This is a genomic window from Micromonospora sp. NPDC049107, assembly GCF_040648595.1.
Taxonomy (GTDB): domain Bacteria; phylum Actinomycetota; class Actinomycetes; order Mycobacteriales; family Micromonosporaceae; genus Micromonospora.
In genome coordinates this window covers 571782-668398 of record NZ_JBEZEC010000001.1, presented here as the reverse complement: position 1 = coordinate 668398, position 96617 = coordinate 571782, and the positions used below count along the sequence as shown (strand labels likewise).

Sequence of the window (96617 nt, the reverse complement as noted above, 5' to 3'; positions counted from 1 at the left end):
CGCCCCGCGCGCGGGGGGGGGGGGGGGGGGCCCCCCCCCCCCCCCCGACCCCGCCTGCCCGCAGAGAGGATCGCCGTGGCTCAGGTGTATCGAGGAAGCCAACCCCTGCCGGCCGGCTACCCCGCCCGGCTGACGCCGTACGAGGTGCGGACCCGCGAGTTCGCCGCCCGCCGGCCCGGCGTCGACCCCGATGAGGTACGCGAGTTCCAGGCCCGCGTGGCCGACGAGCTGAGCACGCTGAACGAGACGGTACGGCTGCTCAGTCAGGAGAACACCCGGCTCGGACGGGCACTGCGCGACTGGCAGACCATGCATGCTCGGGAGTGCCGGCCGCCGCACGAGCAGCACCCCGACGTCCGCGACTGGTGACCTCGCGCCCCTCCCCCGGCGACCTGCTCGTCATCGACGGGCGAGCCTCGATGCAGTTCGCCGGGGAACGCGCCCTGACCTTCCGCGTCGTCTCAGTCTGCACCCGGCCGACCTACCAGGGCTGGGCCTGGTTGATCGGCTACGTCATCGACCGCCGAGGCGTCGCGACCGCCAAACGGGAGATCTTCGTTCAACTCATCGGCCTGACAGCGGCCGAGTCATCGCATGAGACCGGAGGGCGCTCAGCGCAGGCAAGACCGGATCAAGCCGCCCTGTAGACGGTGTCGAGATGCCATTCGAGGAAGTCAGCGCGTGGCCGATCGCTGCGTCGTTCCGGCAACGCGATCTGTTCACCAGCCTTCGCATAGAACTGGTCGCCGTTGCCGAACTCGCTGCGAAGCCGGGGACTGACCAGTAGGCGATGCTTCGGATCGACACCGAGGTAGCCACGGTCGAAGAGGATGTGCACGTCGGACTTGAGCAATAGGCCATTGTCCAGCCGATGCTCGCCGCCGAGCGGGAGCGGACGGATGTGCGCAGCCTGCAACACGGGCTGGACTCTGTTGCCGGTGATCGCACAACGCCGGCCGTAGGCCCCCAGGACCACCGCCTTGAACGACTGTTGCCCGAGCCGTTGGGGCACCAGCCGCGGATCGCCGTAGACGGGACCGGGGCGGTGCCACGGACCACTCAGGTCGACCGCCGCCGTCGTCCCGATCAGACGATGGATCAGCAGATCGAAGTACGCCGCAGCATCAGCGTCGGCCAGGTTGTAGGTCTTGCCCTGCACGACGTTCGGCGCGAATCGTGGCGGTGGATCAGCGGTCGACTCGTCGGGGAAGAAGGTCACGTCGCGGACGAAGATACAGCCGATGATCGGGTCCTCCCCGGCACCGATCGCCTGCTTGCGGTAACGCCCGACACTGCGGCGCATCTCGTCGATACTCGAGGCGCCGTTGGCTTCGCCGAAAAGGTCCCAGGCCTCGGAGATCCGCAGCTGGGTGAAGCCGCTGAAGAAGCCGCCGCCCACCACCCGGTTCAGCGGAGAGTGTGCCTTGAACAAGAAGGGCTCACCGGGCGTGAGAGCGCGGAAGGTGCCACCGGAGGGCCGCCAGAAGTTGACCTCGTTCAGCGCGGGCCGCTCGGCCAGATAGCGGTACCACCTCTCGTCGGTCACACCCACGAACGCCTTCACATCGAACAGCGTGCGTCAAAGTGGATCTAAAGACCACCATCTGAACGGTCACCAGCGGGCGCGTCGCGACGGCCACTGTCCTCAGGAACATCGTGCACGGGCACTGAGAGCGCGGCAGCCGTACCCGCTGGCCGGCTGAGCAGCGCCTGCCGCAGCGCCGCCGACTGCTCCACCGACCCACCGCGGACACCGAGGCTCCGTCGAGCCGCCCGGTAGTAGTCATCGCGGGCCTCGTTGACCCGGGCCAGCATCTCGGAGATGTCAGACGATGGATCGACGATGGATCGGGCGAGCCGTTCCACCTGCCAGACCGCATCGCGCCAGTTGGCGGCGGCGGCGACCGTCGGCTCGTCGCCGAGCAGCAACAGGTTCTCCCAGACGATGGTCCTTCGCGCGTCGGACTCGGCCAGCCGGGCCAGACCGCCCTCCCGGTCGATCGGGTGGCTATGCGACTCCGGCCGCAGGTCAGCCGTCATCCGCAGCGCCACCGCGTAACTCTCCTTGAGGGCGTGCGCGTAGTCGACGTACGCATCGAGCCGCCGCTCGTCCCAGCGGGTGCTTTGGCTGCGCCGCCACCGTGCGCGATCGGTCAGGGTAGTGGCGAGGATCGTGCCCAGGGTGCCGACCAGCACACCGAGAAGTGCCGGAAGCTGCGTCACGAATGTACCCACGACGCCGAGGTTGTCAGCACCGGGCAACCCGCGCCAGCCCCGACCCGATGGTCCAGATCAGGCACGGTCCGACTCCGAGCGCCGCCGACGCGTCCGGGACTGATGATCTAGGCTGACGCCCGTCGAGATGCGGGGCAGGAACTGAGTGGCAGGTGGGGAGCAGTGGGCGTCTCAGTAGCTCGCTTTCACGTGGATTCCGGCCCGAGTCCCCTGTTCGCCCGTGTCCATCAGGTGCTCACCGGAGTTCGACCGCTTCGGCTGCACGGGGCGCATCTGCGTCAGCGGGTCGATGGGCACGACGCTCCCCTAGCCGATCTGGAGAAGTTCGATCCGGAGGCATGGGAGCTCATTCTCGTGGAAGCACGGACAGACACCGGGAAGTTCGTGTCGACAACCTGGCGACGCCGCTATCCCGACGGGACCTGGTGGGTCGTGGTCGGATTTGGCGACACGGTCCGAACGCTCTACCGCGCCTCACCCACGAAGCAAGGACGAGGCGAGGGCATCGTGACGCATGGCCCTCTCTGGGAACTCGCCGATCGCGTGAACGCGCAGCTGATCCTCGACAGTTGATATTGGCCAGTCCTGCACCCCCGCGTCAGCTCCGGCGAGTCGCCAGGATGGTGAGGGTTTCCCGGCGTACGGCGACGGCCTCGCCCTCCCGGCGACGGTGGGCGAAGGACGGGCCGAGCGCGCGACGTTCAGGCCGCCAGCGCGGCGTAGCGGCCGTTGCGGTCCAACAGGCTGCCGTGGGTGCCGGCCTCGACGATGCGGCCGTGGTCGAGGACGGCGATCTGGTCGGCGTCGCGGACGGTGGAGAGGCGGTGGGCGATGGTGATGGTGGTACGACCCTGGGCGAGCACGTCGAACGCCCTCTGCACGGCGCGTTCGGTCTCGGTGTCCAGGGCGCTGGTGGCCTCGTCGAGGACCAGGATGCGCGGGTCGCGCAGCAGCGTACGGGCGATGGCGAGCCGTTGCTTCTCACCGCCGGAGAACCGGTGCCCACGGGAGCCGACCTCGGTGTCGTACCCGTCGGGGAGCGCGACGATGAGGTCGTGGATCTGGGCGGCGCGGGCGGCGGCCTCGATCTCGGCGTCGGTGGCGTCCGGCCGGGCGTAGCGCAGGTTCTCCCGGACGGTGGTGTGCAGCAGGTACGTCTCCTGGCTGACCACGCCGACGATCGCGGCCAGGTCGGCCAGGCGCAGGTCGCGCAGGTCGACGCCGTCGATGGTGACGCGGCCGGCGGTCGGGTCGTGCAGGCGGCTGACCAGGCCCGCGAGGGTGCTCTTGCCGGATCCGGTCTCGCCGACGAGGGCGAGGCTGGTGCCGGCGGGCACGTCGAGGGTGATGCCGGCGAGGGCGGCGGTGTCGCTGCCCGGGTAGCCGAAGGTGACGTCTTCCAGGCGCAGGTGACCCTGGACCCGGGCCGGGTCGAGGCGGACCGGTTCGGCGGGGTCGTCCACGTCGACCGGCAGGTCGAGGTATTCGAAGATGCGGGCGAACAGGGCCAGCGACGCGGTCAGCGACACGCCCACGTTGAGCAGGCCCATCAGCGGCCGGAACAGGCCGCCCTGCAGGGCGGTGAAGGCGACCAGGGTGCCGATGCTCAGTGTCCCGGCGGCGCCGGGCAGGCCAGCGGCGAGGTAGATGACGGCCGGTACGGCGGCGAAGATGATGCTCATCGAGGCCATCCGCCAGCGTCCGGCCAGCTCGCTGCGCAGCTCCAGGTCGACGAGCCGCTCCGAGGAGGCGGTGAACCGGTCGACCAGCGCGGGGCCGGTGCCGAGGGTCTTGGCGAGCTGCACCCCGCTGATGGACAGCCCCTCCTCCACCGTGACGTTGAGGTCGGCGAGTTCGCGTTGGCGCTGGGCGGTGATCTCGCGGCGCATCCGGGCGACCCGACGGGTCAGCCAGATGGCCGGTGGCAGCACCACGAGCGAGACCAGGGAGAGCTGCCAGGAGAGCGCGACCATCGCGACGGCGGTGGCGACCACGGTGGTGAGGTTGGCCGCGACGGCGGTGGCGGTGGACGTGACCACCGACTGCATGCCGCCGATGTCGTTGGTGATGCGCGACTGCACCTCGCCGGTGCGGGTGCGGGTGAAGAAGCCCAGCGACTGCCGCTGGAGGTGACGGAACACGTCGGTGCGCAGCCGGTGCATGACCCGCTGCCCGACCTGGGTGGAGATCCAGGTCTGGACGACGCCGAGCGCGGCGGTCACGGCGGCGACGGCGACCATGCCGAGGACCAGCCAGACCAGCAGGGTCACGTCACCCTGCGGGAGGGCCTGGTCGATCACGGTACGGAGCAGGAACGGGCTCGCCATCGCGACGATCGAGGAGAGCACGATGATCGCGGTGACGACGGCCAGCGCGGGTCGGTGGGGGGTGAAGAGGCGGCCGATGCGGCGCAGGGACACCTGGCGGGCCTGCTCCTTCTCCTCGGCGCTGACGGTGCGGTGGCCGCGGTCGCGGCCCATCGGGGTGGGTTCCAAGGGGAACTCCTTCCGGAAGGATATGCTGAGGTTACCTCAACATGAGGGAACAACAGCATCGGCTGCTACCGTATTCCGGTGACCGAGGACACCACCGACAGCGGCGACGAGAGCCTGGCCGAGACGTTCTGGGCGGTCGCGTCCCGCCTGCGCCGGCAGACCCGCGAGTCACTGGCCCCGTGGGACGTCACCCCCAGCCAGGCCCGGGCGCTGGGCGTGCTCGGCCGGCACGGCGAGGTACGCCCCGGCACCCTCGCCGAGCACCTGCGCATCGCGCCCCGCTCGGCCACCGAGGTCGTCGACGACCTCCAGGCCCGGGGGCTCGTCGAGCGGCGACCCGACCCGGCCGACCGGCGGGCCACCCTGGTCGCGCCGACCGCCGAGGGCACCCGGGTCAGCGCCGCCATCCGGGCCGCCCGCCGCGCCGAGGCGGACCGCTTCTTCGGCCACCTCCCCGACACCGACCGGGCCGAGCTGGCCCGCATCCTGCGCACCCTGCGCACCTGATGTAAGGAAGGGCACCTTATTAACGCCTGGTGTATAAGAAGGGGCCCTTCCTTACATCAGGGCTCTGGTTTACCTGGCTTGTGTGCGGGTAGCCAGCCGCCCCGTTCGTCGCTGCGGCGGGACCGGCCGCCACCGCGCCGGGAAGCGCGACAGGAGACGCCCGATGTGCGGGATCAGCGGAGAGGCACGCTTCGACGGCCGACCGCCCGACGCGGCGGCGGTCACCCGGATGACCGAGGCGATGCGCTCCCGCGGACCGGACGCCGAGGGCCTGCTGACCGACGACTGGGTGACCCTCGGGCACCGCCGGTTGACCATCATCGACCTGTCCGACGCCGGCGCCCAGCCGATGGCGCGCGACGATCTGGGCCTGGCGCTGGTCTTCAACGGCTGCGTCTACAACTACCCGGAGCTGCGCGAGGAGCTACAGAACGCCGGGTACGCCTTCAGATCCACCAGCGACACCGAGGTGATCCTGGTGGCGTACGCGCACTGGGGCGAACGTTTCGTCGACCACCTGGTCGGCATGTTCGCAATCGGCCTGGTCGACCGGGTCCGGCGACGCCTCGTGCTGGCCCGCGACCGGCTCGGCATCAAACCGCTCTACCTCGCCGAGAGTCCCGGACGGCTCCGGTTCGCCTCCACCCTGCCCGCGCTACTGCGCGCCGGGGACGTCGACACCGGCATCGATCCGGTGGCGCTGCACCACTACCTGTCCTGGCACTCCATCGTGCCCGCGCCGCGGACCGTGCTGCGCGGCGTCCGCAAGCTGCCACCGGCCACCCTGCGGATCGTCGAGGCCGACGGGCGCAGCCGGGAGCAGGTGTACTGGCAACCCGACTACGTGCGGGAACCCGCCGACGCGCGGATGGACGCCGCCGACTGGCGGGCCGCCGTCGGGGACGCGCTGCGCACGGCGGTACGCCGCCGGCTCGTGGCCGACGTCCCGGTCGGTGTGCTGCTCTCCGGCGGTCTGGACTCCAGCCTCATCGTGGCGCTGCTCGCCGAGGCCGGTCAGGCGCACCTGCGCACGTTCAGCATCGGCTTCGACAGTCGGGGCGACGAGTCCGGCGACGAGTTCCACTACTCCGACCTGGTGGCCCGCGCGTACGACACCGACCACCAGCGGATCCGGCTCGCCGACGACGACCTGGCGCCCGCCGTCCGCAACGCCGTGCGGGCCATGACCGAGCCGATGGGCAGCCACGACGTGGTCGCCTTCCACCTGCTGTCGGAACAGGTGGGGAAGCACGTGAAGGTGGCCCAGTCCGGGCAGGGCGCGGACGAGGTGTTCGCCGGCTACGGCTACCACCAGCCGCTGGTCGACGCACCTCGGCACGGTGCCGCCGAGACGTTCGCGGCGGCGTTCTTCGACCGGGACCACGATGGGCTGCGTGCCGTCGTCGGCCCGGCGTACGCGCTGGACCACGACGCCAGCCGGGACCTGCTCGCCGGGCATCTCGACGCGCCCGGGGCGCAGACCGCGCTGGACGCGGTGCTGCGCCTGGACACCCACCTGATGCTGCCCGACGACCCGGTCAAGCGGGTGGACAGCATGAGCATGGCGTGGGGGTTGGAGGTGCGCACGCCGTTCCTCGACCAGGACCTGGTGGCCCTCGCCGCGCACTGCCCGCCGGAGCACAAGGTGGCGCAGGGCGGCAAAGGCGTGCTCAAGGAGGTGGCCCGGGAGGTGCTGCCGGCCGAGGTGATCGACCGGCCGAAGGGTTACTTTCCGGTGCCGGCGCTGCGCAACGTGGACGGACCGGTGCGCGAACTGGTCGCGGAGGCGTTGCAGGCCCCGGCGGCCCGCGAGCGAGGCCTCTTCCGCCCCGAGTACGTCTCGCGTCTGCTCGCCGAGCCGGACCGGGCCGAGGCGGCCGCCGGCAGCAACAAGCTGTGGCAGCTCGGCCTGCTGGAGCTGTGGCTACAGACCCACGGCATCACCTGAGCCACCGCCGACTCCTGCGGCCGAAACGGGAGCGGCCCGGCCCGTCAGGCGGCGGCGGTCTGGGCGGCGAGGTCGTCGATGACGGCACGCAGGTCGCCGGTGTCGTCGAGCACCCGGCGCTGTCGGGTCGCGCCGGTGCCGTCGCGGCGCAGCCGGGCCAGTTGGGCCAGGACGTAGCCGAGGTCGCCGTGCCGCAGCAGCGCCGGGGCGATCGTCGCCATCAGGTCGTCGACCAGGTCCCAGGCCGGGCGGGCGCCGCCGGCCCGCAGGTCGATCAGCTCGCCGTCGAGGCCGTCGTGGGCGGCCCGCCAGTGCGCCGCGGCGACGAGGCAGTCGCGCACTCCCGGGGCGGGCACACCGGCGCGTACGTCGTCGGCGAGCGTCGCGACCAGGCTGCGGACCAGGGCGGCGACCAGCACCGCGTCGTCCACCGTCGGGCAGACGTCGCCGACGCGCACCTCGACGGTCGGGTACGCCGACGACGGCCGGGCGTACCAGTACACCATCGCGGCGTCCAGCATGACGCCGGCGGCGATCAGCTCGTCGACCGTGCGGTCGTAGTCGGTGACCGACTCGAAGTACGGGGTGGGGCCGATGCTGGGCCAGCGTTCCAACTGCATCGACCGCCAACTGGCGTGGCCGGTGTCGTACCCGTCGTGCAGCGGCGAGTTGGTGGTGAGGGCCTGCACCACCGGCAGCCACACCCGCAGGTGGTTGCAGACCTGCACGGCCAGTTCCCGGTCCGGCAGCCCGACGTGCACGTGACACCCGCAGACGGCCGGATCGTGTGCCACCGGCCCGTACCGGCGCGACATGGCGTGGTAGCGCGGCTCGTCGGGCACCGTCCGGTGCGGCTCGGCCACCGGTGTCGCGCCGACGGCGACGAGCCGGGCCCCGGCCCGGGCGGCGGCCTCGACGGCCGATCGCCGCAGCGCCACCAGGTGGGTACGGAGTTCGTCGAGGTCGGCGCAGACCGGGGTGACCATCTCGACCATGCTGTGCCGGAACTCCTGGCGGCTCTGGTCGCGGGCCGGGCCGCGCAGGGCGGCCCGCACCTCGTCGGCGACCGCCAGGTTGCCGCCGCTGGCCGGGTCGAGCAGCAGGAACTCCTCCTCGACGCCGAGGGTGAGGGTGCCGAGGTCGGCAACGGCGTCGACGGTCGCCGGTCGGTACGCCATCTCCGCCTCCATCCACTGCTGCGGCCACGGGCGGGCAGCCGGGCCGGCGGGCGGCTCGGTTTCCCGGCGCGGGCGGTCGGCAAACGCGCGGTCAGCCCGCAGCCAGCGCCGCCGCCCGCGCGGTGAGGAAGGCCCGTTCGGCCGCGTTGTCCGTCAACGCCACGGCCGTCCGGTACGCCTCGACAGCCTCGGCGTCGCGGCCGAGCCGGGCCAGCAGGTCGGCGCGGACCACGTGCCGCACGTGGTATCCGGGCAGGTCGAGCCGGTCCACCTCGTTCAGCGCCACGGCCGCGCCGGCAACCTCGGCGAGCGCGACGGCCCGGTTCAGCGCCACCACCGGGCCCGGGGCGACGACCGTGAGCTGGTCGTACAGCGTGAGGATCTGTCCCCAGTCGGTGTCGGCGGCGCGGGGCGCGACGCTGTGCACGGCGGCGATCGCGGCCTGGATCTGGTACGGCCCCGGCCGGCCGCGGCGCAGGCAGCGGCGCACCAGCGCCTGCCCCTCGGCGACGAACGCGGCTTCCCACCGGCTCCGGTCCTGCTCGGGCAGCGGCACGAGGTCACCGCCGGCGGTGGTGCGGGCGACTCGGCGGGATTCGGTGAGCAGCATCAGCGCGAGCAATCCCAGCGCCTCCGGCTCGTCCGGCATCAGCTCGACGAGCAGCCGGGCCAGCCGGATCGCCTCGGCGCACAGGTCGGCGCGGACCAGGTGCGGGCCGGTGCTGGCCGTGTAACCCTCGTTGAAGATCAGGTACAGCACCGCGAGGACGCCGTGCAGCCGGTCGGGCAGGTCGGCGTCGCTCGGCACCCGGTACGGGATGCGCGCGTGGCGGATCTTCGACTTGGCGCGGACCAACCGCTGCGCCATGGTCGCCTCCGGCACCAGGAACGCGCGGGCGATCTCGGCGGTCCGCAGGCCACCGAGCAGACGCAGGGTGAGCGCGACCCGGGTGGCCGGCGCGAGCGCCGGATGACAGCAGGTGAAGATCAGACGGAGCTGGTCGTCGCGCACGGGCCCCTCCTCGGCGGGTGGGTCGGGGGTGTACAGCAGGGCCGCCTGGGCATGCCGCTCGGCGCGGGTCGCCTCCCGACGCAACCGGTCGATGGCCTGGTTACGGGCGGTGGTGATGACCCAACCGGCCGGGCTGGCTGGTGGGCCGCTGGTCGGCCACCGCCGCAGCGCGATCGTGAAGGCGTCCTGCACGGCCTCCTCGGCGAGGTCGATGTCGCCGAGGAGGCGCACCAGGACGGCGACCGCGCGGCCGTACTCGGCGCGGAACACCGCCTCCACGTCGGGCACGGTCACCCTCCGGCGGCGGACCGGAAGGGGCGGACCTCGATCGGCAGGGTGGTGGCCAGCGCGTAACGGCGGCCCCAGCGCAGAGCCGCGTCCAGGTCCGGAACGTCGATGATGGTGACCCCGCCCAGGTGCTCCTTGCCCTCCACGAACGGTCCGTCGGTGACCAGAACGTCGCCGTCGCGGGGACGCAGCACGGTGGCGGTCTCCGGCCCGTGCAGGCCCTGACCGAACACCCACGACCCGTCCGCGACGAGCTCGTCCCGCAGCTCACCGACCTCGCGCATGACCTGGGCCAGGAACTCCGGCTCCGGTGTCCCGCCGTTGGGCTGGTGCATGCTGAGCAGATAGAGCGCCATCGTTCCTCCTCGCGAGCGGTGGGTCGACGTGACGTCGACCCCTCATCTTCCACACGAACGGCGACCGCCCACATCGACAGGCCGATCGGATCGGTATCGGCCCGCCGACGCCGACGGGCCGTGGCGGTACGCCAGGTAACGGCACGGTGGCCAGCGCGTACGGGGTACGGTGTCGCGCCCTCGCGGGTCGGCTGCGATGGTGTAGAAAGGCGGAGTGAGCGCAGCGGTGACTCAGGTGCCGGTCTTCGAGCGAAGGACGGTCCACCGTGGCTGACCACGACCAGCCGCCCATCCCGCACGCTGTCGGCACCGCGCTGGTGCAGCTCGGCGACGTACCCCTGGCGGACCTGTTGGCCGGTGCCGGTGACGGCGTCCTGGCGCACGTGCTGGGCGCGCTGGCCGCCGAGGGCGAGCCGGGTCGGCCCGGCGACGTGTCGGCCTTCGAGTCGAGCTTCTGACCGTGCCGGCCGACGCCCCGCCGTCGGCCACCCGAGACCGCCCTGCCGTGGCCACGCCGCACATCCGGCAGGTGGTGCTGAAGGTCCACTCGCGGTGCAACCTGGCCTGCGACTACTGCTACGTCTACCGCCACGCCGACCAGGACTGGCGGTCCCGGCCCCGGATCATGGCCCCCGGGACCGTGAGCCGGGTCGCCGACCGGCTCGCCGCCCATCTGGCCCGGCACGGCGCCGACCGCGTCCGGGTGGTGCTGCACGGCGGTGAGCCGCTGCTCGCCGGTCTCGCCGTGCTCGACCGGACGGTCCGCACGCTGCGGGCCGCGCTGCCCACCGGGGTCACGCTCGATGTCGCGATGCAGACCAACGGGCTGCTGCTCGACGAGGCGGCGCTCGACCTGTGTCACACGCACGGCATCGACGTCGGCGTGAGCGTGGACGGTGACCGTACGGCCAACGACCGTCACCGCCGTCACGCCGATGGGCGCGGCAGCTACGCCGAGGTGGCCAGGGCGCTGCGCCTGCTGGCCCGACCCGAACACCGCGCCCGCTACGCCGGTCTGCTGTGCACCGTGGACCTGGCCAACGATCCGGTCACCGTCTACGAGGGCCTGCGGGAGTTCGACCCGCCCCGGCTGGACCTGCTGCTCCCGCACGGCAACTGGAGCGCTCCCCCACCCGGGCGTCACCCCGACGACCCCGCCACCCCGTACGCGGACTGGCTGATCGCCGTCTTCGACCGCTGGTACACCGAGCGGCCCCGGCGGACCGGCATCCGACTCTTCGAGTCGCTGATCGCGCTGCTGCTGGGCGGTCGCAGCGGCACGCAGGCGCTGGGCGTCACCGATCCGGACGTCATGACGATCGAGACCGACGGCACCATCGAGGGCACCGACACGCTCAAGACCACCAGCGCCGCGGCGATGCGGACCGGCTTCGACGTCTTCCGGCACAGCTTCGACGACGCGCTGCGGCACCCGTCGCTGGCGGGGCGTCCCACCGGGATCGCGGCGCTCGCCCCGGCCTGCCGGGCCTGCCCGGTCGTCGGCGTCTGCGGCGGCGGCCTGTACGCGCACCGGTTCCGCGACGGCGACGGCTTCACCCACCCCTCGGTCTACTGTGCCGACCTGTTCCGGCTGATCCGGCACGTGCAGGAGAGGGTGACCGCCGACCTGGCGGCGCTGCGCGATCGGAGCGTGCCGGCGGTACGCCCGTGACGGGCCCGTTGACGGCGAGACAACTCGCCGGGCTGGCCGCCGGCCACGGTGACGCCGACACCATCGCCGTGTTGCGCGGCGGGCAGCTCGGTCGCCGCCGGCTGCTGACCGTGGCCGCGGCCCGCGCCTGCCGCGACCAGCCGCTGGTGCGGCAGAGTCTGGAGCTGCTCACCCGGGCCGAGCACGCCGAACCGGCGACGGTCGCCGCGGTGCTGGCCCATCCACCGGTGACCGGTTGGGCCCGCGCCGCGCTCGACGGCGCGGCGGGCCCCACCTATCTGGCGACGCTCGCCACGGCGGCGGCGGTCCGCGCCGGCCTGACGTTCACGCTGACGCTGCCCCGCCCGGCCGACGGTGTGCTGCCGCTGCCGACCGTCGGGGCGGCCACGGGCCTGCGCGCCGATGGCGCGATCCGACTGCGCGGCGCGACCGGCACGCTGCGGATCGACGGCGGCGCGGACGACGGCGGAGTGTGCGTCGACGCCCGCGCCGGTCGGCTGCTGGACGCGGGCGACGGCGGGATCGAGTGGCAGCCGGCACGCCGGACCGTGCCGTTCGACGCGGCCGGGGTGCTCGTCGACGACCAGGACCCGTGGCGCGACTGCTACCACCGGCCGTCCGCGCCACGGCTGGACGACGCGGGGGCGGCCCGGCTGGACCGTCTCGCCGCCGGGGCCGGGCAGTGGCTGCGCGAGCACCTTCCGGCGCACGTCGACGCGCTGGCCGGGCTGCTGCGCTCGCTCGTGCCGCTGCGTCCGCCGCCCTCGGGCAACCCGGTGAGCGCCACCAGCAGGGACGCGCTGGGAGCCATCGCGCTCTCCGTGCCGGCCGACGCGCAGACCCTCGCGTTGCTGCTCGTGCACGAGGCGCAGCACACGAAACTCGGCGCGCTCCTCGACCTCGTCCCGCTGCACAGCGAGGGTGGGCCGGCGCGCTACCGGGCGCCGTGGCGGCTGGACCCGCGCCCGGTCGGCGCGCTGCTCCAGGGCGCGTACGCCCACCTCGGGGTGGCCGAGGTGTGGCGGCAGCGCCGGCACGAGGGCAGCGCCGCCGCGTTCGAGTACGCGTACTGGCGGGAGCAGACCGTCCGCGCGGTCCGGCAGCTCGCCGGGGCGACCGAGCTGACCGCGGTCGGCCGGTCGTTCGTGACCGACATGGCCCGCACGTTGCACGGCTGGCGTGACCCGCTCGACGGCCCGGTCGAGGCCGCCGCGCGGGACGTCGCGGACGCCGGCGCGGTGCGCTGGGGCCTGGCCAACCTGCGGCCCGACCCGGACGGGGTGGCCCGCCTGGCGCGCGCGTGGCGACACGGCGTGCCACCGGCTCTCGACGGCTCACCGTCGACGGTCGTCCCGGCCCCGGCCCGGCCCGCTCTCACCGTGGCCAGTGGCCCCGAGGCCGCCGTCCGCCACCGGCTCCTGGGCGGCGGCGGGCCGCACCGGTCGAGCCCGAGCGACCAGGCGTACGCGGCGGGCAACTGCGAGGACGCGTTGGCCGGGTACCGGCGACGGCTCGCGGCCGACTCCGGCGATGTCGACGCCTGGGTGGGACTCGCCCTGGCCGCCCACCGCACCGGGCAACCGGCGGCGGCACGGATGCTGACCCGCCGGCCCGAGGTGGTGCGGGCGCTCAGCCAGAGCCTCGTGGACGCCGACCCGCTCGCCCTCGCCGCGTGGCTGGCGGCGGCCACCTGACCGACCGCGCCTTGAAACAGGACCTAGAGCAGCGCCGGTTCGATGTAGGCGTTGGAGCGTTCCCGCTGGCGGGCCTGCACCACCCGGGGATTGTCGCCGCCGAAGAGCTGCACGAGTTGCCCGAACGCCTCGTCGTAGAGCGCCCGGCCGGCGTCCGCCTCGCTCTCAGTGCCCTGGCGGCTCAACGCGAGGTTGACCGACGCCGAGAGGGTGTCCGGGTGCTCGGCGCCGAACGCCCGGGTCAGCTCCACGTACGCGGTGGTGTCCAGCAGCAACGCGCTCTCCCGGTCACCGAGGGCGAACAGGTCGTTGGCCAGGTTGAGGGTGGCCAGCAGGGTGTGCGGGTGCCGCTCGCCGAGGTTGGCCAGCAACTGGTCGCGGACCCGCTGGGACAGCTCCCGGGCCTGGGCGTGGTCGCCCTGCTTGCGCAGCAGCACGCCGAGGTTGTTGAGGCAGGCCAGGCTGATGGCGTGCGAGTCGCCGAGCACAGCGTTGTAGCTGATGCTCAGGCGGCGTGCCAACCGTAGGGCGGTCTGGTTGTCACCCACCGCCGACCAGGTCGTGGCGAGGGCCATCTCGGCCGAGAGGGTGTCGGCGTGCTCGGCGCCGAGGGTGCGCTGGTAGCGGACCACCGTCCGCTCGATCAGCCGGTGCGCGTCGGTGAAGCGGCCGAGCTGACGCAGCGTGAGCGCCAACTCCTTGGCAGTCCGCAGGGTCTCCGGATGGTCCGGTCCGTTCACCTTCTGCTGGCTGGTGTACGCGCGTTGCAGGACGCTGTGCGACCGCCACAGCTCGCCGGTGTCGCGCAGGCCGCGCCCGTAGTTGCTGGCCGAGGCCAGGGTGGACGGGTCCTCCTCGCCGAAACGGTCCCGCCGTCGCTCGTGGATGTGCTGGTCGAGCGCGGCCGCGTTACGGAAGTCACCGACCAGCCGCAGCGACACGGCGAGGTTGTTCTCGGCGATCAGCGTACGGCCGCTGTCGTCGCCGAAGCTGCGCACGCTCAACTCCAGCGTGCGCCGGTCCTGCGCCTCGGCCTCGTGGTAGAGCCCCTGGGCGCGCAGGTCCGCGCCGACGCTACGGGCCGTCATCAGGGTGTAGAGGTGATCCTCGCCGAAGATCCGCCGCTGCCGCTCGTAGACATCCCGGTCGATCTCGTACGCCCCGTCGAAGTTGCTCTGCGCGCGCAGCACGTTCGCCAGGTGAAAGCGCATGCGCAGCCGGGTGGGGTCGTCCTCGTCGGTGTCGCGCCACCCGGTCAGCGCATCCTCGGCGAGGGTGCGGCTGCTGTCGTAGTCGCCCCGCCGGTAGAGGTAGCGCACGATGTCCACGACGAGCTGACGCGCCTCGTCCAGGGTGGACAGGTGCAGGCCGCTGGGGCGTACGTGCGGCCACAGCTCGGCGTACTCGGGCCAGTTGACCGGCTTGTCGGGGTCGCGGGGGTTGGCGGCGGCGAGCAGCAGTTGGGCCTGCCGGCGGGCCTCGTCGGGATCGCTGAGCTGGTCCTGGATGACCAACTGGACCAGCCGGTGGATCCGTACCGTGTTGTTCTCGGCGTCGACCTGGGCCAGGCCGTAGCGACCCAGCTCGGCGGTGACCAGGCCCTGCAGGATCGGGTCGGTGAGCGTCGGATCGATCGGCGCCATGAAGCTGGCGAAGCGGTCACCGGTGAGCATGGCGACCGGGATCGGCTCCGGCGCGTAGAACGAGCACAGCTCCAGCAGCCGGGCGGCGGCCGGCTTCTCCTCGCGCAACTGACCGAGGGTGAACAGCCAGGTGGCGGCGAGCGCCTTGGAGTAGCCGGCGGACTGCCGGCCGTCGAGGATGCGCAGCAGGCCGGGCGTGTCCAGCGAGTTCAGGTACTTCTCGACCTGCATGGCGCTGGCCCGCAGGTACGCGGCGCCCTGCTCGACCGCGAGCGGCAGGTCGCCGAGCTTCTCGGCCACCTGGGTGGCCTCGGCCTCACTGAGTCCGCGAACCCGGTCCCGCAGCAGTTGGACGCTCTCGGCGCGGTCGAAGACGGTCAGCTCGGTCGCGGTGGCGTACTCGCTCCAGCTCTGGTCGCGGGTCGTGAGCAGGACGTGGCCGGGGCCCTGCGGCAGTAGCGCGCGGGTGGCGTGGGTGGGCTTGTCGACGTTGTCCAGGATGATCAGCCAGCGCTGGTCGGGCCCGGCGCGGCGCAGCGCGTCGAGCACCCGTCGGGCCGCCTCGGCGCCACCGCCGGTGCCCAGCCCCATCGCCTGCCCGAGGTCGCCGAGGCCGCCGCGGATGCGGTCCTCGCTGTCCGCCGGGATCCACCAGACCAGGTCGTACCCGCGGCCGAAGCGCAGCGCGTACTCGGCGGCGAGCTGGGTCTTGCCCACACCGCCGAGGCCGTGCACGACCTGGATGGCCGAGTCCGGCGAGGTGGTGAGCCGGTCGCGTAGCGCTTCGAGTTGGGCGGCGCGACCGACGAACGGGGTGCCGTGCTGGCGGACGTTGGAGATCGCCGGGAACGGGCCGGGGAAACGGCCGACCGCGCGACCGCCGGCCATGGCGGTCGTCCCGCCGGCGGCATCCAGTAGGCGGGTTCGCGCGGTGGACGGGTCGACGTCGGTGAGGTCCACCGGGCTGTGGTCGCTGTACGGCATCGTCAGCCGCGACTCGTCGACGCGCAGCGGCACCAGCACGCCCGCGCCGCCGAGCTGGTCCCGGCCGGTGGCGTTCTTCCACACCTCGCCGGCGAGGGGCGTGCTGGCGTAGTGCCGGGTGAGGACGGCCAGCACCCGGCTCGCGCCGCTGACGGCCCGGTCGAACTCGGCCCGCCCGCCGGAGAGCACCGGCACGTCCAGCGCGCGACGATCCACCCGCAGCCCGGCGTCCTCCAACTGGTCGGTGATCCACTCGGCCCAGAGCCGGTCTGCCGAGGCGTAGCTGAGCAGCACGGCCTGCTCGGCGGTGAGCCGGCTGCGCTCGAATTCGGTCAGCGAACGGCGTCGGTCCGCCTCGCCGATCGGGTGCAACTGGGTGACGCGCCCGTCGGTGATCACCGAGGCGAGTTGCTCGTACGCGGCCAGCAGGGTGCCGACCTGCTCGGGCCGGTCACCGAACGCGGCGAGGATCTCCTCGTAGGCGTAGAAGGTGCGGTAGGGCACCTCGATGGTGTTCCAGTAGCGGGCGGCCGCCGCCTCCGAGAGGTGGTCGAGGAACGGGGCGAACTCGGTCCGTACCAGGTCGCGCCCGGTCTCCAGCTTGCGCAGCTCGGCGTCCTCGACGCGCATCGGCACCGGCAGCAGCAGCGGCGGGTCGTCCGGGCGCTGGCTGCGGATCGAGCGGGCCACCGCCGCCGCTCCCCGGATGCTCTGGGTGGACATGGTGAAGCAGTTGACCACCAGGTCGGGCAGTTGCACGGTGCAGATGCCGGCCACGTCACTGAGGCCGGTGCGGCTGTCGATCAGCACCACGTCGTACTCGGCGCGCATCTGCGCCCGGACCGCGTCGATGAACGACGCGCCGCCCTGGCGCTCGTAGAAGTTGGCCCAGTCGAAGGTGCTCACCAACCGGGAGTACGCCGAGTCCTGCTGGCCGGCGGCCACGAAGTCGATCACGCCGCCGTGGCTGAAGTCCCAGTTCAGCGAGACCGCACGACGTTGGATCTTGGCGTGGCCGGTGAGGAGTTCCTGGGAGTCCTCGTCCCGGTTGCGCTGCATCGTGGCGATCGAGTAATCCCAGATCATCTCGATGACGCCCGGGGTGGCCCGCAGCTCCTTGTCCCGCAGGAACGGGTGGAAGTAGCGGTGCAGACCCGGAGACTCCAGGTCCCAGTCGACGACCAGCACCTGCAGGCCCTGACTCGCGAGGATCCAGGCCACGTTGGCCAGCGCCATCGTGCGACCGGTGCCACCCTTGTACGAGTAGAAGGTCACGATCTGGCCGCGTGCCGTCTCGTTCAGCGCCATGACGTGTCTCCCCTAGGGACCTTCGAGGATCGGGCGGGTACCGGGGCCGTCGGTGGGCGGCTCCTGGTAGACGGTGCCCGTACGGTAGATCCGGCCCTGTTCGACGACCAGCACGTCCTCCAACTCCTCCTGGAAGCGCGCGCAGGTCGCGATCTCGGTGCGCCACACGTCGCGGGTGCTGTGCAGCACGTGGTACGGGAGCACCCGGGCCAGGGTGTCCCACATCTTGCGGTTGCCACCGGCGGCGGCGTCGTCGGCCGCCGTCCACGGCACCAGCACCGGCGCACGCGGCCCGGTCACCTCGCGGTCGTGACGCATCAGGCTCTGCCGGTAGCGCGGCAGGTCGGCGGACCAGACGTCGACCACCAGCACGACGATCTGGTTGTGCGCCAGCGCCCACTCCCGCACCGCCGCCAACTCCTCGGCGTCCTCCACCGTCCAGCCGTAACTCTTGGTGGTGGCGATGGCCCCGGCCCAGCTGCCGATGGGCACCTCCAACTCGGGCTGGTACGGACGCCAGTCCCGGGAGATCGCGCCGTACCGGTCCTCGGCTCCGGGGCGACTGCCGGCGACCTCGGCGGAGCTGCCGGCGACCAGGACGATGTGCACGTGCCGTGCGCTGGTGGCCCGCTGCACCGCCGTCGTCACGGCGGCGCCGTGGTGCGCCTGCGGCCGTGGCGGCAGGTCGAAGGCGCTCGTCACCTTGGACAGCACCGGGCGCTGCGCGGGCCGCTGGAGCTGGTGGTCCCGGGCGGTCTGCACGATGTGCTTGGCGAGCGCGTCGACGAAGTCCTCGTAGTCGTCCTCGTGCCGTTTGCGCTGCTTGAGGGTGAGCAGGCCGTCCTGCGCGTACGCGGTGCCGGTCGGGAAGTTGCGGTACTGGTAGCCGGCGACCGCCGCGGGCAGCTTGTCGCACGGGATCCACTGGACCGGCACGATCGCGGGTGGACGGACCTTGAACAGCCGCTCGTGCTCGTCGATCCGGTCGGCGAAGACCCGGAACTCCCGACCGCAGTAGTCGCTGACGACGTACCGGGGCGAGGTGAGCGCGATCAGACAGGCGCTGGTGGACAACGCATCGGACAGCGTGTCCGTCCACGTGCTGCCGAGCAGGATCTGCCCGTCGATGAAGCCCGCCTCGTCCCAGCGGACGGCGGCCAGCCCGGCCACCGCGTCACTGAGATCGCCGAAGAACTTCTGGATCTGACCGTTGCGGTTGTCCTCTTGGGCGTAGCTCAGGAAGAAAAGTGGCACGCCCGCCTCCGCTTACGGGTTCCACGACCGGTAGGCACAGTATAAGACCGTCGATGCCAGCCCACCCGAGCCGCGATCATCAGCGCGGGCGCGCGGAGAGTCGTATGCCCGACGCTTTCGGGTGGCCGACGAAGTGGCGTACGCGGAGACGACCGTGGCCGGCCCGGTCTTCGGCGGGACCGGGCCGGCCTCGGCCCTGGGTACGACCCGCGCCGGCCCGGTCAGATGAGTCGACCGGATCGGCGCGGGCGTCCCGGTCAGGGGTAGTTCGTCAGGTACACCGTCTGGTTGGCGGCGTTCGCGGTGCCACCGGCGTTGTTGATCACCCGGTTGATGGTGCCGACGCCACCGAGCGAGACGGTGACCATGTTGGTGAAGCGCACGTTCGAGTTGACCGGCACCTCGAAGGAGTGCTCCTCGACCACGGCGGGGTTGACGTTGAAGTAGCTGTAGCTGCCCAGCCCGAACGCCTGGTGGCTGGTCACCGAGTCGGCCACCTTGTAGGCGGCGTAGCCCCGGGTGGACCCGTTCATCCAGGCCGCCTGGTTCGGCACGTCGTACGGCAGTTCGTTCTGGTAGAAGTACGTCCGCCCACCGTTGCCGTTCCAGATGGTCTGGTACTTCTGGTAGTGCTCGACGAAGAGGCCGTACATGGTGACGTCGTCGCCGTTGACGGTGAGCCCGGTGTCGGCGGTGTTCAGCGTCCACCCGGTGGGCACGCCCTGGGCGGCGTGGTCGGCCCGCCACAGCCACATGTGGTCACCGATCACGTTGTCGCTGTTGACGGTCAGCGTGTTGGTGGCCTTGCCGACGAGCGGACCGCCGATGCGGAAGAACACGTCGTGCAGCGAGGTCGGGTTGCCGGCGTGGCTCGCCGACGAGCCCGACGGGCCGACCTCCATCAGCACCGGCGAGTTGGTGGTGCCGGCCTCGAACATGATGCCGGCGACCTTCACGCCGTCCACGTCGGCGACGCGCATCCCGACGCTGCCGTTGTCGGCCTGGATGGTGGCCAGGCCGAGGCCGAGGATGACCGTGTCGGCCCGGTTGACCTGGATCGGCTCGGTGACGTGGTGCACGCCCGGGGTGAAGAGCAGGTGCTTGCCCTGGGCGAGGGCGGCGTTGATGGTGGCCGCGCTGGTGCCGGGCTGGACGACGAAGAACTGCGACAGCGAGATCGACGAGCCGGCCGGGGTCTTGTTGTACCAGCTCGTACCGGTGGAGTTGGTGCGCACCGCGGGCACGAAGACCCGGTACTCGCCGCTGCCCGTCACGTAGAGGAACGGCTTCTCGCGGACCTGCGGGGTCTGCGCGATGACGGTGTGCGACGGGTTGGGGAAGCTCGGCGGCGGAGCGCCATTGACGCCCTGGAAGACCATGTTCCACACCGAGCCGGTCCAGCCGTTGCCGAACTCGCTGTTACGCGAGTACCACTGCTGCTGCGATCCGGAGACGACCAGGCCGTCGATGCGGGTGTCGGCCAGCAGGCCGCCGCTGGACCAGCCGTCGCCGCCGTTCCAGAGCTGGATCTGGTTCTGCGCGCCGCGCAGGTGCATCCGCCGGTACGGCGCGGCCTGCGACACCGCCCACCGCTCCACGCTGACTCCGGACGGCAGGGTCACCGAGAGGTTCTCCGCGGACCGCCAGAAGTTCTGGGTGGCGTTGCCGCCGAACCAGGTCGCCTCGGCCCGGACGTGACCGTTGAGGTTGACGTCGTCGGGGCTCATGCCGAGGCCGGCGACCTGGGTGAAGAAGCCGAGGTTGACGTCGGCGGTGTAGGTGCCCGGCTTGAACAGCACGGCGTAGCGCTGCACGCCGAACTGGTTGGTCTCCTGCTGGGTGAAGATGGTGTTCAGTCGACTCTGGATCGTCGACGTCGGGGTGCTCGGGTCGAAGACGTACGTGTTCGCGCCGAGGTTGGGGTTGTACGGGTCGGTCGTGCCGACCGGGGGTTCGGTGGTGCCGCCGCCGGTCGTGTTGACCGCCACCTCCCACAGCGAGTAGCCGTAGGCGGTGCCCCGGGCGGTGCCGTACACGCGCAGGTAGCGTCCGGTGCCGGTGACGGTGAGGCTCTGCGTGCCACCGGTTGCCGTGGTGGTGGAGTAGATCGTGGTCCAGGTGGACCCGTCCGCCGAGGTCTGGAGCTGGAAGGCCCGGGCGTACGCGGCCTCCCAGGTCAACGTGACCCGGCAGATGGTGCGGGTGCTGCCCAGGTCGACGCGCAGCCACTGCGGGTCGCTGGCGGCGCTGGCCCAGCGGGTGCCGGTGTTGCCGTCGACGGCGGCCGAGGCGGGGGTGCCGGCGTTCTCGGTGGACGAGGCGGTCACCGGGCTGCCCTGCGCCACGTTGGCGCTGCCGCAGGTGGACGTGTCGCCGCCGGTCTCGCCGTAGACCTGGAACTCCCACAGCGAGTAGCCGTAGGCGGTGCCCCGGGCGGTGCCGTACATCCGCACGTACCGGCCGGCGCCGGTCACGGTGAGGTTCTGCGTGCCGCCCGCGCCGGTGGTGGTCGAGTAGATCGTCGTCCAGGTGGCGGCGTCGTCGGAGGTCTGGATCTGGAAGGCGCGGCCGTAGGCGCCCTCCCAGAGCAGGTTGACCTGGCTGATGGTGGCCCGCGCGCCGAGGTCGACCTGGAGCCACTGCGGGTCGCTGAAGGCGCTGGCCCAGCGGGTGCCGGTGTTGCCGTCGACCGCGGCCGAGGCGGGGGTGCCGGCGTTCTCGGTGGACGAGGCGGTCACCGGGCGGCCCTGCGAGAGCAGGGTGGGGGCGGCCTGCGCGGGCGCCGTGGCCACCGCCGGGGTCAGGGCTGCCACCAGGGCCACCGCGACTCCGGTGAGGAGGTGCCGAACGGTCCGCCGCCGGGGACGCGGGCGTACGGATGTAGCACGAGATGTCATGACATCGCCTGTCGATAGGGCGTTACGGACGCCGTGCGGGTGGGGTCGGTCTTCGCCCGTGGTGCCGTGGGTGGTGCCGCCGATGCGACGCCGCGGGGAGACGAGAGCGCTCTCGTAGGAGTGTTGCGGCGAGATTGCGGCGGCGTCAAGACATCGATCTATAACTTCGTTATTTATCCCGAGAATCAGATTTTGTGTAATTCCACCCCGCCCCCACCCGTCCACCCCCGTCCCCCGGCCCGAGCTGACTCCCGTTGATCAAGAGGTTGGCGTCAGAAACCGCGCCCGGGATGACGCGAACCTCTTGATCAACGGGCGAAGGGGGTCAGGTGGGAGGGACGCCGCCGGCGGTGAGGAAGCGGGCTATCGGGAGGGTGGCCGCGCCGAGGGCCACCGCGTCGACGCCGAGGCGGCACAGTTCGATGGACGCCTGCTCGTACGGCTGGCGCAGCGCCTGCCGGCCGGCGGCCTCGCGCACGGCCGGCAGCAGGTCGCCCAGCGCCATCGCCGCCCACCCGCCGAGGACCACCCGCTCCGGGTTGAACAGGTTGATCAGGTTGGCCACCCCCGCGCCCAGGTAGCCGGCGGTGTCGTCCAGCACCCGGCGGGCGGTGGCCGAGCTGTCGGCGGCGGCGACCAGCGCGGCGAGCTGGGACTCCTCGTCCTCGCCGGGAACGGCGCGTCCCCGACGGGCCTCCCGGTAACGGTCGATGATCGCCTCCGCGCCCACGTACGCCTCGAGGCAGCCGCGTGCGCCGCACCGGCAGGTCCGGCCGCCGTACACCAGGGTGGTGTGCCCCCACTCCCCCGCGCTGCTGGACGCGCCCCGATAGGTAGCGCCGTTGGTCACCACGGCGGCGCCCACGCCCGACCCGACCAGCGCGAAGACGGCGTGCCGGGCCCCACGCCCGGCGCCGAACCACATCTCGGCCTGCCCGAGGGTCTTCGCGCCGTTGTCGATGTGCAGCGGCAGGTCGGTGCCGGCGCCGATGAGGCGTTCCAGCGGCACCCGGTCCCAGCCGAGGGCCTGGGCGTGCACGACGGCCTCGTCGCCCTGCTCGACCACGCCGGAGACGCCGATGCCGACGCCGAGCACGTCGGCGGTGGCCACGCCGGCCCGGCCGGTCACCACCTCGATGCCGGCCAGCACGTGCCCGGCCACCAGGTCCGGCTCGGTACGCGCCGGGTCGAGCGGGTACTCGACGCTGGCGAGCAGCGTCATCGCGAAATCGAACAGCTCGACCCGGACCCGGGTCTCGCCGACGTCCACGCCGATCACGAAGGCGTACCGGGCGGCGACCCGCAGCAGCATGCTGGGTCGGCCGCCGTCGGACTCGGCGGCCCCGGCCTCGACGACGATGCCCTCGTCGATCAGGTCGGCCACCACGTTGCTCACCGCCGGCTGGCTCAGCCCGGTGCTGCGCACCAGGTCCTGCCGGGTGAGCGGGGCATCGAGGAAGAGCTTCGTCAGCAGGGCGGACCGGTTGCGCAGCCGGACGCTCCGGTTGGTGGCACGCGCCAGCTCCACTCGTCACCTCGTTCCCGTCGGCCGTAGGTGGCGACTGTAACCGCACCGTGCTTGACGACCCACCGGCCAACCACTTTAATGACGACATTCATTAAGCCGTGATGTAACTCCCGGGAAACGCCGAAGGACCTCCGACGGCGCGTCCGGAGAAACCCCGTCCGCAGCCGACCGCCGTCGCCTCACCCCTATCGACGACGACGGTCGGCGGACCCCCACCACGCACCGGAAGGGCTGACCGTGTCGAGACGACACCTCGGGATATTCGCTGCCGCCGTACTGGCCGCCGCATCGCTGACCGCCTGCGGCGGCTCCGGCGACGACTCCGCCTCCTCGCCCAAGACCCTCACCTACTGGGCCAGCAACCAGGGCGCCAGCCTGGAGGCCGACAAGACCACCCTCCAGCCCGAGCTGGACAAGTTCGAGAAGCAGACCGGCATCAAGGTCAACGTCGAGGTGGTCCCCTGGTCGGACCTGCTCAACCGGCTGCTCGCCGCCGCCACCTCGGGCAAGGGCCCGGACGTGGTGAACATCGGCAACACCTGGTCGGCGTCGCTGCAGGCCACCGGCGCGCTCGTCGAGTTCGACGACGCCGCGCTGCAGGCCGTCGGCGGCAAGGACCGGATCGTGCCCGCCGCGCTCGCCGCCGCCGGCGCGCCCGGCAAGCCGCCGGCCGCCGTCCCGCTCTACTCCATGGCGTACAGCCTGTACTACAACAAGAAGATGTTCGCCGACGCGGGCATCACCGCCCCGCCGACGACCTGGGAGCAGGTCGTCGAGTACGGCAAGAAGCTCAGCACCGGTGGCAAGTGGGGCCTCGCGATCGAGGGCGCCAACCCGTCGGAGAACGCCCACCACGCGTTCACCTTCAGCCAGCAGTACGGCGGCGAGTGGTTCGACTCGGCCGGCAAGCCGACCTTCGACACCCCGCAGAACGTCTCGGCCATCAAGCGCTACATCGACTTCATGGCCGCTGACAAGATCACCAACCCGAGCAACGCCGAGTACGCGCAGAACCAGTCGGTCTCGGACTTCGCCAACGGCAAGGCCGCCATGCTGCTGTGGCAGTCCGCCGGCTCGAACCTCAAGACGCAGAACATGGCCGCCGACGCGTACGGCGTGGCCCCGGTGCCGTTCCTGGCCAACCCGCCGGCCGGCGGCAAGAAGGTCAACAGCATGGTGGCCGGCATCAACATGGCCGTCTTCAAGCACACCAAGAACAAGGACGGCGCGCTGAGCTTCGTCAAGTTCATGACCAGCGACGAGGAGCAGACGATCCTCAACAAGACGTACGGCTCGCTGCCGGCCGTGAAGACCGCCGGCGCCGACCCGGCGTTCAGCGCTCCGGAGCAGAAGAGCATCCAGGAGACCCTGGTCACCACCGCGGCCCCGCTGCCGCAGGTGCCCGAGGAGAGCACCTTCGAGACCCTGGTCGGCACCGCGATGAAGGAGTTGTTCGCCGACGCGGCGAGCGGCAAGCCGGTCACCGAGGCATCGGTGAAGGCGAAGCTGACCGACGCGCAGCAGAAGATGCGCTGACCCACGCAGCGCCGGTGGCCGTGGTCGGGCTCGTCGCCTGACCACGGCCACCGCCTCCGAGAGGACCCCGATGGCAACCAGCACCACCGCGCCGGACGCCGACCGGCGCGCACCCCGGGCCGGGTCACCCGCCCGGGGGGCCGCCCGCCGGCCGCGCGGCCCCCGCCGTTCCCCCCTGCCGTACCTGCTGCTCGCGCCGGCCATCGTGCTGGAACTCGCCATCCACGTGATCCCCATGGTGGTCGGGGTCTGGATGAGCATGCTGGAGCTGACCCAGTTCCACATCCGCGACTGGTCCACCGCACCCTTCGTCGGCCTGGAGAACTACCGGGCCACCCTCGATTTCAACAGCGCCGCCGGCAAGGAACTGCTGCACTCGTTCTGGGTGACGCTGGCCTACAGCGTGCTCTCGGTCGGCTTCGCCTGGCTGCTCGGCATCGCGGCGGCCGTCGTGCTGCAGAAGCCGTTCCGTGGGCGGGCCATCCTGCGGGCGCTGTTCCTCACCCCGTACGCGCTGCCGGTCTACGCCGCCGTGATCACCTGGAGCTTCCTGCTGCAGCGCGACACCGGCCTGGTCAACCACGTGCTCGTCGACCAACTCGGGCTGCTGAACGAACGGCCGTTCTGGCTGATCGGCGACAACAGCTTCTGGTCGCTGCTGGTGGTGTCGGTCTGGCGCAACTGGCCGTTCGCCTTCCTCTGCCTGATGGCCGGTCTGCAGAACGTGCCTGGCGAGCTGTACGAGGCCGCCGCGATCGACGGCGCGGGGTTCTGGCGTCGGCTGCGCTCGGTCACCCTGCCCATGCTGCGGCCGGTGAACCTGGTGCTGCTGCTGGTGCTGTTCCTGTGGACGTTCAACGACTTCAACACGCCGTTCGTGCTCTTCGGCGGCTCCGCGCCCGCGCAGGCCGACCTGATCTCCATCCACATCTACCGCAGCTCCTTCAAGACCTGGGACTTCGGGTCGGGCTCGGCGATGTCGGTCGCGCTGCTGCTGTTCCTGCTGGTCGTCTCGGCCGCGTACCTGCTGATCACCAACCGCCGGAGGGACGATCATGCGTGAGACCGCCGGTGAGCGCTGGGGCCGGCGCATCGTGCTGACCCTGCTCACCCTCTTCGTCGTCATCCCGCTCTACGTGATGGTGACCTCCGCGGCGAAGCCGCTGCGGGACGTGCAGAACGGGTTCACCTGGTGGCCCAGCCGGCCCACCCTGCAACCGTTCGTCGACATGTGGAGCACCGTGCCGCTGGCGCGCTACCTGGTGAACAGCCTCGTGGTGTCGAGTCTCGCGGCGGTCTGCTCGGTCGCGATCGCCATCTTCGCCGCGTTCGCGGTCAGCCGGTACCGGTTCCGGGGCCGGGGCGTCTTCACCGTGACGGTGCTGTCCACGCAGATGTTCCCCGGCATCCTGTTCCTGCTGCCGCTGTTCCTCATCTACGTCAACCTGGGCAACGCCACCGGTATCGAGCTGTACGCCAGCCGGACCGGCCTGGTCATCACGTACCTGACCTTCTCGCTGCCGTTCTCGATCTGGATGCTGGTCGGCTACTTCGACTCGATCCCGCGCGGGCTGGACGAGGCGGCGCAGGTCGACGGGGCCGGGCCGTTGCGCACGCTGTTCCAGGTCATCCTGCCGGCCGCCGTGCCCGGCGTGGTCGCGGTGACCGTGTACGCGTTCATGACCGCCTGGGGTGAGGTGCTGTTCGCCTCGGTGATGACCGACGAGGGCAGCCGCACCCTGGCCGTCGGCCTGCAGGGCTACTCGACCCAGTTCAACGTCTACTGGAACCAGATCATGGCCGCGTCGCTGGTGGTCAGCATCCCGGTCGTCGCCGGGTTCCTGGCCCTGCAGCGGTACTTCGTCGCCGGCCTCACCGCCGGCGCCGTCAAGTGATCCACCCGAACCCAGAGGAGAGCCTTCCCGTGCCGGACCTGTCCAAGCTGCCACCCGACTTTCTCTGGGGCGTCGCCACGGCGGCGTACCAGATCGAGGGGGCCGTCGATGTCGACGGCCGGGAGCCGTCCATCTGGGACACCTTCTCGGCGACCCCGGGCAACGTCGACAACGGCGACACCGGGGCGGTGGCCTGCGACCACTACCACCGGTGGCCGGAGGACGTCGGGCTGCTGCGGCAGCTCGGCGTGGACGCGTACCGGTTCTCGGTGGCCTGGCCCCGGGTGATGCCCGCGGGTGTGGGCCGGGTCAACCCCGCCGGGCTGGACTTCTACGACCGGCTCGTCGACACGCTGCTCGCCGACGGGATCCGGCCGTTCGTCACGCTCTACCACTGGGATCTGCCGCAGGCCCTGCAGGACGCCGGCGGTTGGCCGGAGCGCGCCACGGCCGAGGCGTTCGCCGACTACGCGGCGGTTGTGGCCGGTCGCCTGGGCGACCGGGTGGCCGACTGGTGCACGGTCAACGAGCCGCTCTGCGTGTGCTGGATCGGGCATCTGGACGGGAACATGGCCCCCGGCGAGCGGGACCTGACCCGCGCGGTGCGCGCCTCGCACCACGTGCTGCTCGGGCACGGCCTCGCCACCCAGGCGATCCGGTCGAACGCCGCCCGGCCCGCCTCGGTGGGCCTGGTCGTCAACCTCAGCCCGATCGAGCCGGCGACCGACCGGCCCGAGGACGTCGCGGCGGCGCGGCGGGCGGACGGGCACGTCAACCGCTGGTGGCTGGACCCGATCCACGGGCGGGGCTACCCCGCCGACATGGTCGAGACGTACGGGGTCGAGCCGCCGGTACGCGGTGACGACCTCGCGGTGATCGCGACGCCCACCGACTTCCTCGGGGTGAACTACTACTTCCGGCAGTTGGTGGTCGACGACCCGACCGGCCCGGCGCCGTACGCGAAGCAGGTGCCCGTCCCCGGCTCGGTGGAGACCGCGATGGGCTGGGAGATGTACCCGGCAGGGCTGGAGCGGCTGCTCGTCGACGTGCACGAGCAGTACGGACCGGCCCGGATCATCGTCACCGAGAGCGGCTCGGCGTGGCACGACGAGATCACCCCCGACGGCACGGTCGAGGACAAGGAGCGCACCGACCACCTGGAGCAGCACCTGGCGGCGTGCGCGTCGGCGGTGGCCCGGGGCGTGCCGCTGGACGGCTACTTCGTGTGGTCGCTGCTGGACAACTTCGAGTGGGCGTACGGCTACGACAAGCGCTTCGGGCTGGTGCACGTCGACTACGCCACCCAGCGGCGGACGGTGAAGGCGAGCGGTCTGCGCTACGCGGAGTTGATCCGCGCGCATCGGAATCTTGCCCGGGCCACTCCGGTGGCCTGAGACGGGGGCGGGCGGACGGCCGCCCGGGTGGCGCTGCGGCGCGTACCCGGGCGGCCGTCGCCGTTCGCGGGGCGGACGCCCCACGGCGAAGCGCTCTTCGCGTTATTCGCCCGCATTTGTACCCGGGATGGCTAATCTGGGGCGGTGTCCGCAGCAGCAGAGAGACAGACGGTCGTCGACGCGCAGCACGCGTCCCGGGTGGGGTTCGACGTCAACGGCGCCCCACGCGAGGTGACGCTGGACAATCGCACCACCCTGCTCGACACGCTGCGCGAGCATCTCGGCCTCACCGGGGCCAAGAAGGGCTGCGACCACGGCCAGTGCGGCTCCTGCACGGTGCTGCTCGACGGTCGCCGGGTGAAGAGTTGCCTGCTGCTCGCGGTCACCCTGGACGGCCGCTCGGTGGTCACCGTGGAGGGGTTGGCCGACGGGGAGGAACTGTCGCCGTTGCAGGCGGCCTTCATCGCGCACGACGCCTTCCAGTGCGGCTACTGCACCCCCGGGCAGCTCTGCTCGGCGCGCGGGATGCTCGACGAGGTCGAACGGGGCTGGCCCAGCGCGGTCACCGAGGACCTCGCCGCCGCGCCCGACCTCACCGACGCCGAGATCCGCGAGCGGATGGCCGGCAACCTGTGCCGCTGCGCCGCGTACCCGCACATCGTGACGGCCGTCCGCGAGACGGCGGCGGCGCGATGAGGCCGTTCCGCTACCACCGGCCCACCGACGTGGCCGACGCCGTCGCCGTGCTGGCCGCCGAGCCGCAGGCGGCGTACCTCGCCGGCGGCACCAACCTGGTGGACCTCATGAAACTCGGGGTACAGCGCCCCGACGTGCTGGTGGACGTGAACCGGCTGCCCCTGGACACCGTCGAGGAACTGCCCGACGGCGGACTGCGGATCGGCGCGACGGTGCGCAACAGCGACCTGGCCGCGCACCCGGCGGTCCGCCGCGACTACCCGGTGCTGACCCGCGCCCTGCTCGCCGCCGCCTCCGGGCAACTGCGCAACATGGCCACCACGGGCGGCAACCTGTTGCAGCGCACCCGTTGCCCGTACTTCCAGGACACCGGCAAGGCGTGCAACAAGCGCGAGCCGGGCAGCGGATGCGCCGCCCTGCACGGCGAGAACCGCGACCTCGCGGTGCTGGACTGGTCCGAGCAGTGCGTGGCCACCCACCCGTCGGACCTGGCCGTCGCCCTCGCCGCGCTGGACGCCGTGGTGGAGGTGCACGACACCGACGGTGTCCGGGACGTCCCCATGGTCGACCTGCACCGCTCGCCCGGCGCCCATCCGGAACGGGAGACCACCCTGGCCCGGGGCGCGCTGATCACGGCCGTACGGCTGCCGGCGCTGCCGGCCGCGCGCCACTCGACGTACCTCAAGGCACGAGACCGGGCGTCGTTCGCCTTCGCGGCCGGCTCGGTGGCCGCGGTGCTGGACCTCGACGGCGGCGTCGTCCGCGACGTGCGGCTGGCCTACGGGGCGTTGGCCCACCGGCCGTGGCGCGCGTACCGGGCCGAGCAGGAGCTGCGCGGCCAGCCGTTCAGCCCGGAACTGGCGGCGCGGGCCGCCGACGCGGAGCTGGCCGAGGCCCGCCCGCTGAGCGACAACGGCTTCAAGCTGCCGCTGACCCGGTCCATCACCGTACGGGTGCTCAGCGAACTGGCGGCGTCGTGAGCACCGGGGCGATCGGTCAGGCGCACCCCCGGCTGGAGGGCCGGGAGAAGGTCACCGGCGCGGCGCGGTACGCGGTGGAGTACCCGGTCGACGGCGTCACCTACGGCTGGGTGGTGCCCGCGACGGTGGTGCGCGGTCGGATCACCCGGATCGACACCACCGAGGCGCTGGCCTCGCCCGGCGTGCTGGCCGTCGTGCACCACGGCAACGCGCCGCGGCTGGCGACCATGGTGGAGCCGGACCTGTGGCTGCTTCAGGACCCGGCCGTGCACTACCGGGGGCAGTACGTCGCGGTGGTGGTGGCCTTGAGCCTGGAGGCGGCCCGCGAGGGCGCCCGGCTGGTGCGCGTCGAGTACGACACGGGCCCGCACAGCACGGTGCTCACCGACGACCACCCCGGTCTGTACAAGCCGGACGAGGTCAATCCCCACTACCCGACCGACACGGCCGAGGGGGACTTCGACGCGGGGTACGCGGCCGCGCCGGTCCGGGTGGACGCTACCTACCGGACCCCGGCCTACCACAACAACCCGATGGAGCCGCACGCCACCACGGCGCAGTGGACCGGCGGGCGGCTGCTCGTGCACGACTCCAACCAGGGCGCGTCATCGGTGCGGGCCACCCTCAGCGAGCTGTTCGACCTGCCCCGCGAGTCGGTCCGGGTGATCGCCGAGCACGTCGGCGGAGGCTTCGGCAGCAAGGGGTACGCCAAGGCCGCCGTGGTGTTGACCGCCCTGGCCGCCCGCCACGTGGACCGGCCGGTGAAACTGGCGCTGACCCGCCAGCAGATCTTCGGGCCGATCGGCTACCGCACGCCCACCATCCAACGGGTCCGCCTCGCCGCCGACACGGATGGGCGACTGACCGCGATCAGCCACGACGCGATCAGCCAGACCTCGATGATCCGCGAGTTCGCCGAGCAGACCGCCGTCTACACGCGCAGCATGTACGCCGCGCCGCACCGCCGTACGACACATCGACTGACCCGCCTCGACGTGCCCACCCCGTTCTGGATGCGGGCGCCGGGCGAGTGCCCCGGCGCGTACGCCCTGGAGTCGGCGATGGACGAGCTGGCCGTGGCCGTCGGCATCGACCCGGTGGAGCTGCGCGTCCGCAACGACCCCGAGGTCGACCCCGACCAGGGGAAACCGTTCACCAGTCGGAATCTGGTGGCCTGCCTGCGCGAGGGCGCGCGGCGGTTCGGCTGGGCCGACCGGAATCCGACGCCCCGGTCCCGGCGCGAGGGACGCTTCCTGGTCGGCTCCGGCATGGCCGGCTCGGCCTACCCGACCCGGTCCCGCCCTTCCTCGGCGCGGGTCACCGCCCGTCCGGACGGCGGTTTCCTGGTCCAGATCAACGCCACCGACATCGGCACCGGGGCGCGTACGGCGCTCTGGCTGGTCGCCGCCGACGCCCTGGGGGTGCCACCCGAACGGATCGAGATCAGGATCGGTGACAGCGACCTGCCCACGGCCCCGCTGGCCGGTGGCTCGATGGGCACCTCCAGTTGGAGCTGGGCGGTGATCCGGGCCTGCGCGGCGCTGCGGGCCAAGCTGCCCGACGGCAGACCGCCGGACGCCGAGGTGAGCGCCGAGGCGGACACCACCGACGAGATCGGCGAACAGGCCGCACTCCCCCGGTACGCCTACGGGGCGCAGTTCGTCGAAGTCCGGGTGGACACCACCACCGGCGAGATCCGGCTCAACCGGATGCTCGGCGTGTTCGCGGCCGGCCGGATCGTCAACCCGACGACGGCCCGCAGCCAACTCATCGGGGGCATGACGATGGGCCTGTCGATGGCGCTGCACGAGGGGGGCCTGCTCGACGAGCGGTACGGCGACTGGGTCAACCACGACCTGGCCACCTACCACATCACGGCCTGCCCGGACGTGGAGTCCATCGAGGCGTACTGGGTGGACGAGCACGACGACGAGCTGAACCTCGCCGGGGTGAAGGGCATCGGGGAGATCGGCATCGTGGGCGCGGCGGCGGCGGTCGCCAACGCGGTGTACCACGCCACCGGGGTGCGCATTCGTGACCTGCCGATCCAACTCGACAAGCTCGTCGGAGTATCAGAGCTGGCTTAAATAAGTCAGGAGTGATACAACTGTCGCCGTGCACGCCTTCGACGTGCTGGGCGATCCGGTCCGGCGCCGCATCCTGGAACTGCTCGCCGACGGCGAGCAGAGCGCCGGCGCGGTGAGCGCGGTCATCCGCGACGAGTTCGGCATCTCCCAGCCCGCCGTGTCCCAGCACCTCAAGGTGTTGCGGGACAACGGCTTCGCCACCGTGCGTCCGGACGGCGCCCGGCGGCTCTACGCGGTCGACCCGCGCCCGTTGCGCGAGGTGGACGGCTGGCTGGAGCACTTCCGCCGCTTCTGGGCGCCACCCCTGGCGGCGCTCGCCACCGAGCTGGCCCGGGGCCGACGCGAGCGGCGCCTACGCGGGCCCGCCGACCCACCCGACGAGAGGAACACCTGATGTTCGACGCCACCGAGCAGATCAACGCCGTCCAGCGACAGGTCGGCAGCCGCACGCTGGCCGCCGGCGAGGCCCGGGTGACCACGATCAGCCAGACCTACCAGGCGACGGCCGAGGACCTGTGGGACGCCTGCACCAACGCCGAGCGCATCCCCCGCTGGTTCCTGCCGATCAGCGGCGACCTGCGGCTGCACGGCACGTACCAGCTCGAGGGCAACGCGCACGGCACCGTCGAGACCTGCGAGCCCCCGCACCGCTTCACCGCTACCTGGGAGATGGGCGGCGAGGTGAGCTGGATCGAGGTGCGGGTCACGCCGGTGGGCGACGATCAGGCCCGCCTGGACCTGGACCACATCGCGCACGTCGACCAGGACCGGTGGGCCCAGTTCGGACCGGGGGCCGTCGGCGTCGGCTGGGACCTGGGCCTGCTCGGCCTCGCCACGTACCTCTCCGGCGGCGTCGGCGTGCGACCGGAGGACAGCGCCGAGTGGGTCGCCTCCGCCCAGGGTCGACGGGCCATGGAGCTGAGCAGCCACCTGTGGGGCGAGGCAAGCATCGCCGCCGGCACCGACCCCGACGAGGCCAAGGCCGCCGCCGAACGCACCACCGCCTTCTACACCGGCACGCCAATCGAATGAGCGCGGCCGGCGGGTAACGTGCTGCGGCATGACCGGTACGCCGTACTCGCACTGCTCCTACTGCGGCGCCGCCTACCCCGCGGCGGCCGGCTGGCCGCGGGTCTGCGCGGCCTGCGGCGAGACCGTCTGGCGCAACCCGCTGCCCGTCGCGGTGGCGGTGCTCCCGGTCCGCACGGCCGAGGGCCTCGGCGTGGTGGTCGTCCGCCGGGCCATCGAGCCGGCCCGCGGGCTGCTCGCGCTGCCCGGCGGTTTCATCGAGTACGGCGAGGAGTGGTCCGACGCGCTGGTGCGTGAACTGTGGGAGGAGACCGGGCTGGTCGCGGACGCCGCCGACGCCCGGCTCCTCGCCGTACGGGGCGCACCACAGGGCGGCACCATGATGATCTTCGGGATGCTGCCGGAGCGGGACGCCGAGGATCTGCCGCCGTCGCGGCCCACCGAGGAGGCGACCGAGTGGTTGGTCCTCACCGACCCGGTCCAGTTGGCGTTCTCCACCCACACCCGCGTCCTGGCCGACGTCCTCACCAACCAGGCCTGACCACGACCCCCGGGCCCGGCCCCCGCCGCGATGATCCACTCGGGTTCGGTGATGTGGGGCCGTCCTCCGCGGCGAGACGCCCCGGGTTCCTTGAACCCGAGTGGATCAAGCCCGAGCCGAGGCTCACCCCGACCCCCGCCGCGCCGCGGCTCCCACAGAACCGCCAGCCCAGCCCACCCACCCACCCACCCACCCCGCCACCCCGCCGGCCGGCCGGCGATCTTGCACTTTATGCGGCGACACAGGGCGCATCCCCACCGAATTCAACAACCGAAAGTGCAAGATCGCGGGGGCGACGGGCGGGGCGGGGGCGGCGGGCGGGGATCAGGGGCGGTGGGCTTCGCTGGTGTGGGCGCGGTAGCCGCTGGCCTGTAGCTCGAACAGCTCGCGGTAGAGGCCCCCGGCCGCCATCAGCTCGTCGTGGTTGCCCTGCTGTACGAGACGGCCCTGATCCATGACGAAGATCCGGTCGGCGTGCCGGACGTTGGCCAGCCGGTGGGTGATCAGGACGACCGCCCGGTCGGGCCGGCGACGCAGGTGCTGGAACAGGGCGTGTTCGGCGCGGGCGTCCAGAGCCGCCGACGGCTCGTCGCAGATCAGCAGGGCGGCGTCCCGGTAGAGGCCACGCGCGGCGACCAGCCGCTGCCACTGTCCGCCGGACAGCTCGTGGCCGTTCTTGAACTCCCGGTCGAGCAGGGTGTCGTAGCCGTGCGGCAGGCCCTCGATCATGTCGTGGGCGGCGGCCGCGTCGGCCGCCTCCCGCACGGTGGGGCCGGGCCGGTCGGGCGTACGGTCGTGCCGGCCCACCCTGATGTTCTGACCGGCCGTGAACGGGAACTTCCAGTACTCCTGCGTCATCACCGCGACCTGTGCGCCGAGCGCGCGCGGATCCAGCTCGGCGGCGTCGACGCCGTCCCAGCGGATCGTCCCGCCGGTCGGCTGGTAGAGACCGGCGATCAGCTTGGCGAGGGTGGTCTTGCCGGAGCCGTTCTCACCGACCAGCGCGATCACCTCGCCGCGCCGGATCGTCAGACTGACCCGGTCGACCGCAGAGGCGTCGGTGTCGGGGTAGCGCAGGCTCACCTCGTGCAGGTCGATCGCCTCGATGCCGTCGGCCGTCCGGCTGCCGCCGACGGGCACCCGGCCCTGCGCCCGGGTGAGGAAGTCCCGGTAGTCCTGGTAGTAGAGGGCGTCCTCGTAGAGCGAGTTGGTGGCGACGACCGCGACGCCCAGGCTGGTCCGGGCGGACTGGAGGGCGAGCAGGGCGGTGGCCGCGGCGGCGAGGGCGACCATGCCGGCGAGCAGCAGGCCACCGAGCACCGCGTACACGCCGAAGGTGGCCAGGCCCGCCACGGTGGCGCCGGCGACCCGGGTGCCGGTCTGCGAGCGGACCAGCCGCAGTTGGGCGCGGGTCTCGACGGCCATCACACCCCGGTACTCGGCGAGCAGGAACTCGCGCATCTGATAGGCGCGCACCTCGGCGGCGGTGTGCCGGTTGGCCATCAGGTGGGCGAGCATCCACATCCGCCGCCGTCGGGTGATCCGGGCGAGCATCGCCAGGTACTCCCGGCGGGCCATCCGCACGGCCGTGATCGCCTGGGGCACCGCCGCGAGCAGCAGGCACGGCAGCAGCAGCGGCTGGATGACGGTCACCGCGACGGCGGTGGCGAGCATCCCGACGACGCCGGTGACCAGGTTGACGGTGTGGTCGACGATCCACGCCGCCTCGCCCATTCCCCGGTCGCGGACGCGGTCCATCTCCTCGGCGAACCCGGCGTCGTCGAACGCGGCCAGGTCCACCGCCGTGGTGGCCTCGAACAGCCGCAGCTCCACCTGGTAGTTGATCTGTGGGGTGAGCCGGGCCTGGGCCCAACCGGCGGCGATCGTCAGGCCGCCGCGCGCCGAGATCGCCGTCGCGGCCACGATCAGCGCCGGCAGGGCGGCGCGCACCCGGTCCGGGGTGGGCCCGGCGGCGAAGAGTTCCCGCAGTACGCCGGTCGTGGCGAGCAGGCCGAAGGTGGTCATCACCCCGGCGGCGACGTTCAGGCCGATGGAGGCGACCGTGTCCGTGCGGTTGGTGGCCCAGGCCAGGGCCACCGCCTCACGGACCAGCCTCGGCAGCCGGCGGGCCACCGCCCAGAAGCTGGTGTGCGCGAAGGTGTGCGCGTGGTGCATCCAGACGGCGTCCTCCAGCTCCGGCAGCACGGAGCTGTCGACGGGGGGATCGATCGGCTGGTCATCGTGGGTCGCGGTACGCGGGCGGGCCATCGAGTCCACGGAAGCTCCTCGGGGGGCGGGAAGCACGGACGCCGCCCGAGACTACTGCCCGCAACCGCTCGATGTCTCTAGGTAGTCGGCGTGTCAGGGCAACGCGGCCACGTCCTCGGTGATCGGCAGCAGGACCCGGAAGGTGGTGTGCCCCGGCTCGGTCTCCACCCGGATGTCGCCGTGGTGCTTGTTGACCACGATCCGGTACGAGATGTCCAGTCCCAGTCCGGTGCCCGCCCCGACCGGCTTCGTGGTGAAGAACGGCTCGAAGATGCGCGGGCGCACCTCCGGCGGGATACCGGGACCGGTGTCGGTGATCTCCACCGCCAACAGGTCGCCGACCCGTCCGGTGCGGACGGTCAGCACGCCCTTCTCCCCCATCGCGCCCAGCGCGTTGTCGACGAGGTTGGTCCACACCTGGTTCAGCTCCGCCGCGTACGCCGGGATCGGCGGCAGGCTCCGGTCGTACTCGCGGACGAGTTTGACCTCGGCCGGGATCTTGCCCTTGAACATGACGAGCGTCGCGTCCAGCAGGTCGTGCACGTCCACGACCCGGTGCGGCGCGCGATCGAGCTGGGAGTACTGCTTGGCCGCGCCCACCAGACCCGAGATCCGGGTCACCGCGTCGCCGATCTCGCGCATCAACAGTTCGGTGTCGACCGTGTACGACAGCCACCGCACCGCGGCCTCCAGGTCCGCCGGCCCGACGGCCGCCTTCACCTGGGCGAGCCACGCCGCGTCCAGGCCCCCGGCGACCAGGATCGGCGCCAGGTCCCACGCGCCACCCACACCGTGGTCCTCCAGCCAGTCGGTGAGGATGTCCTCGGCGTCGGCGGTGGCGACCGGGGTCAGCTTCGGCGCGGTCGCCACCCGGGCCACCGCCTCCTCCTGCAATGCGACCAGCCCGTGCAGCGCCCGCCCGTCGAGCCGCCCGTCGGCGATCATCGCGAGCTTGTGCCGCATCCCCGCGACCCGGTCCCGCAACACCGACGTGGCCCGCACCGCCGCGGCGGCCGGATTGTTCAGCTCGTGGGTCAGCCCCGCCGAGAGCGAGCCGAGCGCCAGCAGCCGCTCCCGCTCGCCCACGATGGTCTGGCTGTCCCGCATGCCGAAGAACAGCCCCTCCAACAGGTGCATCGGCATCGGGAACCAGGACCGCAGGGCGTGCGCGAAGTCCTCCGCCGGCAGCACGAAGAAGTCGGCGTCGACGAGCGCGCGCAGGCTGTTGCGGTACGTCTGCTCGACCTGGTCGCCCAGGTACGCCTGGGTGGCCCCGCCGTACACGCCGCGCTGGTCGGTGCGGCTGACCTCGACGTCGTCGCCACGGACCTGCCGGCTCAGCGCCACCGCACCGCGCAGCAGCACGAAGAAGCAGGTGGCGGCCTCGCCCTCGCCGTACACGAGGGTGCCGCCGGCGCGCTGCTCCACGCGGCCGTGCTCGCTCAGCCAGTCGAGCTGCGCGTCGTCGAGGGCCTCGAACAGGAACAGCTCACGTAGCTGTGCCGGGGTCAGCCGATCGGACTGGCTGGTCATTGGGCCTCCAGGTAGCGGTGCACGAGCGACACGGCCATCGCGCCCTCGCCGACTGCCGAGGCGACCCGCTTGACCGACTCGGCGCGGACGTCACCGGCGGCGAAGACCCCCGGCAGGCTGGTCTCCAGGTGGTACGGGTCGCGGGACAACGACCAGCCGGCCGGGCGTCGCCCACCGGCCAGCAGATCCGGGCCGGTGACGATGAAGCCCCGACCGTCCCGCACGAGCACGCCGTCCAGCCAGTCGGTGCGGGGTTCGGCGCCGATGAAGATGAACAACCAGGAGGTGTCGACCGTGCGACTCTCCCCGGTGCGGGTGTCGCAGAGGGTGAGCCCTTCCAGGTGATCGTCGCCGGTCGCGCCGACCACGGCGGTGTGCGGGTGCACGGTGATCCGGTCGATGCGCGCCAACTGGTCGATGAGGTAGCTCGACATCGACGCCGTCAGGTCCGCGCCGCGGATCAGCAGGTGGACGCGCGCGGCGTACCGGGAGAAATGCACCGCCGCCTGGCCGGCCGAGTTGGCCCCGCCCACGATGTAGACGTCCTGGTCGACGCAGCTCGGCGCCTCGGTGGCGGCCGCGCCGTAGAACACCCCCCGACCGGTGAAGTCGGCCAGCCCGGGAGCGTCGAGCACCCGGTACGACACGCCGGTCGCCAACACCACCGTGTGCGCGGCGATCTCGCTGCCGTCGCCGAAGCGCAGCAGCCGCGCGCCGCCGGCCTCGCTCAGGCCGACCACCTCGCGGGCGCTGAGCAGCTCCGCGCCGAACTTCACCGCCTGCCGGCGGGCCCGGTCGGTCAACTGCGCGCCGGAGACGCCGTCCGGGAAGCCCAGGTAGTTCTCGATCCGGCTGCTCTGCCCGGCCTGCCCGCCGGTCGCCCGCCGCTCGACGAGCACGGTCCGCAGCCCCTCGGACGCGCCGTACACGGCCGAGCCCAGGCCCGCCGGGCCGCCGCCGATCACCACGAGGTCGTAGAAGTCGGACGCGGGCACCACGGTCAGCCCGGCCAACGCGGCCAGCTCGGCCTCGCTGGGGGCCACCAGCGCCTTGCCCTCGGCGGTCACCACCAGGGGTACGTCCGCCTCGGTGGCCCCGGCCGCATCGAGCAGCCGGGCGCCCTCCGGGTCGTCCGAGAGCAACCAGCGGTACGGCACGAGGTTGCGGGCCAGGAAGTCACGGATCTTGAACGACGGCGCCGACCAGCGGTGCCCGACCACGCGGATCTCGGCGCTCGTGGCGTCCGGGGTCACCGACCAGGCCTCCAGGAGCCCGTCGACGACCGGGTACAGCTTCTCCTCCGGCGGGTGCCACGGCTTGAGCAGGTAGTGGTCCAGGTCCACCACGTTGATCGCCTCGATCGCGGCGTCGGTGTCCGCGTACGCGGTGAGCAGCACCCGGCGGGCCGCCGGGAAGATGTCCATGGCGGCCTCGAGGAACTCGACGCCGGTCATCTCCGGCATCCGGTGGTCGGCCAGCAGCAGCGCCACCTGCTCGCCGCGTAACTTGACCTCCCGCAGCGCGTCCAACGCCTCCGGTCCGGAGGCGGCGCGCAGCACCCGGTAGCGGTCGCCGTAGCGGCGCCGGATGTCCCGGGCCACCGCCCGGGACACCGCGGGATCGTCGTCGACGGTCAGGATCACCGGGTTTGCCATGGCGCCAATAGAACCACCTCGCCGGGCCGCTCCGCACCACCGGTGGGCAGCGCCGCGAGGCGTGATCCGGCGCGGGGCGGGTAAGCGGCGCCCGCCGCGGGCGGCCGGCGCCGCGTCCCGCCGGCTGTCACACACCTCGGGGGGCCCATGGCGGACGCGTCGCCGACCGGACCGGAGACGGGTCGGATCGTGGAGCTGCGGGTGCACGGCGTCTCGGGGGCGGGCGCTGACCGGGTGCTCAACCGGCCGTTCGTGCACCAGGTGGCCGGCGACCGCAGCGGCGGGTTCTACCGCCCCCGTCCGGGCTACCCGGACTCGACCGGCACGGACGGGGTGACGCTGGAGGCGTACCGCTGGAACGACCTGCCCTCCGGCACGGCCGTACGGACGCTGTCGCTGGTGTTCCTGTTGCCGTTCATGCTCTGCAACGTGGCGCTCTGGATGCGCCCCGCCAACGATTCGGCGAAGCACGCCCTCGTCGCGTTGGGTCGGGTGCTCGCACTCACCCTCACGATGCTCTACGTGCTCACCATCGTCGGGGTGGCGGTGGACCTCGTCGCCTGGCGGTGCATGGGCACGCCGAGCTGCCTGGACGGACGCAACTGGCTGTCCTGGCTCGGCGGGCGTTCGCCCGGCGTACGCCTGGGCGTGCTGGCCCTGGTGCCGGTCGCCGCCATCGGGATCGTGTGGCGGCTGTCCGCTCGGCCGAGCCACTCGTTCGACGCCTTCCGCACCGGGGCGGTCCAGGAGACGTCCGTGTCGCAGTTGAGCGCGGTCGGCCAGTGGGACGGGACGCCGGTGGTGGGACGGCTGCGCTCCGTGCACGTCGCGGCCGCGTTCGCCACGCTGGACGGCAGCCTGCTGGCCGCCTGGGACAGCGAGAACTCCTCGTGGGTGCGGGTGGCGCTGGCGGTGGCTACGGGCGTCGTGCTGCTCGCCTGCCTGGTCCTGCTGACCCAGGTGAGTGGCATGGACCGAACCAGCTTCGTGCCCGGGCTGGAGAGCGTCACGCGCGGGCTCCGTACGATCGCCTGCGGCCTGACGATCCTGGTGATCGCGTACACCCTGGCCAGTGGCGAGCCCTGGCCGCACAGCGAGATGCTGCCCGGGTACAGCGCCACCGTGGCCTGGTTGTTCGTCAGCCAGACCTTCCTGCTGGTCATCCTCGCGGCGACGGCGCTCTGGGCGCGCGGCGGCGGACGGCGTGCCGACGGACAACGGCTCCCGCGGCTGCGCGCGCTGGGCGCGCCGGTCTTCGTCACGGTCGCCGCCGGACTCGCGGTCGCGTTCTCCGCCGAGTTGGTCTACCGCGTGGCGGACGTGTTGGACCGCGACGGGCGGCACGTCAGCCGGTTCGCGTTCGGCCCGCCGCTGGCGTACAAATGGGCGATCTTCGGGTTTTTCCTGGCGGTGGCCGCGGCGGTGCTGGTGGGCGTGCTGGTCACCGTCGCGACCCGTGCCAGCCGGTGGCGGGCCGCGCGGGCGATCGTGGCCGCCGACTACCCGGACGCGCCGCCGGAGGCGGCGACGCGGCTGCGACGGGTCGAGCAGGCGGTCGCCCGGGCCCGGTTCACCGAACGCGTGGAACCCCTCGCCGTGGTCTACGCCGCATTCGCCGCGATTGGGCTGGCCACCAGCCTGCTCGGCCTGTTGCAGCTCTATCCCGGCGACCTGTTCCAGGCGTACCTCGGTGTGCCCGACAGCTTCGTCAACTTTTTCATCGGGGCGGGCAACTACGCGATCGCCGCGATCCTGATCGGGCTCGTGATCGGTGGGTTCTTCGCCTACCGGACGGCCGGGTTCCGCCGGTACGTGGGCGTCCTGTGGGACCTGGGCACCTTCTGGCCCCGGGGAGCGCATCCCTTCGCGCCACCCTGTTACGCGGAGCGGGCGGTGCCCGAGTTGGCCAAGCGGATCACCTACCTCGTGGACCAGGGCGAGGGCGTCCTGCTGGCGGGGCACAGTCACGGATCGGTGCTGCTCACGGCCACGCTGCTGCAACTGCCACGGCGGGTCACCGACCGGGTCGCCCTGCTGACCTACGGGTCACCGCTGAGTCGGCTGTACTCGCGGCTGTTCCCCGCCTACGTCAACCCGGGGTCGCTCCGGGACATCGGCGAGCGCATCGGCTGGCGCTGGGTCAACCTGTGGCGCGACACCGACCCGATCGGTGGGTGGATCTTCGCCCCGCACCGGTGCGGGGACACCGGGCCGTCGACCGGGCCGGAGGCGACGGTGGACCGCCGGTTGACCGACCCGCAGGGGCTCGTGCCCCCGCCCAGCGACAGCGTGCCGCCACCCATCCTCGCTCACCTGCCGTGCGAGTCGCAGGAGGAGTTCGGGCAGGCGGTACGGGACCTGACCGCGCGGCTGCGTGCCGAGCGCCGGACGGGAGACTGAGGCGGCGGCCGGATATCGTCGCCGGGTGAGCCCGTCCCGCAAGCCCGAACGCCGACTCATCGCCTCGAACAAGAAGGCGCGACACGAGTACACCGTGCTGCGCACGTACGAGGCGGGCATCGTGCTGGTCGGCACCGAGGTGAAGTCGCTGCGCGAGGGGCGGGCATCGCTCGTGGACGCGTTCGCGCACGAGCGCGACGGCGAGATCATGCTGTACGGGCTGCACATCGCCGAGTACCGCTACGGCACGTGGACCAACCACGCGCCCCGCCGTAACCGCAAGCTGCTGCTGCACCGCTCCGAGATCGGCAAGATCCTGGAAAAGGTCCGCGAGGGCGGGGTGACGCTGGTGCCGCTGTCGATGTACTTCGACAACGGGTGGGCCAAGGTCGAACTGGCCCTGGCCAAGGGCAAGCGCACGTACGACAAGCGGCAGTCCCTCGCCGAGCGCGACGCCAACCGCGAGATCGCCCGGGAGCTGGGCAGACACCTCAAGGGCCATCCCCGCCCCAACTCCTGAGTCAGCGTCCGATCGTGCGATGGGGGCGTCGCGGCACGGTCAGCGTCCGATCGTGTCCAGCTCGACGAGGTCGTCGTCGGACAGGACGAGGGCCGCGCCCGTGATGTTCTCGCGCAGGTGTGCCACGGACGACGTGCCGGGGATCAGCAGGATGTTCGGCGACCGCCGCAGCAGCCAGGCGAGGGCGACGGACATCGGTGTCGCCTTCAGCCGCGTGGCGACGGCCGAGAGGACGGCGGACTGCAACGGGCTGAAGCCGCCCAACGGAAAGAACGGCACGTAGGCGACGCCCTGGTCGGCGAGCGCGTCGATCATCTTGTCGTCCTGGCGGTGCGCGAGGTTGTACATGTTCTGCACGCACACGATCGGCGCGATCGACTGCGCCTCGGCGACCTGCTCCGGCGTCGCGTTGCTCACCCCGAGGTGCCGGATCAGGCCCTGCCGCTGAAGGTCCACGAGCGCGTCGAGCGCCTCCGCCACCGGCCCGGGTTCGGGGCCCTCGGCGTTGCCGAGCCGCAGGTTCACCAGGTCGAGCAGTTCGAGGCCGAGCGTCTGGAGGTTCTCGTGGACAGCCCGGCGCAGGCTCTGCGGGTCGCGGGCAGTGGGCCATCCGCCCTGTTCGTCGCGGATCGCGCCGACCTTGGTCACGATGTGCAGCGACTCGGGGTACGGGTGCAGCGCCTCCCGGATCAGCTCGTTGGTGACGTGCGGCCCGTACGCCTCGGCGGTGTCGATGTGGGTGACGCCCAGTTCGACGGCCTCGCGAAGCACGGCGAGCGCGCCGTCCCGGTCGGCCGGCGGTCCCATGACCCAGGGGCCGGCGAGCTGCATCGCGCCGTAGCCGAACCGGGTGACGTCCAGGTCGCCCAGCCGGAAGGTGCCGCCGGGGAGAGAGTGGGAAGCCATCTTCGCTACCTCTGACTTTCGCATCGCACCGCGCGGGGCGCCGGTGCCGCACTGTTACCGGAACCAACTATCAGGGGGTAACTTCCTGATGGAAAGTAGGCACCTCGAAGTGCGTAACTCACCCTCAGGAAAGAGCAGGGCGATGGCGACGGCGACAGCGGCCCAGAAGAGGGCGCAGGCCAAGTCGGAGTACGACGCGTTCCTGGCGCAGTGCCCGAGCCGCAAGCTGCTCGACCGGATCGCGGACAAGTGGGTCACGTTGGTGCTGGCCGCGCTCCGCGGCGCAGGCTCGCCGCAGTCCGGTGCCGACTGTGCCGGCGAACCCCGGCCGATGCGCTACTCGGAACTGTCGCGCCAGCTCGCCGGTGTCAGCCAGAAGATGCTCACGCAGACACTGCGCTCGCTGGAGCGGGACGGTCTGATCACGCGCACCGTGGAGCCGACCGTGCCCGTCACGGTCACCTACGAGCTCACCGACCTGGGCCTCTCCCTGCACGAGGTGGTGCGGGGCCTGAAGGCCTGGGCCGAGACCCACATGGACGACGTGTTCGCCAACCGCGCGACGTACGACACCCGGGCCAGCTGAGCCCTATCGCAACTGCGACCGAGAACCGCGCACGCGTACGCAGAATCGGCCCTGTTTGGCTCTTCTTCCTCGCAGATGCGGCGGCTATGGTTTTCCGGTGACGACCTTCCGGATCGGCGCGGCGGCCGACCTTCTCGGCGTCAGCGCCGACACGATCCGCCGCTGGGTGGACGCCGGGCGGCTGCCCGCCGGGCGTGACGAGCACGGCCACCGGATCATCGACGGCGTCGACCTCGCGGCGTTCGCCCGGGCGCAGGCCGCCGACCCGGACGCGGGCGCCGAGTTCTCCTCGGCGCGCAACCGGCTGCGCGGCATCGTCGTCGACGTCCGCAAGGACACCGTGATGGCCCAGGTCGACATCCAGGCCGGCCCGTTCCGGGTGGTGTCGCTGATGAGCCGGGAGGCGGTCGACGAGCTCGACCTGCGGGTCGGCTCGGTCGCCGTCGCCGTGATCAAGTCGACCACCGTGGTGGTGGAGCGGGCCGCGCCCACCGCCCCGGCCGGAGCGAGGGGGAACGGATGAGGCCTCGGGCCAGATTCGTGGCGCTGGCGCTGGCGCTGGCGGTGGCCGTGCTGGCGACGGCCGGCTGCGACCGCGCCGGCGACCCGGCGACCGGGGGTGACACCCGGGACGGTCGGGTCAGCGGCACGGTGACCGTGTTCGCCGCCGCCTCGCTGACCGAGTCGTTCACCCGCATCGCGAAGGACTTCGAGGCCGCCAACCCGGGCGTCACCGTCACCCTCAACCTCGCCGGCAGCTCGGCCCTGGCCAACCAGATCACCCAGGGCGCTCCGGCGGACGTCTTCGCCTCGGCCGCGCCGAAGAACATGGCGACCGTGACGCAGGCCGGTGACGCCGACGGCACGCCGTTCGTCTTCGCCCGCAACCAACTGGTGGTCGCGGTGCCCAGCGGCAACCCGAAGGGCGTGACCGGTCTCGCCGACCTGGCCCGTCCGGGCGTGAAGGTCGCGCTCTGCGCCGAGCAGGTGCCCTGCGGCGCGGCGGCGCGTACCGCCCTGACCGCGGCCGGCGTCGCGCTGACGCCGGTCACCCTCGAACAGGACGTCAAGGGTGCGCTGGCCAAGGTCAAGCTCGGCGAGGTCGACGCGGCCCTCGTCTACCGCACGGACGCCCGTGCCGCGAGCGCCGACGTGACGGGTGTCGAGTTCCCCGAGTCCGCTCGGGCGATCAACGACTATCCGATCGTCGCGCTGAAGAACGCGCCCAATCGGGCGGGCGCGCGCGCCTTCGTCGCGTACGTCCGCTCGACGCCGGCACAGGCGGTCCTCGCCGAGGCGGGGTTCCAGGCGGCGTCGTGAGCCTGGTCCGCGAGCCCACCACCTCGCGACGTCGTTCGAGGGTGCCGGCGGCGTTGCTGATCCCGGCCGGGCTGGGCCTGCTCTTCCTGGTCCTGCCGCTGGCCGGGCTGGTGATCCGGGCGCCATGGGCGACGCTGCCGCAGCGGCTCACCGCGCCGGGGGCGCTGACGGCGCTGCGCCTGTCGGTGCAGACCGCGACCCTGGCCACGCTGCTCTGCCTGCTGCTCGGAGTGCCCCTGGCGTGGTTGCTGGCCCGGGTCGACTTCCCCGGCCGCCGGCTGGCCCGCGCCCTGGTCACCGTGCCGCTGGTGCTGCCGCCGGTGGTCGGCGGCGTGGCGCTGCTGCTGGTCTTCGGCCGACGCGGGCTGCTCGGCGGCTGGCTCGACGCCACATTCGGCGTCACCCTGCCGTTCACGACCGCCGGCGTGGTGCTGGCCGAGGCGTTCGTCGCCATGCCGTTCCTCGTCATCGCCGTCGAGGGCGCGCTCCGCGCGGCCGACCACCGCTACGAGGAGGCCGCCGCGACACTGGGGGCCAGCCGGTGGACGACCTTCACGCACGTCACGTTGCCGCTGGTAGCACCCGGGATCGCCGCCGGCGCGGTGCTGTGCTGGGCGCGGGCGCTCGGCGAGTTCGGCGCCACCATCACCTTCGCCGGCAACTATCCCGGGCGTACGCAGACCATGCCGTTGGCCGTCTACCTGGCGCTGGAGACCGACCTGGAGTCGGCCATCGTGCTCAGCCTGGTGCTGCTGATCGTCTCGGTGGGCATCCTGGCCGCGCTGCGCGACCGCTGGATGGCGGCCCCGTGACCACGCCGCCGCCCAACCAGAAGCCCGTGACCGCGCCGCCACCCAACGAGAGGCCCGTGACCGCGCCGCCGCCCAACGACCAGCCCGTGACCACGCCGCTGTTGGATGCCCGGCTGGTCGTCGACCGGGGCGCCTTCCGGTTGGACGTACCGCTGCGGGTCGCACCGGGTGAGGTCGTCGCGCTGCTCGGGCCCAACGGGGCCGGCAAGACCACCGCGCTGCGCGCCCTGGCCGGGCTGCACCCGCTCACCGCCGGGCACGTCACCCTCGACGGTGTCGACCTGGACCGGCCGGCGAGCCGGGGCTGGGTGCCCACCGAGCGCCGGCCGATCGGCGTGGTCTTCCAGGACTACCTGCTGTTTCCGCACCTCGACGCGTTGGACAACGTGGCGTTCGGGCCGCGCCGACACGGCGTCGACCGGCGGGCGGCACGGGCCACCGCGCGGAGCTGGCTCGACCGGGTGGGCCTCGCCGACCAGGCGCACCGCAAGCCCCGCCAGCTCTCCGGCGGGCAGGCGCAGCGGGTGGCGCTGGCCCGCGCGCTGGCCGTCGGACCGTCGCTGCTGCTGCTCGACGAGCCGCTGGCCGCCCTGGATGCCCGTACGCGCCTGGAGACCCGCGCGCAACTGCACCGCCACCTGGCCGCGCACACGGGTGCGACGGTGCTGGTCACCCACGATCCGCTGGACGCGTTGGCGCTGGCCGACCGCCTGGTCATCGTCGAGGGCGGGCGCGTCGTCCAGGAGGGCGACGGCCCGAGCGTCACGGCCCGCCCGCGCACCGACTACGTGGCACGGCTGGTCGGGCTGAATCTCTACCGGGGTCGGGCCGAGGGCCACGGCGTACGTGTCGCGCCGGAGTTGACCCTGAGCGTGGCCGACCGGCTCGACGGCGACGCGTTCGTGGCGTTCCGCCCGGCGGCGGTGGCCCTGCACCCGTCGCGACCTGACGGCAGCCCCCGCAACACGTGGGCGGGCACGGTGAGCGGCGTCCAGCGCCACGGCGACAACGTGCGGGTGCAGGTGGACGGACCGGTCGGCGTGGCCGCCGACGTCACGCCGGCCGCGGCGGCCCAGCTCCGGCTGATCCCGGGCCAACGGATCTGGGTGGCGGTCAAGGCGACCGAGACCCACGCCTACCCGGCGACGAGCTGACCCCGCCGCACGACGAACGAACCGTGCCCGCTCTGCCGGCCTCGGTGCGCAGGGCGAGGCCGGACCGTGTGCGGCCACCGCCGCACGGCGCCCAGGCCGACGCCGGACCGGGCGCGAGCCGCCGCCGGACCGGGCGCGAGCCGCCGCCGCACGGTGCGCAGAGCCAGGCCGGACCGGGCGCGAGTCGCCACCGGCCCCGGTAAGCGGAGGTCAGTCGGCCAGCAGGTCGGCGTGCGCGGCGCGCAGCCGGGCCAGCGTCGGGTCGCTGCCCGGGACGACCCGGCGGTCCAGCTCGGCCCACACCTCGGCCAGCGCCGCGCGGACCGCGCCCAGCTCGGCGGCGTGCCGTTGGCTGCTGCGACGGTGCTGCTCGTCGAGGCGGCGGGCCCACCCGGCGGTGACCGCGGCGAGCCGGTCGGCGTCGGCGCGGGCCTGGGCGGCGCTGCGGGCCGCGGCGGCGGGAACGATCGCGGCGACCGGGCGGGGATCGCCGTCGCGGGTGACGACGGTGACCGCGTCGGTCAGCTCGGCCAACGCGACGAGCTGGCTGAACCGGGTGCGCGCCTCGCGCAGCGGCACGGAGCGCGGCGGGTCGGGATGCGGGGTGAGCGCGGGGATGGCCATGAATGCATGCTGCCGCCCGGGTACGACAGAAATCCGTCGTCGTCAGTGGACGGTGGGTGGTGGCGCGGACGCGGCCCGCCACTCGTCGGCCAGCACCGACCAGATCTCCAGGTCGACGCGACCGTCCAGGCCCGGGTAGACCTGACGCAGGGTGCCGTCGTGGCGCAGGCCCAGCCGGCGGGCCAGGGCGATGCTGCGGACGTTTGCGGCGTTCGTCCGCCACTCGACGCGGTGGATGCCGCGCTCCCGCACCGCCCAGTCGACGACCCGCCGAATCGCGGGGGCGACGAAGCCCTGGCCCTGCGCCGCCGGCTCCACCCAGCAGCCGACCTCGCACAGGCCCACCGTGACGTCGAACGACACGAACATCACCCCGCCGACCAGCGTGCCGCGCCACCACAGGCCCCAGATGCCGCCGGCGTCGGCCGCCCAGCGGTCGGCGTAGCGCTGCAACACGGCCCGGGCCGACGGCAGGTCGGTGGCGACGAAGGACGGCGCCACCCAGGGACTTATGTGATCCCGCGCCCGGTCGAGATGGGCGAGGAACTCCTCGGCCCGCCAGGGGTCCAACGCGCGCAGCTCGACATCCTCGTTCAGCGCCAGGGCGAACACCGGGCCTCCCCCGAAGTTGGCGACGACGGGTACCAGGCTCGCACAGGGTCGCCGGTGCTCAGACCGGCAGGTGCGTCCGCAGGGCGGCGAACTGGGCCACCGTCAGGTACGAGGGGTTGGCCGCCTGCGGCTGTCGGAGCACCTCCAGAGCGGCGAGCCGGTCGTCGGCGCGCAACACGCCTCGGGGCACCCGGTCCGGCTCGGCGAGGATGGGCAGCTCCACGGGCACCGACCAGGGTCGCCCCGGTGGCCCCGGCTCGGCCGGCCCGGTGACCCGGCCGACGCCCCACACCCCGTACGGCAGGCGGGCGCGGCTGCCACTGGCCCAGAACACCACGGGCTGCCCGGTCCGCATCAGCCGGGCGCGGTAGCCGGGGCGTACGCACCAGCTCGTCACCAGGGGTTCGCGGGCGAAGCGGGTGGCGAGGTCGACGGTGTCCGCGTTGCCCTTGATCAGCCAGGCGCCCAGGTCGTCGAGGCGTACCCGTGGCTCGGTCATCGCCTCATCCTGCCCCGACCGACGTCCGTCCAATCAGATGATCATGTGGGTCCAGTAGGTGAGCCAGAGCACGAACAGCGCGCCCTGCACGAGGGCGAGCGCCGCCGTCAGCCACCCGTCGACGCTCGCCCGGCGGGCCCAGCGGGCCAGCACGAGGGCCACCGGGAACGCGGCGAGCAGGTAGCGCAGCAGGCTCTTGTAGACGGCGGGGCCCAGCGACAGCGGCACCACCACCATCAGCACGCCGTAGACCAGGTAGGGCAGCTCCCGACGGCGGAACCCGGCGGCCAGGACGGCCAACACGACCAGGGCGAACAGGACCCGGGCGGCGTCGCGCGGCTCGCCGGTGAGCCCGCCCAGGACCACCGGAAGCGGGTTCTGCGTCTCGATCCCCCAGCCGGCCTTCTGGGCGTGCTGGTAGGCGAACCAGTCCCCGCCCCGCCATTTGCAGAACGCCATGAAGGTGAACCATCCGGCGGGCAGCAGCAGTAACGGCCAGCCGGTCCGCAGGTATCCGAGCAGGGCACGCGGACCGAGCCGCCAGTCGTGCTGGCGCAGCAGCACGACTGCCAACGGCAGGACGACGAGCAGTCCGAGAGACCGGCTCATCGCCAGGAAGTAGCCGACCACGCCGACCACCAGCCACCGGCGACGCTCGGCGTAGTAGAAGGCGGCCAGCGCGAGGCAGACGAACAGCGACTCGGTCAGCGCGGCCTGGAACAGGAACGCCGTCGGCAGGAGCACCAGGTAGCGGGTGAATCGACGAGCCGCGTCGGCGTCGGCGAACAGCAGCTCGGCCAGCCGGTAGCCGTACCCGAGGACGCCCAGGAACGCGACATTGCTGATCAACAGCAGGGCCAGCGCGTTGTCGCCGCCCAGCAGCGCGCCGACCGGCCGGGCGAGGAAGGGGTAGAGCAGCGGAAAGCCGAAGTCCCCCCACGGTCGCCCGGTCAGCGGCAGCTCGCTCAGCCGCAGGTAGAGCAGCGCGTCCCAGGCGAACCAGAAGGAGATCCACCGGTGCCCGGAGATCTCCCGCTGCTGCGCCCACATCAGCGCCTCGTCCGGCGGCGGCGCCCCGGGAATGCCGTCCCAGGCGTGCAGGACCAGGAGGCCGAGCAGGGTCAGCAGCAGCTTCGCGCCGAGAAAGAGCCCGATCAGGTACGGCCAGGGAGGCGGCACCCGGCGGACCAGTCGCGCGCCCGTCCGGACCAGCGCCGTCGCGCGCCGCCGGCCGCCCCGCCACCGGTGCATCCGCCCCGCTCCCCCGGTCCGCCGAACCGCCTGCCGCCCTCCCCGTTGTACGCCCCGGCAGACCTCGCCGGAGGAGAAACCCACCAGGACCCGAGGTGACATCCCGGTCATAACGGGTACGCGGGCCGCCTCGACCAGCAACAGGGGGTTCGGCGGCATGAGCGAGCAACACGGCACGGTGGTCATCGGCGCGGGGCCGGCGGGGCTCACCGCGGCGTACGAGTTGCTCCGCCACGGGCGGCCGGTCCGGGTCTTCGAGGCCGACGAGGTGGTCGGCGGGATCAGCCGGACCGTGGAACGCGACGGGTGGCGCTTCGACATCGGCGGACACCGGTTCTTCACCAAGGTCGCCCGGGTGGAGGCGTTCTGGCACGAGATCCTGCCCGACGAGGACTTCCTGACCCGGCCCCGGATGAGCCGGATCTTCTACCGGGGCGCCCTGTTCAACTACCCGCTGAGCCCGTCGAACGCGCTGCGCAACCTGGGTCTGCCGGAGGCGGTGCGGTGCCTCGCCTCGTACGCCCGGGCGCGGGTTCGCCCACCTCGCGACCAGTCGCACTTCGAGGGCTGGGTGTCGGCCCGGTTCGGCTGGCGGCTGTACTCGATCTTCTTCAAGACGTACACCGAGAAGGTCTGGGGGATGCCCGCGGACCGGCTGCGGGCCGACTGGGCCGCGCAGCGGATCAAGAACCTGTCGCTGGCCACGGCGATCCGCAACGCGGTGCTGCCCGGACGCCGCCGCACCGACGTGACCAGCCTGATCGAGGAGTTCCAGTACCCGAAGTACGGGCCGGGGATGATGTGGGAACGCTGCGCCGACCAGGTACGCCAGCGCGGCGGGGAGGTGTCGACCGGTACCTGGGTGACCGCCGTGCACCGCGACCCGAAGCGACGCCGGGCGATCAGCGTGACGCTCAACGGCGCGGGCGGGCAGCGTACCGAGCCGGCCGACGACGTGATCTCGTCGATGCCGATCTCGGAGCTGGTCGCGGCGCTGCGCCCGCCGGCGCCCCCGCACGTGCTGGCCTGCGCCGCCGACCTGCGCTACCGCGACTTCCTGACCGTCGCCCTGGTGGTGCCGGCCGAGTTCTCGTTCCCCGACAACTGGATCTACGTGCACGATCCCGCGGTGCGGGTGGGCCGGATCCAGAACTTCGGCTCCTGGTCGCCGTACCTCGTCAAGGACGGGCGCACCTGCCTGGGCCTGGAGTACTTCGTCTTCGAGGACGACGAGATGTGGCGTACCGCCGATGCCGACCTGGTGGCCCTCGCGACCGCGGAGCTGCAGCGGTTGGGCCTGGTCCGCCCGGGGGTGGTCGAGGCCGGCTACGTCGTGCGCATGCCGAAGGCCTATCCGGTGTACGACGAGCGCTACCAGCACAACGTGGACGTGATCCGGGCGTGGCTGGCCGAGGCCGTGCCGAACGTGCACCCGGTGGGACGCAACGGCATGCACCGCTACAACAACCAGGACCACTCGATGCTCACCGCGATGTTGACCGTGGAGAACATCGTCACCGGCAGCGCCCACGACATCTGGTCGGTCAACGTGGAGCAGGACTACCACGAACAGTCGACCACCGGCGGCGCGCTCCGGGGCACGGGTCGGGACGCGCCGGTGCTGCCGAGCCGGATCATCACCGCCCCGATCACCGCTCCCGAGGGCGTCCGCGCGGCCGGCGACGGCGGCCGATCCGCGCAGGCGCCGCTGGTCTGACGGACCGGGGCTCGTTACGCGAACGCCGGCGTCAGATCGGGCCGCTGGTGTAGATCTCCGTGCTGCTCTCGTTGCCGATGAACGGGTTGTTGACGGCCCACAGCAGGCCCTCGTCGTACTCCGGCACGTCGAAGTTGCACATGACCCAGCCGGCGTCCGCGCCGCTGCTGTTGATGCACTGCCGGCTCCAGTCCGGTCCCTGGATCGTGCCGGCGGCGGGCGCGCCATTCGCCTTGGTGTCCTTCACCCAGACCCGGTCCCCGTACGCGGCGAAGCACGCCTTGGCGCCGGTCGTCGACACGCACCACACGTCGACACCGTTGGCCGCCGGCGGCGCACCGCTCGGCGTGCCCGTGGCCGCCGACGCCGCCGAGGCGGTGCCGACCAGAACGAGGGCCACTGTCGTCGGCACCATGACCAGGGCACCCGCCAACCGCGTGCTCGGCTTCCCACGCATCCCCCGTCAACTCCCCACATCCACCATGATCGTCATTCCGGTGCTGGACGATAGCAGTCGGGCCCTCGTTGAAGCCGATGTGGACGGTGGCACATCATGAGGGCGGCCCACCCGCCAGCCGCGTCCCCAACCTCTCTGGACAGAACACCTAGGGCTCGAGTGTGGCGGGCATGCTGAAGGCGGCGACGTGACGGGCACCGATGAAGGCGTTGCTCTCTACGATCTTCCCGTTCTCGATCCGGAGTACGTCGACGACCAACGCCTCGTAGTGCGGGCTGCCGGGCCGGCGGAGATAGTTGATCAGCGCCGGGCGCCCGTTGGCCGAGGTGGGGAACGTACGCCAGTCGAGCGGTCGGCCGAGGAACTCGGCGGCCGCGTCGATCCCGACGACCGGCGGCTCGGGCGGCATCGTGATCCGTACGTCCTCGGCGAGCAGTGACCGGATCGTCTCCGGGTCCTTCGCGTTGGCGTAGCGGCGCAGGATCTCTTCGTCCTCGCTGGTGAGCTGCGGGCGGCGCCAGTCCTGTGGGTCCGACGGAGCGCGCCCGCGGAGGGTGTGGCGGGCCCGCTGGAGGAGGCTGTTGACGGCCGCCACGGCGGTGTCGAGCGCGGCGGCGATCTCCGGCGGCGTCCAGCCGTGGACGTCGCGCAGTACGAAGGCCGCCCGCTGCCGTGGCGGCAGGTACATGAGCGCGGCTATCAGGGCCAGCTCGACGGTCTCCCGGGCGGCGAGACCGGTCTGCGGATCGTCGGCCAGCAGGGCGTCCGGATAGGGACCGAGCTCGGTGGACCACTCCAGCGGATCCCCGGACGGTACCGTCCGGTGACCGGCCGCCTTGCGGCTGTCGAGGAAGACGTTCGTGGCGATCCGGTAGAACCAGGTGCGCGCCGACGCCCGACCCTCGAAGCGGTCGCGAGCCCGCCAGGCACGCAGGAATGTCTCCTGCACCAGGTCGTCCGCGTCGGTGACGTTCCCGGCGAGGCGGTAGCAGTGCACGTGTAGCTCGCGCCGGTGCTCGTCGAAGGCGCGCTGCAGCCAGACCGCCTGCTCGTCGGTCGAGTCGGACATCTGATTTCCCCGGGGCTGAATGATCCTCACCACTGTACTGACGACCGCAGACCCCATCCGTCATCGGTCGCCGATGACGATCGCCGACTCGGTCGTCTGTACCTGTAACCGATCCTCACCTACTAAGGAGAACGCCATGACGGCAACCCCCGCCTTCAGCGCCGCCGCGCCCCCGGTCGTCGACCGGGAGACCTGGCTGCGCGAGCGCGACGAACTGCTGGTCCGGGAGAAGGCCCATACCCGCGAAGGGGACGCGATCGCAGCCGCTCGCCGTCAGCTGCCGATGACCTTGATGCCGACGGTGACGGTCCAGGGTCCCGGCGGGGACACCCCGCTGGTGGAGGTCTTCGAGGGCCGCCGGATGCTCATCGCCTACTTCCACATGTGGCACGACGACAAGCCGTACGAGCACCAGTGTGAGGGGTGCACCTTCTCGACCTGTCACATGCAGACGCTGGACTACCTGCACGCTCGGGACGTCACCTACGCCGTGTTCTGCCAGGGCCCCTACGACGAAAGTGCCCCGTTCGCGGAGTTCATGGGCTACCCGTTCCCCTGGTATTCGGCGAGAGACTCCGACCCGGCTCTGGCCGACGGTCGTGACTTCGGGTTCATCGCCTGCTACCTGCGCGACGGCGACAACGTCTACGAGACCTACTGGACCACCGGGCGGGGCGTGGAGGCGTTGATGACCACCTACCACGCGCTGGACCTCACCGTGTACGGCCGGCAGGAGAACTGGGAGAACTCGCCGGAAGGCTGGCCGCGGGTCACCGGGCACCCGTGGCGTCTCAACGGCCGCCCCACCGCGCAATGGTCACGCCCCGGCGTTACGCCAGCGGTGACGACCTGATGATCGAGGTGATCATGCTCGGGTCGACTGCGGTGTCGACCTGCTGCTTGGGCATCCTGCCCATCGTGAGGAATACCGCAACGCCGCCGGTCGTCGTCCGGGCCCGCCGCAGGCCGACCAGTTCTTATGAAACAGGCCCTAGGCGTGATCCGGCCACCGCTCCGGCCCGATCAGCAAAGCGGTGGCTGTCATCTCAGGTAGGCAGCGAGTGGGATGTTCTGCGCCCGCAGGGCGGTGGCGACCAGGCCGGCGATCTGTCTGGCCCCGGCGGTCTCGAAGTGGGTGTGGTCGTTGCAGAAGAACGCGCCCACCGCGCCCGTCGAGTAGTCACCGTTGTTCGGGCACAACCGGAGCGAGTTGTAGAGCGCCACGCTCCTGGCGTGCAGGTCGATGACCGGTACACCGTTGGCGGCGGCCGCGGCCGTCGTCTCGGTGACGAAACCGCGATTGCCGACGGCGGTGTTGCCGCTGCAGGTGATCGCCGCGACCGGGGTGACGAAGATCGGCTTCACCCCTCTGGCCTTGGCGGCCGTCGCCATCACGCCGAGCAGTTCCTTGAAGCGGTTGGCGCCGACGTGTCGCGGGCAGGCCGAGTCACCGTCGTTGATGCCGAACTGGATGATCAGGTAGTCCCCGGCCTTGAAGCCACTGCCGCTGTCCAGCATCGCCGACCATCGCGCGCTGTAGGCGGTCGAGCTGAGCGCGCACTCGCCGGCCGAGTTCTTGGTGGAGGTCACATTGCCCTCGTACAGCCAGGTCTGGATGCTGCGACCGCCGACGGCGCTGTTCTGCACGGTGACGTTCGACGTGAGGTAGGACGCGAACTGGCTGCCCCAGCCGATCGGACAGGAACTGGCGTTCATCATCGTGGAGTCGCCCGCCATCCACACCTTGGTCGGCGCGGGCGTCGGTGACGTGGAGGGGCTGGCCGGCGGCGTGCTCGGGCCGGTGCAGGGTGTCGGCGCCGGGGATGGCGTCGATGTCGGCGACGGCGCGGTGGGCGACGGCGTCGGCGCGGTGGGCGTCACTGCCGGTGGACCGGCACAGGTGGTGCCGTTGAACGAGAACGACGACGGCACCGGGTTGCTGCCGCTCCACGAGCCGGTGAAGCCGAAGTTGACCGACGCGCCGGTGCCGACGGCACCGTTGTAGCTCACGTTGGTGGCGGTGGCCGCCGAGCCGGTGACCGTGAGGGTGGCGTTCCACGCCTGCGTCACGCCCTGCCCGGGAGCGAAGCTCCACGCCAGGCTCCAACTGGTCACCGCGTCACCGAGGTTGGTGACGACGACATCCGCGCCGAACCCGCCGGTCCACTGGCTGGTGACCCGGTAGTCGACAGCGCACGCCGGGGTGGCGGCCTGGGCGGTGGCGATGCCGAGCCCACCGGCCACGACGGTCAGGACCGTTGCCGCCAGAACCACGAGACGCGATCGGCGAACCGTCATCGGTTTACTCCTGCCTCGATCGGAGGCGCTCGCCATCACGTGACGGCGGCGCACGGGGAGCCGTTGAGGGCGAAGCCGGTCGCTCCGCCGAGCGGGCTGTCGGTGATGAATCCGAAGCTGGTCGAACCGGCGGCCGGGATCACCGTGTTCCAGGCGACGTTCACCGCCGTGGCCGCGGCGCCGGACTGGGTGACCGTGGCATTCCAGGACTGCGTGATCCGCTGACTGCCCGGCAGCGACCAGGTCAGTGTCCACCCGTTGATTCCGACGGTGGAGGTGTTGTTGAGCGTCACGTCGAACTGGGCGCCCGTACCCCAGTCACCGGTCTTGCGGTAGGTGACCGCGCAGGCCGCGCCCGCGGAAGGCGTCGGCGCGGGCGTCGTCGGCGGCGGCGTGGTCGGCGCGGGCGTCGTGGGGGGCGGCGTGGTCGGCGCGGGCGTCGTGGGGGGCGGCGTGGTCGGCGCGGGCGTCGTCGGCGGCGGCGTCGTCGGGGCCGGGGTCGTGTTCAGTCGTGCGCTGAGGATCGGGGCCAGCCGGTCGGTGATGGCCTGGTGGCCGGCGTCGTTCGGGTGCACCGAGTCGCTCAGGCCCCCCGACGGCAGCCAGCCGGTGGTGTCCAGGTAGAACACGTTGGCGTCGCCCGCGGCGTTGCGCGCCCGCACCGCCGCCTCCGTCTCCGTCGCGTACCGACCGATGAACGTCCGCATGGCGAAGAGCTTGGCGTTCGGGAACCTGGCCCGGATCCTTGTCAGGAAGGTGGTGTACGCCGTCTGGAAGGCGGCCGCGCTCACGCCGTGGCTCTTGTCGTTGGTCCCCAGGTTGATCACCACGCCGTCGGCGGTGTAGCGGGAGAAGTCCCACGGGTCGGTGCCGACCTGGCCACCGGAGGACATCCAGTAGCGCGTCTCCTGCGCCCAGCACCCATCGGTAGTCTCGGCCAGACACATGCCACCGATCGCGATCTGCGTGTGGTCGTAGCCGAGCCGCTCACCGACCTTGAAGCCGTAGTCCGTCACGGCGAGTTGACTGCTCGTGGCCCCGGCGGTGATCGAGTCGCCGACGAACTCGACCAGCTTGGGGCGGGTCGGTGGCGCGAAGGTGCGCGCGCCGGAGTCGAGGATCAACCCCTGGAAGACCGCGTCACCGGTGTAGGAGCCGGCCACCTGCCGGTAGCTGACGATCAGCGTGTGACTGCCGGCCGCCAGCGCGGTCGGCGTCAGGTTGATCGTGCCGGAGCCGGTGAAGGAGGTGAACGCCCCACCGTCGATGCTCGCCCAGAGTTGGATGGTGTTGCGCTGCCGGAGCTTCACCGTTCTGCCGGTGAACCCGACGCGCAGGTACGCGCCGGCCCAGTAGGGCACGTAGGCCGAGGCGTTCGTCCTGTTCCACCGGCCGACGAAGCTGATGTTCGAGTCGGCCGGCGTGCCGTCGCCGGCCGCGGCCTGGGCGCTGAGCACCGGCAGGCCGGCGGCGAGCACCCCGGCGGCGACCGCGATGAGGGCCGCGCTACGCAGGGAACGGATCGTCGTCATCGGATCGGGTTCCAGCCGTCGGTACCCGCCAGGTAGGCGGTGGGTGTGTACTGGGTGGCGGTGGAGGCGCTCATCTGCGGCCGGTTGGCGTTGATGACGGCCCCGGGCCCGGTGCTGCCGTACTCGGCGAACCGGGCGTTCCGCCACGAGAAGCCGGACATGTCGGTCCACGGGTCGGTGCGGATGTGCGCGCCCATCGTGACGCCCCGGTAGAGGACCTGACCGCGGGCGTTCACGTCGCCGCTGGGGTGCCAGGGCCGGCCCAGGTAGACGGTCCTGGCGGGAGCGTTGCTGGTCAGGGTGGTTCCCCAGAACAGGAAGCCGAACTTGTTGTTGATGTCGGTGGCCGCGGCGGTGAGGTAGCCGTTGTTCGACGACGAGCCCCGCGTCAGCGAGTGCACGGTGCCGTTCTGGAAGACCATGGTGCCCCGCCCGAAGATGAAGTCGACGTCACCCTCCACGTAGGAGTTTCGGACGTAGAGACGCCGGACCGAGCTGACACTGGGCGCGTTGACCAGCAGGGTGTCCTGGTTGCCGAGAACGCGGACGTTGTCGAACTGCACCCGGTCGCCCGAGGTGTTGACAGCGACGGCCTGCTCGGCGTCGAGAGTGTTGGCGGCCTCGTCGAAGTCGTTCGACATGGTCAGGTTCCTGATCGTGGTGTCGTTGGCGTTGACGAAGACCGAGGCGCTGCCGGACGTGCCGTACGTACCGCCACCGGGCTTGGTCTGGCCGGAGGCATGCCCGTCGACGATCACCACCTGGGCGGCGGAACTGCCGGCGCCGACCAGGGTGAGGTAGGGCTTGTTGGCGGGAATGGTGACCACGCCCCGGTAGGTGCCGGGTTTGATGGTGATGGTGACCGGCACGCCGTTGTTCGCCGCGACACTGTCGATCGCCGCCTGCACGGTCGTGTAGGTGCCGCTGCCGTCGGCGGCCACGGTGATGGTCGTCGCGGACGCGGACGCGGACGCGGCCACCGGGACCGCGGTGGCGAGGGCGCACCCCGTCAGCACCGCCACCGTGCGCAGCCCAAGCACCCTGCCGGACGTGGTCATAAGCGTTCTCCGATCCCCGGGTCACTGCCGACGACCATGTCGACTGGCAGACGACGACGTTAAGTGAACGTTAACATCGACGTTCGGGAATATAAAGCGGATGTCCGCGGAAGGTCACCCGACCCGGACGTCGCGCCCGGACGTACTGGCCTCGGGGGCCACCGACGGTGTCCGGCTGGGCAGCAACAGCGGGGTGGCAAGCAGCAGGACTCCGGAGAGCGTGATCGCGGCGAGCGGGCTGGTGAGCGTGGCGAGAAGACCCCAGCCCACCATCAGGGCAGCCTGCAGGAGCTTGCCGACGGCACTCCACGTGCTGAGCACCCGCGCGGCGTGACCCGCGGGGACCCGGCGCAGGCGTTCGGTCGCGTAGATCGGATTGAAGACTCCCATGCACGTGATCAGCAGTCCCTCGACGACGATCACGGTGACGAGTCCGGGCACACCCGGCTGGACGAGGGCGAGACCGAGTGGGAAGACCGAACGCAGCCAGCCAAAGACGATCATGACTCGGTGTCGGCCGTGGCGGCTCACCAGGCGCGCGGAGAGGCGGGCGCCCAGCAGCCCACCGAGCGCCGGGATGCCGAAGGCGAGGCCGTACTGCCACGCCGGCAGGTGGTACTGGCCCAGCAGGAGCACGGCCAGCAGCGGCGCGGTGGCCATGATGAGGCCACCGACCAGAATCGAGTTGAGGAACAGCCCGCGCAGGACGCCGTCGCCGAGGATGAGCCTGCCCCCGTGCAGCAGGTCCGCGGGCCGCAGCCCCGCAGCGCGGCCACGAGGTGTGGCGACGTCGCCGCCCCGCACACGCAGGATCGCGAACGCGGACAGCAGGTAGCTGACGGCGTCGGCCAGGACGGTCACGACCGGACCGAGCAGCCCGGCGAGCGCGCCACCCAGGGGCGGCCCGGCCGCGGTCGCCACCCAGGCCGTGCCCTCGAACCGCCCGTTGGCCGCCAGCAGGTCCGCGCCACGCACCAGATGTTTCAGGTACGCCCCGGACGCGGCGGAGAAGGCGATGCCCGCAGTCCCCGAGATGATCGACACAACCAGCAGTTGACCGTACGACAGAAGCCCGAGGCCGTACGCGGCCGGGACGCTGACCATCGCGACGAAGCGGACGAGGTCCATCGTGATCATCACCGGTCGCTTCGCGCGGTGCTCGACCCATGGCCCGAGGGCAAAGGCCACCACCGCCGCGACCGCGAGACCGGCCGCCTCCAGCACCGCCACGGCGACCGCCGAAGAGTCCAGAACACGGACCGCGATCAGCGGAAACGCACCGAAGGCGAGCCAGGTGCCATACGTGCTGGCGGCGTACGCCGACCACAGCCAACCGAAATCGCGCCCCAACCGCCCCCGCATGCGACCCTCCCGAATCCACCGACATCCGGGGGCAGCACAACTCTCGCGCCCGCGCGGAAGCAAACAACTGGGATCCCGCGAGCCACAACCAGCAGTTGTGGATGGGCATAATAAGCCGGTGGATACCGAGGCGGTGCGGTCGTTCGTGCGGGCGGCCGAGTTCGGGCAGTTGCAGCACGCGGCCGACGAGCTGGGGGTGACGCAGCAGGCGATCTCCAAGCGGATCGCGGCGCTCGAACGCGCCCTCGCGGTCCGGTTGTTCACGCGTACCCCCCGAGGGGTCGAGCTGACACTCGACGGCCAGGCGTTCCTCCCGCACGCCCGGGGCATCGTCGCCGGGGTGGACCGCGCGGTCGCCGCGATCAGGCCCGGCTCGCGGGCCCTGCGGATCGACGTGCTCGGCCTGCGCTCCGCGCAGGCCGTGGTCCTGCACGACTACTGGCGCTCCCATCCGCAGACCGACCTCGACGTCGTGACACTGCGGGTCAACGACCCGCGCGAGGCGGTCGCCGCCATCCAGGCGGGCGACGTCGACGCCTCGTTCCGGTCCGTCACCGATCCGACGACGCTGCCGCGCGACGTGCGGATGGTCCACGCCTTCGACTCGGCGCTGGAACTGCTCGTCGGCCCACGGCACCCGCTCGCCGCCGCGCGCACGCTGACGCCGGCCCAGCTTCGGGGGCACCGGATCTGGGTGCCGGGCATCGCGCCACGCAGCGAGTGGGCGGACTTCTACGACCAGCTCACCGAGGCCTTCGACCTACGGATCGACGCCGCCGGGCCGAACTTCGGCAACGAGGTGCTCCTCGACGTCCTCGCCGAATCCCCCGACGTGGCGACCCTGGTCGGCGCGCGCGACAGGTACCTCTGGCCGGCGACGCACGACCTGCGCCGCATCCCGATCGCGCGCCCGACGCTCGCGTACCCGCTCTCGCTCCTCCTGCGCCGCGCGAACCCGCACCCGGGGCTACGCGCGGTGCTCGACCACTGCGCGGGGCTGACGCCGCTGCCCGCGCCGACCTGGCGTCCCTCCTGGGCGTTGGGTCCTGTTTCATAAGGGCGGTCGAGCCGAGCGGAGTCCGGGCGTCCATCCGGCGGCATTGCGGTGGCGCACGGGGACGCCGCCGACGAGGTCGAGCAGGGTCGCCGCCCGCGTCGACCACCCTGTGGCGGCCCGCTTCGCGGCATCGGCGCGAGTCCGCGCCGCACCCGTCGGAGAATTCTGTGCGACGGTGTCGATGCGCGGTCAGCTCGTTCGACGAAGAGGCGCGAGGGGCGAGCGGCGACCCCGCCGAAGGAGGAGAGGGCAATGGCGAAGTACATGCTGATCATGCGGGGCACCGACGAGTCGAACGCGGCCATGATGGCGTCGATCGACGAGGCGATGGCCGCGACCGGCCAGTTCATCGAGGAGATGCTGAAGGCCGGCGTCCTCCTCGCGGCCGAAGGACTGGACGATCCGGGCCAGGGCGTCGTGGTGGACTTCGGCGGCGACGCCCCGATGGTCACGGACGGCCCGTACGGCGAGACCAGGGAACTGTTCGGGGGCTACTTCCTGCTCGACGTCGACTCGAAGCGGGAGGCCGTCGAGTGGGCCACGCGCGTCCCGGCGGTCCGCGGGTCCAAGATCGAGGTCCGGCGGGTGGCGGAGGCCGACGAGGTCCCGCCGGGCAGCGGGAACGACGGCGAGATTTGATGGGTACGGCCGACGTCGAGGCCGTCTGGCGGGTCGAGTCGGCGCGGATCGTCGCCGCGCTGACCCGGTTCACCGGCGATCTCGGGCTGGCCGAGGACGCCGCCCAGGAGGCGGTGGCCGAGGCGCTGGTGTCGTGGCCGCGCGCGTCCCCGGCCAATCCGGCCGGCTGGCTGATGGCCACGGCCCGTCGACGGGCCATCGACACGATCCGCCGCCGGAGCGCGCTGCGCGAGCGGTACGCCCTCCTGGCGACCGACACGGCGGTCGGCTCGGCGCTGGACGAGGAGGTGGACCCCGACCGGATCGACGACGACATCCTCGCCCTGATGTTCGTCAGCTGCCACCCGGTGCTCTCCCCCGAGGCCCGGGTGGCGCTGACCCTGCGCGTGGTCGGTGGGCTGTCCAGCGAGGAGATCGCCCGCGCGTTCCTCGTGCCCGTGCCGACCGTGCAGGCCCGCATCACCCGCGCCAAGAAGACCATCGCGGCGGCCGGGGTGCCCTTCGAGCTACCGCCGTCCGGCGAGCGCCGGGCACGGCTGGGCGGCGTGCTGCACGTCCTGTACGCGATCTTCACCGAGGGGTCGACGGCCACGTCGGGCGACCACCTGCTGCGCCCGGACGTCGCGTACGAGGCGATCCGACTGGCCCGTGCGCTGGCGGCGCTCCAGCCCGACGAGGCGGAGGTGCATGGCCTGCTCGCGCTGTGCGAGCTGACGGCCGCGCGTTTCCCGGCCCGGGTCGGCCCGGACGGCACGCCGGTCCTGCTCGAGGATCAGGACCGACGGCGGTGGGACGCCGCCGCGATCGGCCGGGGGCTGGCCGCGCTGGCCAGGGCATCGACCGGTCGTCTCGGCCCCTACGGTCTACAGGCCGCTATCGCCGCCACCCACGCGTCGGCGCCGTCGGTGGAGGCGACCGACTGGACCCGGATCGTGCGGCTCTACGACGCGCTGAGCCGGGTCGCGCCGTCACCGGTCGTCGAACTCAACCGGGCCGTCGCCGTGGCCATGGCCTCCGGTCCGGCGCGGGCGCTGGCCATCGTGGACGAGCTGGTCACCGCCGGTCGGCTCCCCGGATCACATCTGGTCCCGACCGTACGCGGCGAGTTGCTGGCCCGGCTCGGTCGGCGGGCGGAGGCCCGCGCCGAGCTGGAGGCGGCGGCCGGGCTCTGCGCCAACCAGCGCGAACGATCGGTGCTGCTGCGCAGGGCGGCCGCGCTGACCTGACGGGCTGCACACCGCCCGGTGCGGCAATCTGGTCAGGTGAACGGTGATGACGTGCGAGCTCCCCGAGCGCAGACCGGGTCCAGCCCGCAACACCTGCTGGCGACGGTACTCGGCGAGTATCTCGACTCGGCGGACGCCGACCTGCCGTCGGCGGCGGTCATCGCGATCCTCGCGGAGTTCGGGGTCAGCCAGTCCAGTGCCCGTGCCGCCCTGTCCCGACTGGTCAAGCGGGGCCTGATCGCGATGAGGGCGAGCCGACGGCCCCCGGTCTACCACCTGACGCCCGAGGCGATCGCCCGGCATCGCGTGCGGATGCGGCACTTCCTGACGTTCGGTGCTCGGCCACCACACTGGACGGGCGACTGGGTGCTGGCCTCCTTCTCGATCCCGACTTCCGGGCAGGCGTCGCGGCACGCCGTACGCAGAACACTGGGCGCGCTACGTTTCGCGGGCCTGTACGACAGCGTGTGGATCCGGCCGGGATCGGACGCCGCGCCGGCGCAGGGGGCGCTGAGCGAGCTGCTGGACCACGTCGAGGGCGCCCGGTGGTCGGTGATGCACGTCCGGTTCGACGAGGAGTCCGGACCACACGGTCCGGCCGGCGCGTACGACCTGGCCGCTCTCGCGTCGGAGTACTCGCGCTTCATCCAGCGGTACGCGCCGCTGCGGGCGGCCGTACGTGACAACGAGGTGGACGCGGCGCGGGCGCTGGTGGCCCGGACCTCGGCCATGGACTCCTGGCGGCGGTTCGCCGACATCGACCCGGACCTGCCCGACCACCTGCTGCCGAAGCCGTGGCCCCGCCAGGAGGCCAGGGACACCTTCCTGGAGATCCACTGCGCGCTCGGCGCGCTCGCGCAGGCGCGGCTGGTCGAGGTGGCGACACCGCACTGGCCGGACGCCGCCGCGTGGATCACCCACTTCGAGGCCTCGGAGGACCTCCCGACGGCCGGGTCGGGTGGCATCGGGCCGGCACGCCGAAGCCGGCGTTGAGACCTCTCCAGACATTGACACTTTTCGTTGCGGCAGTGATAGTAACTGCACACCGCTCCCATCGGATCGCCTGTGGGGACCCCGCCGGGTGGTCGACACGTACCTATCGACCTGGCCCGTGGCCTGCGCTCGCCGCGCGAACGTACCGCCGCCACCGCCGCCGCGGGGAGCCCCACCGTGACATCCGTTGGAGGCGCGCATGAGAAGAAGATCGAAGATCTACGCGGGGTTGGCGGCCGCCGTGGTGCCGATCGCCTCGATGATCATTACGCTCGGCGCGACGCCGGCCGATGCCGCCGTGGGCGGTTCCGGCCCCTACCCCGCCGACTACGAGACCTCGGCCAGCCTGACCAACCACACCATCTTCCGGCCGCAGACGCTTCCGTCCGAGCGCCTGCCCATCTTCGTCTGGGGCAACGGCGGCTGCTCGGCCAACGGCCTCTCGCAGGGCAACTTCCTGCGCGAGATCGCCTCGCACGGCTTCCTCGCCATCGCCAACGGGGCCCCGAACGGCTCCGGCTCCACCAACTCCCAGATGCTCACCCAGTCCATCGACTGGGCCATCGCGGAGAACTCCCGGCAGGGCAGCAAATACTTCAACAAGATCGACACGACGAAGGTCGCGGTCGCGGGCTTCTCCTGCGGCGGGCTGGAGGCGTACGCCGTCTCCAACGACCCGCGCGTCACCACCACCGGGATCTTCAGCAGCGGCCTGCTCAACGACGCCGACGACTACCAGCTCAGGAGACTGACCAAGCCGATCGCCTACATCATCGGCGGGCCCAGCGACATCGCCTACCCGAACGCCATCGACGACTGGGGCAAGCTGCCGTCCACGCTGCCCGCCTTCATGGGCAACCTCAACGTCGGGCACGGCGGCACGTACGACCAGACCAACGGCGGCGAGTTCGGCCGCGTCGCGGTGCTCTACCTCAAGTGGCGGCTCAAGGGCGACACCACCGCCGGCGCCAACTTCGTCGGGCCCAACTGCGGCCTGTGCCGTACCCAGTGGACGGTCCAGCAGAAGAACCTGACGCTGGACGGCGACACGCCGCCGACCACGCCTCCACCGACCACGCCGCCGCCCACCACTCCGCCGCCCACGACTCCCCCGCCGACCACGCCGCCGCCGACCACGCCGCCGCCGACGGGCGCCGCCTGCACCGCGACCTACGCCGTGCAGGACCAGTGGAACGGCGGCTTCGTCGCCAACGTCACCGTCACCGCCGGAAGCACCGCCCTCAGCGGTTGGCGGGTCACCCTCAACCTGCCCAGTGGCGCCTCAATCACCTCGCTGTGGAACGGTGTCGCGACCGGTAGCAGCGGGACCGTCACCGTCGCGAACCAGAGCTACAATGGACGACTCGCCGCAGGCCAGAGCACCAGTTTTGGTTTCCAGGGCACCGGAAACGGCAGCGGCACCACCGCCAGCTGCACCGGAAGCTGAACCCGAACCACCTCGGCGGTCGGCGCGTGACGCGCCGGCCGCCGAGCGCGTTCCGCCGACCCAAGGAGACGACAATCGCCGAGAGTACGCTGGCCGTCATCCTGCGCGCCGCGGCGGACGGGCACTTCCCGCCGGCCGACGGCGGGACCACCGTCGTACCGCAGCCGTGCCACCGCGACGCCGGAGTCATCGCGTTCACCGCGCACTCCGTGGTGTTCACCAACGAAGACCCCGAATGGGTACGCCACACGCTGGCGGCCATCGACTGCGACGGCCTGGCGGCCACGATGAATCCGCGTTTCCTCGTCGCGCTGCTCGACCGCACCGGGCGCCGCACCGACACCATCGACCTGCTGACCGTCGCGAGTCCGCTAACCGGCCCGCCCCCGCTGCGGCTGACCGAAGTCCCGGACGCCGGTCACGCCCGCGCGGGCCGGGCACGTCGCCGTCGTGACGACGTCCGGGTCTGGGCCGCCGACGGCGGGGTGGTCGTGCTGGGCCGAGGCGTGGCGGGCCGCTGGGAGACGGCGATCGAGGTCGACGAGGACTGCCGCCACCGGGGCCTGGGGCGGGCGCTGGCCACGGCCGCCCGACATCTCGTACCCGATGGGCAACCGCTCTGGGCACAGCAGGCGGCCGGCAACGCCCGCAGCGTGCGCGCCTTCCAGGCGGCCGGGTTCCGCCCGGTCGGCGCGGAGGCGCTGCTGTTGGCGACGGCTGGGGCGTAGCTCAGGCCCAGAATGTGCTGGCGAGTTCAGGACGACCTCCACACCTGAAACGTCTGCTGGAGTCGCCACTCCCCGTCGGGCTGCCGCGCCTCGTTGCGCCAGCGGAACTCGTCGGCACCGATGTCGGAGAAGGTCCACCGCAGGTCACCGCCGTCGAGCACGATCTCGTCGCCGACCCGGGACGCCAGGAAGGTGTGTGTCCGCCGGCGGGCCGGGCCCACCCACGTCGAACGCCACACCCCCGCACCCGCCGACGGGTCGGGGAACCGCACGCTGACGCCGTGTTCGACGCCCGGCAGGATCCAGACGTCGGTGGTCGCCCGCCCGCCGAGCGCGTACCCGAAGTGCCACTCGCCACGACGGACGGTCGACGACCCGTCGGGTTCGTACTCGGTGCAGTCCAGCGTCCAGGAGCCCGCGAACTGCCCGAACAGGCTGAGGTCGACACCATCGGCCGGGCCGTCCGCGAGGAAGGCCGCGCCGACGACGCCGGAGAGATCGATCGCCATGCCGGAGACGATAGCCAAACGTCCGAGCTTCGCGTTCGCTTGGCGGTAGGTGGTGGTCACGCACGTGAGAAGGCATCGTGTTAGCCTCTTGATGCGCCCCAGATGGGCCTACCCCCGGAGGTTCTGGCTACTTCAGCCGCCATGCCGAGATCGACGCGTACGCGTCTCCCGCATGGGTCCGGGGCGTTCTCGCCTCCGGGGTCTGTCAAATCAGTACGGCTGCTGGACGCCGTGTGCTTCCGGTCGGGTCTTCGGATCGACCGAAAGACGGGTACTCGTGACGGTCACGTTCAACCACACCATCATCGCCTCGACGGACAAGCACGCGTCGGCGGCCTTCTACCGGGAACTGTTCGGACTCCCGGAGGCGCCCTCGTGGGGGCCGTTCGTCAATGTACTGCTGGACGAGGGGGTGCTGCTCCAGTTCGCCGAGCCGCCGGTGGACATCCAGATGCAGCACTACGCGTTCCTCGTCGACGACGAGCTCTTCGCGCGTAGCCTGGCGTACATCCAGGAACGAGGCGTCACGTACTGGGCCGACCCGCAGATGAAGCGGCCAGGTGAAGCGAACACCGAGCACGGCGGCCGAGGGGTCTACTTCAAGGACCCGGCAGGACACGCGATCGAACTCATCACGCGCCCGTACCTCTAGCAGCCCTCCTGGTCGGACGCTGTGGCTCAGCGTCCGACCAGGGCGGGTGGGCGAGCCGCCCTACCGCGGCCGGACAGCGAGGTGGATGTGCACGACGTCGTCGAGGGCAATGCCCTCCTTGTTGCGCACCGAGTCCCGCAGCGGAAGGACGTAGCCCCCGTCCCTCGGGAACAGCGAGGTGCGCCACCGGCTTCGCCCAAGCTGGACCTCGACCGGGATCATGCCCCAGCCGTAGGTGACGGCGGATGCCACCTGACGCACCATGTCGACGCACTCGGGTGGAATCGTTACGAAGTGGTACGGCGATGGCCCGCGCCACTCCCACACGGCATCCTCGAACTCGTACTCCACCACGGCATCAGATCACGCCGAACCCGTTGCCGTAGGGGCACGGCAAGACGGCGTGCCCCTACTCCTCGCCAACGACGGACCGCCCTGTGCCGTCTTCCTGCTCTGGACCTTCCGCCTGGTCCAGTAGTGCGATCAGCGTCCGCACCGATTGTTCGTCGAGGGCAGCGATGACGGCGCCGCGAAAATCGTGCTCGCCGAGCATCCTGCGGAGCTCACGGAGCCGGGCGAAATTGAAGCCGGCTTGGGGAACGCCGATCCCGAGCCGTATCGCGAGGGCCTGGCAGTGGAAGGTCACCGCCTCGCCAAATTCCCCCATTTCGGTACGCAGAGTCCCGAGCTGGCTGATTGAGGTGGCCATATCGGCCTGGTTGCTCAGCCCTTCGTTGATCGCCCGAGACTGCTGGTAACGGCGTTCGGCCTCACGGTAGTCACCCCGAAGCTGAGCGAGTACGCCCATCTGGTGATAACTGGCAGCCATACCAGACTGATTCCCCAGCTCCTCTTTGATCGCCAGGGACTGCTGGTAACGGTGTTCAGCCTCGCCGTAGTCACCCCGCTCCTGCGCGAGGATGCCCAGATGGTGGTAGTTGATAGCCATGCCGGACTGGTTGCCCAGCCCTTCGTTGATCGCCAGAGACTGCTGGTGACGGCGTTCGGCCTCACCGTAGTCACCCCGAAGCTGGGCGAGGGTTCCGAGCTGACCGTAGCTGGCGGCCATGCCGGCCTGGTTTCCCAGCTCCTCCTCGATGGTCAGGGACTGCTGGTAACGACGCTCCGCCTCGGCATAGTCACCCCGATACTGAGCGAGGATGCCGAGCTGGTGGTAACCGGTAGCCATGCCAGACCGATTCCCCAGCTCCTCCTTGATCGCCAGGGACTGCTGGTAACGACGCTCCGCCTCGCCGTAGTCACCCCGCCCCTGCGCGAGGATACCCAGCTGGTGGTAATTGGCAGCCATGCCGGACCGGTTGCCCAGCCCCTCGCTGATCGCCAGAGACTGCTGGTAACGGCGTTCGGCCTCACCGTAGTCACCCCGAAGCTGGGCGAGGGTTCCGAGCTGACCGTAGCTGGCGGCCACGCCGGACTGGTTTCCCAGCTCCTCCTCGATGGCCAGGGACTGCTGGTAACGACGCTCCGCCTCGGCATAGTCACCCCGATACTGAGCGAGGATGCCCATCTGGTGATAGCTGCTGGCCATGCCGGCCTGATTCCCCAGCGCCTCCTCAATGGCCAGGGACTGCTGGTAACGACGCTCCGCCTCGGCGTAGTCGCCGCGAAGCTGGGCGAGGATGCCGAGCTGCTGGTACCAGGCCGGCCGACGGGGTGAATTTTCAGGAAGCCAGCGCAGGGTGTCGTGGATGAGGCTGGCCTCTCGGTCCCAGGCCCCCCACTCGTCGAGTTGGCTGCAGATGTGCTCGGTGATGGTGCCGGCGGTTTCCAGATCGCCGGCGGCCAGCAGGTGGTGCCGGCTCTCGCCGAGATCGTGGAGGTCGTCGAGCCGATCTTGCGGCCATCTCCCCACGCGCCACTGCCAGTATGTCGCGGCGGCCCGGTGGGCGGCGGTGACCAGCCCGGGGCGGTGGTGCGGACCTTGGTCGCTGTTCCAGTGGCGATGCAGCTCGGCGGCGGTCCAGCGGTGCATCACGATCCGGCCGTCATCGACGATCGCTATCAGACTGGTAGTGGCGAGTTTCTGGGCCAGCCCGGCCATCCCCGGTGGTGCGGTGAACGGGGGCTGAGGCGGTCGGCGTGCCTGCTCAAGAAGCCGGACGAGACGTTCGGTGTCTACCGGGGTCAGCGGGCTGTCCTGCCCGATTGCCTCCGCCAGCCCGTTGAGATCGAGTGCATAACGCGACAGCAGGTCCGTGATCTCCGCGGCCGCCTCCGCCATGTCGCCGGGCTGCTGTTCGGCATCCGGCTTCGCGACGCCGACCTGGAAGAGCAGCCCGTTGACGTCGACGGGTTCGCGGTAGACGCTGATCCCGGCCAGCAGCCGGACCGCGCCCTCGATGGCGCCGAGGCGGGTCAGGTGCTCGGTCAGCAGGACATCGTCGGCGGCCAGCGTGACCGTGTCAGCCAGCGCTGCGTCCAAAGTGCGCTGTTGGGCCAGCCAGGCGGCCGTGCCGGCAGTACCGAGCCGTGTTTCGACGGCGTGGTGGAGGCGTCGGGTGATGTCGGCGAAGCGGCCCCGTCCGGCCGGGTCGCCGCCATTGCCGGGCAGCAGCGCGTCGAGGTACTCCAAGGCCCGAGGATGCCCACCGACGGTCTGCCAGATGCGCTGCACCGCGTCGATATCGGCGGCGTGCCGGTCCAGTCGGGGCAGCGACCACAGCAGCTTTCGGGTCTCGGCCAGGCTCAACGGCGGCACCTGGTAGTGATGCAGCCGTTCGGCGGCCGGAACGGGTAGCCCGAACCGGTAACGGCTGGTGATCAGCAGCCGGCTCCGGCCGGGGCTGGTCAGCCATGCGGCCAGCAGTCCCGCCAGCCCGGAATCCCCGACTGACCAGCCGCCGTCGATGCCGCTGTCACGGATCAGGTTGTCCTCGAAGTTGTCCAACACCACCAGGATCCTCACCCCGGCCAGAACCTGGTCGCGCAGCAGCGCGAACCGGTCCGACCAGGGCAGGTCGACCCGACCGGCCGTCTGCACCGCGACCATCGGCGGGCCGCTGAACTGTGTCCGCAGCACCAGTTCCCGGCGAGCCGCGTCGGCGAGCGCGGTCAACAGTCCGTCGACGGTGACCGGCCCGGTCACGGTGACCAGACGCCAGTCCGGCGAGGTGTCAAGCAGGCGGCGCACCACCTCGGCGGCCAGGGTGGTCTTCCCGACCCCACCGATGCCGTGCAGCAGCACAGCCGTACCGGTGCCGTCACTGAGGAGGCCGGGCAGAACGCGCTGGGCGGGTCGGCGACCGACGAACTGCCCGACGGGCCGGGCGAGGAGGCCGCCCAGGTCCGGCACGATCTCCGCGCGAGATTCGGCTGGTGCGGTGCCGTCCGCGACGGCCACCGAGGGTGTGGCGGCCAGCACGCTGACCACGCTCCACTCGTCCATGCCCCCGACCGCCTGGGTCAACGGGTCCGGACCGGTGGCCAGGTCTCGTTGCACGCGCCGACGGGCCTGCGCCACCGCCGCGACCACATCCGGCCGCGCCGATGCCGCCAGCTCGGCGTACACGGCGGCGAACAGCCTCGTGGCGTACACGTCGGTGACCGAGGTCTGCGTCGCGATCACCGCGCCCGCGCCCCGCCGGGCCAGCCTGGCGGCGAACGACCCCGCGCCGTCCTCGCCGTCGACATCGGTGTAGCAGGCCGCCAGTGAGATCACCCGCGGCATCCGGCCCTCCGGGATCGCCTCCGCTATCAGGGTTTCCGGGTCCACCGACCGCGGACGCCCCTGCTCGTCCTCCAGGTGCAGGACGCCCGGCGCACCGTGCGCGGACAGGTGCAGCACATGCGTGGTGTCCTCGGCGAGGACCGCACGGATGGCCGCCGTCGTGGCGAACGGCACGATCCGCACCACCGCCCGGCTGCGGTGCGCACCGTGCACCGCGTCCAGGACACTGCCCAACTCCCGCTCGTAATCCAGCAGCGGACCACTGCCGGCCTCCGGCGAGGCGATCGCCACCACGATCCGCAACGGCCCCGGCGCCGCAGCCGATCGGGAGCCGGCCGCATCCACCCTCCGATACACCGACACCAGCTCGTGCAGCACCACCGGACGGCCGGTCACCGGCTCCGGCAATGCCTCCCACGGCAGCCACCACCAGTCCGGCGCCTGCACCCCCACCCGCACCGGCACGTGCTCCCGCTGGGCACGGCGGATCACCCGGGCAAGCGCCTGCGCCACCGCGACCGGCAGAAATGATTCCGCCATCAGCTCGCCGGCGCGCCGCAACGACACCACGCCGGCGGCCTGGCCACCGGTCGCAAGGTCACGTACCACTGCACGTAGCCGAGCGCGTTCCCGGCGTACGTCGTGCAACGCGTTGGCCAGGCCAGCTGAGACACCACGATGCTCCGCGGTCACGTCCTGGCCACACCCCGACAGGCGCACCTCTGACTGCGACACCGTCAGCACCAGGTCCAGCAGACCATTGGCCGGCGTCGTCTCCTCGACGACGACCGACGCCACCCCTTCCAGCAGCGCGGACAGGTCTTCCACCCGCGACACCCACACGGCACCGGCCAGCCAGCCGTCCTGCGAGTTGTAGCGGCCGGAAACCACGCCGATCACCGCCCGGTCGGACGCCCGCAGCACCGGCGCACCACTCATGCCGGGCATCACCGCGTCCGCCTGTAGACGTGACCACAACACGCCGTCCCGCAGCGCCGGCCCGCGCCAGTGGCCTCCCGCGGTCAGCAGCTCGTACTCGTGCCCGTCGTCCTCGACCGTCGGGTAGCCGGCCGTCGTCACCGCCTCGTTGTCCCGCACCCCGTCCGAGACAACGAGGTGCGACGCCGACCCCGGAAGCGGCCGCTCGGCGCGCAGGACCGCCAGATCGTGCACCTCGTCGAAGCGTTCGACCGTCGCGTCCCATCCCGCACCGACGCCGACGGGCCCGACCCGCACCATGGATCCCACCGCCGCCGCGCCGATATCCACGAGAACGTGGTGGGCTGTGACCAGCACACCCCCCTCGACCTGGAAACAGGTGCCGGCAGGCGACGCGCCATCAGCAGCAACCCAGCCGAGAAAGTCGTAGCCGGCCACCCGCGCCGTCATTATGCGCCGTCCTGCGGCGCCTCAGTTTCGGTGTCCGCGTCGTCCGGGGCCGCTTCGCCTGGCCCGCGATGCACAGGGTCGGCACTCGCGCCATAGGTGATCTTCACCTTCAGCGATGCCTCACCCGCGGCGCCCGCAACGATCACGTCACCCTTGGCCGACACCTTCAGACCGAACTCGACCTCGACCGACTCCGGGCTACCGACCCGGCGCGTAACCCGGCCGACCGTGCGCGCCGTCGACACGGCGATCTCCTCCACCGCCGACTGCGCCCGCTCGAACGCGCCTGCCGCGTAGTCCACCGCCCGATCGACGCGTCCCGGTGTCGACGTCTGCTGAGAACCAGCCGCAGGCACGACCTCGACCAGCACCTCGACCGCACCCACCCGCACAGGAACCGTCTGCGCCACGGAAGACTCCTTCGCCGAGAAATGGTAGAAACCGTCCGACCATCAAGTGGAGACACCAGACAAGATCGAGCAAGGCCCGGCAGGGGTCAAAATAAAGCACAAACGAAGTGCCACCCGCCAGGGCCACAGCACCGAAATGCCCCAAACGAACGGGCGAAGTCAGGGATCCGACAACAGTTTCGGTACGCAACAAGATGGGCTGACAACAGTTCCGAAGAATTGGACAGATCACGCTCAGGAGAAGGCCTTACGCGCTCTCATCGCAATCCGCAGGAGGCCACAGTGGCATCGTCCGGAACCAGGGCTTCGGGGTCGCCGCTCATCCGCGCCTCGAACGCACGGATACGCCGGATGACGCCGGACGGCCCGTCGGCGGCAAGTAGTTCCCGCACCCCCGGCCAGTCGGTCAGACCGTACGGGGTGACGATCCGGCTGGCACCGTTGCTGAGCACCGCGATGCCGTGCAACTCGTCGAGGGCGACGCTCCCGGTCACCGCCTCCCACGCCGCCCGCGGATCGTCCTTGGCGATCCAGTAACCGCCCGGCCGGTTCCGACGAGCGCGCAGTGCCAGGGCGCAGGAGGCGCGGATGTGGTCGTACTCCGGGGTTCCGGGTGTGACACCGGCCAGGGGCGCCGAGCATTCCCGCCGGGCGGCCACCTCGCGCTCGTCGGTGACCACCCGCACGCCGCCGCCGACCTCATCGAGCATGAGGTACGAGTCAGCGAGCAGGAGATAATCCAGCCGTCCCCGGTGGACGCGGGCCATCAGAACGGTCGCCTGCGGGCTGCTGGGATCGGTGATATCGCAGGTGGCGCGATGCGCGGCGGCCGTCTCAGCGATGGCGTCGGCGAGGATGGCCGCGAGGCCCCGCCCGTCGGCCCGCGACAGACCGCCGAGCAGCGTGCCGCCGAGACGATGGGTGTACCAGGCGACCCCGTGCGCGCAGAACGCCTCGGCCCCTGGAATGCCGGCGCCGTCCAGCAGTACGAGGGCGCCGGGCACCGCCCCCACGAAGTCCTCGTTCGGCCGGCCGGCCCTACCGGCGCTCGTCGCGAGACTGACGTGCATGGGCCGCTCCTTGCCACGAGAGATCAGCGTGCCGCGTTCAGATAGCGCAGTACGGCGAGAACTCGCCGGTGGTCGGTTCGCGCCTGGGGTAGGTCGAGTTTGGTGAAGATGGCCGTCACGTGCTTCTCCACGCTGCGCGGGGCGAGGTGGAGCGACTCGCAGATGGCGAGGTTGGACCGGCCCTCGGCCAGCATCCCCAGGACCTCGCGCTCCCGCTCGCTGAGCCGGGCGACGCCCGCGTCCACCGACGGCGCCGCCAACAACTGGCGCACCACCTCCGGATCCAGCGCCGTCCCGCCGGCGGCCACCCGGCGCAGCGCGTCGACGAAGTCCTCGGTGCTGACGATCCGGTCCTTCAGCAGGTAACCGACCCGACCGGGGTGCTCGGCGATCAGTTGCCGCGCGTACCGGGTCTCCACCCACTGCGAGAAGACCAGCACGCCGGTGTCCGGGTGGGCCGCCCGGATGGCCAACGCCACCCGCAGGCCTTCGTCGGTGAAGGTCGGTGGCATCCGTACGTCGACCACCGCCGCGTCCGGTCGGTGTTCGTCGACCGCCGCGCGCAGGTCGTCACCGTTGTCCACCGCCGACACGACGGTGATCCCGTGATCGGTCAGCAGCAACGTGATCCCGTCGCGCAGCAACGGGTTGTCCTCGGCGATCACTACGCGCACGGCAGCTCCACGGTGATGGTCGTCGGTCCCCCGGGCGGACTGTCCAGCCAGAGCGCGCCGTCCAGCGATTCAGCTCGTCGGATCAGCCCCGCCAGACCCGTACCCCTGCCCCCGGATCGCGCCCCGCCGCGCCCATCGTCGCTGACGGTCAGGCGCAGGACGCCATTCTGCGCGCGAAGGTCCAGCCGGATCCGGCTGGCCCCGGCGTGCTTCGCCACGTTGGTGAGGAGTTCGGCGGCGCTGAAGTACAGCGCCGATTCCAGGTCGGGTGTCGGGCGCTCAGGCAGGTCCACGTGTACCTCGACGGGCACCGCGCTGCGCGCGGCCAGGGTCTCGATCGCGGTGCTCAGGCCGGTGTCGAGCGCGGGCGGGTGGATGCCCCGCACGATGTCCCGCAGCTCGGTCAGGGTCTCCACCATCGCGCCCCGGGCCTGGGCCACCATCGCCTTCAGCTCCGGCTCACCGGCTCGCCCCTCGATACGCGACAGACCCACGCCGAGCGCGACCAGCCGGGCCTGCGTACCGTCGTGCAGATCCCGTTCCACCCGCCGCAGCAGCGCGGCCGCGTCCCCCCGCAGCGCGGCCCGGCTGGCCTCCAGAGCCGCTATCCGGACCCGCTCGGGTCCCGGCTCCAGCAGTGCCCGCACCAGCCACCGGTCCAGCGACACGATGAGTCGGAAGTACCACGGGAACACCAGCAGCGCGGTCAACCCCTGCGCGGCCAGTGCCCAGGAGCCGCCCCACGGCGGGTCTTGCGGAAAGCGGTGCACCCACACGGGGTAGGTGACGCCCACCAGACCTCCGACGACGAGGGCCCCGCCGAGGTACGCCCCCGCGGCCATCAGCGGCAGCCGGGCGAAGCAGTACGCGAGGGCCTTCCAGCCGCTGGCGTCCGTCAACACCGCGCGAGCCCAGCGCACCGGGCCCGTCCCCCGGCGGCCCACGGGCGGCGGGTTCGGCCAGCTCCAGCCGAGGAACAGCCGGGCCGGCCCCCGGAAGTACCGAACGGTCAGCCGCGCGAGCAGCAGCACACCGGTCAGCAGTGGTAGCCCGATCGTCAGCAGCGACAGCGCGGAGAACACCAGCCCCAGCAGCGCTATCGCGAACGTCGGCACGGCCAGCACGGTGCCGGTGACCGTGTATCCGACCTCACGCCAGGTACGGGCGGTCGTCGGAGCACGCAGGACCACGCCGACGACGGACCTCACGGGTCCACCGCCAGCGACTCCACCGCCGGGCGGCGCATCGCGACCAGCGCCGGCACGACGGTGCCCAGCAGCACCAGGCCGAGCACCACGGCCAGGCCGCCGGCCAGTTGCCCGGGTGGCAGGTAGGGCATCCACGTGCCCAGCATGCCGTGCAGCATCGGCACCATGGTGACCATCGCGACCACGGTACCGACCACCAGGGCGGTCACCGTCACCAGCAGGGCTTCGCAGACGACCACGGCCAGCGCGCGCATCCTGCTCGCGCCGACCAGCCGGGTCACCGCAAGCTCCCGGCGTCGGGACAGGAGTACGGTCACCAGCGTGTTCACCGCGGCGACGGCGGCGAAGGCGACGTAGACGGCGGTGCCGGAATACTCCGTCCACACCTGCGCCGCCGGGTCGGGAGCGCCGTGCACACGCGCGGACGTGGTGTGCGTGACCACCTTCACCGTGGCGAACGCGATCGCCAGGACCAGTGGCACCAGCGCGCCGGACAGCGCCGTGGCGCGCACCGCGAGGTTGTCCGCCGCCAGCGCCCCGGTACCCCCGAACAGTCGCGTCAGCGGAGCGGCCAACCGCAGCAGGACCGGGCCGAGGAAGCCGGCTCCCACGCACATCGCCAGCATGGTGAAGAGACTCGACTCACCGGCCTTGGCCGGGTCGCCCTTCGCGATCAGGATCGACAGCACGACGCCGCCGGCCAGGAGGACCACCCCGATCGCGGTACGCAGCAGGCTGATCCGACGCCGCGGGACGGCCGTCTCGGTCAGCGCGGCGGCGGGGCGTACCCGTGCTGGTCGCATCGCGGCGGTCAGCGCGCCAACCACCGACGCCCCGACGGTGATGCCCAGCGCCGCGGGCAGTGCCGCAGGCGACGGGTGGAACGTCACGCCGGGCGGGATCGCCTGGTGTCCGGTGAGCCCCGCCAGCCAGGCGTGGGCGAGCAGGGCACCGAGCGGTACGCCGAGCGCGGTCGCCGGCACCGCCACCACGGCGGCCTGGGCCGCCACCGCGCGGCGCACCCGGCCGGGAGTGGCACCCACCGCTCGCGCCAGCGCGATGTCCCGCGCCTGGCGGGCGATCGACGACGTCATGGTCAGTCCGACGATCAACGCGGTCAGGTACACGGACACCACCACGAACAGCGTGGCCATCTCGGGGATCGAGCTCTCGGTCAGCACCTGCCGGGCGGCCGGGTCCAACCGCGCGCCGGACATCGAGGAGCTGGCGCCCAGCGCTCCGGACACCAGCGCGGCGGCCAGGCACTGCGTGACGAACGGACCGGCGAAGGCCCACGGCTGCTTGCGCAGCGCCTGCCGGGTCAGTCCCGCGCTCACCGGGCCACCGCCGGGTCACCCGTGGTGGCACGCAGCCGCTCCCCGATGTGTGCCGCATCGGGTGTCGGGCCGTCCGCCACCACCTCGCCGTCGCGCAGCAGGACGAGTCGGTCGCTCCAGGCCGCCGCCATCGGATCGTGGGTGACCATCACCACCGTCACACCGGCCCGGTCCACCCCGTCACGCAGCAAGCGCAGCATCTGCTCACCGGTCGCCGGATCCAGCGCCCCGGTCGGCTCGTCCGCGAACACGACGGCGGGACGACTGGCCAGCGCGCGGGCGATGGCGACCCGTTGGCGTTGGCCGCCGGACAACTCGCCGACCGGCCGACCGGCCAACCCGGACAGACCCACCTCGGCCAGCACCTCGTCGAGTGGGCGCAGACGCGGTCCACCCAGCCGCCGGGGCAGCAGCACGTTCTGCCGCACCGTCAGCTCCGACAGCAGGTTGTACGACTGGAAGACGAAACCCACCCGATCGCGACGCAACCGGGTCAGCGCGCCTTCGCGCATTCGGGTGACGTCCCGGCCGACCAGGCGGACCCGCCCCGACGTCGGCCGGTCCAACCCCGCCGCGCACTGCAGCAGGGTGCTCTTGCCCGAGCCGGTGGCTCCCATCACCGCCACGAACGTGCCGGCCGGCACCACGAGCGAGATGCCGCGAAGGGCGGCGAGCGGCCGTCTGCGCGAGCCGTAGGTGCGGGTCACGCCGTCGAGTTCCACCACGTTGTCCATGTGTTCCACCCTCGACGCCGACGGCGATCCGGACATCCGGGCGACCCGAACGATCCTGGTGCGGTTATCCGTACCCGCGTCGCGCTGCGGCAGCCCGCCAGGAAACCGCTTACCTCGTGTCTATTGACGCTCATAACTGGCTGTCAGTACCGTGATGCGGGCATCGAGAAAGCGCTTTCCGACCCTCACCGTCCGACAGGGAGCGCCCCCATGCCCAAACACCTGCGCGCGATCTGCCTCGCCCTGCTCACCGTCGCCACCGTCCTGAGCACCACCACCGCCCTGCCCGCCGAGGCCGCCCCGCGCTTCCGGGTGCTGGTCTTCTCGAAGATCACCAACTTCTACCACGACTCGATCCCGGCCGGCGTGGCCGCGATCCAGCAGCTCGGCGCCACCCACAACTTCGAGGTCGTCGCCACCACCGACGCGGGCGCCTTCACCGACGCCAACCTCGCCACCTTCGACGCCCTGGTCTTCAACAACACCAACTCCACCCCCGCCTCGGGCGACCTGCTCAACGGCAGCCAGCGCGCGGCGTTGCAGACGTTCATCCGCAACGGCGGCGGCTGGGCCGGCCTGCACGCCGCGTCGGCCAGCGAACGCGACTGGTCCTGGTACGAGGGTCTGGTCGGCACCATCTTCGACTACCACCCGGACTTCTCGGCCACCGGCGGCACGTACCCCGGGCGGGTGAAGGTCCTCGACCGCGCCCACCCCTCCACCCGCAACCTGCCGGAGCTGTGGGAGCAGAGCGAGGAGTGGTACAACTGGCGGACGAACCCGACCGGCAACGTGCACACCCTCGCGCAGATCAAGGTGCGTGACGGGATCAGCGGCCTGGACGAGGGCGTCGACCACGCGTACTCCTGGTGTCAGCGCTACGACGGCGGCCGGTCCTGGTTCACCGCCGGTGGGCACGCCAGCTCCCAGTTCAGCAGCGCCACGTTCCTGGAGCACCTGCGCTACGGCATCGAGTGGGCCGCGGGCGCGGTCGCCGGCGACTGCTCGGCCAGCAGGACCGGCACGTTCGAACGCGTCGGGCTGGTCACCGAGAACCTGGCCGACCCGTTCGAGCTGGCCGTCGCTCCCGACCGCAGGGTCTACTACATCCAGCGCACCGGCGCGCTCAAGGTGGTCGACTCGGACACGCTCCAGGTCACCACGCTGCTCGACCTCGCGTACACCTCGGCGATGACCGACCAGTCCGACGGCCTGCTCGGGATGACCCTGGACCGCGACTTCGCCAGCAACGGCTGGGTCTACCTGCTCTGGTCGGACAAGACCCTCAAACAGCTCAACCTGTCCCGGTTCACGGTGGCGAACAACAGCGTCGCGCTCTCCTCGGAGAAGCGGCTGCTGACCGTCCCAACGTACCGGGGCGTGGGTCGGGCCAACTCGCACATGGGCGGATCGCTGGCCATGGACGCGGCCGGTCGCCTGTACGCCGCGATCGGCGACAACACCGACCCCTTCGCGTCCAGCGGTTACACCCCGATCGACGAGCAGTCCGGGCGGGCCGCCTGGGACGCCCAGGGCACCGCCGGCAACACCAACGACCTGCGCGGCAAGATCCTGCGGATCACCCCGCAGGCCGACGGTACGTACACCGTGCCCAGCGGCAACCTCTTCCCCGCCGGCACCGCGCGGACCCGACCGGAGATTTACGCGATGGGCATGCGCAACCCGTTCCGGATCACCATCGAGCCGGGAACGAACGCGGTGCTCGTCGGTGACTACGGCCCGGACGCCCGCGCCGCGGACGCGAACCGTGGACCGGAGGGGACCGTCGAGTTCAACCGCATCACCGCCGCCGGCAACTTCGGCTGGCCGTACTGCGTGGGCAACAACATCCCGTTCAACGACTACAACTTCGCCACCAGCACCTCCGGGGCGAAGTTCACCTGCGCCGCGCCGGTGAACAACTCCCCCAACAACACCGGCCTGACCACCCTGCCGGCGGCGAAGCCGGCGCTGGTCTGGTACGCGTACTCCGCCTCCGCCCAGTTCCCCGAGGTGGGCACCGGCGGTGGCGGCCCGATGAGCGGGCCGGTCTACGACTTCGACCCGGCGAACACCCGTACCACCAAGTTCCCGGAGTACTTCGACGGCAAGTGGATCACGTACGAGTTCACCCGCAGGTGGTTCAAGACGCTCTCGATCCACCGGACGGCGCAGACCTTCAGCAACTCACGTTTCGCCCCCACGGCCGTCGGTGACCTCCAGTCGATCAACGGGATCTTCGAGAACATGAGCTGGATCCAGCCCTTCGAGGCGGAGTTCGGCCGGGACGGCTCGCTCTACGTCATCGACTTCGGCGAGGGCACCGGCAGCGGTCGCGGCGGCAGCAACGCCGGCGCGGGCATCTACCGGATCGACTACGTGGCGAACGGCCGACCACCGACCGCGAAGATCACCGCCAGTCCGGACACCGGGCGTACGCCGCTGACCGTCGGCCTCTCCTCGGCCGGCGCGACGGCCGGCGACGGCACCGCCCTCAGCTACGCCTGGGACTTCACCAACGACGGCACCACCGACTCCACCGCCGCCAACCCGAGCTTCACCTACTCGGCTGCCGGGAAGTTCACCGCCCGGCTGACCGTCCGCAACAGCGGCAACGGTCTGACCGCCACCGCCGTCACCGACGTGGTGGTCGGCAACACCCGGCCGACGGTCACCATCACCGTGCCCGATGGCGGCTTCTTCGACTTCGGCGACAAGATCCCGTACACGGTGACGGTCACCGACCCGGAGGACACCACCATCGACTGCGCGAAGGTGACCGTCCAGACGCAGCTCGGGCACGACACGCACGCCCACCCACTGGACGTCTACACCGGCTGCTCCGGGCTGCTGGCCACCGAGGCGGACGCCGGTGACGGGCACGGGCCGGGACAGAACCTCTACACCCTGATCACCGCGCAGTACACCGACGGTGGCGCGGCCGGCGTGCCGGCGCTGACCGGCTCGACCCGGATCCAGTTGCAGCCCAAGAGCAGGGAGGCCGAGCACTTCAGCGCCCAGTCCGGCCTGATCGTCAACGACCGGACCACCGCCCGCGCCGGCAAGCGGCTCGGCGACGTCGACCACAACGACTGGGCGGCGTACGGGTCGGTGGACCTGCGCAACATCGGCTCGGTCACGCTCGGGGTCACCAATGGCGGACTCGGCGGCACCATCGAGCTGCGAACCGGTTCACCCACCGGCACGCTGATCGGTACGGCCACCATCGGCTCCACCGGCGGATGGGACAACCTGGTGTCCCCCACGGTCACGCTCACCAACAAACCGACCGGCACCACCACCCTGTACGCGAAGTTCGTCAACACCGCGCAGGTCGGCGGCACGCCGGACCTGATGTCGCTGGACTGGATGCGGTTCAACGGCGCCGGCGTCAAGCAGGAGCCGGGCGGAAGCCTGACGATCGCGGCCAACCCGACCGGCGGCGCCGCGCCGTTGACCACCACGTTGACCGCCACCGCGACCGCGCCGTCCGGGCAGAGCATCACCGACTACGCGTGGGACTTCGGCGACAACAGCGCGGTGGCGCACGGCGCGACGCTGCGGTCGACAAGTCACAGCTATCCGCGAAAGGGCACCTTCACCGCCCGCGTGACGATCACCTACACCGGCGGGGAGACCCGCTCACTCAACCTGACCGTCACGGTCACCTGATGGGAATCGGTGGCGGGCGGGTCAACCCGCCCGCCACCGGCCACGTCCCGGACCGCCAGAGACCGCACGTCTAGCGGTCCTGCCTGACCTTGGCGATGTCGAGATCCAGCAAGGGGCCGAAGAACCTGGCGAAGTCGTCCAGGGAGTCCGACCGGAAGATCTCCCGCGCACCATCCAGGATGGCGACCGCACCCGAGGGAAGGTCGAAGAGGTAGCCGACAACCTTCTCATCCCTGATGAGAACGAAGACCTGCGGCACTTCCGCCACGACAACCGTCGGGCTTTCCAGCATCGGTGGACTGCTCGCGGGCGACGCTTCTGGATCGCCACAATTTCTCGTCATGGACATCCTCCTCCTGAGGGCTCCCCGCGCGCCGGTCGCGACGGCCGACCCAACCTCGGCCTCATCGAGACCAATTGTCTTGGGACAATCCCTGGGGATAGTCTGGGGACAATCTGACCCAGAGTCAAGGCTTGTCTATGGACAACCGGGAAGGGCGTTGACGTGCCGGTGCACTCGCGCTACCTGAACATCGCGTCCACGATCCGCGAACGGATCGAAGCCGGAGAATGGGCACCGGGTGCCCGGCTTCCGACCCTCAACGATCTCGCGGCCGAGTACGACGCCAACCGCGACACAGTCGGGAGGGCCATCGCCCTGCTGGAGACCGAAGGCTACGTGTGGGCCGTCCAGGGGCGGGGCATCGCCGTTCGATACGGCACGATACGTCCACGTCGACCCCGCGGCGATCTGGTCAAGCGCAACGAGCAGGCAACCGGATACTCATTCCCTTCGGCAAGCAGCCAGGAGGTGTGGGTCAGCCACGGCAAGGCCGTCAACCTGCCGGCCCGACTGGACGACCCCCGCGTCGCCAAGCTTCTGGGAGTGGAGCCCGGCACCGAAGTGCTGCGCCGGTTCCGGGTTACCGGGCCAGCGTCCGAGGCCCCGTTCCAAATCAACATCTCGTGGATTCACCCACGCGTCGCCGACATCGTGGCCAACCTGGACGCGAGCCCGGCGGCGGGCGAGTGGCTGCACCACATCGAAAAGGCCGGCCACTGGCCGATCAGTTGGATGGAGATTCACCGCGCCCGGATGCCCAGCAGAGACGAGGCAGCTCTTCTGGAGATCCCCACCAACCTGCCCGTACTGGAGATCGTGCGGGTCGGCACCTCCGGGGGCGACCAGAAGCCGGTCGAGGTGACCGAGTACGTCGTGGCGAGCGACCGAGTCGAGACGGTCCACGTCCTGCACCGCGACGCGAACGCAAAGGAGCCGTGGCCTGACGGCGAGCCGAGGAGCGGGTCATGACCGTGGCCCTCACTCTCGCGGCGGCCAGCCGGACGCACCAGGGCCTCGTCCGCAGACGAAACGAGGACTCCCACAGCCAAGGACAGTGGCTGTACGTGGTTGCAGACGGCCTCGGCGGCCATGTCGCCGGTGACATCGCGAGTAGCACAGTCGTCGCTGCCGTGAAGGCGTACGACCGCCTGGTGGATCCTGAGGATCTTGCTCACTCCTTGGGACGGGCCATCAACGACGCGAGCGACGAGTTACGAAGGAAGGTCCGCGAGAACCCGAATCTGGCCGGGATGGGCACCACGTTCGTCGCTCTGCTGCATGCCGGCAGTGATGCGGTCGTGGCAAACGTTGGGGACTCTCGTGCCTACCTGATCCGACGCAAGCGCCCCCGCGACAACGCCCTGGTGCAGATCAGCGAGGATCACACCTACGAACACCTCGTCGCCGACGCCGAGGAGGTGCCCAACCTCCCCGGGAGGCTAGCCCGCTTCCTCGACGGACGGGCCGACGGCCGGTCGGCCGACCTGAGGCCTCTCCAGCTTCAGCCCGGCGACCGAGTCCTGTTGTGCTCTGATGGACTGAGTTCGTACGTGCCGTACGAACGGATACGGGCCGCGCTCGACTCCGACGCCGACCCCGGGGACATCGCCGAACAACTCGTGGCCCTGGCGATCGACGAGGGTGGACACGACAACATCACCGTGATCGTCATCGAAGCGATCCGGCCTGACGAACCCGCGCGCTAGTTCGACAGGGACGCTGGCACGGGTAGCTCGAGATGTGCCAGGAGGGCGGCGACCTCGCGGTCGAGCTGCAGGCCGACCTCGTGGATCGCCTCCACGCCGAACGACCCGAACGTGCGACTGGGCTGCTCGATCACGAACCGCACCCCGCCGTCGGGCACATCGCCGATCATCGTGCGCAACGGCGCGTACAGCATGGCGGTCGGGTCGTGCCGGTACATCTTCTCGGCAATGGTGTGGTTGCCCATCAGGTACTCGACAGCGTTGCCGGCGTCACCCGCGAGGCCCATCATCGGTCGCAGCTCGCCACTGCTCCAGTAGATGAGGAAGTCGTGGGGCGCACGCTCGCGCATCAGGGCGAGCACGTCGTCCCAGGGGGCGTCGCGGGCAACCAGGGCGTCGAACGCCGCGGCGTCGTAGCGCGGGACCGCCTGCTCGTACTGCCCCCGGAACTCCTCGAACGGTCGATCGACACCGACGTCCAGGCGGCGGGCCTGGTAGGTGCGTTCGGTGTAGCCCGGCTTCATCCCGCGTTCCCCGATCCCCGTCGAGCTATTTCACGAGCGTCACCACTTTAGTCCGAAATGCACCCTTAGGATCGGATCATTGTTGGTTCAGCCGTCGGTGAGGTGGTGGGTGTGAACGGCGCGGAAGCACTGCTGCGGACGCTGGCCGACGCCGGAGTGGAGGTGCTCTTCACGAACCCCGGCACCACCGAGCTGCACCTGGTCGGGGCGCTGGAGTCGGTCCCCGAACTGCGCGGAGTGCTCGCGCTGTTCGAGGGCGTCGTCACCGGCGCGGCCGACGGCTACGCCCGTATCGCGGGCAAGCCGGCGGCGACCCTGCTGCATCTCGGGCCCGGACTCGCGTACGGGCTCACGAATCTGCACAACAGCCGACGCGCCAACTCGCCGGTGGTCAACATCGTCGGCGACCACGCGACGTTCCACACCGCCTTCGATCCTCCGTTGAACTCGGACATCGCCGCCCTGGGCGGATGGCTGCAAGGGCCGGTTCGCCGACCCGAGGACGCGGCCGGGGCCGGCCCCGACGGCGCGGCCACGCTCGCCGCCGTCCTGGAGCCACCCGGTCAGATCGCCACCGTCATCATGCCGGCGGACGTGTCGTGGTCGGACGGAGGCACGGCCGCACCGCCGATGCCGCCCCGCGCGACGCCGGCCGTCAGCCAGGACGTGCTCACGCGGATCGCGGAGGTCCTTCGCGCCGGGGAGTCCACCGCCCTGATCATCGGCGGGACCGTGCTGCGGGAGTCGGGTCTGTTGGCCGCCGGCCGTATCGCGGCGTCGACGGGCGCGCGGGTGTTCCAGGAGTTGTACTCCAACCGGGTCGAGCGTGGGGCCGGCCTGCCCATGTTTCCCCGGCTCGGCTTCTATCCGGATCAGGTGCTCGACCAACTGCACGGGATACGGCACGTCATCGTCGCGGGCACCAAGGCACCCGTCTCCTTCTTCGCCTACTCCGATCAACCGAGCCTGCTCGTACCCGAGGGAGCGCAGACGCACGTCCTGGCCGAGGTTGGCCAGGACGCCGTCGGCGCGCTCGACCGACTCGCCGACCTGGTGGCCCCGGACGCAACCACCCCGGTGACCGAACCGCGTCGACCGGCGCTGCCGACCGGGAACCTCACCCTGCGGAACTGGACGGACGTCGTCGCGGCGTTGCTGCCGGAACGCGCCATCGTCATCGACGAGAGTGTCAGCTCCGGCACCGCCCTGGCTGCCGCCACCGCTGGCGCTCCCCGCCACGACGTGCTGATGCAGACCGGCGGAGCGATGGGTGACGGCCTGCCCCTCGCCGTCGGTGCCGCGGTCGCGGCACCCGACCGGCCGGTACTGGCGCTGGTGGCGGACGGCTGCGTCATGTACACCGTCACCGCGCTGTGGACGCAGGTACGCGAGGGGTTGAACATCACCAACGTCGTCCTCAACAACCGCGCGTACGCGATTCTGCGCCAGGAGTGGGAGTACTTCAGCAATCGTCCGGGTCACACCAACCCGGACGGAAATCCGCTGTTCGACCTGGCCAACCCACAGATCGACTTCGTGGGTCTGGCGAACGCCTTCGGCATGCCGGCCAGTCGTGTCACCACCGCCGAGCAACTCGCGGAACAGCTTTCCCGAGCGCTGGCCGACGACGGACCGCACCTCATCGAGGCCGTCATCCCGGCCGCCGCGTAGACGCATCCGGTCCCGCGACGCGGCCGCTCGACCCCGGTCGCCACGGCGGCATTGATCGTTTCCGGTCGCCGCTGGCGGGGAACTGCTCAGGTCGAGGTGAGGGGGGAACCATGAGCCGATCCGCACTGCCGCCGACCGTCCGAGCGCCCCGGATGCTCGGGCTGATCCTGCCGTTGGTGGGCACCGTCGCGCTGAGCACCGCCTGCACGGCTGCCGAGGAGGGATCCGACGCGACACCGTCGAGCGCGTCGACGACGTCGGCCCCGGCGAGTCCGACCGACCCGCCGTCCGGGAGCGCCAGCGCGCCGACGACCATCCCGACGTCGGCCTTCGTGGAGCTACCGTCTGAGCTGCGGAAGTCACCCCGACGTTCGACGCCGGTCGCCGAGGCGCTGCCCAAGCTGTGCGGCAACGAGTTCGGCACCGGGGGCCGGCAGGTCACCGCGAGCGCGGCCATGACGGTGACGTACAAGAAGGCCGGCGAGCCCGACAGCAACACGCCGCAGGGCATGATCCACCAGACCATCTTCACCTTCGCGGGCGACGGCGCCACGGACTACCTGCGCCGTCTGAGCGATGCGGTGAAGGCCTGCCCATCCTTCGACCAGGGCGACGACCCGGTCACGGTCGAGAGCAGGGCAGTGCCCGGTGTCGGGGACGAGGCGTTGCTCGTGACCCGCGCCTGGGCCGCCACGAACCTGAACGGCGAGCGCACCGGCGGCGAGGGGTCCAGCCAGATCGCCGTGGCCCGGGTCGACGGGGTCGTGACGGTCTTCGACGACCAGGGCTGGGAGGGCAGCAGCGGCAATCCCGCCATCCTGGACCAGACCATGCGCAAGGGCGTGCGCACGATCGACGCCTGGCAGCGCTAGCGAGAACAGTGGGGCGGCGCACGACAGCGCCGCCCCACGATTCCGGTACGGCTACTCCTCCCAGGCGCTCTGCTGGGTGTAGACGAGGTTGCCGGGGACGACCGTGCCGTTGGTGCGGTACTCGGTGTACGCCCAGAAGTCGCCCTCGGGCAGCGGCCGGTTGGGCTTCAACGTGAAGTTGAGGCTCATGCCGCGCTCGGTCGTCGACGGCAACGTCAGCGTGGCCGGCGCGTAGGTGGCGTTGCGACCGATGATGGCGTGGCTCAACTGGAAGTCCACGACCGGGCCACCGGGCACCTGCGCGAACACGTAGGCCGTGTAGCGCCCCGGCTCGGGCAGGAACTTGTACGCCTGCTCCGCGCTGGTCCAGTACCTGTCACTGCTGTAGACGAGCTTGTCGCCCTTGTACAGGTACAGGTCGAGGTTCGTGTTCGGATCCTCGGTGTTGGCCTCGACGATGATGCCGGCGGTGTTCGCCGGCACCGTGAAGTCGACCTTCTTCACGCCGGACGCGCTCGGGTCGAACACGCCGCCGTACACACCGGCCGGCATCGAGTACGAGTCCCGGCGCATCGGCGTGTAGCCGGTGCTGCGACCGGTGAGCGGGCCGGTGAAGCCCGGCTGGGCGTAGCCGAACGAGCCGCTGGTCATCCGGCCGAACTCCTCGCCGTCGTCAGCGTACGGCCGGGGGGTGATGCCCCACGGGCGGGCGGCGACGGGGATGCGGGCACTGTGGACCTTGCCGCGCCAGGTGATCGACCCGGTGACGTACCGGTCCCAGGGGGCGCTGCCCCGGCGCAGCGTGATGGACACCGTCGCGGACTTGCCCGGCGCGAGCGTCACCGACGCGGGCGACACCGTTACCGTCATGCCGGGCAGGCCGGACACCGACGACCGGTAGGTCTCCCGCGTCGTACCCACGTTGGTCAGGGTGCGCTTGATGGTCACCGGGTGGGTGCCGTCGTACTCGCGCAGCGAGATGGCCGGCAGGTTGAGTTCCTTGCCGTCGGGCTGGGCCGTCTCGCTGAACTCGACCAGGTCGGCCGCGGTCGGCTCGATGACCAGGCCCGGGTCCTTGGCTCCGGTCAGGTTGATGAAACCGCTGCCCTGGTCCAGCGGGTTGCTGGTGCCCCGGGTGTCGGTGGCGGTGGTCCGCAGGGCCGAGGCGACGGTCCCCGGCGACCAGGTCGGGTGCGTGGCGCGCAGGATCGCCGCCGCGCCGGCCACGTACGGCGAGGCCATCGAGGTTCCGGAGTACGCGTCGTAGTCCCGACCGAAGTTACCCGCCGGTGAGACCGCGGCGATGATGTCCGTCCCCGGCGCGACCAGGTCCGGCTTGAAGACGCCGAGGGTCACCTTGTCCGGGCCGGTGGAGGAGAAGTCCGCCACGCTCGGGATCCCCGGGACGCTGGAGCCGTCGCCACCGTTGCGCAGCGACACCCTGGCGTCGGTGGGGTGGCGCATCAGGTAGTTGAACAGCGTGCCGGCCTGCTTCTCGGTGTTCAGGTAGACCACCGGGAAGTTGTAGACGGAGTTGACCCGGTAGTTGCCTTCCGGGACGAACACGACCATCCCGGCCCCGCCCTTCTCCTTCACCTCCAGCGCGGAGTAGAAGGGGGACGACAGCGCGCAGGCGACCACCTTGCCCTTGATCTTGGCCGCGTCCAGGCTGCCGGGTTCGCAGTACGCCGAACCCTGCTCCAGTGAGCCGGCCTGGTCGCCGAAGACCATCGGCCGCGAGGCATCGCCGGGCAGGGCGTCCAGTGAGCCGCCGACCAGCTTGGTGCCGTCGCCCAGCTTGACCGTCGCCTCGTTGGCGTTGGTCACCGCCGCGCCCACCGTGGTGACCCAGGGCGCCGCGTTGCTGATGGCCCCGCTCACGATGCCGGTGTTGCCCGCCGACGCCGCCACGAAGACGCCGGACAGCGTGGCGTTGAGGAAGGCGACACCGATGGGGGTGTTGGCCTCCCAGTCGCCGAGGTCGCTGCCGATGGAGAAGTTCAGGACCTGCACACCGTCGGAGACGGCCGCGTCGATGCCGGCGATGATGTCGGCGTCGTAGCCCATCCCGCCCCAGAGCACCTTGTAGACAGCGATCTGGGCGTCCGGCGCGACACCGGAGACGGCACCGAAGGAGCGGCCGTCGATGGTGACGTCCCGCACCGGCAGACCGGCGGCCGTGGACGCGGTGTGGGTGCCGTGCCCGGCCGCGTCGCGGGGCGACAGGAACTCACCCTCGGGTACGGAGCCACCGCCGGCGAGCCAGGTGTCGGCGAAGTACCGGGCACCGACGATCTTGCCGTTGCAGTGCTCGGCCACGAAGGCCACGCCGGTCTGGCAGGTGCCGTGCCAGGTCTTGGGCGCCGGCATCTTCTTGGCGAACGACGCGCTCTCCGGCCAGATGCCGGTGTCCAGGACGCCGACGACCATGCCCGCGCCGGTGGCCGGGCCGGGCTTGACCGGCTTGGCCGGCTTGACCGGCTTCGCGGCGGCGTCCGTCGTGGACGCGGCGGCCGCGGAGGAGGTCGGCGTACCGGCGGCGGGGGCGCTCGGGGCGGCCGCGAGCGGCATCGCCGATCGGGTGCCCAGCGCCCGCGCGGCGGTGACGGCGCGGACGCGCTTGTCGGCCCGCAGCGCGGTCGCCTGCTTGGCGGTCAGCGTCGCCGAGAACCCGTTGAAGGCGGCGGTGTAGGCGGCCTTGACCTGGACGCCGGCCGCGCCCGCGACGGCGGATCGCTGCGCGTCGAGGTGCCGGCGGTACGCCTGCGACGGCGCCGACGTCACGTCCAGTCGGGCGCCCGGCGTGGGGCGGGTCCGCGCGAGCCCGGACGTCCCACCGACGTACGTGGTCAGCGGCGCCTCGGCCAGCTCGACGACGTAGACACCCGAGCCGTTGGCGTCCACGGCGGTCTTCGGGCTGGTCCCGTCGGCGTCGGCGCGACGATCGGCGCCGTCGGTCAGCGTGGTCCGCCGGTCCGATCCCTTGGTGAAGTAGCCGGCGCCGCCGCTGGCCGACCGGTCGCCCGGCGCTGCCGACGCTGATCCCGCGACGCCGGTTGTGCCGGCGAGCATCGCTGCGACCAGCGTCGGTATCGCCAGTCTTCGCAGATTTTTCCCGCTCGTGCGTGTGGACACGAGACTCCCTTCGATTGCTCCTGTGTGGAGCTTCTTCAGTGACCGCGACCCGCATGGGAGCGCTCCCCCACCTAAGCCCTCGACGGTTAATCGAGGATTCGAGCGGTGTTACGGATCATGATGCAGATAAGATCATGATGTTTCACCCGTGCCTAGATCATGTTTTTTCGGCGCGGCTGCGGGACAATCACCGGCTACGGCCAGAGCCGCACCACGGCGAAGACGGCGGCTATGACGATCGCGGGAAGCACCACGTAGATCACCAGGAGCACCCAGGGCAGCAACCGGAACGCCCTGCCCAGAGTGCTCTCCGGCGGGGTGTAGCGGACCGGCGACCCCAGACCCGTTCGCTGCCACACCAGCCCGGCCGCGTCGGTGAAGCGGATCCTCGCCTGCCCCAGGTACGCGGCAGTGCCGGTCAACTCGAAGCGCACCGCCTCGGACTTCTCCACCACGGCGAAGCGTCTGCCCCCGTTCGCGATCACGGTGCCCTGCATCTCTCGGCGACGTCCGGGCCAGCGGAACGACTCCTGCCAGGCGACGTCGACATGCACATCGAAGATGGGCGCGGCGCTGTGGTTGACGAGGGTCACCGTCGCCTCGGTCGGGTCGCGCCGGACCACGACGCCGTCGCTCTCATCGTCATCGCGGGTCAGTACCGGGATGACCAGGCGCGCCTGCGCCGCCTCGCGGCTCTCCTGCTCGTCCCGACGGACCCGGGTCTCGTGACGGAACAGCAGACCGGTGAAGACGACGGCGAAGGTCGACATGACCAACCCGGCCAGGCTCCCCCACGCCTGCATCCAGTCCGTGATCTTCGGGGCTTCGGCGGCTAGCACCGGATCAGGGTAGGTACGGCCGATGCGTCGCGTCGATCGGGAAGCGGCCCTGACGCCACTGCCAGTGCCGGCCAGCCGACAGGTGGTCGACGATCGCCCGTTGCAGGGCGGTGCGGCGCGGCAACTCGTCCAGCGGTGTGGTCAGCGTCCGGAAGACGAATCGCAGCACCTCGACGTCCGCGTCCAGGCCCTCCGGCTCCTCGTAGGACTCCAGCTCGAACCGTCGCTGGAACCGGATGATGTTCGAGTCGTCGGGCAGGTACTCCCGCAACTGGGGGTCGAGCAGCCACGAGCCGCAGGAGAACGCCGTGTAGTGCTCGTCGGGGAAGTGACGCGGGAAGAAGACCCGGGCCTCGTCGAGCGACGCCGAGACCGCCTCCGGGGTCAGCGGCCCCGCGTCGGGGATGTGCAGGCCGATGGCGCCGTCGCCGCGATGGTGCTGCAACCGGCCCAACTCGTAGACGGCGCCGCGCACGTGCAGCGTCAACCAGCTCTGCATGACCGGCCAGCCCTCGCCGCGCATCCGCCGGTCGACGGCGAGGTTACGACCCAGGTCGGCGAGCGTCGCCCAGGAGACGGCGTCGGGAACGCCGTGGTCGCGGTGGTAGCCCCGCACGATCTCGACCAGCGCGAGGTACGCGTACACGTAGAGATGCCGCCAGGCGGGGCCACGGTCGAGCGGCAGCTCCGGCCCGGGTGGCAGCCAGCCGTACCCGCCGAGATCCGCGCGGACCAGCGCGATCGAACGGTCGAGCAGCCAGCGCAGCTCCGGCGTCCACAGTGGTAAGTCGCGTTCCGGCCACCCCGCCATGATCTCGACGGCGTCGTCCGGCGGCACCGCGAGCCGGTCGAGGATCGCCGGCGCGTCGGCCTTGGCGGGCAGCGGGGCCGAGGGCCGGTCGCCGGCCAGCCGGTGCACCCGCTCGACAGCCTCGACGGGCACCCCGAGCAGGGCTGCGGTCTTCTCCAGATCCACGCCGACGACCCTACCGCCGGTCGGCGTACCCCTGCGCCCCGCGCCGGTCAGACGACGTGGCGCAGATAGCCGGCGATCGCCGCGTCCAGCACCTGCGCGCCCGGCCGCGCCCAGACCTCGGCGGAGAAGACCTCCACCTCGATCGGACCGCGGTAGCCGGCCGCGTCCACCGCCTCGCGCAGCCGCCGCAGCTCGATGCACCCGTCGCCGGGCAACGCCCGGCCGAGCAGCACCCCCTCCGGCAGCGGTGTCACCCAGTCGCAGACCTGGAACGCGGCGATCCGCGCGCCGGCCCGGACGATCTGCGCGTACACGGTGTCGTCCCACCACACGTGGTACGCGTCGACGACCACCCCGACCACCGCCGGATCGAACCGCTCGGCGATGTCGAGCGCCTGACCGAGGGTGACGATCACACAGCGGTCGGCGGCGAACATCGGGTGCAGCGGTTCGATCGCCAGCCGGACGCCGGCCGCCGCCGCGTGCGGCGCCAGCTCGCCGATCGCGTCGGCGACCCGACGGCGGGCACCGTCGACGTCGCGACTGCCCGCCGGCAGTCCGCCGGATACGAGCACCAGCTCGGGTGCGCCCAACGCGGCCGCCTCCTCGATGGCCCGCAGGTTCTGCGCACGCCAGTCGTCGGCGGTGAAGAATCCGCCCCGGCACAGCGACGTGACGGTGAGGCCCGCGTCGCGGACCAGCTTCGCCGCGCGGGCCAACCCGTACTCGGCCACCGGCTCCCGCCACAGTCCGATGCCCGGCACACCGGCCGCCACACAGCCGGCGACCACGTCGGGCAGCGCCCAGCGCTGCGCGGTGGCCTGGTTGAACGAGAACCGCGCGAGACTCACTGGACAACCCCCGCGACGGTGAAGAACGCCCGCGCGCGGGCGGCGGCCAGCTCCGCGTCGGGCAGCAGCCCGGCGGCGTCGGCGAGGGTGAGCAGGGTCGCCAGGTGCGCCGGGGACCGGCCGGACTGCGCGCCGCCGACCATCGTGAAGTGGTCCTGGTGCCCGGCCAGCCACGCCAGGAACACGATGCCCGTCTTGTAGTGCCAGGTCGGCGCCGCGAACAGGTGCCGGGCCAGCGGCACGGTCGGAGCGAAGATCTCGTCGTACGACGTCAGGTCGCCCCGGTCGAGAGCATCCAGCGCGGCGGCGGCGGCCGGCGCGATGGCCGCGAACACGCCGAGCAGCGCGTCGGAGTGGCCCACCTCGTCGCCCCGGATCAGCTCCGGGTAGTGGAAGTCGTCGCCGGTGTAGAGGCGTACCCCGGCCGGCAGTCGACGCCGTAACGCCACCTCCCGGTCGGCGTCGAGCAGCGACACCTTGATGCCGTCCACCGTCGACTGGTGGGCCTTGACCAGCTCGACCACCGTGTCGGCGGCCAGGTCCAGGTCGGCGGACCCCCAGTAGCCGGTCAGCGCCGGGTCGAACATCGGGCCCAGCCAGTGCAGCACGACCGGCTCGCCGGCGGCGGTCAGCAGCTCGTCGTACACCCGTAGGTAGTCCTCGGCGTCGCGGGCGGTGGCGGCCAGGTGCCGGCTGCACATCAGCACCGGCCGCGCGCCGGCGGCGCGGACGTCGTCGAGCTGCTCGCGGTACGCGGCGGTGACCCCGGCCAGGCTGGCCGGGCCGGCCGGGAGCTGGTCGGTGCCGACACCGGCGACGATCCGCCCGCCCACGGCACGGGCCTCGGCGGCACTGCGTCGGACCAGCTCCCGGGTCGCCGGATAGTCCAGCCCCATTCCCCGCTGGGCGGTGTCCATCGCCTCGGCGACACCCAGCCCGTACGACCACAGGTGCCGCCGGAATGCGAGGGTGGCGTCCCAGTCCACCGTCGCCGGGGCGCCCGGTACGTTCTCCGCGCCCGGATCGGCGACCACGTGCGCGGCGGCGTACGCGATCCGGCTGGTCGCCGGTGCGGCCGGGCGGGTGAATCCGTCGGCCCCGGTGAGCCGGTGTCGCCGCCCGCCCGGCAGCGCCACTTCGACGGCGCTCACGGGTGCAGCTCCGGAACCTCGACGCGGACGCCCTCGCGGGCCGCGCGGAGCCCCAGCTCGGCAAGCTGCACGCCGCGCGCGCCGGCCAGGAAGTCCCACGGGAACGGCTCGCCGGCCACGACGTGCCGCAGGAATGCCTCCCACTGCATCTTGAAGCCGTTGTCGAACTCCTCGTTGTCGGGCACCTCGGTCCACTGCGCGCGGAAGTCCTCGGTGACCGGCAGGTCCGGGTTCCACACCGGTTTCGGGGTGACCGCTCGGTGCTGCGCCCGGCAGCGGCGCAGCCCGGCGACGGCGCTGCCCTCGGTGCCGTCGACCTGGAACTCCACCAGCTCGTCGCGGTACACCCGCACACCCCACGACGAGTTGATCTGCGCGATCACGCCGCCGTCGAGTTCGAAGATGGCGTACGCGGCGTCGTCAGCGGTGGCGGCGTAGGCGCGGCCCTCCTCGTCGAACCGCTCGGGCACGTGGGTGGCGGTCACACAGGTGACCGCGGTGACCCGGCCGAACAGCTCCTGGAGCACGTAGTGCCAGTGCGGGAACATGTCCGAGGTGATGCCGCCGCCGGCCTCGGCGCGGTAGTTCCACGAGGGACGCTGGGCCGGCTGCCAGTCGCCCTCGAAGACCCAGTAGCCGAACTCGCCGCGCACCGAGAGGATCCGACCGAAGAAGCCGCCGTCGACGAGCCGCTTGAGTTTGCGCAGGCCGGGCAGGAACAGCTTGTCCTGCACGACGCCGGTGCGGACACCGGCCGCGTCGGCGGCGCGGGCCAGGTCGAGTGCGGCGGCGGTGTCCTCGGCGAGCGGCTTCTCCGTGTAGATGTGCATGCCGGCCTCGATCGCCTGGCGGATCGCCTTCTCCCGCTGCTGGGTGACCAGGGCGTCGAAGTAGATCTCGACGTCGTCGCGGGCCAGCGCGGCGGTCAGGTCGGTGGTCCAGTCGGTGAGGCCGTGCCGCCCGGCGAGCTCGCGGAGCTTGGTCTCGTTGCGCCCCACCAGGACCGGTTCCGGCCAGATGGTCGTGCCGTCGGCCAACGTCACGCCGCCGGACTCGCGGATGGCCAGCAGGGACCGGACGAGGTGCTGGCGGTAGCCCATCCGTCCGGTCACGCCGTTGACGATGATGCCGATCGACCTGCGGGTCATGGTGGTCCCCTTCGTCGTGCTGGTCGTTCAGTGGTTGGCGGCCGCGCTGCCGAGCAGTCCGCGCAGTTCGGTGGCGAGCCGGTCGAAGCGGGAGTCCGACATCACCTGCGCGTAGTCGCGGTGCGCGGGCAGCTCGACGTCGAAGGCGCGGATGATCCGGCCGGGCCGGGCGCTCATCACCACGACCCGGGTGCCGAGGAAGACCGCCTCGGCGATGGAGTGGGTGACCAGCACCACCGTGCTGCCGGTCTCCCGCCAGATGCGGTGCAGCTCGGCGTTCATCTGCTCGCGGGTCAGCGCGTCCAGGGCGCCGAACGGCTCGTCCATGAGCAGCACCGGTGGGGCGTGCAGCAGCGCCCGGCAGAGCGCCACCCGCTGCTGCATACCGCCGGACAGCTCGTGCGGCAGCGCCTTCTCGAAGCCGGTCAGCCCGGTCATCTCGATCAGCTCGTCCGCCCGACGGGCCGCCCGCGCCCGGTCCATCCCGCGCATCTCGGCCTGCAGCAGGATGTTGGCCCGCGCGCCACGCCACTGGAGCAGCGCGGCCTTCTGGAAGACGAAGCCGATCTCCTGCTGCGGGCCGCGCACCGGTTGTCGCAACAGCGAGACCTCGCCGCTGGTGGGCTTCACCAGTCCGGCGACGATCTTCAGCAGGGTGGACTTGCCGCAGCCGGACGGGCCGACGATGGTGACGAACTCGCCCGGCTCGATGTGCAGGGACACGTCGTCGAGCGCGGTGGTCCGCGAACGTCGGGTGGTGAACCGGACGGTCACCCCGGACATCCCGATGGCGGTGCCGGTGGTCGCCGGCGCGGCGCTCACCTCGTCAGCCCTTGGCCGCGTACGACGAGTCCCAGTACGCGTCCGGCGCGCCCGGATCCTTCAGCTCCGCGTAGCGGGCCATCAGGTCGATGGTCTCGGACCACTGGGCTTCGGTGTTCACCCCGGCCGGACCGTCGCCGCCGAGCAGCGGCAGGTTGAGGGTGAGCTGCTTGGTGAGCACCTCGGGGGCCGGCTCGTTCTCGGCGAGCGCGACCATGGCGCTCACCGCGCCGGCCGGGTCGCGCGCCGCGTCGGCCCAGGACTTCTGGGTGGCCCGGACGAACCTGCGGGCCAGCTCCGGGTCCTTCTGCAGGGTCTGGGTGTTGGCGATCAGTCCGGTGCCGAGCAGGTTCATCCCGTAGTCGGCGAAGAGCAGCACGTCGACCTTCTTGCCGGTCTTGCTCTCGATGGTGGGCGCCTGGTCGTGGAAGAAGCCCATGATGGCGTCGACCCTGCCCTCGGCCAGGGCGGCGATCTTGCCGGCGGCGTCCACGTTGACGACCTTGACGTCGTCCTTCTTCAGGCCGTTCTTCTCCAACCAGGCCGGGAAGGTCGCGTAGAGGGCGTCGCCGGGTGTGCCGCCGACGGTCTTGCCCTTGAGGTCGGCCGGTGTCCTGATGTTCTTCTCGGTGAAGAACTCCACCGAGGACGGGCCCTTCTCCAGGTATGCGCCGAGGCTGCGCACCGGCATCCCGCTGGCCACCGACTTGAGCAGGACGGGACTGTCGGCCCAGCCGAAGTCGGTCTGTTTCTGGGCGACCTGCTTGACGGTGTTGCCGGAGCCGTTGCCGGGCAGGACCTTCAGGTCGATGCCCTCGGCGGAGTAGTAGCCCTGCTGCAGACCGTAGTAGAAGGGCGCGTGCTCGCCGTACGGCACCCAGTTGAGGGTGAGGGTGACCTGTTTCCTGCCGTCGGCGCCGGTCCTGCCGGCGGAGTCCGAGCCGCCGCAGCCGGCGGCGGCGAGCAACAGGGCGGCGGTGGCCAGGATGGTGGTGGCGGTGCGCTTCATCGGTGCCTCCGTGATGGGGTCGGTCAGGAGGTGGTGAGGGACACGCCGGCGCGACGGCTGGCGTGCCACGGGATGAGCAACGCCTCGGCGATCTCGACCAGAACGAACAGGACGATGCCGATGGCGGACATCAGGATCAGGTCGGCGAACAGCAGCGGGGCGTCGAGGTTGCCGTTGGCCAGCAACAGGACGTAGCCGAGCCCCTCGCTGGCGCCGACGAACTCGCCGACCACGGCGCCGACCACCGCGAGGGTGACCGCCACCTTCAGGCCGGCCATGAGGTGCGGCAACGCGTTCGGGAAGCGGATCTTGCGGAAGGTCCGCCAGGGCCCGGCGCCCATCGTGGCGGAGAGGTCGAGCAGTTCCGGGTCGGTCGAGCGCAGGCCGGCGACGCCGGAGATGACCACCGGGAAGAACGCGATGAGCACCGCCAGGATGATCTTCGGAGTGAGGCCGAGACCGAACCAGACGACCAGCAGCGGCGCGATGGCGATCTTCGGGATGACCTGTGCGAACAGGACGATCGGATAGAGCGCCTTGTCCAGGGTGCGCGAGTAGGCGATGGCGACCGCGGTGGCCAGCCCCAGCGCGGCGGCCAGGACGAAGCCGAGCACGGTCTCGTAGAGGGTGACCAGGGTGTGCCGGGCCAACTCGGACCACTGGTCGGTCATCGTGGTCCAGACCTGACCGGGGGTGGGCACGAGGTAGTTCGGCACGTACTCCCGGGCGGCGACGAACCACCAGGCGAGGACAAAGGCCGCCAGCACGAGCGCCGGCCGCCAGAGCGAGTCGGCGACCGCCGCCGCGCGACGGCCGAGCGTGCGTCGGGGTGACCGGTCATCATCGTCCGGCGACGGACCGGCCGCTCCGGATCCGAGCCCGCTCCCGACGCGAGCGTCGGCCGATCCGGGCGAGGAGTCCGCCGGGGCGGCTGAATCCGTTTCCCGCCCACCAGTCGCCTGGTCGGCGGCGGCGCGCCGGCCTGCCGTGTCCAAAGAGTTCTCGGTCACGCGAACCTCCTCGGGGCCCGGCGCGGCACCCGGGGGCCGGGTCGGTCGGCGGGTCAGGCAAACGCTTTCCTGGGAGCGTAGGCGGCGTCCAGACCGCAGGCAAGGCCTTTCCTCGATCTATTCGACGCCCGTCGGGCCGCCCGGTGAAGGCGTCGCCCACGGTCGACTCGGCTTGCTGGAAACCGGGCCTTCCCTCCCTCTCGGACACCGCGACTGCCCTGAAACCGAGTGGATCATCGCCCTCGCGGTCCGAACTGGACCGCGCGGCACCGGCGGCGTCAGCCGGCAGCCGGATAGGTGTCGAGCAGGCCGCACATCCCCAACCGGCCACGCTCGA

The 96617-nt window shown here is 71.5% G+C and carries 84 protein-coding genes (1 of these 84 only partly in view); 39 read left to right on the top strand and 45 right to left on the bottom strand.

Features of this window, described 5'->3' with window-relative positions:
* Positions 1-75 precede the first annotated feature (75 nt).
* A complete protein-coding gene (locus AB0B55_RS02820; RefSeq protein ID WP_357118141.1) occupies positions 76-369 on the top strand; it encodes a DivIVA domain-containing protein in 294 nt (97 codons plus the stop codon).
* 50 nt (positions 370-419) lie between these two features.
* The gene (locus AB0B55_RS02815) at positions 420-647 is read left to right on the top strand and encodes a hypothetical protein (RefSeq protein ID WP_357119414.1); all 228 of its coding nucleotides are present in this window, start codon (positions 420-422) and stop codon (positions 645-647) included.
* On the opposite strand, the gene AB0B55_RS02810 is transcribed toward AB0B55_RS02815, so the two are convergent.
* Together AB0B55_RS02810 and AB0B55_RS02805 are read right to left on the bottom strand one after the other, a co-directional pair.
* Positions 632-1564 carry an HNH endonuclease gene (locus tag AB0B55_RS02810; RefSeq protein ID WP_357118138.1) on the bottom strand — a complete coding sequence of 311 codons (933 nt, stop codon included), beginning with the start codon at positions 1562-1564 and terminating at the stop codon, positions 632-634. The genes AB0B55_RS02815 and AB0B55_RS02810 overlap by 16 nt on opposite strands.
* A 26-nt stretch (positions 1565-1590) precedes the next feature.
* A complete protein-coding gene (locus tag AB0B55_RS02805; RefSeq protein WP_357118135.1) occupies positions 1591-2235 on the bottom strand; it encodes a hypothetical protein in 645 nt (214 codons plus the stop codon).
* Positions 2236-2397: 162 nt separating this feature from the next.
* Between AB0B55_RS02805 and AB0B55_RS02800 the strand changes: the two genes are divergently transcribed.
* Positions 2398-2808, top strand: a complete 411-nt coding sequence (locus AB0B55_RS02800) for a hypothetical protein (RefSeq protein ID WP_357118132.1) — start codon at positions 2398-2400, stop codon at positions 2806-2808.
* A 128-nt stretch (positions 2809-2936) separates the two neighbouring features.
* Here AB0B55_RS02800 and AB0B55_RS02795 read toward each other — a convergent pair whose 3' ends face one another.
* Positions 2937-4715 carry an ABC transporter ATP-binding protein gene (locus tag AB0B55_RS02795; protein ID WP_357119411.1) on the bottom strand — a complete coding sequence of 593 codons (1779 nt, stop codon included), beginning with the start codon at positions 4713-4715 and terminating at the stop codon, positions 2937-2939.
* Between the two features lie 93 nt (positions 4716-4808).
* On the opposite strand from AB0B55_RS02795, the gene AB0B55_RS02790 reads away from it, so the two are divergent.
* Together AB0B55_RS02790 and AB0B55_RS02785 are read left to right on the top strand one after the other, a co-directional pair.
* Positions 4809-5237, top strand: a complete 429-nt coding sequence (locus tag AB0B55_RS02790) for a MarR family winged helix-turn-helix transcriptional regulator (protein WP_357118129.1) — start codon at positions 4809-4811, stop codon at positions 5235-5237.
* 163 nt (positions 5238-5400) lie between these two features.
* Positions 5401-7185: an N-acetylglutaminylglutamine amidotransferase gene (locus tag AB0B55_RS02785; protein WP_357118126.1), complete on the top strand. Its 1785-nt coding sequence runs from the start codon at positions 5401-5403 to the stop codon at positions 7183-7185.
* A gap of 44 nt (positions 7186-7229) precedes the next feature.
* Here AB0B55_RS02785 and AB0B55_RS02780 read toward each other — a convergent pair whose 3' ends face one another.
* The 3 genes from AB0B55_RS02780 to AB0B55_RS02770 form a co-directional block, all read right to left on the bottom strand.
* Positions 7230-8363 (bottom strand): glutamate--cysteine ligase, encoded by a 1134-nt coding sequence (locus AB0B55_RS02780; protein ID WP_357169786.1) that lies wholly within the window; start codon positions 8361-8363, stop codon positions 7230-7232.
* A 91-nt stretch (positions 8364-8454) separates the two neighbouring features.
* A complete protein-coding gene (locus tag AB0B55_RS02775) occupies positions 8455-9663 on the bottom strand; it encodes a sigma-70 family RNA polymerase sigma factor (protein WP_357169783.1) in 1209 nt (402 codons plus the stop codon).
* A 2-nt stretch (positions 9664-9665) separates the two neighbouring features.
* Positions 9666-10019 carry a YciI family protein gene (locus tag AB0B55_RS02770; protein WP_357118117.1) on the bottom strand — a complete coding sequence of 118 codons (354 nt, stop codon included), beginning with the start codon at positions 10017-10019 and terminating at the stop codon, positions 9666-9668.
* A 266-nt stretch (positions 10020-10285) separates the two neighbouring features.
* On the opposite strand from AB0B55_RS02770, the gene fxsA reads away from it, so the two are divergent.
* Genes fxsA through AB0B55_RS02755 form a run of 3 tightly spaced genes read left to right on the top strand, consistent with a single transcriptional unit; the run spans position 10286 to position 13385 of the window.
* Entirely contained in the window at positions 10286-10477 is a 192-nt protein-coding gene (gene fxsA, locus AB0B55_RS02765; RefSeq protein ID WP_357118114.1) for an FxSxx-COOH cyclophane-containing RiPP peptide, read from the top strand.
* 47 nt (positions 10478-10524) lie between these two features.
* Positions 10525-11691 (top strand): FxsB family cyclophane-forming radical SAM/SPASM peptide maturase, encoded by a 1167-nt coding sequence (locus AB0B55_RS02760; protein ID WP_357169780.1) that lies wholly within the window; start codon positions 10525-10527, stop codon positions 11689-11691.
* Positions 11688-13385 (top strand): HEXXH motif-containing putative peptide modification protein, encoded by a 1698-nt coding sequence (locus AB0B55_RS02755; RefSeq protein ID WP_357118108.1) that lies wholly within the window; start codon positions 11688-11690, stop codon positions 13383-13385. Before AB0B55_RS02760 ends, AB0B55_RS02755 begins: the two co-directional genes overlap by 4 nt.
* A 23-nt stretch (positions 13386-13408) precedes the next feature.
* Here the strand turns inward: AB0B55_RS02755 and fxsT are convergent, their stop codons facing one another.
* The 4 genes from fxsT to AB0B55_RS02735 form a co-directional block, all read right to left on the bottom strand.
* The gene (gene fxsT / locus AB0B55_RS02750) at positions 13409-17320 is read right to left on the bottom strand and encodes an FxSxx-COOH system tetratricopeptide repeat protein (protein ID WP_357169777.1); all 3912 of its coding nucleotides are present in this window, start codon (positions 17318-17320) and stop codon (positions 13409-13411) included.
* Between the two features lie 12 nt (positions 17321-17332).
* A complete protein-coding gene (locus AB0B55_RS02745; RefSeq protein ID WP_357169774.1) occupies positions 17333-18574 on the bottom strand; it encodes a TIR-like protein FxsC in 1242 nt (413 codons plus the stop codon).
* Positions 18575-18831: 257 nt separating this feature from the next.
* The gene (locus AB0B55_RS02740) at positions 18832-21471 is read right to left on the bottom strand and encodes a discoidin domain-containing protein (RefSeq protein WP_357169770.1); all 2640 of its coding nucleotides are present in this window, start codon (positions 21469-21471) and stop codon (positions 18832-18834) included.
* Between the two features lie 325 nt (positions 21472-21796).
* Positions 21797-22999: an ROK family transcriptional regulator gene (locus AB0B55_RS02735; RefSeq protein ID WP_357118096.1), complete on the bottom strand. Its 1203-nt coding sequence runs from the start codon at positions 22997-22999 to the stop codon at positions 21797-21799.
* 237 nt (positions 23000-23236) lie between these two features.
* On the opposite strand from AB0B55_RS02735, the gene AB0B55_RS02730 reads away from it, so the two are divergent.
* From AB0B55_RS02730 to AB0B55_RS02685, 10 genes are all read left to right on the top strand, one after another.
* A complete protein-coding gene (locus tag AB0B55_RS02730; RefSeq protein ID WP_357118093.1) occupies positions 23237-24535 on the top strand; it encodes a sugar ABC transporter substrate-binding protein in 1299 nt (432 codons plus the stop codon).
* Between the two features lie 70 nt (positions 24536-24605).
* Positions 24606-25598 (top strand): sugar ABC transporter permease, encoded by a 993-nt coding sequence (locus AB0B55_RS02725; protein ID WP_357118090.1) that lies wholly within the window; start codon positions 24606-24608, stop codon positions 25596-25598.
* Positions 25591-26430, top strand: coding sequence for a carbohydrate ABC transporter permease (locus AB0B55_RS02720; RefSeq protein ID WP_357118087.1), 840 nt, complete (start codon positions 25591-25593; stop codon positions 26428-26430). Before AB0B55_RS02725 ends, AB0B55_RS02720 begins: the two co-directional genes overlap by 8 nt.
* A gap of 29 nt (positions 26431-26459) precedes the next feature.
* Positions 26460-27824 (top strand): GH1 family beta-glucosidase, encoded by a 1365-nt coding sequence (locus AB0B55_RS02715; RefSeq protein ID WP_357169767.1) that lies wholly within the window; start codon positions 26460-26462, stop codon positions 27822-27824.
* A 198-nt stretch (positions 27825-28022) separates the two neighbouring features.
* Positions 28023-28520, top strand: a complete 498-nt coding sequence (locus tag AB0B55_RS02710; protein ID WP_357119408.1) for a 2Fe-2S iron-sulfur cluster-binding protein — start codon at positions 28023-28025, stop codon at positions 28518-28520.
* Complete coding sequence (locus AB0B55_RS02705) at positions 28517-29500, top strand: xanthine dehydrogenase family protein subunit M (RefSeq protein ID WP_357118080.1); 984 nt, start codon at positions 28517-28519, stop codon at positions 29498-29500. Before AB0B55_RS02710 ends, AB0B55_RS02705 begins: the two co-directional genes overlap by 4 nt.
* Entirely contained in the window at positions 29497-31587 is a 2091-nt protein-coding gene (locus AB0B55_RS02700; RefSeq protein ID WP_357169764.1) for a xanthine dehydrogenase family protein molybdopterin-binding subunit, read from the top strand. The genes AB0B55_RS02705 and AB0B55_RS02700 overlap by 4 nt, the downstream gene beginning before the upstream one ends.
* A 28-nt stretch (positions 31588-31615) precedes the next feature.
* Positions 31616-31981, top strand: coding sequence for a metalloregulator ArsR/SmtB family transcription factor (locus tag AB0B55_RS02695; RefSeq protein WP_355049675.1), 366 nt, complete (start codon positions 31616-31618; stop codon positions 31979-31981).
* Positions 31981-32619 (top strand): SRPBCC family protein, encoded by a 639-nt coding sequence (locus AB0B55_RS02690; RefSeq protein ID WP_357118071.1) that lies wholly within the window; start codon positions 31981-31983, stop codon positions 32617-32619. The genes AB0B55_RS02695 and AB0B55_RS02690 overlap by 1 nt, the downstream gene beginning before the upstream one ends.
* 28 nt (positions 32620-32647) lie before the next feature.
* Positions 32648-33157 carry an NUDIX domain-containing protein gene (locus AB0B55_RS02685; RefSeq protein ID WP_357118068.1) on the top strand — a complete coding sequence of 170 codons (510 nt, stop codon included), beginning with the start codon at positions 32648-32650 and terminating at the stop codon, positions 33155-33157.
* Between the two features lie 324 nt (positions 33158-33481).
* On the opposite strand, the gene AB0B55_RS02680 is transcribed toward AB0B55_RS02685, so the two are convergent.
* The 3 genes from AB0B55_RS02680 to AB0B55_RS02670 all read right to left on the bottom strand — a co-directional run bounded on the left by AB0B55_RS02680 (position 33482) and on the right by AB0B55_RS02670 (position 38613).
* The gene (locus tag AB0B55_RS02680) at positions 33482-35425 is read right to left on the bottom strand and encodes an ABC transporter ATP-binding protein (RefSeq protein WP_357170563.1); all 1944 of its coding nucleotides are present in this window, start codon (positions 35423-35425) and stop codon (positions 33482-33484) included.
* A 93-nt stretch (positions 35426-35518) separates the two neighbouring features.
* Positions 35519-36958 carry an ATP-binding protein gene (locus AB0B55_RS02675; RefSeq protein WP_357118065.1) on the bottom strand — a complete coding sequence of 480 codons (1440 nt, stop codon included), beginning with the start codon at positions 36956-36958 and terminating at the stop codon, positions 35519-35521.
* Positions 36955-38613: an FAD-dependent oxidoreductase gene (locus tag AB0B55_RS02670; RefSeq protein WP_357169760.1), complete on the bottom strand. Its 1659-nt coding sequence runs from the start codon at positions 38611-38613 to the stop codon at positions 36955-36957. Before AB0B55_RS02670 ends, AB0B55_RS02675 begins: the two co-directional genes overlap by 4 nt.
* A 147-nt stretch (positions 38614-38760) precedes the next feature.
* Here AB0B55_RS02670 and AB0B55_RS02665 point away from each other — a divergent pair, with 147 nt between their 5' ends.
* Positions 38761-41013: a hypothetical protein gene (locus tag AB0B55_RS02665; RefSeq protein WP_357169757.1), complete on the top strand. Its 2253-nt coding sequence runs from the start codon at positions 38761-38763 to the stop codon at positions 41011-41013.
* 25 nt (positions 41014-41038) lie between these two features.
* Complete coding sequence (smpB, locus tag AB0B55_RS02660) at positions 41039-41533, top strand: SsrA-binding protein SmpB (RefSeq protein WP_357118056.1); 495 nt, start codon at positions 41039-41041, stop codon at positions 41531-41533.
* 39 nt (positions 41534-41572) lie between these two features.
* Here smpB and AB0B55_RS02655 read toward each other — a convergent pair whose 3' ends face one another.
* Entirely contained in the window at positions 41573-42439 is an 867-nt protein-coding gene (locus AB0B55_RS02655) for an aldo/keto reductase family oxidoreductase (RefSeq protein ID WP_357118053.1), read from the bottom strand.
* Between the two features lie 142 nt (positions 42440-42581).
* Between AB0B55_RS02655 and AB0B55_RS02650 the strand changes: the two genes are divergently transcribed.
* The 5 genes from AB0B55_RS02650 to AB0B55_RS02630 all read left to right on the top strand — a co-directional run bounded on the left by AB0B55_RS02650 (position 42582) and on the right by AB0B55_RS02630 (position 46311).
* Entirely contained in the window at positions 42582-43025 is a 444-nt protein-coding gene (locus AB0B55_RS02650) for a helix-turn-helix domain-containing protein (protein ID WP_357118050.1), read from the top strand.
* 97 nt (positions 43026-43122) lie between these two features.
* Complete coding sequence (locus AB0B55_RS02645; protein WP_357118047.1) at positions 43123-43548, top strand: TOBE domain-containing protein; 426 nt, start codon at positions 43123-43125, stop codon at positions 43546-43548.
* Positions 43545-44345, top strand: a complete 801-nt coding sequence (modA, locus tag AB0B55_RS02640) for a molybdate ABC transporter substrate-binding protein (RefSeq protein ID WP_357118044.1) — start codon at positions 43545-43547, stop codon at positions 44343-44345. The genes AB0B55_RS02645 and modA overlap by 4 nt, the downstream gene beginning before the upstream one ends.
* Positions 44342-45157 carry an ABC transporter permease gene (locus AB0B55_RS02635; RefSeq protein WP_357169754.1) on the top strand — a complete coding sequence of 272 codons (816 nt, stop codon included), beginning with the start codon at positions 44342-44344 and terminating at the stop codon, positions 45155-45157. Before modA ends, AB0B55_RS02635 begins: the two co-directional genes overlap by 4 nt.
* Positions 45158-45243: 86 nt before the next feature.
* Positions 45244-46311: an ABC transporter ATP-binding protein gene (locus AB0B55_RS02630; RefSeq protein ID WP_357170561.1), complete on the top strand. Its 1068-nt coding sequence runs from the start codon at positions 45244-45246 to the stop codon at positions 46309-46311.
* A 210-nt stretch (positions 46312-46521) separates the two neighbouring features.
* Here the strand turns inward: AB0B55_RS02630 and AB0B55_RS02625 are convergent, their stop codons facing one another.
* The 4 genes from AB0B55_RS02625 to AB0B55_RS02610 are packed head-to-tail and all read right to left on the bottom strand — an operon-like array spanning position 46522 to position 49297.
* Positions 46522-46935, bottom strand: coding sequence for a type II toxin-antitoxin system prevent-host-death family antitoxin (locus AB0B55_RS02625; RefSeq protein WP_357169751.1), 414 nt, complete (start codon positions 46933-46935; stop codon positions 46522-46524).
* Positions 46936-46977: 42 nt separating this feature from the next.
* Entirely contained in the window at positions 46978-47547 is a 570-nt protein-coding gene (locus tag AB0B55_RS02620; RefSeq protein WP_357169748.1) for a GNAT family protein, read from the bottom strand.
* A gap of 58 nt (positions 47548-47605) precedes the next feature.
* A complete protein-coding gene (locus AB0B55_RS02615) occupies positions 47606-48046 on the bottom strand; it encodes a hypothetical protein (RefSeq protein ID WP_357169745.1) in 441 nt (146 codons plus the stop codon).
* 33 nt (positions 48047-48079) lie between these two features.
* Positions 48080-49297, bottom strand: a complete 1218-nt coding sequence (locus AB0B55_RS02610; protein ID WP_357169742.1) for a hypothetical protein — start codon at positions 49295-49297, stop codon at positions 48080-48082.
* A gap of 157 nt (positions 49298-49454) precedes the next feature.
* Between AB0B55_RS02610 and AB0B55_RS02605 the strand changes: the two genes are divergently transcribed.
* The gene (locus tag AB0B55_RS02605; protein ID WP_357169739.1) at positions 49455-51014 is read left to right on the top strand and encodes an NAD(P)/FAD-dependent oxidoreductase; all 1560 of its coding nucleotides are present in this window, start codon (positions 49455-49457) and stop codon (positions 51012-51014) included.
* Between the two features lie 31 nt (positions 51015-51045).
* On the opposite strand, the gene AB0B55_RS02600 is transcribed toward AB0B55_RS02605, so the two are convergent.
* Both AB0B55_RS02600 and AB0B55_RS02595 read right to left on the bottom strand, forming a co-directional pair.
* Positions 51046-51471, bottom strand: coding sequence for a hypothetical protein (locus AB0B55_RS02600; protein WP_357169736.1), 426 nt, complete (start codon positions 51469-51471; stop codon positions 51046-51048).
* Positions 51472-51619: 148 nt separating this feature from the next.
* Positions 51620-52540 (bottom strand): RNA polymerase subunit sigma-70, encoded by a 921-nt coding sequence (locus tag AB0B55_RS02595; RefSeq protein ID WP_357118019.1) that lies wholly within the window; start codon positions 52538-52540, stop codon positions 51620-51622.
* A 136-nt stretch (positions 52541-52676) separates the two neighbouring features.
* On the opposite strand from AB0B55_RS02595, the gene AB0B55_RS02590 reads away from it, so the two are divergent.
* Positions 52677-53393, top strand: a complete 717-nt coding sequence (locus tag AB0B55_RS02590) for a DUF899 family protein (protein WP_357118016.1) — start codon at positions 52677-52679, stop codon at positions 53391-53393.
* Between the two features lie 188 nt (positions 53394-53581).
* Here AB0B55_RS02590 and AB0B55_RS02585 read toward each other — a convergent pair whose 3' ends face one another.
* The 4 genes from AB0B55_RS02585 to AB0B55_RS02570 form a co-directional block, all read right to left on the bottom strand.
* Positions 53582-54838, bottom strand: a complete 1257-nt coding sequence (locus AB0B55_RS02585; RefSeq protein WP_357118013.1) for a cellulose binding domain-containing protein — start codon at positions 54836-54838, stop codon at positions 53582-53584.
* A 35-nt stretch (positions 54839-54873) separates the two neighbouring features.
* Entirely contained in the window at positions 54874-56370 is a 1497-nt protein-coding gene (locus AB0B55_RS02580) for a cellulose binding domain-containing protein (RefSeq protein ID WP_357169733.1), read from the bottom strand.
* Entirely contained in the window at positions 56367-57428 is a 1062-nt protein-coding gene (locus AB0B55_RS02575) for a pectinesterase family protein (protein ID WP_357118007.1), read from the bottom strand. Before AB0B55_RS02575 ends, AB0B55_RS02580 begins: the two co-directional genes overlap by 4 nt.
* Positions 57429-57542: 114 nt before the next feature.
* Positions 57543-58790 (bottom strand): MFS transporter, encoded by a 1248-nt coding sequence (locus tag AB0B55_RS02570; RefSeq protein ID WP_357118003.1) that lies wholly within the window; start codon positions 58788-58790, stop codon positions 57543-57545.
* 118 nt (positions 58791-58908) lie between these two features.
* Between AB0B55_RS02570 and AB0B55_RS02565 the strand changes: the two genes are divergently transcribed.
* The 6 genes from AB0B55_RS02565 (at position 58909) to AB0B55_RS02540 (ending at position 64880) form a co-directional block, all read left to right on the top strand.
* Positions 58909-59847 (top strand): LysR family transcriptional regulator, encoded by a 939-nt coding sequence (locus AB0B55_RS02565; RefSeq protein WP_357169729.1) that lies wholly within the window; start codon positions 58909-58911, stop codon positions 59845-59847.
* Positions 59848-60099: 252 nt separating this feature from the next.
* Positions 60100-60486, top strand: a complete 387-nt coding sequence (locus AB0B55_RS02560; RefSeq protein WP_357117997.1) for a YciI family protein — start codon at positions 60100-60102, stop codon at positions 60484-60486.
* Positions 60486-61712, top strand: coding sequence for a sigma-70 family RNA polymerase sigma factor (locus tag AB0B55_RS02555; RefSeq protein ID WP_357117994.1), 1227 nt, complete (start codon positions 60486-60488; stop codon positions 61710-61712). Before AB0B55_RS02560 ends, AB0B55_RS02555 begins: the two co-directional genes overlap by 1 nt.
* Before the next feature lie 51 nt (positions 61713-61763).
* A complete protein-coding gene (locus AB0B55_RS02550) occupies positions 61764-62705 on the top strand; it encodes a PaaX family transcriptional regulator C-terminal domain-containing protein (protein WP_357169725.1) in 942 nt (313 codons plus the stop codon).
* Between the two features lie 199 nt (positions 62706-62904).
* Positions 62905-64152 carry a cellulose binding domain-containing protein gene (locus AB0B55_RS02545; RefSeq protein ID WP_357169722.1) on the top strand — a complete coding sequence of 416 codons (1248 nt, stop codon included), beginning with the start codon at positions 62905-62907 and terminating at the stop codon, positions 64150-64152.
* A gap of 74 nt (positions 64153-64226) precedes the next feature.
* Positions 64227-64880 carry a GNAT family N-acetyltransferase gene (locus AB0B55_RS02540; RefSeq protein ID WP_357170559.1) on the top strand — a complete coding sequence of 218 codons (654 nt, stop codon included), beginning with the start codon at positions 64227-64229 and terminating at the stop codon, positions 64878-64880.
* A gap of 26 nt (positions 64881-64906) precedes the next feature.
* On the opposite strand, the gene AB0B55_RS02535 is transcribed toward AB0B55_RS02540, so the two are convergent.
* Positions 64907-65389: a hypothetical protein gene (locus AB0B55_RS02535; protein ID WP_357117983.1), complete on the bottom strand. Its 483-nt coding sequence runs from the start codon at positions 65387-65389 to the stop codon at positions 64907-64909.
* A 277-nt stretch (positions 65390-65666) separates the two neighbouring features.
* On the opposite strand from AB0B55_RS02535, the gene AB0B55_RS02530 reads away from it, so the two are divergent.
* Complete coding sequence (locus tag AB0B55_RS02530) at positions 65667-66041, top strand: VOC family protein (RefSeq protein ID WP_357169719.1); 375 nt, start codon at positions 65667-65669, stop codon at positions 66039-66041.
* A 60-nt stretch (positions 66042-66101) separates the two neighbouring features.
* On the opposite strand, the gene AB0B55_RS02525 is transcribed toward AB0B55_RS02530, so the two are convergent.
* The 8 genes from AB0B55_RS02525 to AB0B55_RS02490 form a co-directional block, all read right to left on the bottom strand.
* Positions 66102-66392: a DUF1905 domain-containing protein gene (locus AB0B55_RS02525; RefSeq protein ID WP_357169716.1), complete on the bottom strand. Its 291-nt coding sequence runs from the start codon at positions 66390-66392 to the stop codon at positions 66102-66104.
* A gap of 58 nt (positions 66393-66450) precedes the next feature.
* Positions 66451-71118, bottom strand: a complete 4668-nt coding sequence (locus AB0B55_RS02520; RefSeq protein WP_357169713.1) for a tetratricopeptide repeat protein — start codon at positions 71116-71118, stop codon at positions 66451-66453.
* Positions 71118-71528 (bottom strand): CU044_2847 family protein, encoded by a 411-nt coding sequence (locus tag AB0B55_RS02515; RefSeq protein ID WP_357117971.1) that lies wholly within the window; start codon positions 71526-71528, stop codon positions 71118-71120. Before AB0B55_RS02515 ends, AB0B55_RS02520 begins: the two co-directional genes overlap by 1 nt.
* Positions 71529-71785: 257 nt before the next feature.
* The gene (locus AB0B55_RS02510) at positions 71786-72598 is read right to left on the bottom strand and encodes a hypothetical protein (protein WP_357169710.1); all 813 of its coding nucleotides are present in this window, start codon (positions 72596-72598) and stop codon (positions 71786-71788) included.
* 23 nt (positions 72599-72621) lie between these two features.
* Positions 72622-73272, bottom strand: a complete 651-nt coding sequence (locus AB0B55_RS02505) for a response regulator transcription factor (RefSeq protein WP_357169707.1) — start codon at positions 73270-73272, stop codon at positions 72622-72624.
* Positions 73263-74480: a sensor domain-containing protein gene (locus AB0B55_RS02500; protein WP_357169704.1), complete on the bottom strand. Its 1218-nt coding sequence runs from the start codon at positions 74478-74480 to the stop codon at positions 73263-73265. Before AB0B55_RS02500 ends, AB0B55_RS02505 begins: the two co-directional genes overlap by 10 nt.
* Complete coding sequence (locus AB0B55_RS02495) at positions 74477-75817, bottom strand: FtsX-like permease family protein (RefSeq protein WP_357169701.1); 1341 nt, start codon at positions 75815-75817, stop codon at positions 74477-74479. Before AB0B55_RS02495 ends, AB0B55_RS02500 begins: the two co-directional genes overlap by 4 nt.
* Positions 75814-76551, bottom strand: coding sequence for an ABC transporter ATP-binding protein (locus AB0B55_RS02490; RefSeq protein ID WP_357169698.1), 738 nt, complete (start codon positions 76549-76551; stop codon positions 75814-75816). The genes AB0B55_RS02495 and AB0B55_RS02490 overlap by 4 nt, the downstream gene beginning before the upstream one ends.
* 210 nt (positions 76552-76761) lie before the next feature.
* On the opposite strand from AB0B55_RS02490, the gene AB0B55_RS02485 reads away from it, so the two are divergent.
* Positions 76762-80223 (top strand): ThuA domain-containing protein, encoded by a 3462-nt coding sequence (locus AB0B55_RS02485; RefSeq protein ID WP_357169695.1) that lies wholly within the window; start codon positions 76762-76764, stop codon positions 80221-80223.
* A gap of 70 nt (positions 80224-80293) precedes the next feature.
* Here the strand turns inward: AB0B55_RS02485 and AB0B55_RS02480 are convergent, their stop codons facing one another.
* Positions 80294-80515, bottom strand: a complete 222-nt coding sequence (locus AB0B55_RS02480; protein WP_357117949.1) for a hypothetical protein — start codon at positions 80513-80515, stop codon at positions 80294-80296.
* 213 nt (positions 80516-80728) lie between these two features.
* Between AB0B55_RS02480 and AB0B55_RS02475 the strand changes: the two genes are divergently transcribed.
* Complete coding sequence (locus AB0B55_RS02475; protein WP_357117946.1) at positions 80729-81535, top strand: GntR family transcriptional regulator; 807 nt, start codon at positions 80729-80731, stop codon at positions 81533-81535.
* Positions 81532-82272 carry a protein phosphatase 2C domain-containing protein gene (locus tag AB0B55_RS02470; RefSeq protein WP_357169692.1) on the top strand — a complete coding sequence of 247 codons (741 nt, stop codon included), beginning with the start codon at positions 81532-81534 and terminating at the stop codon, positions 82270-82272. The genes AB0B55_RS02475 and AB0B55_RS02470 overlap by 4 nt, the downstream gene beginning before the upstream one ends.
* On the opposite strand, the gene AB0B55_RS02465 is transcribed toward AB0B55_RS02470, so the two are convergent.
* A complete protein-coding gene (locus AB0B55_RS02465) occupies positions 82269-82796 on the bottom strand; it encodes a hypothetical protein (RefSeq protein ID WP_357169689.1) in 528 nt (175 codons plus the stop codon). The genes AB0B55_RS02470 and AB0B55_RS02465 overlap by 4 nt on opposite strands.
* Positions 82797-82907: 111 nt before the next feature.
* Here AB0B55_RS02465 and AB0B55_RS02460 point away from each other — a divergent pair, with 111 nt between their 5' ends.
* Both AB0B55_RS02460 and AB0B55_RS02455 read left to right on the top strand, forming a co-directional pair.
* Positions 82908-84467, top strand: a complete 1560-nt coding sequence (locus tag AB0B55_RS02460; RefSeq protein ID WP_357169686.1) for an acetolactate synthase large subunit — start codon at positions 82908-82910, stop codon at positions 84465-84467.
* 110 nt (positions 84468-84577) lie between these two features.
* Positions 84578-85339 (top strand): hypothetical protein, encoded by a 762-nt coding sequence (locus AB0B55_RS02455; protein ID WP_357117934.1) that lies wholly within the window; start codon positions 84578-84580, stop codon positions 85337-85339.
* A gap of 51 nt (positions 85340-85390) precedes the next feature.
* On the opposite strand, the gene AB0B55_RS02450 is transcribed toward AB0B55_RS02455, so the two are convergent.
* The 10 genes from AB0B55_RS02450 to AB0B55_RS02405 all read right to left on the bottom strand — a co-directional run.
* Positions 85391-88411 (bottom strand): S8 family serine peptidase, encoded by a 3021-nt coding sequence (locus AB0B55_RS02450; protein WP_357169682.1) that lies wholly within the window; start codon positions 88409-88411, stop codon positions 85391-85393.
* A gap of 257 nt (positions 88412-88668) precedes the next feature.
* A complete protein-coding gene (locus AB0B55_RS02445) occupies positions 88669-89313 on the bottom strand; it encodes a hypothetical protein (protein ID WP_357117928.1) in 645 nt (214 codons plus the stop codon).
* Between the two features lie 4 nt (positions 89314-89317).
* Positions 89318-90289 (bottom strand): acyltransferase domain-containing protein, encoded by a 972-nt coding sequence (locus AB0B55_RS02440; RefSeq protein ID WP_357117925.1) that lies wholly within the window; start codon positions 90287-90289, stop codon positions 89318-89320.
* A 47-nt stretch (positions 90290-90336) separates the two neighbouring features.
* Entirely contained in the window at positions 90337-91140 is an 804-nt protein-coding gene (locus AB0B55_RS02435; protein ID WP_357169679.1) for a sugar phosphate isomerase/epimerase family protein, read from the bottom strand.
* Positions 91137-92291 (bottom strand): dihydrodipicolinate synthase family protein, encoded by a 1155-nt coding sequence (locus tag AB0B55_RS02430; RefSeq protein WP_357169676.1) that lies wholly within the window; start codon positions 92289-92291, stop codon positions 91137-91139. The genes AB0B55_RS02435 and AB0B55_RS02430 overlap by 4 nt, the downstream gene beginning before the upstream one ends.
* Complete coding sequence (locus AB0B55_RS02425; protein WP_357169673.1) at positions 92288-93439, bottom strand: Gfo/Idh/MocA family oxidoreductase; 1152 nt, start codon at positions 93437-93439, stop codon at positions 92288-92290. The genes AB0B55_RS02430 and AB0B55_RS02425 overlap by 4 nt, the downstream gene beginning before the upstream one ends.
* A gap of 27 nt (positions 93440-93466) precedes the next feature.
* On the bottom strand, positions 93467-94261 hold the full coding sequence (locus AB0B55_RS02420) for an ABC transporter ATP-binding protein (protein ID WP_357169670.1): 795 nt from the start codon (positions 94259-94261) through the stop codon (positions 93467-93469).
* Between the two features lie 4 nt (positions 94262-94265).
* Positions 94266-95270 carry an ABC transporter substrate-binding protein gene (locus tag AB0B55_RS02415; RefSeq protein WP_357169667.1) on the bottom strand — a complete coding sequence of 335 codons (1005 nt, stop codon included), beginning with the start codon at positions 95268-95270 and terminating at the stop codon, positions 94266-94268.
* 23 nt (positions 95271-95293) lie between these two features.
* Positions 95294-96280, bottom strand: coding sequence for an ABC transporter permease (locus AB0B55_RS02410; protein ID WP_357169663.1), 987 nt, complete (start codon positions 96278-96280; stop codon positions 95294-95296).
* A 278-nt stretch (positions 96281-96558) separates the two neighbouring features.
* Positions 96559-96617, bottom strand: partial view of a cupin domain-containing protein gene (locus tag AB0B55_RS02405; RefSeq protein ID WP_357169660.1) — the end only. It continues 658 nt past the right edge of the window; the window shows 59 of its 717 coding nt (coding positions 659-717); the start codon falls outside the window, past its right edge; its stop codon occupies positions 96559-96561.

Bases quoted from the DNA above. Each gene is read 5' to 3' on its own strand.
- AB0B55_RS02770 (WP_357118117.1), bottom strand. From the start codon at position 10,019: ATGGCGCTCTATCTGCTCAGCATGCACCAGCCCAACGGCGGGACACCG.
- AB0B55_RS02665 (WP_357169757.1), top strand. From the start codon at position 38,761: ATGGCGGACGCGTCGCCGACCGGACCGGAGACGGGTCGGATCGTGGAG.
- AB0B55_RS02470 (WP_357169692.1), top strand. From the start codon at position 81,532: ATGACCGTGGCCCTCACTCTCGCGGCGGCCAGCCGGACGCACCAGGGC.
- AB0B55_RS02705 (WP_357118080.1), top strand. From the start codon at position 28,517: ATGAGGCCGTTCCGCTACCACCGGCCCACCGACGTGGCCGACGCCGTC.
- AB0B55_RS02485 (WP_357169695.1), top strand. From the start codon at position 76,762: ATGCCCAAACACCTGCGCGCGATCTGCCTCGCCCTGCTCACCGTCGCC.
- AB0B55_RS02625 (WP_357169751.1), bottom strand. From the start codon at position 46,935: ATGGCCATCCCCGCGCTCACCCCGCATCCCGACCCGCCGCGCTCCGTG.
- AB0B55_RS02690 (WP_357118071.1), top strand. From the start codon at position 31,981: ATGTTCGACGCCACCGAGCAGATCAACGCCGTCCAGCGACAGGTCGGC.
- AB0B55_RS02600 (WP_357169736.1), bottom strand. From the start codon at position 51,471: ATGCGTGGGAAGCCGAGCACGCGGTTGGCGGGTGCCCTGGTCATGGTG.
- AB0B55_RS02785 (WP_357118126.1), top strand. From the start codon at position 5,401: ATGTGCGGGATCAGCGGAGAGGCACGCTTCGACGGCCGACCGCCCGAC.
- modA (WP_357118044.1), top strand. From the start codon at position 43,545: ATGAGGCCTCGGGCCAGATTCGTGGCGCTGGCGCTGGCGCTGGCGGTG.
- AB0B55_RS02740 (WP_357169770.1), bottom strand. From the start codon at position 21,471: ATGACATCTCGTGCTACATCCGTACGCCCGCGTCCCCGGCGGCGGACC.
- AB0B55_RS02795 (WP_357119411.1), bottom strand. From the start codon at position 4,715: ATGGGCCGCGACCGCGGCCACCGCACCGTCAGCGCCGAGGAGAAGGAG.
- AB0B55_RS02580 (WP_357169733.1), bottom strand. From the start codon at position 56,370: ATGACGACGATCCGTTCCCTGCGTAGCGCGGCCCTCATCGCGGTCGCC.
- AB0B55_RS02605 (WP_357169739.1), top strand. From the start codon at position 49,455: ATGAGCGAGCAACACGGCACGGTGGTCATCGGCGCGGGGCCGGCGGGG.
- AB0B55_RS02670 (WP_357169760.1), bottom strand. From the start codon at position 38,613: ATGGCAAACCCGGTGATCCTGACCGTCGACGACGATCCCGCGGTGTCC.
- AB0B55_RS02585 (WP_357118013.1), bottom strand. From the start codon at position 54,838: ATGACGGTTCGCCGATCGCGTCTCGTGGTTCTGGCGGCAACGGTCCTG.
- AB0B55_RS02535 (WP_357117983.1), bottom strand. From the start codon at position 65,389: ATGGCGATCGATCTCTCCGGCGTCGTCGGCGCGGCCTTCCTCGCGGAC.
- AB0B55_RS02680 (WP_357170563.1), bottom strand. From the start codon at position 35,425: ATGGCCCGCCCGCGTACCGCGACCCACGATGACCAGCCGATCGATCCC.
- AB0B55_RS02450 (WP_357169682.1), bottom strand. From the start codon at position 88,411: ATGCTCGCCGGCACAACCGGCGTCGCGGGATCAGCGTCGGCAGCGCCG.
- AB0B55_RS02655 (WP_357118053.1), bottom strand. From the start codon at position 42,439: ATGGCTTCCCACTCTCTCCCCGGCGGCACCTTCCGGCTGGGCGACCTG.
- AB0B55_RS02595 (WP_357118019.1), bottom strand. From the start codon at position 52,540: ATGTCCGACTCGACCGACGAGCAGGCGGTCTGGCTGCAGCGCGCCTTC.
- AB0B55_RS02490 (WP_357169698.1), bottom strand. From the start codon at position 76,551: ATGGACAACGTGGTGGAACTCGACGGCGTGACCCGCACCTACGGCTCG.
- AB0B55_RS02615 (WP_357169745.1), bottom strand. From the start codon at position 48,046: ATGACCGAGCCACGGGTACGCCTCGACGACCTGGGCGCCTGGCTGATC.
- AB0B55_RS02520 (WP_357169713.1), bottom strand. From the start codon at position 71,118: ATGACGGCGCGGGTGGCCGGCTACGACTTTCTCGGCTGGGTTGCTGCT.
- AB0B55_RS02560 (WP_357117997.1), top strand. From the start codon at position 60,100: ATGGCGAAGTACATGCTGATCATGCGGGGCACCGACGAGTCGAACGCG.
- AB0B55_RS02675 (WP_357118065.1), bottom strand. From the start codon at position 36,958: ATGACCAGCCAGTCCGATCGGCTGACCCCGGCACAGCTACGTGAGCTG.
- AB0B55_RS02570 (WP_357118003.1), bottom strand. From the start codon at position 58,790: ATGCGGGGGCGGTTGGGGCGCGATTTCGGTTGGCTGTGGTCGGCGTAC.
- AB0B55_RS02455 (WP_357117934.1), top strand. From the start codon at position 84,578: ATGAGCCGATCCGCACTGCCGCCGACCGTCCGAGCGCCCCGGATGCTC.
- AB0B55_RS02725 (WP_357118090.1), top strand. From the start codon at position 24,606: ATGGCAACCAGCACCACCGCGCCGGACGCCGACCGGCGCGCACCCCGG.
- AB0B55_RS02545 (WP_357169722.1), top strand. From the start codon at position 62,905: ATGAGAAGAAGATCGAAGATCTACGCGGGGTTGGCGGCCGCCGTGGTG.
- AB0B55_RS02590 (WP_357118016.1), top strand. From the start codon at position 52,677: ATGACGGCAACCCCCGCCTTCAGCGCCGCCGCGCCCCCGGTCGTCGAC.
- AB0B55_RS02425 (WP_357169673.1), bottom strand. From the start codon at position 93,439: ATGACCCGCAGGTCGATCGGCATCATCGTCAACGGCGTGACCGGACGG.
- AB0B55_RS02610 (WP_357169742.1), bottom strand. From the start codon at position 49,297: ATGCACCGGTGGCGGGGCGGCCGGCGGCGCGCGACGGCGCTGGTCCGG.
- AB0B55_RS02510 (WP_357169710.1), bottom strand. From the start codon at position 72,598: ATGCACGTCAGTCTCGCGACGAGCGCCGGTAGGGCCGGCCGGCCGAAC.
- AB0B55_RS02555 (WP_357117994.1), top strand. From the start codon at position 60,486: ATGGGTACGGCCGACGTCGAGGCCGTCTGGCGGGTCGAGTCGGCGCGG.
- AB0B55_RS02780 (WP_357169786.1), bottom strand. From the start codon at position 8,363: ATGGCGTACCGACCGGCGACCGTCGACGCCGTTGCCGACCTCGGCACC.
- AB0B55_RS02815 (WP_357119414.1), top strand. From the start codon at position 420: ATGCAGTTCGCCGGGGAACGCGCCCTGACCTTCCGCGTCGTCTCAGTC.
- AB0B55_RS02650 (WP_357118050.1), top strand. From the start codon at position 42,582: ATGGCGACGGCGACAGCGGCCCAGAAGAGGGCGCAGGCCAAGTCGGAG.
- AB0B55_RS02575 (WP_357118007.1), bottom strand. From the start codon at position 57,428: ATGACCACGTCCGGCAGGGTGCTTGGGCTGCGCACGGTGGCGGTGCTG.
- AB0B55_RS02720 (WP_357118087.1), top strand. From the start codon at position 25,591: ATGCGTGAGACCGCCGGTGAGCGCTGGGGCCGGCGCATCGTGCTGACC.
- AB0B55_RS02480 (WP_357117949.1), bottom strand. From the start codon at position 80,515: ATGCTGGAAAGCCCGACGGTTGTCGTGGCGGAAGTGCCGCAGGTCTTC.
- AB0B55_RS02685 (WP_357118068.1), top strand. From the start codon at position 32,648: ATGACCGGTACGCCGTACTCGCACTGCTCCTACTGCGGCGCCGCCTAC.
- AB0B55_RS02465 (WP_357169689.1), bottom strand. From the start codon at position 82,796: ATGAAGCCGGGCTACACCGAACGCACCTACCAGGCCCGCCGCCTGGAC.
- fxsT (WP_357169777.1), bottom strand. From the start codon at position 17,320: ATGGCGCTGAACGAGACGGCACGCGGCCAGATCGTGACCTTCTACTCG.
- AB0B55_RS02415 (WP_357169667.1), bottom strand. From the start codon at position 95,270: ATGAAGCGCACCGCCACCACCATCCTGGCCACCGCCGCCCTGTTGCTC.